81 protein-coding genes (2 of these 81 only partly in view) are annotated in these 83,756 nt (G+C 62.5%); 40 read left to right on the top strand and 41 right to left on the bottom strand.

Annotated features, from left to right (window positions below):
* The 4 genes from M1R55_RS07290 to M1R55_RS07275 all read right to left on the bottom strand — a co-directional run.
* Positions 1 to 919, bottom strand: partial view of an ABC transporter permease gene (locus tag M1R55_RS07290; protein WP_249394011.1) — the 5' portion only. It extends 5 nt beyond the left edge of the window; only the first 919 of its 924 coding nucleotides appear in the window; it begins with the start codon at positions 917 to 919; its stop codon lies beyond the left edge, outside the window.
* A gap of 21 nt (positions 920 to 940) precedes the next feature.
* A complete protein-coding gene (locus M1R55_RS07285; protein ID WP_249394010.1) occupies positions 941 to 1,939 on the bottom strand; it encodes an ABC transporter permease in 999 nt (332 codons plus the stop codon).
* A 168-nt stretch (positions 1,940 to 2,107) separates the two neighbouring features.
* Complete coding sequence (locus M1R55_RS07280; protein ID WP_249394009.1) at positions 2,108 to 3,868, bottom strand: peptide ABC transporter substrate-binding protein; 1,761 nt, start codon at positions 3,866 to 3,868, stop codon at positions 2,108 to 2,110.
* A gap of 292 nt (positions 3,869 to 4,160) precedes the next feature.
* Entirely contained in the window at positions 4,161 to 4,541 is a 381-nt protein-coding gene (locus M1R55_RS07275) for an iron-sulfur cluster assembly accessory protein (protein ID WP_249394160.1), read from the bottom strand.
* Between the two features lie 252 nt (positions 4,542 to 4,793).
* On the opposite strand from M1R55_RS07275, the gene M1R55_RS07270 reads away from it, so the two are divergent.
* Entirely contained in the window at positions 4,794 to 5,042 is a 249-nt protein-coding gene (locus M1R55_RS07270) for a DdrH (protein ID WP_249394008.1), read from the top strand.
* A 134-nt stretch (positions 5,043 to 5,176) separates the two neighbouring features.
* On the opposite strand, the gene M1R55_RS07265 is transcribed toward M1R55_RS07270, so the two are convergent.
* The 6 genes from M1R55_RS07265 to M1R55_RS07240 all read right to left on the bottom strand — a co-directional run bounded on the left by M1R55_RS07265 (position 5,177) and on the right by M1R55_RS07240 (position 10,261).
* Complete coding sequence (locus tag M1R55_RS07265) at positions 5,177 to 6,490, bottom strand: cytochrome bc complex cytochrome b subunit (protein WP_249394159.1); 1,314 nt, start codon at positions 6,488 to 6,490, stop codon at positions 5,177 to 5,179.
* Positions 6,491 to 6,495: 5 nt separating this feature from the next.
* Positions 6,496 to 7,158: a ubiquinol-cytochrome c reductase iron-sulfur subunit gene (locus tag M1R55_RS07260; protein ID WP_249394007.1), complete on the bottom strand. Its 663-nt coding sequence runs from the start codon at positions 7,156 to 7,158 to the stop codon at positions 6,496 to 6,498.
* A gap of 58 nt (positions 7,159 to 7,216) precedes the next feature.
* On the bottom strand, positions 7,217 to 8,071 hold the full coding sequence (locus M1R55_RS07255) for a cytochrome c (RefSeq protein ID WP_249394006.1): 855 nt from the start codon (positions 8,069 to 8,071) through the stop codon (positions 7,217 to 7,219).
* A gap of 270 nt (positions 8,072 to 8,341) precedes the next feature.
* Positions 8,342 to 9,169, bottom strand: a complete 828-nt coding sequence (locus tag M1R55_RS07250) for a serine hydrolase (protein WP_249394005.1) — start codon at positions 9,167 to 9,169, stop codon at positions 8,342 to 8,344.
* Between the two features lie 154 nt (positions 9,170 to 9,323).
* Positions 9,324 to 9,590, bottom strand: coding sequence for a hypothetical protein (locus M1R55_RS07245; RefSeq protein ID WP_249394004.1), 267 nt, complete (start codon positions 9,588 to 9,590; stop codon positions 9,324 to 9,326).
* A 26-nt stretch (positions 9,591 to 9,616) separates the two neighbouring features.
* Positions 9,617 to 10,261 (bottom strand): response regulator transcription factor, encoded by a 645-nt coding sequence (locus M1R55_RS07240; protein ID WP_026298978.1) that lies wholly within the window; start codon positions 10,259 to 10,261, stop codon positions 9,617 to 9,619.
* 172 nt (positions 10,262 to 10,433) lie between these two features.
* Between M1R55_RS07240 and M1R55_RS07235 the strand changes: the two genes are divergently transcribed.
* A complete protein-coding gene (locus M1R55_RS07235) occupies positions 10,434 to 10,916 on the top strand; it encodes a hypothetical protein (protein WP_249394003.1) in 483 nt (160 codons plus the stop codon).
* A 203-nt stretch (positions 10,917 to 11,119) separates the two neighbouring features.
* On the opposite strand, the gene M1R55_RS07230 is transcribed toward M1R55_RS07235, so the two are convergent.
* A complete protein-coding gene (locus M1R55_RS07230; protein ID WP_249394002.1) occupies positions 11,120 to 12,124 on the bottom strand; it encodes a tRNA (guanosine(46)-N(7))-methyltransferase TrmB in 1,005 nt (334 codons plus the stop codon).
* A complete protein-coding gene (locus M1R55_RS07225; protein ID WP_249394001.1) occupies positions 12,121 to 12,903 on the bottom strand; it encodes an FAD-dependent oxidoreductase in 783 nt (260 codons plus the stop codon). The genes M1R55_RS07230 and M1R55_RS07225 overlap by 4 nt, the downstream gene beginning before the upstream one ends.
* Positions 12,904 to 12,948: 45 nt before the next feature.
* On the opposite strand from M1R55_RS07225, the gene M1R55_RS07220 reads away from it, so the two are divergent.
* Positions 12,949 to 13,881, top strand: a complete 933-nt coding sequence (locus M1R55_RS07220; protein WP_249394000.1) for an RluA family pseudouridine synthase — start codon at positions 12,949 to 12,951, stop codon at positions 13,879 to 13,881.
* Between the two features lie 36 nt (positions 13,882 to 13,917).
* Here M1R55_RS07220 and M1R55_RS07215 read toward each other — a convergent pair whose 3' ends face one another.
* The 4 genes from M1R55_RS07215 to M1R55_RS07200 form a co-directional block, all read right to left on the bottom strand.
* Positions 13,918 to 14,703, bottom strand: a complete 786-nt coding sequence (locus M1R55_RS07215; protein WP_249394158.1) for a stage 0 sporulation family protein — start codon at positions 14,701 to 14,703, stop codon at positions 13,918 to 13,920.
* 284 nt (positions 14,704 to 14,987) lie between these two features.
* Positions 14,988 to 15,365, bottom strand: a complete 378-nt coding sequence (locus M1R55_RS07210; RefSeq protein ID WP_249393999.1) for a RidA family protein — start codon at positions 15,363 to 15,365, stop codon at positions 14,988 to 14,990.
* A 132-nt stretch (positions 15,366 to 15,497) separates the two neighbouring features.
* Positions 15,498 to 16,565, bottom strand: coding sequence for a PP2C family serine/threonine-protein phosphatase (locus M1R55_RS07205; RefSeq protein WP_249393998.1), 1,068 nt, complete (start codon positions 16,563 to 16,565; stop codon positions 15,498 to 15,500).
* 100 nt (positions 16,566 to 16,665) lie between these two features.
* On the bottom strand, positions 16,666 to 17,103 hold the full coding sequence (locus M1R55_RS07200; protein WP_249393997.1) for a methylglyoxal synthase: 438 nt from the start codon (positions 17,101 to 17,103) through the stop codon (positions 16,666 to 16,668).
* Between the two features lie 137 nt (positions 17,104 to 17,240).
* Here M1R55_RS07200 and M1R55_RS07195 point away from each other — a divergent pair, with 137 nt between their 5' ends.
* Complete coding sequence (locus M1R55_RS07195) at positions 17,241 to 18,713, top strand: aldehyde dehydrogenase family protein (RefSeq protein WP_249393996.1); 1,473 nt, start codon at positions 17,241 to 17,243, stop codon at positions 18,711 to 18,713.
* Positions 18,706 to 19,302: a molybdenum cofactor guanylyltransferase gene (locus tag M1R55_RS07190; RefSeq protein WP_249393995.1), complete on the top strand. Its 597-nt coding sequence runs from the start codon at positions 18,706 to 18,708 to the stop codon at positions 19,300 to 19,302. Before M1R55_RS07195 ends, M1R55_RS07190 begins: the two co-directional genes overlap by 8 nt.
* Positions 19,303 to 19,451: 149 nt before the next feature.
* On the opposite strand, the gene M1R55_RS07185 is transcribed toward M1R55_RS07190, so the two are convergent.
* The 3 genes from M1R55_RS07185 to M1R55_RS07175 form a co-directional block, all read right to left on the bottom strand.
* Positions 19,452 to 19,946 carry a DUF4385 domain-containing protein gene (locus M1R55_RS07185; RefSeq protein WP_249393994.1) on the bottom strand — a complete coding sequence of 165 codons (495 nt, stop codon included), beginning with the start codon at positions 19,944 to 19,946 and terminating at the stop codon, positions 19,452 to 19,454.
* 138 nt (positions 19,947 to 20,084) lie between these two features.
* On the bottom strand, positions 20,085 to 20,696 hold the full coding sequence (locus M1R55_RS07180) for a DNA starvation/stationary phase protection protein (protein WP_249393993.1): 612 nt from the start codon (positions 20,694 to 20,696) through the stop codon (positions 20,085 to 20,087).
* A 47-nt stretch (positions 20,697 to 20,743) separates the two neighbouring features.
* A complete protein-coding gene (locus M1R55_RS07175) occupies positions 20,744 to 21,652 on the bottom strand; it encodes an MBL fold metallo-hydrolase (protein ID WP_249393992.1) in 909 nt (302 codons plus the stop codon).
* A 131-nt stretch (positions 21,653 to 21,783) separates the two neighbouring features.
* Between M1R55_RS07175 and M1R55_RS07170 the strand changes: the two genes are divergently transcribed.
* The 3 genes from M1R55_RS07170 to M1R55_RS07160 all read left to right on the top strand — a co-directional run bounded on the left by M1R55_RS07170 (position 21,784) and on the right by M1R55_RS07160 (position 24,226).
* Positions 21,784 to 22,362 carry an NADPH-dependent FMN reductase gene (locus M1R55_RS07170; RefSeq protein ID WP_249393991.1) on the top strand — a complete coding sequence of 193 codons (579 nt, stop codon included), beginning with the start codon at positions 21,784 to 21,786 and terminating at the stop codon, positions 22,360 to 22,362.
* 305 nt (positions 22,363 to 22,667) lie between these two features.
* Positions 22,668 to 23,795, top strand: coding sequence for an MFS transporter (locus M1R55_RS07165; protein ID WP_371827183.1), 1,128 nt, complete (start codon positions 22,668 to 22,670; stop codon positions 23,793 to 23,795).
* 38 nt (positions 23,796 to 23,833) lie between these two features.
* On the top strand, positions 23,834 to 24,226 hold the full coding sequence (locus M1R55_RS07160; protein WP_249393989.1) for a hypothetical protein: 393 nt from the start codon (positions 23,834 to 23,836) through the stop codon (positions 24,224 to 24,226).
* A 59-nt stretch (positions 24,227 to 24,285) separates the two neighbouring features.
* Here M1R55_RS07160 and M1R55_RS07155 read toward each other — a convergent pair whose 3' ends face one another.
* Positions 24,286 to 26,121, bottom strand: coding sequence for an ABC transporter ATP-binding protein (locus tag M1R55_RS07155; protein WP_249393988.1), 1,836 nt, complete (start codon positions 26,119 to 26,121; stop codon positions 24,286 to 24,288).
* 103 nt (positions 26,122 to 26,224) lie between these two features.
* The gene (locus M1R55_RS07150; RefSeq protein ID WP_249393987.1) at positions 26,225 to 28,039 is read right to left on the bottom strand and encodes an ABC transporter ATP-binding protein; all 1,815 of its coding nucleotides are present in this window, start codon (positions 28,037 to 28,039) and stop codon (positions 26,225 to 26,227) included.
* A gap of 112 nt (positions 28,040 to 28,151) precedes the next feature.
* Here M1R55_RS07150 and M1R55_RS07145 point away from each other — a divergent pair, with 112 nt between their 5' ends.
* Both M1R55_RS07145 and M1R55_RS07140 read left to right on the top strand, forming a co-directional pair.
* Positions 28,152 to 28,514 (top strand): DUF3006 domain-containing protein, encoded by a 363-nt coding sequence (locus M1R55_RS07145; protein ID WP_249393986.1) that lies wholly within the window; start codon positions 28,152 to 28,154, stop codon positions 28,512 to 28,514.
* Positions 28,511 to 29,536 (top strand): ComEC/Rec2 family competence protein, encoded by a 1,026-nt coding sequence (locus tag M1R55_RS07140; protein WP_249393985.1) that lies wholly within the window; start codon positions 28,511 to 28,513, stop codon positions 29,534 to 29,536. Before M1R55_RS07145 ends, M1R55_RS07140 begins: the two co-directional genes overlap by 4 nt.
* A 127-nt stretch (positions 29,537 to 29,663) precedes the next feature.
* Here the strand turns inward: M1R55_RS07140 and M1R55_RS07135 are convergent, their stop codons facing one another.
* The 6 genes from M1R55_RS07135 to pyrE all read right to left on the bottom strand — a co-directional run bounded on the left by M1R55_RS07135 (position 29,664) and on the right by pyrE (position 36,595).
* The gene (locus M1R55_RS07135; protein WP_249393984.1) at positions 29,664 to 31,124 is read right to left on the bottom strand and encodes a xylulokinase; all 1,461 of its coding nucleotides are present in this window, start codon (positions 31,122 to 31,124) and stop codon (positions 29,664 to 29,666) included.
* 139 nt (positions 31,125 to 31,263) lie between these two features.
* Positions 31,264 to 32,088, bottom strand: a complete 825-nt coding sequence (locus M1R55_RS07130) for an ATP-binding cassette domain-containing protein (RefSeq protein WP_249393983.1) — start codon at positions 32,086 to 32,088, stop codon at positions 31,264 to 31,266.
* A gap of 4 nt (positions 32,089 to 32,092) precedes the next feature.
* Positions 32,093 to 33,073 carry an ABC transporter permease gene (locus M1R55_RS07125; RefSeq protein ID WP_249393982.1) on the bottom strand — a complete coding sequence of 327 codons (981 nt, stop codon included), beginning with the start codon at positions 33,071 to 33,073 and terminating at the stop codon, positions 32,093 to 32,095.
* Positions 33,074 to 33,281: 208 nt separating this feature from the next.
* Positions 33,282 to 34,295 (bottom strand): sugar ABC transporter substrate-binding protein, encoded by a 1,014-nt coding sequence (locus M1R55_RS07120; RefSeq protein WP_249393981.1) that lies wholly within the window; start codon positions 34,293 to 34,295, stop codon positions 33,282 to 33,284.
* A gap of 53 nt (positions 34,296 to 34,348) precedes the next feature.
* Positions 34,349 to 35,380: a LacI family DNA-binding transcriptional regulator gene (locus M1R55_RS07115; protein ID WP_249393980.1), complete on the bottom strand. Its 1,032-nt coding sequence runs from the start codon at positions 35,378 to 35,380 to the stop codon at positions 34,349 to 34,351.
* Positions 35,381 to 36,022: 642 nt separating this feature from the next.
* Positions 36,023 to 36,595 carry an orotate phosphoribosyltransferase gene (pyrE, locus tag M1R55_RS07110; protein ID WP_136366464.1) on the bottom strand — a complete coding sequence of 191 codons (573 nt, stop codon included), beginning with the start codon at positions 36,593 to 36,595 and terminating at the stop codon, positions 36,023 to 36,025.
* A 50-nt stretch (positions 36,596 to 36,645) separates the two neighbouring features.
* On the opposite strand from pyrE, the gene M1R55_RS07105 reads away from it, so the two are divergent.
* The 3 genes from M1R55_RS07105 to M1R55_RS07095 all read left to right on the top strand — a co-directional run bounded on the left by M1R55_RS07105 (position 36,646) and on the right by M1R55_RS07095 (position 38,821).
* A complete protein-coding gene (locus tag M1R55_RS07105; RefSeq protein WP_249393979.1) occupies positions 36,646 to 36,852 on the top strand; it encodes an XRE family transcriptional regulator in 207 nt (68 codons plus the stop codon).
* A gap of 100 nt (positions 36,853 to 36,952) precedes the next feature.
* On the top strand, positions 36,953 to 37,693 hold the full coding sequence (locus M1R55_RS07100) for an RNase H family protein (RefSeq protein WP_249393978.1): 741 nt from the start codon (positions 36,953 to 36,955) through the stop codon (positions 37,691 to 37,693).
* A 270-nt stretch (positions 37,694 to 37,963) separates the two neighbouring features.
* Complete coding sequence (locus tag M1R55_RS07095) at positions 37,964 to 38,821, top strand: 4-(cytidine 5'-diphospho)-2-C-methyl-D-erythritol kinase (protein ID WP_249393977.1); 858 nt, start codon at positions 37,964 to 37,966, stop codon at positions 38,819 to 38,821.
* A 59-nt stretch (positions 38,822 to 38,880) separates the two neighbouring features.
* On the opposite strand, the gene M1R55_RS07090 is transcribed toward M1R55_RS07095, so the two are convergent.
* The 3 genes from M1R55_RS07090 to M1R55_RS07080 all read right to left on the bottom strand — a co-directional run bounded on the left by M1R55_RS07090 (position 38,881) and on the right by M1R55_RS07080 (position 43,960).
* Positions 38,881 to 40,680 carry a copper amine oxidase N-terminal domain-containing protein gene (locus tag M1R55_RS07090; RefSeq protein ID WP_249393976.1) on the bottom strand — a complete coding sequence of 600 codons (1,800 nt, stop codon included), beginning with the start codon at positions 40,678 to 40,680 and terminating at the stop codon, positions 38,881 to 38,883.
* A gap of 533 nt (positions 40,681 to 41,213) precedes the next feature.
* Positions 41,214 to 43,337, bottom strand: a complete 2,124-nt coding sequence (locus M1R55_RS07085) for a hypothetical protein (protein WP_249393975.1) — start codon at positions 43,335 to 43,337, stop codon at positions 41,214 to 41,216.
* Between the two features lie 26 nt (positions 43,338 to 43,363).
* Complete coding sequence (locus M1R55_RS07080) at positions 43,364 to 43,960, bottom strand: glycerol-3-phosphate acyltransferase (protein ID WP_249393974.1); 597 nt, start codon at positions 43,958 to 43,960, stop codon at positions 43,364 to 43,366.
* Positions 43,961 to 44,157: 197 nt separating this feature from the next.
* Here M1R55_RS07080 and M1R55_RS07075 point away from each other — a divergent pair, with 197 nt between their 5' ends.
* Positions 44,158 to 45,036, top strand: a complete 879-nt coding sequence (locus M1R55_RS07075; protein ID WP_249393973.1) for an acyltransferase — start codon at positions 44,158 to 44,160, stop codon at positions 45,034 to 45,036.
* 266 nt (positions 45,037 to 45,302) lie between these two features.
* On the opposite strand, the gene M1R55_RS07070 is transcribed toward M1R55_RS07075, so the two are convergent.
* Positions 45,303 to 46,409 carry an acyl-ACP desaturase gene (locus tag M1R55_RS07070; RefSeq protein ID WP_249393972.1) on the bottom strand — a complete coding sequence of 369 codons (1,107 nt, stop codon included), beginning with the start codon at positions 46,407 to 46,409 and terminating at the stop codon, positions 45,303 to 45,305.
* A gap of 204 nt (positions 46,410 to 46,613) precedes the next feature.
* Between M1R55_RS07070 and M1R55_RS07065 the strand changes: the two genes are divergently transcribed.
* The 3 genes from M1R55_RS07065 (at position 46,614) to M1R55_RS07055 (ending at position 48,659) form a co-directional block, all read left to right on the top strand.
* Positions 46,614 to 47,069: a peroxiredoxin gene (locus tag M1R55_RS07065; RefSeq protein ID WP_249393971.1), complete on the top strand. Its 456-nt coding sequence runs from the start codon at positions 46,614 to 46,616 to the stop codon at positions 47,067 to 47,069.
* 3 nt (positions 47,070 to 47,072) lie between these two features.
* A complete protein-coding gene (locus M1R55_RS07060; RefSeq protein ID WP_249393970.1) occupies positions 47,073 to 48,062 on the top strand; it encodes a ParA family protein in 990 nt (329 codons plus the stop codon).
* A gap of 429 nt (positions 48,063 to 48,491) precedes the next feature.
* Positions 48,492 to 48,659, top strand: coding sequence for a hypothetical protein (locus M1R55_RS07055; RefSeq protein WP_249393969.1), 168 nt, complete (start codon positions 48,492 to 48,494; stop codon positions 48,657 to 48,659).
* 65 nt (positions 48,660 to 48,724) lie between these two features.
* Here M1R55_RS07055 and M1R55_RS07050 read toward each other — a convergent pair whose 3' ends face one another.
* The gene (locus M1R55_RS07050; protein WP_249393968.1) at positions 48,725 to 51,136 is read right to left on the bottom strand and encodes a TIM-barrel domain-containing protein; all 2,412 of its coding nucleotides are present in this window, start codon (positions 51,134 to 51,136) and stop codon (positions 48,725 to 48,727) included.
* An 83-nt stretch (positions 51,137 to 51,219) separates the two neighbouring features.
* Here M1R55_RS07050 and mqnE point away from each other — a divergent pair, with 83 nt between their 5' ends.
* From mqnE to der, 8 genes are all read left to right on the top strand, one after another.
* Positions 51,220 to 52,356, top strand: coding sequence for an aminofutalosine synthase MqnE (mqnE, locus tag M1R55_RS07045; protein WP_249393967.1), 1,137 nt, complete (start codon positions 51,220 to 51,222; stop codon positions 52,354 to 52,356).
* Positions 52,353 to 52,583: a hypothetical protein gene (locus M1R55_RS07040; RefSeq protein WP_249393966.1), complete on the top strand. Its 231-nt coding sequence runs from the start codon at positions 52,353 to 52,355 to the stop codon at positions 52,581 to 52,583. The genes mqnE and M1R55_RS07040 overlap by 4 nt, the downstream gene beginning before the upstream one ends.
* Entirely contained in the window at positions 52,570 to 52,926 is a 357-nt protein-coding gene (locus tag M1R55_RS07035) for a nuclear transport factor 2 family protein (RefSeq protein WP_249393965.1), read from the top strand. Before M1R55_RS07040 ends, M1R55_RS07035 begins: the two co-directional genes overlap by 14 nt.
* A gap of 115 nt (positions 52,927 to 53,041) precedes the next feature.
* Entirely contained in the window at positions 53,042 to 53,914 is an 873-nt protein-coding gene (locus tag M1R55_RS07030) for a menaquinone biosynthetic enzyme MqnA/MqnD family protein (protein WP_249393964.1), read from the top strand.
* 67 nt (positions 53,915 to 53,981) lie between these two features.
* Positions 53,982 to 54,497 carry a DinB family protein gene (locus M1R55_RS07025; RefSeq protein ID WP_249393963.1) on the top strand — a complete coding sequence of 172 codons (516 nt, stop codon included), beginning with the start codon at positions 53,982 to 53,984 and terminating at the stop codon, positions 54,495 to 54,497.
* Positions 54,494 to 54,865 carry an MGMT family protein gene (locus M1R55_RS07020; RefSeq protein WP_249393962.1) on the top strand — a complete coding sequence of 124 codons (372 nt, stop codon included), beginning with the start codon at positions 54,494 to 54,496 and terminating at the stop codon, positions 54,863 to 54,865. Before M1R55_RS07025 ends, M1R55_RS07020 begins: the two co-directional genes overlap by 4 nt.
* A gap of 119 nt (positions 54,866 to 54,984) precedes the next feature.
* Positions 54,985 to 55,965, top strand: coding sequence for a cytochrome c (locus tag M1R55_RS07015; RefSeq protein ID WP_249393961.1), 981 nt, complete (start codon positions 54,985 to 54,987; stop codon positions 55,963 to 55,965).
* A 576-nt stretch (positions 55,966 to 56,541) separates the two neighbouring features.
* Entirely contained in the window at positions 56,542 to 57,864 is a 1,323-nt protein-coding gene (gene der, locus M1R55_RS07010; RefSeq protein ID WP_064015721.1) for a ribosome biogenesis GTPase Der, read from the top strand.
* A gap of 41 nt (positions 57,865 to 57,905) precedes the next feature.
* Here the strand turns inward: der and M1R55_RS07005 are convergent, their stop codons facing one another.
* Together M1R55_RS07005 and M1R55_RS07000 are read right to left on the bottom strand one after the other, a co-directional pair.
* Complete coding sequence (locus M1R55_RS07005) at positions 57,906 to 58,433, bottom strand: AAA family ATPase (RefSeq protein ID WP_249393960.1); 528 nt, start codon at positions 58,431 to 58,433, stop codon at positions 57,906 to 57,908.
* 2 nt (positions 58,434 to 58,435) lie between these two features.
* Positions 58,436 to 58,795, bottom strand: coding sequence for a hypothetical protein (locus tag M1R55_RS07000; protein ID WP_249393959.1), 360 nt, complete (start codon positions 58,793 to 58,795; stop codon positions 58,436 to 58,438).
* Between the two features lie 110 nt (positions 58,796 to 58,905).
* Between M1R55_RS07000 and M1R55_RS06995 the strand changes: the two genes are divergently transcribed.
* Complete coding sequence (locus M1R55_RS06995) at positions 58,906 to 59,085, top strand: hypothetical protein (RefSeq protein WP_249393958.1); 180 nt, start codon at positions 58,906 to 58,908, stop codon at positions 59,083 to 59,085.
* A complete protein-coding gene (locus M1R55_RS06990; protein ID WP_249393957.1) occupies positions 59,078 to 60,193 on the top strand; it encodes a sorbosone dehydrogenase family protein in 1,116 nt (371 codons plus the stop codon). Before M1R55_RS06995 ends, M1R55_RS06990 begins: the two co-directional genes overlap by 8 nt.
* Positions 60,194 to 60,260: 67 nt before the next feature.
* Here M1R55_RS06990 and M1R55_RS06985 read toward each other — a convergent pair whose 3' ends face one another.
* Complete coding sequence (locus tag M1R55_RS06985; RefSeq protein WP_249393956.1) at positions 60,261 to 63,293, bottom strand: adenosylcobalamin-dependent ribonucleoside-diphosphate reductase; 3,033 nt, start codon at positions 63,291 to 63,293, stop codon at positions 60,261 to 60,263.
* A 276-nt stretch (positions 63,294 to 63,569) separates the two neighbouring features.
* The gene (locus tag M1R55_RS06980; RefSeq protein ID WP_249393955.1) at positions 63,570 to 64,289 is read right to left on the bottom strand and encodes a zinc ribbon domain-containing protein; all 720 of its coding nucleotides are present in this window, start codon (positions 64,287 to 64,289) and stop codon (positions 63,570 to 63,572) included.
* A gap of 237 nt (positions 64,290 to 64,526) precedes the next feature.
* Here M1R55_RS06980 and M1R55_RS06975 point away from each other — a divergent pair, with 237 nt between their 5' ends.
* From M1R55_RS06975 to M1R55_RS06960, 4 genes are all read left to right on the top strand, one after another.
* Positions 64,527 to 66,461: an HRDC domain-containing protein gene (locus tag M1R55_RS06975; RefSeq protein WP_249393954.1), complete on the top strand. Its 1,935-nt coding sequence runs from the start codon at positions 64,527 to 64,529 to the stop codon at positions 66,459 to 66,461.
* A gap of 102 nt (positions 66,462 to 66,563) precedes the next feature.
* Positions 66,564 to 67,466: a carbon-nitrogen hydrolase family protein gene (locus M1R55_RS06970; RefSeq protein ID WP_249393953.1), complete on the top strand. Its 903-nt coding sequence runs from the start codon at positions 66,564 to 66,566 to the stop codon at positions 67,464 to 67,466.
* Positions 67,463 to 67,978, top strand: a complete 516-nt coding sequence (locus tag M1R55_RS06965) for a GNAT family N-acetyltransferase (RefSeq protein ID WP_249393952.1) — start codon at positions 67,463 to 67,465, stop codon at positions 67,976 to 67,978. Before M1R55_RS06970 ends, M1R55_RS06965 begins: the two co-directional genes overlap by 4 nt.
* A 445-nt stretch (positions 67,979 to 68,423) precedes the next feature.
* Positions 68,424 to 69,476, top strand: coding sequence for a S66 peptidase family protein (locus M1R55_RS06960; protein WP_249393951.1), 1,053 nt, complete (start codon positions 68,424 to 68,426; stop codon positions 69,474 to 69,476).
* 303 nt (positions 69,477 to 69,779) lie between these two features.
* On the opposite strand, the gene M1R55_RS06955 is transcribed toward M1R55_RS06960, so the two are convergent.
* The 5 genes from M1R55_RS06955 to M1R55_RS06935 all read right to left on the bottom strand — a co-directional run bounded on the left by M1R55_RS06955 (position 69,780) and on the right by M1R55_RS06935 (position 74,890).
* The gene (locus tag M1R55_RS06955) at positions 69,780 to 71,150 is read right to left on the bottom strand and encodes a HAMP domain-containing sensor histidine kinase (RefSeq protein WP_249394157.1); all 1,371 of its coding nucleotides are present in this window, start codon (positions 71,148 to 71,150) and stop codon (positions 69,780 to 69,782) included.
* Between the two features lie 72 nt (positions 71,151 to 71,222).
* Positions 71,223 to 71,882, bottom strand: coding sequence for a response regulator transcription factor (locus M1R55_RS06950; protein ID WP_019009767.1), 660 nt, complete (start codon positions 71,880 to 71,882; stop codon positions 71,223 to 71,225).
* Positions 71,883 to 72,004: 122 nt separating this feature from the next.
* Positions 72,005 to 72,445, bottom strand: coding sequence for a hypothetical protein (locus M1R55_RS06945; protein ID WP_249393950.1), 441 nt, complete (start codon positions 72,443 to 72,445; stop codon positions 72,005 to 72,007).
* Positions 72,446 to 72,629: 184 nt separating this feature from the next.
* Positions 72,630 to 74,288, bottom strand: a complete 1,659-nt coding sequence (locus M1R55_RS06940) for a deaminase (RefSeq protein WP_249393949.1) — start codon at positions 74,286 to 74,288, stop codon at positions 72,630 to 72,632.
* Positions 74,285 to 74,890: a GGDEF domain-containing protein gene (locus tag M1R55_RS06935; RefSeq protein WP_249393948.1), complete on the bottom strand. Its 606-nt coding sequence runs from the start codon at positions 74,888 to 74,890 to the stop codon at positions 74,285 to 74,287. The genes M1R55_RS06940 and M1R55_RS06935 overlap by 4 nt, the downstream gene beginning before the upstream one ends.
* Before the next feature lie 288 nt (positions 74,891 to 75,178).
* On the opposite strand from M1R55_RS06935, the gene groES reads away from it, so the two are divergent.
* The 9 genes from groES to M1R55_RS06890 form a co-directional block, all read left to right on the top strand.
* Entirely contained in the window at positions 75,179 to 75,466 is a 288-nt protein-coding gene (gene groES, locus M1R55_RS06930; RefSeq protein ID WP_064015734.1) for a co-chaperone GroES, read from the top strand.
* Positions 75,467 to 75,557: 91 nt separating this feature from the next.
* Positions 75,558 to 77,195 (top strand): chaperonin GroEL, encoded by a 1,638-nt coding sequence (gene groL / locus M1R55_RS06925; RefSeq protein ID WP_249393947.1) that lies wholly within the window; start codon positions 75,558 to 75,560, stop codon positions 77,193 to 77,195.
* A 72-nt stretch (positions 77,196 to 77,267) separates the two neighbouring features.
* Positions 77,268 to 77,783 (top strand): AAA family ATPase, encoded by a 516-nt coding sequence (locus M1R55_RS06920; RefSeq protein WP_249393946.1) that lies wholly within the window; start codon positions 77,268 to 77,270, stop codon positions 77,781 to 77,783.
* A complete protein-coding gene (locus M1R55_RS06915; RefSeq protein ID WP_249393945.1) occupies positions 77,780 to 78,325 on the top strand; it encodes an AAA family ATPase in 546 nt (181 codons plus the stop codon). Before M1R55_RS06920 ends, M1R55_RS06915 begins: the two co-directional genes overlap by 4 nt.
* Positions 78,326 to 78,349: 24 nt before the next feature.
* Positions 78,350 to 79,309, top strand: a complete 960-nt coding sequence (locus tag M1R55_RS06910; RefSeq protein ID WP_249393944.1) for a leucine-rich repeat domain-containing protein — start codon at positions 78,350 to 78,352, stop codon at positions 79,307 to 79,309.
* Positions 79,310 to 79,449: 140 nt separating this feature from the next.
* Entirely contained in the window at positions 79,450 to 80,220 is a 771-nt protein-coding gene (pgeF, locus tag M1R55_RS06905) for a peptidoglycan editing factor PgeF (RefSeq protein WP_249393943.1), read from the top strand.
* Positions 80,217 to 80,774 (top strand): YqeG family HAD IIIA-type phosphatase, encoded by a 558-nt coding sequence (locus M1R55_RS06900; protein WP_249393942.1) that lies wholly within the window; start codon positions 80,217 to 80,219, stop codon positions 80,772 to 80,774. The genes pgeF and M1R55_RS06900 overlap by 4 nt, the downstream gene beginning before the upstream one ends.
* A 172-nt stretch (positions 80,775 to 80,946) precedes the next feature.
* Positions 80,947 to 83,616 carry a type II/IV secretion system protein gene (locus M1R55_RS06895; RefSeq protein WP_249393941.1) on the top strand — a complete coding sequence of 890 codons (2,670 nt, stop codon included), beginning with the start codon at positions 80,947 to 80,949 and terminating at the stop codon, positions 83,614 to 83,616.
* 58 nt (positions 83,617 to 83,674) lie between these two features.
* A protein-coding gene (locus tag M1R55_RS06890) for a type IV pilus twitching motility protein PilT (protein ID WP_249393940.1) crosses the window boundary here: on the top strand, positions 83,675 to 83,756 show its beginning. It continues 1,202 nt past the right edge of the window; 82 of the gene's 1,284 nt are visible here — the first part of the coding sequence; the start codon lies at positions 83,675 to 83,677; the stop codon falls past the right edge of the window.

Here is an 83,756-nt window from a genome sequence, read left to right as displayed (position 1 = left end):
AACGGCTCTTGGGATCGAAGGCGTCCCGCAGGCCGTCACCCAGAAAGTTGAACGAGAGCACCGTGATCAAAATCGCCAGGCCGGGATAGAAAGCCACGAACGGATGCTCCAGCACGACTTCGTTGGCGTTGCTGAGCATGTTGCCCCACGTGGATACAGGCGGCTGAATGCCGAAGCCGAGGAACGACAGCGCCGCTTCGCCCAGGATCGCGCCGCCCACCGCCAGCGTGCCGTTGACGATGATGATGGCGATCAGGTTGGGCACCAGATGTTGAAGCATGATGCGGCCATTTTTGGCCCCCAGCGCCCGAGCCGCGTCTACATATTCCAGATTTTTGAGGCGCAACACTTCGCCGCGCACCAGCCGGGCCGTGCCCATCCACCCAAAGAAGGTAAAGATACCCACGATGATGAACACGCTCGACAGTGGATTGTCGCGCAGAGCGACGATGGCGGGCACGTCGCTGACGGCGAACAGGCCGCTGAGGGTCAGTTGCAGGGGCAGTTCGGGGATAGACAGCATGATTTCGATAAAGCGGCTGATGACGTTGTCGGTGCGGCCGCCAAAATATCCGGCCAGCACGCCCATGAACGTGCCCAGCACCACGCTGAACAGAGCCACCGTGAATCCGACCAAGAGGCTGATGCGGCTGCCGTAAATAATGCGCGACAACATATCGCGGCCCAAACTGTCTTGGCCGAGGGGATGGCCGGGGCCAGGCGGCCTATAAATGCCTTCCAGATCCTGCGTGTTGGGATCGTATGGTGCGATCAGGGGCGCAAAAATAGCGATCAGCACCAACAGCAGGATAATCGCGAGGCTGACCATGGCAGCCTTGTGCTTGAGCAGACGCCGGAGCGCAATTTGCAAGGTGGAATTACTGCGGGCGCGGGGCGGTTTGGCAAGAGCGACAGTCATAGGAACCTCATGGCAATGACCTCACGAGTACCGAATGCGGGGATCGACCACCGCATAAACGAGATCCGCAACAAGCTGAAAAACAACCGTCAGCATGGCAAGCAGCATCAGCGACACCATCACTACGTTAAAGTCTTTGCTGACCAAAGCATCCAGAATCGCTTTGCCCATGCCCGGCCAAGAAAACACGGTTTCGGTGATCACAACGCCCCCAAACAAACCCGGAATGCTGAGGCCCAGCAACGTAATGATGGGCACGATGGCGTTCCGGAGAGCATGTTTAAACAGCACGATGCGGTTGGGCAACCCTTTCGCACGTGCAGTACGAATAAAATCCTGATTTAAGACTTCCAACATGCTGGCCCGCATAAAGCGCAGAGTGACGGCAATTTCACGCAGCATCAGAACGCTGAGGGGCAAGATCAGGTAATGGAGTTTGTCGAGGGTGGTGGCCCAAAAACCTGCATCCAGTGGCAGATCGGGGCTGCCGAGGCCACCCGGCGGTAACGACAACGCGCCGCCTGTGGCTGTAGGTAGAAACACCGCCACGAAATACAGCGCCATTGCGCCCACCCAGAACACGGGGGCGCTGAACACCACGAAGCTAAAAAAAGTCAGGAGATAATCGGGAATGGAGTACTGGCGCACCGCCGTAAAAATACCGAGTGGCACGGCAATCAAGGTACTCAGAATGAGGGCTGGAACCGTCAGCAACAGCGTATTGGGCATCCGCTGCTGAAAGACGAATTGCGCGGCGGGAATACCGAAATCCTGCGAATAACCAAAATCACCAGCAACAGCCTGCTTGAGCCAAAAAAAGTAGCGGGTATACCACGGCTGATCCAGACCGTACGCCACCTTCAGGCGGGCAATATCTTCGGGCGTAATATTGCTGTTGCCAAAAGTCAGCTGATCGATGGGACTGCCGGGTTGCAGCGCGGTCAGGGAATACACGATGAGGCTGATGACCAGCAGCAGCGGAATCATTTGGATTAGGCGGCGAAATGCGTAGGTTGCCATAGGTTCGGCCTCGCGTTGAGATCAGGAGTGAGGGACAGAAACGGGAGGAGGCGACAGGAAAAGCAGACGGGGGAAAAGCGGTGTTTCGCCTTTCCCCCTGACGCTCTAGGTGATGTGGGACGCCACTGATCTTGTCCAGTTCAGCCAACCCACACTCCCCGAAGAGCCTTATTTCTGCTTGTATTCCTCGACTGCGCCGCGCGAGGCCCAACCGATGTTGGATGCGTTCCAGCTGGGGTACAGGGTGTAGGCGCTGAAGGTGTAGTTCAGGAGGTTGGGAACCTTGGTGTACACGTTGACGCGGTAGTACAGCGGCAGCGCGGGCACTTCACTGTTCCAGATGGTCTGCATCCGGTCAAAGAGCTTGATGCGCTCTGCGAGGTTGAATTCCGTCTGGGCCAGTTTGTGCAGGCGGTCGTATTCGGCGTCGACCCAGCCTGAGTTGTTCTGGCCGGAGTAGCCGTTGGCAGCGGTGGGTACACCCGAACCCTTGAAGAGGTTGCCTTCCTCGAAGATGGGGTTGCCCGTCCAGGCGTACATGGCCAGATCCCACTTGCCGTCTGCGCCCTTGCTCAGGAAGTCGGGGCCAAAGAACACGCTGGAGGGGTAGTTCTGGATATTGACCTGCACACCCACAGCCTTCCACTGCGCCTGCAAAATCTGCTGAACGCGCTCGCGGGTGCTGTTGCCAGCGGTGGTGCCGAAGTTCAGGCTCAGTTTCTTGCCACCTTTTTGCAGAATGCCGTCGCTGCCCGCCGTCCAGCCGAGTTGCGTAAACAGCGTCTTGGCCTGTGCCACGTTGGCGTTGTAGTCGCGCACATCTCTTTTGTACAGCTTGCTGATGGGGTTCACGAAGCTGTTAGAGACGGCCTGCTTGCTCTGAAACAGGGCTTTGGTCAGGGCGTCACGGTCAACGCTGAGCAGCAGAGCCTGACGCATGCGCGCATCGTCCAGATCCAGATCCTTGGCTTTCTGGCCCCGCGTATTGATGTCGATGTGCTCCCAGATTGCGCCGGGCACGAAGTAGGTCTTGAACTTGCCGCGCTCGTTGCGCTGCAAATCCACGCCCTGATCGAACGTTGGCCCGACGGCGCTGAGAGCGTCGAGTTGGCCCGACAGGATGTTGACCTTCAGAGTGTTGGTGTTGGGGATAAAGCGGTACACCACAGTCTGAATGTACTTGTCTTCGCCGCCCTTGGGCTTGTTCCAATAATTGGTGTTACGGGTCAACGTGAGGCTGTTGCCGCTACGCCAGGCGGTGGGCTTGAAGGGGCCAGCGACCACTTTGGGCAGGCTGCGCGAGGTGGTGAAGCTGGAGATGAACTTCTTCCACTCCTCGTTGGTGACCTTGGCGTCTTTTTCGTTTTTGGTTTTGGTGTCAAAGGCAGTCCAGGACGCGCCCATAACGTGCTGGGGGGCAAGGCCGGGGCTGGTCTGGTCGGCAAACAGGTAGGGCGGCTCGTAGGTGATGGTAAAGGTATCGGCGTCGGCGGTGGTGATCTTGGCCCGGTCCCAGGGGGTGCGGTCAGGCACGGGCACGCGGTCATCGTTGACCAATCTCAGCCAGAACTGGAAGTCGGCAATCTTGATCGGGGTGCCGTCGCTCCACTTGGCTTCCTTGCGAATGGTGTAGGTCACGCTGTTACGTACCACGTCGCCCGCCGCATTCTTGACAACCTTGTAGTCGCCGTTGCCCAACGAAGGCACGCGGGTAGCAATGTCGGCGTAAGGATCGCCGTTGTCGTCGAGGCCGATCAGGGCCGCGCCCATGTAGCCGTTGATCTCACTGGTAATGGCGAGGTTGTTGGTGTTCCACGGATCGTAAATATTGGGCGGCTCCTGAGAAGTACCCACCACGAGGCTGTTGTTGGCGGGGCCAGCGAGTGCTGCGCCGATCAGAAATACAGTGAGTGCCAAGGTCTTCTTCATATGAACCTCCGGGAGCTTTGGAAATGCGCCTGATGCGTGGATGATGAGCGTCAGTATAAGGCACCTTTACGACATGTCAAGTTCATGAACTTTGCGTCTCAGCGCACTTTAATCCTTGTTCTTACATTGAGATCAAAGGACTGATGGCTGGGTTGGAGTCTCTCGCCTCTAAAAGTTTTCTGAACCCCAACACTGTGTGGAATGAGAATAAACAGTAAAACAGACGGCACTGGGCCGCCTGCTGAGGCTGAATCTTTAGATGTGGTGTTATGGCAGATCGTATTGGCCGAGCTTAGTGACTGCTGCACCCGCCGCTGCCTTCTCCGGCAGGCGACTGGGCGCTGTCGGTGCGGAAGGAGTGGCCACAGCCGCAACTGCTGGTGGCGTTGGGGTTGTTCACGGTAAAGCCGCCGCCCATCATGTTCTCTACAAAGTCCACTTCGCTGCCGCGCAACAGGGCAATGCTCATGCGGTCTACGAGCAGCTTGATACCTCGGTCATACACGATGGTGTCGCCCTCTAATTCGCGGTCATCAATGGCCATACCGTACTGGTAGCCGCTGCATCCGCCGCTCTTGATGAACACGCGTACGCCGGCATTCTCTTTGCCGCTGCCTGCCAGAATGCCGGTGGCCCGCAGCGCACCGAATTCGCTGATGGTGATCTCGGGCATCGCGCCGTTCCCACCCTGATCCAACACGTTTTGATCCTGATTCACGGAGGCCGTCATGCGTGAAGCGTAACACCATTCGCGCAACAGAAAAGTGCGCTACGAGCAAAGTAGACCTGGTTGGTCTAGGCGTTTCCGGAGCAGTAACGCATTGGCTGCAGCCCAGGCAAGCCGCACTTCAGAGGCCATTAATTCCAGTACTACTTACAGTGACCGCATACATTCCTTGAGCGTACTCATGTTAAGATGCTGGGCATGACGAACCCTTACGCCGAGTGGTTCGAGCAGCTCCGAGCAGAATATGGGGAGCAGCTCGGCTCGATGCCTCTGCCCGACGGCTTGCCTGAGCATCTGCGCTTGCTGATTCAAACGGGCGACGAGGCCGCCATCACCTTTATGATCAAGCTGGCGTGGCAGTTCGGCGCACAGGTCGGTTACGCTGCTGGCGCACGCCAGGAAAACAGCAACATCAGCGTCTTGCGCCCCAATACCGTTCAGGCCTGAGTCACACCAACCTCAACTCTTCACCGCCCGCCTAACAAGGTTGGCGGTTTTTTTTGACCCTCCTGCCAGGAGTCCTGAAGCACAAAAAAACCGCCCCGGCACAGGGCCAGAGCGGGTAGACAGGAATGAAGGCTTTAGTCGTCGGCGGGGCTGAATGCGCCGCGCTCGCGCTGATCGGCTTCGCGCAAGCTGCGGATACCGCGCACGATAGCCATGACACCGAAGTAACACAGGGCAGGAATCAGGAACAGTGCAATCCAGAGAACCGTGTTGGCGTTAGCCGTATTCAGGATGCCGCTGCTGATCAACTCTGGCTTGTAGCCTGCCACCGACATCACAATCAGAGACGCCATGAACGCCACGCCCGCCGCCAGCCTCACTGGATGGTTGGTAGGGTTTTCAGCGTAGTACATGTTGTCTTTGCTGCGGTCAAGCATGGGCACCGCAAACATCGCCAGCAAGAAAACGGTGGGAAGAAGAATCGCGCCCACAAACTCGGCTCCGATCAGCCCACCAAAAAGGTGGATCTCAAAGCTGGGAATGATCGCCAGTGCGCCGAAGACCCACAGCAAGTACCAGTCGGGCTTGATGTTGTTGATCGGCGTGGTGCTGGGGGGCCCGAAATATTCGACGGGATGAACTGGAATAAAGGCGCTGAACAGGACGATGATGGCAGCGAACATGATCGCCAGCAGCAACATGATGGGCGTCTGTTGGGTGCTGAGCGGCACTCCCACGATCTTCTTGTAGGCAATGCGCTTGGCGTACTGCGGCTGCGTGTGCTTCTGCTTGATCATCAGCAGCATGTGTGCGCCAGTCAGGGCCAGTAGAATCCCGGGCAGCAACATGATGTGGTACCCGTAGACGCGGGGGATAACGCCTGCGCCAGGGAACTTACCTGCGAAGGCAGCCTGCGCGACCCATTCGCCCACCCAGGGGATAGAGGCGGCGATACCGTAGATCACTTTGAGGGTCTGGTAAGCGTAGTTGTCGTAGGGCAACACGTAACCAGTGACGGCGGTCAGGGCCGTGAAGATCAGCAGCAACATGCCGATCCACCAGTTGATTTCGCGGGGCTTTTTGAATGCGCCCGTGAAGTAGATCCGCATCATGTGGATGACAGCGGCGGCGACCATGATGTTGGCCGTCCAGTGGTGAATTCGGCGCAACATGTCGCCAAAAGGCATGGCGTTGATCTTGAGGGCCGAGTGATAGGCGGCGGGGATCAGGTTGGGCTTGTCTGCTGTGCCCGGATCGAACGAGTTGGTCACGAGACTGTTGCTGGGTTCGTAGGCCAGTGCCAGCAAAATCCCTGTAAGAATCAGGATGATCAGGCTGAACAGCGTAATTTCACCCAGGAAGAAAGAGTGGTGAACGGGGAAGGCCTTCCGCAAGAACTTATCGTTCAGGCGGGAAATGTGCAGACGCTCATCAAGCCACTGGTTCACTTGGTTCATGCGAGTTGCTCCTCCACTTCCTTCTTAAAGGCTTCCCACTCCGATTCGGCGATGTACGGGTACGGCATAGCGAGGAAGAAATCTCCTACCACGAGTTGTTCGCCGTCAAGCTGAACAGGCAACTGAGCCAAAGCCCGTGGGGGCGGCCCACCAGTGACGATGGCTCCGCGTTTGGGATCGTACTCACCGGAATGGCAGGGGCACTTCATGCCGTCGCCCTGATCGCTGTCGGACACCGAGCAACCTGCGTGCGTACACACATCGCTATAGACCACGATTTCGCCGTCCACAGTGGCATCCAGATTGGTAGGAGCCTTCAATTGACCTTTGGGAAAACGGTACAGCGCCAGAATGTTGTTCGGGTCGCCCTTGCGAATCACGTTCGAGCCGTCTTCGCCCTTGCCCATCGGCCAAGCACGCACCAACTGGTCGCTCAGTTCGCTGACCTTGATGATCTGACCTTCCTTGCTCTCTTCGGCGTGTACCAGAATATCGCCCTTGAGCGGCGGCATCTTGTCGCGGGTGAGGCGGAACACGGGGTTGGCCGTACCCAGCGTACTGAGGAGGCTGATGCCGCCCACAGCCACAGTGCCGCCCATAGCCGCATTGATGAACTTGCGGCGCGTAATTTCGGGATCTTTACGTTTATAACGGGTCATCTTTTAAACCTCCTGACAGCCGATCAGATAATTGTGGCGAATGTTAAGTAGGGCCGTATTACCAGGGAAACTCGCCGCTGGTGTCTTCTACCAATACTTCGCCGTCCATGAAGTACTTTTTGTAGAGGCCTATAGCGATAGCAATAGTAAACAGGATCATGGCGGCGTAAAACCCTTCCATAGCCACGTTCGGCATCTCTTGGTTTTGCCAGGCAGTGTAATCGGCACTCATCTGCCGTATAAACAGCACACTAAACACCAATGACAAGATCAGGGTCACGATCATGCTGAGCATCGCCAGAGGCGTCGCCCGGACTTTATGGATACCGGGATGAAGTTCTAAGCCTTCGGCCCAAACACTGTACAAACCAATCAGTCCGTAGGTGAGCAGCACCATGATGAAGGTAGCAAGGAAGATTTCCGGCAACTTGATGTCTTCGGGCACAAAGCGGCTGCGGTTCTTGAGGACGGCAGGATCGATCTTGGTTTGCCCTTCGGCCACCAGGGCTGGCGTCAGCGGCTCTTCGATCTTGTTGCCCCACGAGTTCAGCACGTAGTTGGCGACGGCGTAAATCTCGTTTTCCTTGAGGCTGGCGTAAGAGGGCATGGCCCCTTTGCCGTTATTGAGGATGGTGTGCACGTACACCGGGTCTTTCAGAATCTTCTCGTCTCCGGCCAGTTTGGGGCCTGCGCCGCCCTGACCCTGAAGGCCGTGGCAACCGGCACAGGCGGTCGCGCCGGAAGCGGCCACGCCTTGCTCATAGATTTGCTTGCCCAGCGTTGGCCATTCCTGACTGATGCTGGCGGTCACAGCCGGGTCGACGACCACAGGCTCTGGGGCTGTTTCCTTGTTGAACAAAAACAGCAGAATGATCCACATGATGGCCGCGCACACGATGGCGACCCAGGGCATGACAGCGTCGTTTCTCTCCACGTTCCCTCTCCCTCGCGCGTGAAATGGCCTATGGGTTCCCTGCATGTTCCGGGATTGGTTTTCCGGTGTCTGGGGTTCCCGTCTAGCAGCCTGATCAGCGTCAGCATAGCACGCACCGATGGCGTTCCCAACGGCGTTTCAGAGCGCAGGAACGAGACTTCGGCACGCTTATAGTGCGCCTTACCGGGCGGTTAAATGTCCCCTCTTTTCACAGTGTTCATGTCAGTCGGAGCGGGCAGGGATCAGAGTTCAGACTGTCTCGCCCAGCGCCGCCAGCAGGGGCCACAGCACATCGGCCAAGAGGGTCACGTCGCGGTTTTCGGGATGCTCGCGGGGATCCAGGCCACCCTCGGAGAGCAGGGCCACCACCAGTGGGCGCGGCGTCCACAGCACCCCCACATCATGACGAACGCCGCCCAGTTCCCCACTTTTGCTGGCGGTGCGGTACAGGGGTTCTCCATCCGGGCCACATGGCACGCGCCGCCCGATCAGGTCGCGGTACTGCTGGCGAGACAGGATAGAGAAGGCAAGGTCAGTGTGCGTACTGTCCAGGTATTCGCCCCGCAGCAGCCCCCCCAGCAGTTCGGTTTGGTCTTGGGCGGTCGTGCGGTTGAGCTCGCCCCGGCGTTGGGCCTCGTTGCGCTGGTCGGGTGGCAGTTGCAGCTTACCCACCAAGCGGGTGGAGGGAAACCCAGCCGCATATAACCAAGCATTCACAGCGTCCACGCCCAGCCGCTCTATGACCAAGTTGGTGGCCGTATTGTCGCTGACCACGATCATCAGCGTCAGAATGTCTTGCCAGGTAAGGCTGAGGCCCGCGCTCAATTCCTGCAAGATGCCTGCACCCGGTACACGGTCGGCAGCCTGCATGGTCACGCGCTCAGCCAACTCCCACTCGCCACGCTGGGCGGCCTGCAACGCCATGATCAGCAGCGGAATTTTGATGGTACTGGCCGCCGGGAATACGCGACCTGCATTCAGAGAAAACAGTTCTTGGCCCGCCCCATCGCACACCCGTACGCCCACCACGCCCGCGAAACCACGCCCATGCAGTTGGCCCAAAAAGTCGAAACTCATGGGGGCAGGATAAGGCTGGTTCGTCTCTTGCACACACCCTCTGCTGCGGAGCTGTACCAGCCACCCCGCTGCTATGCAGTGCCCCTCTCTACTGCGTAGCTCTACGAGTTCCACAGATGGAGAGGGGAAGGTCAGATTTGCGAGATTTCCTCTGTCAGTCAGGCAAATCGGACAAGTCGAAGCCCGCCAACGCTGCAAACGGGTGCGCCGTGCCCACCGGACGCAGGGTGCAAAACGGTGGCCCGCCGTCCGGCTCTACGCGGTGCGGGCAGGTCGGGCATTCAGGAAACGCCTGATCGGTGTAGGCCAGATCAGGGTCGGCGGAGGCCACAGACCACTCCCGCCCACATCCGGCCCGGAACAACACGGAGCGGGCAGATGGGGCGGGCTTAAGGGGGCCAGAAGTCTTGGATTTAGCCACAGCGTTCTTCAAGAGCACAGCTGCGCTCAGTCAAGGTTGGCGATACCCTCGCGGATGGCGTACAGAGCGGCCTGCGTGCGGTTGTTCAGTTGCAACTTGGTAAAAATCTCGGAGAGGCGGTTGCGAACGGTCTTCTCGCTGATGTCGAGGCGCAGGGCAATGTCCTGATTGGAAAAGCCCTGTGCCAGCAGTTTCAGAATCATGGTTTCGCGCTCATTCAGGTCGGCGTGCTTCTCGCTGGGCAGTTCCTCGCGCTTGTCGCGGAAGTCGTCCAGCACGTTCTGGGCCATGTCTGCATCCAGGAGGGCTTCCCCGCCTGCCACCCGGCGAATCGCGTCGATCAAGGTGTTGGCGTCGGCGTCCTTCAGAATGTAACCGCGTGCTCCAGCCTTCACGGCCTCGAACACGTAGCGGTCTTGGCGGTACATGGTGATCATGATGACTTTGGAATTGGGGTCGATTTCCAGAATGCTCTGGGTGGCCTTCACGCCGTCGAGTTCCGGCATCTGAATATCCATCAGGATCACGTCTGGGTGCGTGTCGGCGGCGTAGCGAATGGCCTCGCGCCCATTGGCCGCCTCGCCAATGACACGCATTCCCTCGGATTCCAGCAGGCTACGGAGTCCCTGACGGAACAGCGCATGGTCATCGACGAGCAGTACCCGGATCATGTGGTCAGTGTACGGCGCAGGAGGCGGGCAAAAACGGAAGCGAAGTGGCAGAGTAGTGGCCGAGGCCGCCAAGATGACGGATAGGTCAAGAGTCATCTGCGTTCTGCCTGCCCACACTAAATCTATGCACGGCGATAGGAATCTGTAAGCACCTGCCTTTACACTGACCCCTATGACTTGGTTTGATGCTCTGCTGGTCACGCTGTTGGCTGTGGTCACGGCGCTGGGTGCCCGGCGGGGTTTGGCAGGCGTAGCGTGGGGACTGGGCGGCATCGCGGCCTGCTTTCTGGCTAACTTTTTGGGCACGGGCGCGGTGGCTGCGACAGTCATTGCCCTGGTGTTGAGTGGGGGCGTGGCCTACGTCACACAACGACTGATTCCCAACCCGCTAGAGCGTCCGTGGCAGTTGGCCGCAGGAGCGGTAGGAGGCTTTGCACTGGGCAGCGTGCTCATCACGACGCTGGCTCTCGGCTTCCCCATAGAAATGCGGGTCGAGCCAGAACGCATCACCGGAATCTATCCGTCCAGCAGCCTGTCGCCCGTGCTGTACGACGCTGTGAACAATTCGGCCATCAAGGGCCAAGTGATGGGCATTTGGGGAGCCAATCCCGCGCTGAAAACGCTGCTGGTGCCGGATCAGACGCGGGTTCGCTAAGAGGCGGGGCGTAGTCTAGGCGGCTACTGGTCTAAAGGTTAAAGGTCGAGGCTCTAAGGTGTTGGGGCGGGAGCGGTTACTGGTGGTTCCCTCAACCTCACAGCTGTTCAGGTCACTCAAGGAGCTGGGGCAACGGCGGTAAGCTGGGTTTCTTAGTCCCTTAGAGCCTCGACCCTTAGAACGCCCTTCCACACCACAGACTCTCAGTACCCCCGGTTCGTCGTCTCCGCGCCGCGTTCTTCCAGCCACGCTGTTACTGTCGCCACTGCCGCCTTCACGCCCGGCGTAATGATCGGGCCACCGAATCGGGCAAGCCGCACCAGGAATTGTCCGTCTGAGCGCGGGTTCACGTTCACCAACACTTCCTGCGTCAGTTCGCCCTCTACGACATGCGCCAAAAACACCAAACCGTCTTTGGCGAGGCTGCGGTAGGCGTCCAGCAGCACCACGGTCCAGCCCACCGGATCGGCAGCGTGCTGGCCCCCGCGTGCGGTGTATTTGTCGAAGTGGGTTTGGGTGATGGCTTGGGGATGCAGGGCGTCGGGCAGGCGCAGGATGGCGTGTGGCACAGCAGATTCTTCCTTTGGATAGGGGGCGGCGGTGGCAGGCGCAGCGTCGGGGTGCGCGGTGGGAACGAAACGGGCGTGATGTACGCCCAGCCCCAGATCCCGCCATTTCAGCGCGTACTTGGTTTCCAAGGCGGCGGCGGGCGGCTCGGCCAACTCCACGCGCATCACGCCGCTAGCTTCTGCCTCGGTACAGGCAAACTCAAAATACTCGTCGTGGTCGGTGGTCAGCAGAACCGCGCCGCCCGGTTTCAGGCGGTTGGCAGCCAACTGGAAAAAAGGCACGCGCAAGAGTCGCTGCTCGGTATGTCCAGCTTTGGGCCACGGATCGGGAAAATTGACGATGATGGCGTCCAGCGAGTCTGCCGGAATGACTTCGCGCATCACCACCCCAGCTGGCAATTTGGTCAGCATGGCGTTGGTCAGGCCGGCTGCATGCAAGCGCCGCTCGGCCTTGAGGAGCGAAACGCCTGACAATTCCACGCCCAGATAATTTGGAGCTTCTGGGAAGGTCTGAGTGAACGGCGGCCAGAATCGCCCATCGCCGTAACCGATTTCCAGCACCCAGGGCCGCTCAGCGGTATCGGGAAACAGGCGGGCGGGTGTTTCGGGAAACAGGAAGTCCGAGAGTTGAAAGATCATTTGCTGACCTCGCCGGCATCCGACGCTGCCGGGGCCAGGAATTCGGCGGCGAGGCGGGCGGCATCCTGCAAGACCGAGGCATAGGTATGGTCGCCCGGAGTGCAGCGGCCCAGCGCCCACACGCGGTCCAGGCGGCGAATGCGGAAGCCGTCCAGTTCAGTTGGTGCAGGCGTAAAAAAGCGCACGTCATAGGGAGGCGCACCGTCTACGGCAGCAGCAGTGGCCTCGCTGCCTATCAGGAAGATGCCAGCGCGGGCCAGATCGTCAGCCAAAAAGTCGTAGGCCACTTCCGACAGCCGCCCCGCTTCTTCCATCGTGTCACCAATAAGCAGGCGGGCTTTCAGGAACGCGCCCACCGCCAGCACCACGTCGCGGGCGTGCAATTGCGGGCCTTCCCAGGTGGAGATGACCACCTCCGATTCTTCTTCATCCAGCGCAGTCACGGTGCTTTGCAGCAGGTGAATGCCCGCTGTACCTTCAATTTTGGCCTTCAAGTGGCGGTGGAAAGCCCAGCCGTCCTGCTCAGGCGCGATTCGGGCGGCGACCTCTCCAAACACGCTACCAAGCGGAAAGTCGGCCCCAGCAATGGTGGGCGCGTACAGGTTCCCCAAGTGGTCGAGCGCCTGAGATACAAGCAGCACATCCTGACCCGCCCGCGCCAAGCGCCACGCCAGTTCAGTGCCCGCCAAGCCCGCGCCGATCACGGCCACGTCGTAGACATGCCCCGGCTGCGGCTGGCTGCGGGGCGGAGTGCCGTGTTGAGAAAAGGAACCGAACATCAGTCGCGCAGTCTAGCAAGCGGCGGCCTGCTTTACCCTAAGCCTGTGCCCCTGCCCACCTTCGCCCCCAGCATCCTCAACAACGGCTATGCCTACCGGGACAGCATCGGCGTGGCGGGTCAGGGCCAAACGGTACTGACGTACCTGACGAAGCGCTACCGCCATTCGGACGCTGAAACCTGGACGGCGCGGCTGGCAGCGGGCGAGGTGACGCTGAACGGGCAGACCGCCCACGGAGCAGAACGGCTGCGGCAGGGGCAAACGCTGATCTGGCAGCGCCCACCGTGGCAGGAGGAACCCGCGCCACTCCACTTTGACGTGCTGTACGGGGATGAGTCGCTGCTGGCCGTGTCTAAACCATCGGGGCTGCCCACCTTACCGGGGGGCGGATTTTTGGAACACACACTGCTGATGCAGGTGCGGAAGCAGTTTCCAGAAGCCACGCCGCTGCACCGCTTGGGGCGCGGGACATCCGGGCTGGTGCTGTGTTCGCGCACACGGGCGGCGGCATCGGGCGTGCTGCGTGGCTGGCGCGACCATGAGGTTCAGAAGACCTACCGGGCGCTGGCTTCCGGCCACAGCGAACAGGACAGCTACCGCATCAGCACGCCGATTGGCCCGGTACCGCATCCCCTGTTGGGCAGCGTGTATGCCGCCAGCCCAGAGGGAAAACCGTCGCTCAGTGTGGCGCGGGTACTGGAGCGCCGAGCAGATTCAACGTTATTCGAGATAGATATTTACACGGGCCGCCCACACCAGATTCGCATTCACCTCGCCAGCGTCGGAATGCCGCTGGTGGGCGATCCGCTGTATGGGCCGGACGGATTGCCTCTGTCCCACCTACCCGGACTGCCGGGAGACCTGGGGTACTGGCTGCATTCGGCACGGCTGGCCTTCGCACATCCGGTGGGTAGGGTGTGGTTAGAGTTGTCCGCGCCTGTGCCAAAAATGCTGGCGGTACACGGAGAAGGCGTCTAAGGGCCAAGAAAGGCGCTTCCTAAACCCACTCCCCTATTACGCTTCCGGCTGGTCTCGCTTGGGCTTGGGCGCTGGCGCGTCGGGCATGCGTTTCAGTTCGCTGGCGGGAATGCCCAACAACATGCCCTGATCGGTATGCACGTCTACCGTGCCTGCCAGTGGGTGGAGCTTGGTCACCTTGCCGCAGGCACCGCTGCCCTCATGGCACACTTTGGCGTTCTTGCGGGGCAAATCTTTGAGCAGGTCTACGTATTGCGTGTGCTCGAATTGCAGGCAGCACAGCAGGCGTCCACAGGGGCCGCTCAGTTTTTCGGGATTCAGGGGCAGCTGCTGATCGCGGGCCATGCGGATACTGACGGGTGCGAAGTCTTGCAGGTGCGTGCTGGAACAGTTTTCGCGGCCACACGCACCCAGCGTGCCGATCATCTGCGCCTGCTCACGCGGCCCGATGGCGGCAAAGTTGACGCGGGCGCGGGTGTGGTTCCGCAGTTCTCCGATCAGGCTGCTGAGTTCTATGCGGTCTTCGGCGCTGTAGCTGACCGTAACCAAGCTTTCGTCGAGCGTAAATTCTACGGCCACCAATTTCACGGGCAAGCGGCGCTCACGGGCGCGGGCACGCAGCAGCCATTTCAGGTCTTCACCCTGACGGTGAAGGTCTTCCCAGCGGGCCACGTCTTCGGGGGTCGCCGCCCGCAGCACCGCGCCATAACGGGCCTGCGGTTCGGGCGCAGTGGCCTCGCCACGCACTTTGGCGACTTCGGGGCCGCGTTTGCCCTGCACCACGACCCGCGTGCCCACCGGGTAAGGCTGCTCGCTGAGCATGGCGTGAAGCCGGGGACTCCGCTCGAATCGGATGGGAAGGACAACCACGCCTTGCACAATGCCACGCGCAGGGGGCGGGCGTCGAGAGGTGATGCACATTGGGGAAACAGGCGGTGGGTTGTGGGCTGTATAAAGTGGGAAAAAGCGCTGCAATCTGATGCCAACGCTCAGCCCTTCCCACAACCGAGGAGCCGCCCTGAGCCCACCGTTCTAAACGCTCTCACACCTGTAGAGAACTTAGATTGTGCATTCACCAAGCCCTTCCCACGCGCCACGATCCGCTCTCAGTGTCGTTCGGCCAGCACCTCGATCTCTACGCGCACGTCGCGGGGCAGGCGGGCCACCTGTACCGTGCTGCGGGCGGGGTAGGGGGCCGAAAAATGCGCCTCGTACACAGCGTTCATGGCCCCGAACTCGTTCATATCGGCCAGAAACACGGTAGTTTTGACCACACGCTCCAGATCAGTTCCGGCGGCGGCCAAGAGTGCTTTCAGGTTGGCGATTACCTGTTCGGTCTGCTCGGTGATGCCGCCTTCCACCAGGCTGCCGTCGGGCTTGAGGGGGATTTGGCCGCTGGTGACCACCAGATTGCCAAAGGTGACGGCCTGGCTGTAAGGGCCGATGGCGGCGGGGGCGGCGGGCGTTTGCACGATATCTTTCATGCCGCCTACTGTACCCGCTGAACCCCAGCCCCATGACGACAGCTCCGTTACAACAATCCTGTTGAACAGTCCCTCCTCAAACGCTACGCCTGCTGGAGAGAGACTGAGGAGCCGGGCGATGAGAACCCTGGGTCAGTGACGAGGGTCGTGCATGGGCTGGGTCTTGGCCGATGCCACCGAAACGGGCGCACTGAGCGGGGGCCGGGTGGAGGCGCGGGCCACTTGGCGGCTGTGCAGTACGCGGCGGGAAATCAGAATGCCCAGCAGCACCACAATGCCCAATACCCCCAGCATCACCCGGTGTTCAGGCATAAGGATGACGCCCAGCAGCGTAAAATAAACCACCGTGAGCAGCAGATAAGTCAGCAGACTGTTGCCGCGCCGCGCACTCAGCAGCACATCGGCGTAAGTGGGGCCGTCGGGTTGGCGCACGGGCAGAGCGTAGTTCGGGACGCGCAGGCTGCGGCTGATATCCACGATCACTGCGGTGATGTTGTCCGGGCCACCCGCATCGTTGGCCGCGTTGACGAGGGTGCGGGCCACCTGATCGGGCGTGTTCTGGCGGGCCAACATCTCCAGCAGATGCGCTTCTTCCACGACGCCGGAGAGGCCGTCACTGCACAGCAACAAGCGGTCGCCAGACTTGAGGGGAAAGCCGAACAGTTCCAGCCGCACCCGTTCTTCTCCGCCGAGCGCGTTGCTGACCACGCTGCGCCATTGGTGATCCCGCGCTTCGGCTTCAGTCAGGTTGCCCAGCCGCACCTGTTCGGCCACCCAGGAATGGTCGTCGGTCAGGCGGTGCAGTTCTCCGCCGCGCAGCATGTATGCCCGCGAATCGCCGACATGCGCCACAATCGCCGCGCCCCGGTCTATCAGGATGGCCAGCAGCGTGGTGCCCATGCCCACGTATTCGCCCACCGCATGCCGAAGTACCGAGACATTGGCGGCCTGCACCGCCTCTGCCAGACGTTCGGGCGGCATGCCGCGTCCATCAAGGTAAGCCTGACTCAGGGTATCGAGCGCCAGATTTGCCGCCAGCTCGCCAGCAGCATGGCCCCCCATTCCGTCGGCAACGGCATAGAGGCCACCTTGCGGTAAGTCGAGCGCCAGAGCAGCGTCCTGATTGACACCGCCCTGACGTTGACGCCCTACGTCCGTGAGCAGCCCAGAGGACATAGAAGGCGTCGCTGGGGAGCGCATGAGCTCAATATAAGGCAAGCGTTAGGAGAAAGGGTGTGTTAAACCTGTCGGACTCTCAAAAATAATCAGAACTCCGGCTTCTACAGGCCGGAAACGGATCTCAGGAGGTGTGCCCTTGCTCACGCAGCCACATCATCAGGGCTTCGGCACTGGCCGGGTTGGTCGCCAATGGCACGTCGTGTACGTCGCACAGGCGCACCAGGGCCGATACGTCGGGCTCATGGGGCTGCGCGGTCAGCGGATCGCGGAAGAAGAATACCGCCAGCACGCGCTCCTCGGCCAGCCTTGCCCCGATTTGTTGGTCGCCGCCCAGTGGCCCCGACAGCACCCGCTCTACGGTCAGGCCCGTCTGCTTGGCCAGAATGCTGCCTGTGGTGCCTGTGGCTACCAGATGAAAGCGGGCCAGAATCTCCCGGTGGGCGAGGGCAAACAGTGCCAATTCCAGCTTTTTTTTGTCGTGGGCGATGAGGGCCACCTGTCGCCGCTCGGTTGTCGCGCTCCCGCCTGCACCCTGAACACTGCCACCTTGAACCGTCATGCGGGCCATTGTTTCACGTGGGGCGAGAGGGCAGAGATTCCTATTCTGGATATCTATATCTGACTTACACTGGGTTCAAGTTTCCATCTACACAGGTTTACTTTGGCTGCCGCCGACTTCTCTGGGAGGTTTTCCCCATGACCACTGCTCCTCGCCCCGTCCTCCACTCTGCCGACCTGTCCAACATGACTGATCTGCACCGCCTGTTTGAGCTTCAGCAGTCGCATAGGCCCAGGGCGGCGGGAGCCAGCGTGCCGGAGCGTCAGGCGTTATTGCGGCGACTGCACGACGCCATCAAAGCGGGCCGGGTTGCCTTGGCGGGCGCTCTGGCCGCCGATTTGGGTAAAAGCCGCGCCGAGTCCGAACTGACCGAAATTCATCCGGTACTGGAAGAAATTCAGCATGTCATCCGCGCCCTACCGCGCTGGGCCGCCCCCAAACGTGTGCCGACCACCGCCATGATGCTGGGCGCACACAGCGAAATTCGCGCCGAGGCACGCGGCACCACCCTGATTCTGAGTCCCTGGAATTACCCGGTGAATCTGGCGTTGGCTCCGTTGGTGGCCAGTCTGGCGGCGGGCAACACGGTGATCCTCAAGCCCAGTGAGAAAGCTCCGGCCACAGCCCGCGCCCTCCATCAACTTCTGGAACGAACCTTTCAGCCGCAGTTGGTGGCCGTCGCCCTCGGTGGCCCGGACGTCGCGCAGACCCTCACGACCTTGCCGTTCGATCACATCTTTTTTACGGGCAGCGGCGCGGTAGGGCGGCAAGTGTTGCGGGCCGCCGCCGAGAACCTGACGGGCGTGACGCTGGAATTGGGCGGCAAAAGTCCGGCGCTGATCGATGCGAGCGCCGACCTAACCCTCAGCGCCGAGCGGATTGCGTGGGGCAAGCTGCTGAATGCGGGCCAAACCTGTGTGGCTCCCGACTACGTGCTGATTCCCGAACACCTGCGCGATACGTTCGTGCTGCAACTCGGAACCGTGATTGCCCGCCGCTATGGAGACCGGGCGTGGCTGCGGGTGGGGCCGGATTACGGGCGAATGATAGACAGCCGCAGCGTGGAGCGCCTCTCTCGCCTGACCGGAGACAGCGTGGCACAGGGCGCGAAAATCGCTGTGGGGGGCGAGTTCGATGCCGGGGCCAAGTTTATCTCTCCCACGGTGGTCGTCGACGTGACGCCCGACATGCCGCTGATGGCGGAGGAACTGTTTGGCCCGGTGCTGCCCGTGCTGACCTACCACACCTTAGAAGAAGCGCTGGCCCTGATCGGCAGGCTTGATCCGCCGCTGGCTCTGTACGCCTTCGGGGAAGATCAAGCCGCGCTGGAATGTATCAAACGCGGTACCCAGAGCGGCGGCATGGTGGTCAACGGCACCGTCATTCACCTGACCAATCCGCACCTGCCGTTTGGCGGTGTGGGGGCCAGCGGCATGGGCAATTATCACGGCGTACACGGCTTCCGCACCTTCAGCCACCAGCGGGCCATCCTGACCGAGCCAAGGCAAAGCGCCACCCGCCTGGCGTTTCCGCCGTATGGCCGCCCCGCGCTGCGCCTCGTGACCTGGTTGCTGCGCCAATTGGAGAGGCAGACCGGGCCGCGTGAATGACGTTCTGACTAAGTTGACCGGGGTAATCACAGCGGGCGGAAAATCCAGCCGATTCGGCAGCGATAAGGCGTTGGCAATGTTGGAAGGCCGCCCATTGCTGCACCATGTTGCCCACAGCCTGGAGGGCTGCGGCCTGCGCTTGCTGGTGGCCCCACCCGGCAACTACGCGCTGGAGGGCTGGCAAACTGTGCCTGACACCCGCCCCGGCGAAGGCCCACTGGCAGGACTGGAATCTGCGCTGGGAGCAACACTTCAACTAAAAGGGGCGGGATGGGTGGCCTTTACGGGCGTAGACCTGCCCCGCCTGACCGCCGACTCCTGGCGCACGCTGGCCGCCGCCTGCAAGCCGCACATATTGAGTGTGCAACCTGTGGACATGAAAGGCCGCCCGCAACCCCTGGCCGCGCTTTATCACACGGATTTGCTGCCCCACATCACAGCTTTATTAGATACTGGCGAACGCAGACTGCGGGCTGCCGCTCCTGCTGAAACTGTTGTTACGGTTGCGGACATTGCGCCGGAGACGTTGCGGAATGTGAACACGCCCGCTGATCTGGCCGCCCTCCTCAGACCAGAAAAAGAGCGATAAAAAATCCGCCTTGTGGCGGCGGTGTCTGATCAACTTGAATGACAACACTATAGCGCGGTATGCAGAAGAAGTCAAACTATGCGCTCGCCCCATTTCAGACCGCTCAGAACCCGCCGCTGATCCTGACCAGAGCGGCAAAAAACGCTCGGCTACCCATAGGCCGCCTTGTGTGTTTTTTTCATCCGTGCATACTCTGCGTTGGCTTCGGCCTCTTCCCACTTGGCCTTAAAAATTCGTGCGGATTCGGCCTTGATGGGGTCTTCGGGGCTGCGCGGCAACTCGGCGCGGCCATGCGCCCCACTCTGGCCCTTTTTGTCGTCGGGCACGGGGCCGTCGTACTTCTTGCCGCCCTTGTGGTTGGCATAGCGGCGAGAACGGGTGAAGCCCATCTGCAAAAACTTACGGGCCATATCTGCGCCCACAAAATCGCCTGCTTTCAGGTAGTCCAGAAAGAGGGCGTAGATGGTTTCGCTGCTCTGGCGAGCTACATCGGGCGTGGCAAAGCGCCAGTGGGGCAGAATCTCGGATTTGTACGGCTGCACCAGCAACACACCCTGCTCTCCTATGCCCACCCGGTACAACTCTGGGTGGGCGCGGAGATCAAGTTCGGCGTAATACAGGCTGTAGTCGAATTTGGGGGGCATGACCTAGGTGGCTCCGGGAACAGATTCCGGCCACTCCGTTGTTCTAGCGGAACCACACCGTTAGAACAACTTCGTTCTAAAATCTGCATTGCTCCTACTCGCTTTGCTCGGTTCGAATCTGGGATCCAAACGGAGTTTTTACGTCATCCGGTCATCGTCCATCATCGCGTTCAGCATCCAGCGGATTTTGTCTACGGTGGCGGCGTACCCGTTGTACAGGTCGGCGGTGGCGGGATCGTTGGCGTCGTCTACGGTCTGCGAATCGTCGCGGTAGCCCCGACCCACGCGGGTCAGGTCGTCGACCAGATCGGACACCTGGGCGCGGGCGTCACGCACGGTCACGGTGGGGACTTTGACCACGCTGAAGCGCTCGATGTCGGCAGGCGCGGCAATCGGGCTGCCACCGAGGGCCACCAGGCGTTCGGCCTGCTCGTCGATGCTGGGGAAAATTTCTTCGATGAACTCGTCGTAGGCGAGGTGCAGATCACGGAAAAAGCGGCCCCGAATGTCCCAGTGGTACTTCTTGAATTTCAGGTACAGGCTGATGGAGGTGGCGAGGTTGCGCTGCAAGGTTTCGGCCACCACACCAAACTCTTCTTCAGTCAGGTAGCTGTGGTCGACGAGACGGTTATGAACCGTGTGCAGGTGCGCGGCGTCGGCCTTGGAGTCGCCGCCTGCCACCACGCCCTGAGTGCCCACATTCTGGTCGGCGTCTTTGCCTTTGCCTTTCTTGCCAGCTTTTTGCGTCATGGCCCTAACCTACGCTGCGGCCCCTGCCGCGCCCATACGTGGATTCTTTAGGCTTGACCCATTTGGTACATCAATCTGTTGTCCTCTACCCGCATTCCAACCGCGCCCGATTCCTGCAATTCAGTCAGGTGGGCGGCCACCACAGCGCGGTTCAGGACTACTGCAGAGGCGTTGGTCATGGTGATATTCAGGGCAGCGCACACACGGGCCAACAGTTCATCGGTGGTGGCGGCCCCGGCCTGTACGGCGTGTAGCACAGCGCCAGTCGTGCGGGCGTAGGCGGCGAGATTGGCGGCCACCAACCCGGCCAGATCGGGGGTGGGGTCGCCATGACCGGGCAAGACCACGCGCACGCCTTCCAGTTCTCCCAGCCGCGCCGCCGCTTCCTTTTGCAATCCCGAGTCGGCGCAAAAGGTCAGAGGATGCTTGGCCAAGGCTTCTGGCCCGAACAGCGCGTCGGCCGCGTACAGCACGTCTCCGACCCGGACGGCGTACATCATGGAGGCGTGGCCTGCCACTTCCAGCAGCTCCAGATCCGCGCCGCCGATGCGGGTCAGGCCGGGTTCGGGGGCGAGGCGGGCTGGGCTGGGCGGGGCCAGCAGGAATTTGTTCTGCAATTCGGCAGGGGGCCGCGCCCCGAACAGCGTGATGGGTTCCAGGATCGGGTGCGTGATCACAGCGTCTTCCAGCGGCGGCGCGAAGATTTTGAGTTCTGGATAACGCTTCAGCAAAAAGCTGTTGCCGCCGTGATGGTCGGCGTGACTGTGCGTGTTCAGGATGCCGGTGGGCTGCAACCCTGCCTCGGTCATGGCCCGCAGCAACTTGCGGGCGTGAGACTCGTCCAGACCAGTGTCTATGACCAGTGCACCGCCGCGCCCGTCTTCGACCAGCACACTGTTCACGGCTGCGGGAAAGTAGTGCACACCGGGGGCGAGGGGCAGCAGAGCAGAGGCCATAGGCAGCAGAGTACAGGCCAAACCGGGCGAAAGATTAACTTTACTTAACAAATCACTTGATCGTTTGATGTAGAGTGATTCTTGAACAGGCCGAAGCGTTCGGCCACCTTCTCAGTGTCTCAAGGAGAACTATGCCCCGTCTGCCCAAACTTGCCATTATCGTCAGCAGCACCCGTGCCGCCCGCTTTGCCGACAAGCCTACCGCCTGGTTTTCCGGGCTGGCTTCTCAGCGCACCGACGCCGAATTTGAAATCGTAGACCTGCGGGATTTCCCCATGCCTTTCTTTGATGAAGTGGCCTCTAACCTGTACACGCCCAGCCAGAACGAAGTGGCCCAGCGCTGGCAAAAGAAGCTGACCGAGTTTGACGGCTACATTTTTATTACTGCCGAGTACAACCACGCGCCCACCGGCGTGCTGAAAAATGCGATGGATTACGCCTACCCCGAATGGAACAAGAAGCCTGCCGCCTTTGTCGGGTACGGCTCGGTGGGCGCAGCGCGGGCCATAGAGCAACTGCGAATGATCGCCGTGGAACTCCAGATGGCCCCCACCCGCACCAGCGTGAACATTCAGGGCGGAGACTTTTTTGCCGTGTGGCAGCAAGGCAAGGACATTGCCGAACTGACCCACCTGCTCCCCAGCGTGAACACTCTGCTGGATGAAGTGGTCTGGTGGGCCAACGCCCTGAATGCGGCGCGGGAAGCGTGAGCGCCAGCAACGGGCGCAGGGCGGTCTAAGGGTCTAGAGTCTGAGGGTCTAAGAACAGCAACGATCCAAGTTCCAGCCCCTTGTGTCCGAGTAAGCGTCTAAGTAAACCAACGCAGAGCAAGCAAACGCAGAGGCGGCCCCGTGCTTGCTCTGCGTTTGCTTTTGCGCTGGCTGTCTGCTCACGCTGAACGCTGTGCCCGTTCCCAGCACCGTGCGGGTGTAGCCTCTCCCCCGTGACCTCTGCCCCCGCTCCCGCCTTCCGCCCTTCTGCCGCGCAACTCGGACTCGTGGGCGTCACGTTTCTGATGTGGGGCGGGTTTTTTCTGGTCATTCCGCTCATTACAGTGCATTTTGTAGAGGGACTGGGGTGGGCGGCGGCCAGCGTGGGCATCGTGCTGGGCGTGCGGCAATTGACGCAGCAGGGGCTGACGGTGTTTGGCGGCGCGTGGGCAGACCGGATCGGGCCAAAGCCGCTGATTCTGGCGGGCTGCCTGATCCGCACCCTCGGCTTTGGCTGGATGGGGTTTGCCGAATCGTTTGGCGTGCTGCTGGCCGCGTCGGTGCTGGCGGGCATCGGGGGCGGCCTGTTCGATGCGCCCAAGAGTGCCGCTATTACGGCTGTGACGAAGCCAGAACACCGGGGGCGAATGTTCAGTCTGATCAGCATGGCCGGAAACCTGGGCATGGTGGTGGGGCCACTGCTGGGCGCGTGGCTGTCGGGCGTGGGCTTCCGCACGGCGGCGCTGTGGGCGGGCAGCGTGTACTTGGTGGCCTTCGCGGTGCTGGCCCTGACCCTCCCCCGCATGATCCCACCCCCACGGGCGGCGGGCGCAAGCAGTTTGGATGGCCTGAGAATTGCGCTGCAAGACCGCGTATTCAGGCGTTTTACGCTGGTGCTGTGCGGCTATTTTTTGCTGAGCACGCAACTGAATGTGGCCGTGACGCTGAAAGCGGTGGCGCTGGCTGGCCCCGCCGCCACTGGCCCGCTGTACGGCCTGAGCGCGGGCCTTGCCGTGCTTCTGCAATATCCGCTGCTGAGGCTGGTGGAACGCCACATTCCCACACGCCCCGCCCTCGTAACCGCCGTGGTGTTGGTGGCCGCCGCACTGGGCCTGATGGGATTCGCCGCCACCTTTCCGCAACTGCTGGCCTGCGTGGTGCTGTATTCGCTGGGCACGATGTTGGTCTACCCCACCCAACAAACCCTCACCGCCCGCCTTGCCCCAGAAGGCCGGGTAGGAAGCTATTTCGGCTTCAGCGCCATCAGCCTCGGCGTGGGCGGTGCACTGGGCAACTTTCTGGGTGGCCTGCTGGTGGATGCAGGCGCACGGTTGAACCTGCCCACGCTGCCTTGGCTGACGCTGATGGCGGTGGGCTTGGTCACGGCGGCGGGACTGCGGTGGGCGCTCAGGGAGATGGGGGAACGCTCATGAAGAACCGCTACCCGCAACCCCTGGCCTAGACTCAGGGCATGTTCTGGGTCAATGCCTTGATGCTGGTGCTGGTGGGCCTGCTGCTGGGCTGGATTCCGGTGCTGGGGCCGGGAGTGCTGGGCTTCCTGGCAGGCCGGGCCGAACGGGGGCCACGTGCCGTGCTGGTGCTGTTGCCCACACTGATCCTGCAAACCCTGGCCCTGATCGGCGTGCGCTGGCTGGAAAACGCCGCCGAGCGCCAGCAGTTAGACGGCTGGTTCTGGACGGCATTAACTTGGCTGGGCAGCCCCGTCAGTACCGCACTGGGCCGCCCCCTCGCCAACGCCGTCGGAGACAGCAGCCCGCTGGGGTTCATGCTGCTGTTCACGGCTCCGGCACTGGTCGGGCTGATCTTGGGAAGCTGGACAGCGGGGCGGCGTAAGCAGCTATAGATCAACATGAGAGGCTCTGATTTTTAGACCTTTGAGTCTGTTTTTGTCTGCGTCAACATTTACGCGGCCTCTCCCCCATCTTCCGCCCACAGCGCCCGCATTTCTTCGCTGCGTTCCAGCAGTTCGGCCAGCGTGCCCTCATCAGTAATGCGTCCGCCTTCCAGCAGCACGATTCGGTCGGCGCGCGTCAGGGCGGCGCGGCGGTGAGACACCACCAAACAAGTCGCGTCGGTTTCGGCAAACAGGCCGTCCCAGAGTACGGCTTCGGTGCGGGCGTCCAGGGCGCTGCTCACGTCGTCAAAGACCAGCAGATCGGCGTCGCGGGCCAGCATCCGGGCCACCGCCGCCCGCTGCACCTGCCCGCCGCTGAGTTTGACGCCGCGTGCGCCCACCGGCGTATCCAGCCCGCTGCTCAACTGCTGCACGTCGGGTTCCAGCACAGCCAACCGCACGGCGCGGCTCAGGCGATCCGGGGCGCTGCCACTCAGCACGTTTTCGCGCAGGCTGTCGCTGAACAGGTTGGGAATCTGGGCAGTGTAGGCGCTGCGGGGCGGCACCAGAAACGAAGCGGGGTCTTCTACAGGTTGCCCGTTCCAGCGCACCGTGCCCGAATCGGTGGGAATCAGGCCCAGCAGCGCCCGCAACAGCGTTGTTTTGCCGCTGCCGATGCGCCCCGTGACCACCACGAATTCACCGCGCCGCACGCTGAAGCTGGCGTCTCGCAGGCCCATGCCGCTGGGGTGCAGGGCGGTCAGGCCGTCCACACGCAGTTCCTCTAGCGGCTGAGCCTCGGCCGTTCCAGCGGCGGGCAAGGGGGTCAGTTCCGGCGGATCGGCGTGCAGGTACACCGGATGATGCTGCACGGTCTGGTCACGCGGGGCGTCTTGCAGCAGGCGGTTCATGCGGTCATAGCTGACCCCGGTGCGGCGGTGGCGGGCAATCGCGTCGCCAAAAAAGCCCATGCTTCCGGTCAGGCGCGGCAGCAGCCCAATAAATAGTACGAAGTCGGCCACGTCCAGCGCCCCACCGCGAATCTTGTTGGCCCCCAGCAGCAGCACCAGCCCCACGGCAATATTGACCATGTTGGTATTCACGCCCCGGATCAGTTCGGTCAGCAGCACGTCGCGCAGGGCGGCAGACCGGCGAACCTCGCCCAATTTGACGAGGTGAGACACCATCTGGCCTTCACGGGCGGCCAGCTTGACGGCGCTCACGGCCCCGAAGGTTTCCCCGATAAAGTCGGTCACGCGGCCTGTGGCCTCGCGCATGCGGCGGCGGTAACTGCGAATAATGGGCGAGAGGCGCTGCACGAACACCACCATCAGCAGCAGCGGGGCGCATACCAGCAGCGTAATCAGGGGGTCTATCTGGGCCATCAGGGTAATGGCGATCACCGAAAAGGCCACGAAGCCCCAGCCGTCCACCCAGACCTCGGTGTATCCGGCCACATCGTCCACATCGTCGCGGAAGCGGGTCACGGCCTCAGCGGGCGTGTCGGGCAGGCGGCGGGCGCGGCGGGCGGTCAGCAGGTAGCCCAGCATGTTGCGCCTCACGAGGGCGTCCAGCGTGTACCACAGTTCTATCCAGGCCCGGAAAGCCCCATAAAAAATCCCGAATCGGCTGACCCGCACGAAGGCGAACCATCCCACTGCCACCCACGCCGCCGCAATCAGGGGTTCAATGTTTCCGGTGGTGGACGTGCCAGCCAGCCGCAGTTTATCGGCGGCTTCCAGTTGCCGGAACACCCCACTGACCGCCAACGTCAGCAGCGCGGGCGAGGCGTGAACCATGCCCCACATCAACAGATTGAAGGCGAACAGAACTGGACGGTACACGAACAGGCGCTTGGAGAGAGCAAAGGTTTTGTCGGAAATGGACTGGGGGGCGGTGGTCATGGGTGGTAACTCCGGAAGAAAGTGGATCTTGGAATGTGGAACGTGGACAGGGCAACAGCTGGAACTTCGGACGTGAGGGTGGGCAACCCACGATCTGCGCCCCTCACGCCAGCACCCCTTCCCCTTCCGCCCCGACCCCAGCCCGCAGCAGCCCGGCGTAATGGCTGCGCGGGTTGGCAGCCAGCAGTTCGCGGGGGCCGTCTTCCAGCACCTGGCCGTCGCCCAAGACCAGAATCCGGTCAGCGCGCGCCACCGTATCCAGTCGGTGGGCAATCACGATGGCGGTGCGGCCACTCAGCAGGCGGGTCATGGCGGCGGTCAGCAGGCCTTCGGTGGCTGGATCAAGGCGGCTGCTGGGTTCGTCCAGAATGATCAGGGCGGGGTCTTGCAGCATCACGCGGGCAAAGGCCAACAGTTGCGCCTCGCCTGCCGAGAGACTTCCTGCGGGCAGGGGCGTCTGCACCCCCTGTTCCAGTCGGGCCAACCACGCGCTCAGGCCCACTTCATGCAGCGCGGCCTCTACGCGCTCGTCGGGCAGCGTGTCGTCAAAAAAGGTGAGATTGTCGCGCACGCTGGCCTGAAACAGCTGTACGTCCTGCGTCACCACCGCCACACGGGAGCGCAGGCTGCTGAGCTTGAGATCGCGGGTGTCGAGGCCGCCGAGTTGCACACTGCCACTGGTGGGATCGTAGAGGCGCGACACGAGGCGCGTGAGGGTGGTTTTGCCGCTGCCTGTGCGCCCCAGCAGGCCAAGGGTCTGTCCGGCTGGCAGAGAGAAGGAAACGCCGTGCAGCACGCCACGCACCGTAGAGTCGGTGGGATCGTAGCTGAAATCCACGTCTCTAAAGGCCAAGGGCAACGCTCCCGCCGGAAGCTCGCGCACGCCTTCGGGCAGTCCGGAGCGCAGGGCCAACAGTTCGCCCACCCGGAACAGACTGGCCCCAGCCTTCTGCAAATCCTGAAGCTGCTGCGTCAGCTGATCAATGGGTTCTTCGATCATGTTCATGTACTGGTACAGCAAAAAGGCCGTGCCCAGCGAGATCGCGCCCGCCGCGTACAGCCCTACCGCCGAGACCAGAATCGCCACGTATCCGGCGGCAAACAGCGCCATGCTGAGTTGCCACACCACGCTGCGCCGCCGCCAGGAAAAGGTGCTGCGTCCAAAATACTCGCGCTGCACCTGCAAATATCTGTTCAGGTGATGCTGACCCGCACCCAACGAGCGCACGTCGTCCAGCCCCGCCAGCCGTTCTTCTATGAAGCCGAACAGTTTGGCGCTGCTTTCGCGCTCCAGCCGGGTGGGTTCCACGCCCGCCTTGCGCACCCGGTTCATGGCGATCAGCGTGATAACCACAAAACTGGTGATGCCCAGCCCGATCCACACGTTCTCGCGGTAAAACATGACGATTGCGCCGATCAGCAGCAACGCAGCCCCGAACACCCGCACGGCGAACTGGGAGAAAAAGTTGCTGAGCGCAGTCACGTCGCCGTCTATGCGCTCGATCATTTCGCCGGGAGTGCGTTCCTTGTGCTCGTGCATGTCCAGCGAGAGCAGGTGCGCCATCAGGTCGGCCCGCAGGCGATTGGTGGCCCGCCAGCCCACGCGTGCGCCCACGTAGGTCGCGCTGGCCGTCAGCAGTTGCACACCCACCGCCACGCCGATATACACGCCTGCCAGCCACGCCAACTGTGCCACCGGAGCCGACGCGCCCAGCTTGGCTCCGTCTACAAATTGCCGCAGAAGTTGAGGCAAAATCAGGTTCAGGCCCGTCGCCGTAAACAGCAGCACGGCCAGCAGCAATACGCGCCACCACAACGGCCCCAGGTAGATTCGCAGCACGGCCAGTGCCCCCGATCTGGGCGGCGGAGAAGCAGATTTGGAGTCAGTGGAGTCAGAAGGGGGCGTGGCGGCGGTCATAGGGTCAGGGTAGGGCGCGGGCGGGGGCGGGCGCATCCGCCGAGTGGCGCAGTGGGGGGCCAAGAGGGGGCACAACGGCCTTAATCGTTGCTCCACGCGGTACGCTGTACACGTGAAGGATGAGCCGAAAGCCGAGCAGGAACAGAATCCGGCCCCCCCCAGCGCCTCCCCCGGTGCAAGTGTGTGGGCAGGCGAACGCTGGACAGTAGACGGAATCGAGGACACGCCGACTGGCCGCATGGCCCGCGTGGAATTGCCGTCGGGCCGCACGGTGGACATCTTGCTCTCATCGCTGCCCGGCGGCGTGCAGGAGGGCGATATTTTGGGGATTCAGGACGGCCCGGACGGCGCGGTAGCCCATATTCTGAAGGAAGAAACGCAGGCGCGGCGGGCCGAAGGTGGGGCTGAACTGGACGCCCGGAATGCACGCGGCGCGACCTTAGCTGTGAATGCAGACGGAGAAATTACGCTATGAGTCCCTCCAAAGACAAGGAATCTGGGAAAAAGCCAGCGGCGAAAAAAGCCCCCGTCAGCAAGAAGGCGGCTCCCAAAGCTGCTTCGACAGGCAAAAGGGCGCGCAGCACCGCCAAAACGGGCAAGAGCCGGGGCCGTCCGACTTCTTCAGACTTGTTGGGTCTGTTGGTGTTGGGGCTGACTGCCAGTCTTGCGGCGTGCGCGGGCGGCGGCCTGTTTGGGGGCGGCACCACGACCACCACACCCGACACCACCAAAACACCTGCCGGACAGGTCACGATCCGCTTTCTGGACGTGGGGCAGGGCGACGCCGTACTCATTCGCAGTCCTGAAGGCAAAACACTGCTATACGACGGGGGCCGCAGCGCCGAGCGGATGCGCGAGCATATGGAGACCTACGGCATCACCAAGATTGACCTGATGATCGCCAGTCACGGCGACGCCGACCATATTGCGGGCCTGGTTCCTGCCGCCGAAGCCAAGCCCACGCTGTTTATCAACAACGGCATTCCGGCCACCACCCAGACCTGGAAGCGCCTTGTAGACGGCCTCGAAGCCGCCGGCACCAAATTTCAGAAGGCGGGCGATCAGGTGATCAATCTGGGCAGCGTGAAGGTGCGCGTGATTGACCCGCCCGCTGGCATGGGCAAAGACCAGAACGAAAACAGCATCGGCATTCGCCTGGATTTCGGCAATTTTCATGCCCTGATGACGGGCGACAGCGAGAAGCCCGAAACGCAGGCCTGGCTGGAAGAAGACCGCCCGGAAATCAAGGGTCCGTTTCAGCTGTACAAGAGCATTCATCACGGCGCGGCCAACGGCGACCATCCGGCGTGGCTGGCGCAGGTGCGGCCCGAAAATGTAGTCATCGGCGTGGGAGACAACAATTACGGCCACCCGACCAAAACGGCGCTGGATTTGTACAAGCAAAACGGCATCCGCATCTACCGCACCGACCAGAACGGCACGGTGACCTTTACAGGCAGCAGCGACGGAACGTATACGGTGACGACGGATCGGTGAAGGTGACGGAGCAAGGGGCGGGGCGTCTGTACTACTGGCCTAACCCCCCCCATTGCTCCGCAATGCCCCCCTCAAGGGGAGGGAAGAGTGTTGGGGCGAGTTCTTAGACCCTTAGACCGTCCACCCCTCAGACTGCCCGGTACGCCGCCCGAAACGCCCGGTGCCGCTCTGCCGAAATCCGGCCCACCTGCGGCACGATAACGGCGGTGACCTGTGGGCGCGTGGGCGGCCTTTCGACCCCAATTCCTGCCCACGCCAGCCGCGCCGCACCCAGCACCGAGGCTCCCGGCGTGGCGACGGCGCGCAGTTCTCGTCCCAGGCAATCGGCCAGCAGTTGCCGCCACCAGGGGTCTACCGTGCCGCCGCCGGCCAACAACAGCGCTTGCCCCGGCAACAGCGGCAGCAGTTCGGCGGCCTGCGCGATGGACAGGGCGACCCCCTCAAAGGCGGCGCGGGCCATATGGCGGTGATCATGGGCGGCGTTCAGGCCCACCCAGGCGGCGCGGGCGTGGGGATCAAGGTGCGGCGTCCGGTCTCCGGTCAGGTAGGGCAAAAAGGTGGGCAGCGGGTCGGCGTCTATTTCCTGCGCCGCCGCGTAAAATTCGGGCCAGGTCAGGCGCAGGGTTCGGCGTGCCCATTCCAGCACCAGGCCCGCATTTTGAATGGCCGCCAGCGTGTAGCACCCCGCACCCTCGGCCTCGCGGAACACGTGCAGGCTGGAATGCGCGGCAGGCAACATGGCGGCCCTTACCACCACCTGAGCGCCCGTGCCCACCGTCAGTTGGGCTTCGCCGGGCAGCAGGCCACTGCCGTACAGGGCGGCGGCGGTGTCAGCGGCTCCGGTCACGATGGGAATTCCTGTGAGCAAGCCCAGTTCGGCGGCCACTGGAGCCAGAAGCGTTCCCGCCACCGCATTCGAGGGCAGCACGGGTGGCAGCAGCGCTGGATTCAGGCCCAGCTTCTCCAATATTTCTCCCGACCAGGCCTGCGCCGTCAGGTCGTACAGCAGCGTGCCTGACGCGTCCGATGGGTCAGTGGCAACTTCTCCGGTCAGGTAAAGCCGCAGCCAGTCTTTGGGTTGCAATGCCCAGCGTGCCGTCTGATAGTGAGCTGGCTCGTGCTGCCTCAGCCACAGCAGGGTTGGCCCCGCCATGCCCGCTACAGGCGGGTTGCCCAGCCGCGCCAGCAGCGAAGGGTCAAGAGCCGAAAAGGAGGCCAGTTCTGCCGCGCTGCGCGTATCCGACCACAGCACGGCGGGGCGCAGGGATTGGCCACCCGCATCCACCAAGACCACGCCGTGCATCTGTCCACTTAAACCGAGGGCCTGCACCCGCGCCGGGTCTAGGCCCTCCAGCACCTCCTGCACGGCCCCGACCACCCCGGCCCACCACGCCGCCGGGTCGGTTTCGGCCCAGCCCGGATGCACCGACAGCGCCGGGTAAGCACGGCTGGCCTGCCGCACCAATTCGCCGCCTGCGGTCACCAAACCGACTTTCACGCTGCCGGTGCCCAGATCGAGGGCCAGGGCCAATCCTTCGGGGGAAGCATGGGCCGGGTCGAACGGGTGGGCCGGATGGCTAAGCGTCATGGTTCTATTCTGGCTGCCGCGCCCAGGCACAGGCCCGCAGAGCCAGAGTGCTGTCTACACGCGCTGACCTACATGCAGGCAGGCCCGCCGCTGATTCACGGTGGGCCTGAGTTCAGAACCAATCACTTACGGGACAACTTCAGTGGGCCAGCATCTCCGCGCTCAGTTGTTCCGGCTTCAGCGCCCCGGTCATCACCGACACCGTGTCGGCCATGCTGATTTTTTTGGGATTGAGGAGGGCGGCCCGCTGCCCCATGCGGTGAACGTGAATCCGGTCGGCAATCTCGAAGACGTGGGGCATGTTGTGGCTGATCAGAATGACGGGCAGGCCGCCGTCGCGCACTTTTCGGATCAGGTCAAGCACCATGTTGCCTTCGCGCACGCCGAGGGCCGCAGTAGGTTCATCCATGATGACCACATGCCGCGCAAAAGCCGCGCTGCGGGCCACCGCCACGCCCTGCCGCTGCCCGCCCGACAGGGTTTCTACGGGCTGACTCATACTCTTGATGGCAAATTGCAGCCCCTGCATATGCCGCACCGCTTCCTCGTGCATCTTCTTTTTATCGATGATCCGCAGCAGTTTGGCAATCGGCCCCGGCCTCAGGATTTCGCGGCCCAGAAAGAGGTTCTCGGCAATGGTCATGGCCGGAGCCACCGCCAGATCCTGGTAGACCGTTTCGATGCCCTGCCGCCGGGCATCAATCGGGCTGCGGAACGAAACGAGTTGGCCGTCCAGGAAAATCTGCCCTTCATCGGGAACCACTGCGCCCGACAAAGCTTTGATCATGCTGCTTTTGCCCGCGCCGTTGTCGCCAATAACGGCCAGAATCTCGCCGGGTCGCAGTTCAAAATCGGCCCCGTTGATGGCGGTCACCTGGCCGTACCGCTTGACCAGACCGCGTGCTTCCATCACCAGCGGCACGCCGGGAGTCGGGGCCGCACCGGAAATCGCTTGAAGGGTCATGAAATTACGCCTTCCTTCTGGAGAATTGGTCGGTGGCGACGGCCAGAATAATCAGCACACCCGTGATGAGAATCTGGTACACGCTGTTGACGCCGCTGAGGGTGAGGCCCACCCGGAACACGCCCACGATCAGCGCCCCCAGAAAAGTGCCCAGTACGTTGCCGCGCCCACCGAACAGGCTGGTGCCGCCCAGCACGACGGCGGTGATGCTTTCCAGGTTTTCGGTCTGTCCGGCGTTGGGATCGCCTGCACCGACCCGGCCCACCAGAATCAGGGCGGCAATGCCGTACAGCAGACCCGCCACCGCATACACACTGATCAGGAGCCGCGTGGTGGGAATCCCGCTCAGGCGCACGGCTTCGGGGTTGTTGCCCACCGCGTACACATGACGGCCCGGCGCAGTCTGGGTCAGGAAAAACCAGGCCACACCAAACAGCATCAGCATCAGCACTGCGCCGTAAGTAAAGGGCGTGCCCAGAACATTGAAGGTCTGGCCCAAAAAGTTGAGCGCGGGGGGCAAATCGGTAACGGTCTGGGCGTTGGAATAGATCTGGGTGGCCGCAAATACAATGCCGTACATGCCCAGCGTGGCTATAAACGGCGGCAGCCTGAGCCGGGTAATCAGTACGCCGTTCAGCGCTCCGATGGCGGTGGTAATTGCCAACCCGCAGAGAATTGCCACGATGGGCGGCATTCCCAGTTCTACGGCAAATTTGGTCATGACCACGCTGCCCAGCGCCATAATCACGCCGCAACTCAGGTCGATGCCCGAAGTCAGAATAATCAGCGTTTGGCCGATGGCGATGACCGCCACGAAAGAAATCTGTTTGAGAACCAAAGACAGCGTGGTGGCCGTCAGGAAACGGTCGGACTGCGTGGCAAAAAAGATGCAGGCCAGCAGCAAGGCCAGCAGCGGCCCCAGCGTAGTGAGGCTGGGCAACGCCGGACGTTTGGCAGGGGGCGGAGCAGTAGCAGGCTGGGTCATGACAGGAACCTCTGAGGCAAAAGGAATAGGAAGGGGGAAGCCAGCCCAGCGCAGTGGCTGTGTCGGCTTCCTTCTGGGTGGCGAGCGGAAGGCGTTAGGGGTTGAGGTTGGGACGGGCCTCAGGGGCTAGGGTCTGAGGGGTCAGGGTCTGAGGGGCTAAGAAGGGCGAGGTGAATCGCTTGCGCTCATTCTTTCCCCTCTGGCCCGCTTACTTGCCCCAGCAGTTGGCGAGGCCGAAGGTGGTGTTGCTGCTCTTGACGCCGGCCTGCGCCTTGTTGGTGACCAGCGTCACGCCCGTGTCGGTGTAGCCGCTGACTTTCTTGCCGGTTTTGGCATAGTTCACGCCTGCGGCGACGCCCATAGAGGCCATCTTGAGGGGGTACTGCTGGCTGGTGGCCGCAATGACGCCGCTGACCACGTTCCGCACGCCCGCGCAGCCGCCGTCGACCGACACGATCAGCACGTCTTTTTCACGCCCGATGGCTTTGAGGGCCTGGTACGCACCAGCAGCGGCGGGTTCATTGATGGTGTACACGAGGTTGATGTTGGGGTTGCGCTGGAGGCAGTTTTCCATAGCGGTCTGTCCCTTGGCCTGATCCCCGAAAGAATCCTGAGCGCAGGACACGCCCGTGTTCACCTGATTTTTGGTGGTGGCGCTGATACCCGCCGTGCCGAATCCAGCAAGGAAGCCGTTGTGGCGGGCAATGCCCACCGGGTGGCCGGGGAACAGGTCGAGTGCGGCGATCACAGCTTTCTTGTTGCCCATCGCTTTTTTGGCCCACTGCCCGATCAGGACGCCTGCCTGATAGTTGTTGGTGGCAAACAGCGCGTCTACGGCGGTGGTGGGTTCGGTGGGGCTGTCGAGCGCGATGACCATCACGCCAGCGGCGCGGGCTTTGGCAATGGCGGGCACGATAGCTTTGGCGTCGCTGGGCGTAATCAGGATGGTTTTGGCTCCGGCAGCCACCATGTTTTCAATCGCGGTCACCTGTCCGGCGTTGTCACCGTCTGCCTTGCCCGCGCCCGTCAGCAGCTTGGCCCCGAGGCGGGTGGCTTCCTTCTGCGCGCCCTCTTTCATCTTCACGAAAAAGGGGTTGGTTTCGGTTTTGGTAATCAGGCCGATGATGGGCTGGGCGCTGCTCTGGGCAAGCGCGACACTCACGGCGGTAGTGGCAGACAGGGCGAGGGTGGCGACAACGGCAGCAATCTTGGAGTGACGCATGGTGGTTCTCCTATGGGGTGAAAGAAGGCGGGAGCCGGGGGCAGACAGAACAACTAAGCGGTTGGAACGCAAACGGGCGGAGCCGTGGATTGCCGTAAAATTAGTTCGGTGGGCAGTTGCACGCGGGCCGGAGAGGCGCGGGCGCGGCCCGCTTGGATGTGGCCGAGTTGAGCAATCAGGTGGTCGCAGGCCAGCACGCCGAGGTCGTAAGCGGGCTGCGCCACCACCGTCAGGGGCGGGGTCATGGTCTGTGCCCAGCGGGAGTCGTCGAAGCCAACGATAGACAGGTCTCCGGGAATGTTCAGGCCCAGTTCGCGGGCGGCCAGCACTGCGCCCACCGTCATTTCGTTGTTGCCCACAAACAGGGCGGTGGGGCGCAGGTGGGCGGGCAAGCTCAGCAGGCGCATCGCCGCTTTCCGTCCATCTTGTTCGCGGTGTTCTCCGGGGAGCACCAGGTCGGGGTGGTACGCAACGCCCGACTCTTCCAGCATTTGCCGAAATCCGGTGTGGCGCTCTACGGCGGTGCTGATGTCCAGCTTGCCCACGATCATGCCGATGCGCGTGTGGCCGAGGCCGATCAGGTGCTTGGTGGCCGCCCGCGCCCCGCCGATATTGTCTACCGTCACCGTGGTCACGCCCGGATTGCCCGTGACCCGGTCAAGTTCCACGATGGGCAAATTGGGAACGAGTTTCAGGTTTTCGCGGGTGTGGGGAGTGGGCACCACGATCAGGCCCTGCGGCAAATGCCCACGCAAGGTATCCAGAGCCCGGCGCTCTTTGCCCGCATCTTCGTCGGTATTGAACAGGAAGGCCGTGTAACCGTGACGGTCTGCGGCGTCCTGCACGCCTTTGGCCAGCGTGGCATGAAAGTGGTTCAAGATATCGGTCACGATGACGCCGATGGTGCGCGTTTCGCGTTGGCGCAGGCTGCGGGCCAGCATATTAGGCTGGTAACCCAGTTGTTGCGCGGCGTGTAGCACACGTTCGCGGGTAGGCTGGGCGACCATATCCGGGCGACTAAGCGCACGGGACGCAGTAGCCGCAGAGACATTGGCAAGGGTGGCGACATCTTGAATGCTTGACATTGCAATCGATTACACCTTTATAGATGAATTTTATTCTGTGGGCCGCTGCCAGACGAGAAGCGGTGCTTGCAAACGATTACATTAGGACAAAGAGAGTGTGCGCCATTTGTTAACTGCCTGTCAACCTTCATGAAGGCCGCGTCTTTGGTGTGGGATGAACCCAGATAAGCAGTAAAGTCAAACATTGGAACCTGGAAAGCCGCATCAGGACAGCAAAAAACCGTACCCAACTTTCAGGCACGGCAGAGCAGGTAAATTTTTGTACTGAGTTGAGGCCGGGGCAGGAGGTCAATCATGGCGCTCTCTCGCCTGCGGAGCTTTGCAAGCCAAGGGTGAGGAGCTGCAAATAGAAACCCCGTCCCTGCCCTATCCGTGTGAGGTCGTCGTCCACGCGATGGGCGGGCCGATTCCAGCGTTAAGACAACTGGCAATTTCGCCTCAGACGAACGGTTTAGCCGAGTGTGAACGCGACAAGATCAATCCTGCCGAGCGCAGCGCTGCCCCCCTACCCGGTGGGGGACTTGCAAAGCTGCGGAACAGAGGGAGTTGGGGGCGGGGCAAAACGTGGGAGCCGACCAAGAAGTTGGGATCAAAGCTGTCGCAAGGAGCGAAGGCCACAGCTCAAACCTTCTCTACAAAGCCCTAAATCTCCTGCAAGGGCCGCTCCGCCAACCAGTCCGGCACGTCGGCTGGGGCGTAGGTGTCGAAGGTCAGGCGGGTGAGGGCGATCAGCGGATAACCTTCCAGCGGGCCGTCTTCCTTGCGGCGATCCACGATGCAGGCAATGCCGACGCAGCGCCCGCCCGCCGCTTCGGTGGCGCGAACGGCTTTCAGAACGCTACCGCCTGTGGTCAGCACGTCTTCTACGGCCACAAACGGTTCACCGGGCGAAAGGGTAAAGGCCTCGCGGATTTTCATGGCGTTGCTGCCGCCTTCCATCTGCACTTTTTCCGAAAAAATGGCGCGGCCCCCGGTATGGCGGGCCACTTCGTAGGCCAGCACTACGCCGCCCATCGCGGGGCCGACGACCAACCGCGCCCCGATGTGGGCCTCACGCAGCTTTTCGGCGATGGCCTGCCCAATCCGCTCGGTCAGGTGGGGATACTGCAAGACCGTGGTGGACTGCAAAAACTTGGGTGAATGGCGACCAGAGGCGAGCAAAAAATGCCCCTCGTGGTAAGCGCCCGCTTCCTTGTACAGCGCGAGTACATCCATGATGAAAGCAGTATCGCATTCCCGGCGGGTCAGGTACGGCAAGATAGTTTATGGACACTCCCGGCACACCCACTGCACCCCCCCACGCCATCGGTGTGCGCCGCCGGTTGTTGGGTATTCCGCTGAATACGATGGCTCAGGAAGCAGGCCTGTCGCCCGAACTCCTGGCGGCGGTAGAGCGCAACGAATACGATCCGCGCAGCCTGCATTTGCAAGCCCAACGCGTGCTTGGGCGTGTGTTAGACCTCAGCCTTTAAGCTTAGAGGTAATGCGGGCGGCGCATACCATCTGGCTGCGCCACACGCTCTAAAATTTGTGTTCTGACCAATCTTTTCTCACTTCAAAAGGACAACCCTGATGAACCATGCGTTCGTGGATGCCAGTTGGCACGAATTACCTGACGGGCGCGGCTTGGGCGGCTGGGGCCTGGTGCTGCTGAGGCCCGGCAATTTGCCTTCGCGCTTTCAGGGGCAACTGGAGGCGCCCGACAACAACGCCGCCGAACTGCGTGCGGTACTGGAAGCCCTGCGGCACGCCCCAGACGGCCAGCCCCTCAGCGTGCATACCGACAACGAAGCCGTCATTGCGTCGGTGGCGCGGGGACGAGGGCCGCAGCTGCTGGCCGACGCTGCCCGTGAGGTGCAGGACGAGGCCGAAGCGCGGGGCATTGGGCTGCGGGTGGATTACGTGACCCGCACGCGGCGGCACATGCTGGACGCCCACCATCTCGCCAACGACGCCCGGCGCGGCCTGAACACGCCGGGGCTGGATTCGCCGCACGCCGATGTGCTGATAGAACAGCGCCACAGCGTGCCCGAAGCCCGCGTGAGCCTGCGCCGGGGCAGCGAGCGCGTGACCGCCCACGTGAACCTCGATCCTCTGTCGGATGTACCGCCCAGCGCACAGGCGTTGTTGGCCGCCGTGACGTTGGCCCTGCCGGGGGAAACCCTGCTGGTACGCCGCGCCAGCAAAATCGCGCAGGCACTTTGGCAACGACCTGAGCGGGCGCTGTTGGTGGGCGCACATGCCCAGTTGACGCAGGCACGGCAGGCGGCTGACGGGCAAGGGGTGTTGGTGCAGTTTCAGGGTGTGGGCTAAGCGGCGGTTTGGGGGGCTTGGTCTAAAGGTCTAGGGTCTGAGAATCTAGGAAGGCAATCGCTGACGCATCCTCCCTCCCTGTGCTTCGCAGCTTTGCGAGTCCCCAGCCCTCGCCCCTCTCCTAAATCTCCAGAGCGGAGGGGGCTGGGGGTAAGGCAAAACGTGAGAGCAGACCAAAATCCCCTCCCAATCCCAACTTCCATCCCTCATGAAGTAACCCCCCTAACCTGCCCCTCACACCTCCCGCCCCGGTATGGAATGCTGCCCCTGATGACCCAACTCGTCCCCACCCGCACCCAACCCACCACCTATTTCGCCCCGGCGAAGGTGAATCTGGGCCTCAGTGTGCGCGGGCTGCGGCAGGGCGGTTACCACGAACTCCATACCATCATGGTGCCGCTGAACGTGGGTGATGACATTGAGATTCAGCCTGCGCCCACGCTGGCACTGGCGGTAGAAGGCACAGACCTGCCCACCGATGCCAGAAACCTGGTGTTCCGGGCGGCCCGCGCCTACCTGGATGCAGCGGGCCTGGACACGGGCGTGCAGATCACGCTGACCAAACGGCTGCCCCTCGCTTCGGGCCTGGGCGGCGGCAGCAGCGACGCGGCCACCACCCTCATGGCGTTGGCGCGGCTCTTTCCGGCAGGCGTAGATTTGCCTGCACTGGCGCTGAAACTGGGGGCCGATGTGCCGTTTTTTCTGATCGGACAGGCGGCCATCGCCGAGGGCGTGGGCGAAATCCTGACGCCGCTGCCTGTGCCGCGTGTGCCGCTGGTACTGGTCAATCCGGGCGTAGAAGTCAGTGCTGCCGACGCCTACCGCTGGCTGGACGATGAAGAAGAATTCTCGCCCGCGCTGGATGTGGAGGCCATTCTGGACGCCCTGACCACCGGACGCCCCGTGCCTTACCTGAACGCCCTGCAACCCCATGTGGCCCTGCGCCACCCCCCGGTTCGGGAAGCCCTGACGCTGCTGGCCGAAGCTGGCCTGCGCTCTCCGCTGATGAGCGGCTCAGGCAGCACTTGTTTTGCACTGGCCGCCACCGACGATCAGGCGCACGACGCGGCGCGGGCCATTGCGCGGGTAAAACCGGGGTGGTGGGTGCAGGCGACGGGAACGCTGTAAGCGGAACGTGGATCGTGGTTTGGCGCTTGCCCCACGATCCACACTCCACGATCAGTTCCCTAGGGCTGATACGTCTTGATAATCCCCCCAAACCCGCTCTGAAACTTGGTCTTGTAAAACACCAGACTGATCGGCAGATTGCTGCCGCTGGCGGGCACAAAATCAATATTCAGGCGGTCTGTCTGGGCACGCCACAGCATCACAGGTTGGTTGGGCGACAGGGCCGTTCCCGTGCGCGGCATCTTGATGGTCTGCACCAGCGGGCCATCGGTCACGTTCATGGCTCCCCGGTACAGGCCTCCGCGTGGGCTGAGGGCCACCGCCGTGCCCGCCGCACCGTTGACTTCCAAATCGTATAGCACGCCGTAATTTCCCATCAGGCGCACCGATTGGCCAGTCAGTTTATCAGTTCCGGTAATGGCGGGGTCGACCATGCCGTCGCCAATGACGATTCGGGCGGGGAGGCTGGTCAGGTTCACGCGCAGGGTTCGCACCGCGTCGGGAAACGTGCCGCGCACATGGCGGCCATCGGTAGGCAAATACGGGAGTTGCTGCACGAGTTGGCCGCTGACCGGCAGGCCGTCTTCCAGCATCAGGAAGGTCAGTTCCACGCGGCCTGTGGTCACCACGTCCTGCATCAGGTTTACGCCGCTGCCCATGCCCAGCGTGGGGCTGGCATACACGGCGGCGCTCTGGCCGGGGGCCAGCGTAAGGGTCTGGCTGCCCGTGTAGGCAAAGTAATCCAGCAGCGTGACCTGCCCCAGAATGCCCTCGATGCGGGTCGGCGCGGTTTCGCCCAGGCGCTCAGTTCTCACCTCTACCTGGCGGTTTTCGGTGTTACGGGCCAGCACGTACAGACGGGCGGGTTTGTTCAGCGCATTCAGGTGGTACGCCAGCAGGCGGGCGCGTCCGGCCACACTGTCCTGGTACAGCACGCCGCTCTGGGTGGGCGCTTCGGGGCTGTCGCTGAATAGGAGCGGAATGCTGGGGCCGTCCACGACCTGCGGCGTCACTGCCGGGTAATTCAGCACCGCCGGATCAGGGAAAGCCTCACCGGGGTCGGCATATTTCAGGGCGTAGGTCAGAGGCGAATCTATGGGCAGCCCCTCGACCCGGATGGTGCGCGTAAACGGCGTGCTTTGCAGCCCCCGCGCATTGGCGACCTGCAGGCCTACCGTGTACGTTCCGGGCTGAAAGTACACGTCCTGCCGCCCCGTCCAGCGCCGCGAAACGATATCGGAGCCGTCTGGGTCGAAGGGATAATCGGTGAAGATGACCCGTTCGCCGGGCGCGTACACGTTCTTGTCAGTGGAAAAACGGGCCTGCGGGGCCAGCGGATTGCCGCCGTCACGCAGGGCGGTCAGGGTCAGCGTGCGGCCCGAATCGTCCACGCTCATGTTAGCGTTCAGGGCGTCGGCAATCAGGCGGGCAGTGACATACAGCGTGCCCGCCGCGCTCACTACGTTGCCTTCGGGCTGAGGTTGCCCCGCCAGCGCCGCCGAATTGGTACGGGTGTCGATGACCAATTTGCCCAGTTGCAGTTGCCCTGTTCCTATCTGTCCAGTCCCGATAATCAGTGGTTGGCCCAGCAGCGCCGCCGTTTCGCGCAGGGGCAGCATGGTGCGCCCCCCGATCAGGCGCGGAGCATTGACCAGTTTGGTGCCTTCACCGTTCAGGTACGCGGCGGTCTGGTCGGTGGTCACGGTCAGCTGCGCGGCTCCCACCGAGGCGGCAAAAGCCGGGGCAAAGGCAGGCAAGGCCAGCGGCGCAAGTGAGAGGGCCAGCGCGGCCAGCACAGAACGGGTTCGTCGGCGGTGTGGCAAGAGAAACGGAAGGAAAGGCAGAGTAACCACAGGCATCACGCGAGTATGCCCGCCCAAGCTGATCTGTATCTGCCGAGGTGTCCCGGTTGCACCCGCTAACTGGGGAAACTATGAAGGGGGCGATTGGGAGCGTAACCGGATACAGGCTTGAGATTCGCCGTTGACTTGGGTTCGGCATAAAGGAAACACAAAGTAAAGGTTGAGCTTCTTGCAGAGCTCTTTGATCAGGAGTCTGCTTCCCATCCTCGCCACAGCACTCTCTTTCGCCTATTACTCATAGAATTCAGGCCAAAATATAAACAAATCCCATCAGGCCAAGGAGAGCCAGGATTCCCAACGCGATCAGAGTTTTTCCAACAGTTTGTTCACGTTGGCTTTTCTTGTGGCCTCCTAAAGTCCATACAGCGGCCCCTATAATGAGCAGAAGAAGTGCCAGCGTAGCCAGAGTTGAAAAACCCATGAGTCCCCAATACAGCACTCCTGCGTTCCGCTTGCTCCCGCCCTACATTTTTCTTATCGCCATAACCAGATGCTTACGGTGTTCCCTCCACTCTCGCACCCGCCGCTCCTCAGCGCTCCGCCCGTTCCCTGCGTGTACTGCGGGCGTGGCGCAGTTCAATCAGGGCGAATACCAAGGTATTGAGGGCATACACGCCGATCAGGACAGCCAGCAGCAGATTGCGGGTCGTAATTTGGGCCGGGTCGAGCAGTTGGGCGTAGGCGATGAGGCCAGTGAGGGGAGCCAAAGCCGCCAGCGTTGCCCCCCACGCCAGCAGCAGCACGCCGCCCCACGCACCTTCCAGCAGGGCCGCGCCGGGCAGCAGCAGCGCCAGCACGCGGTAAACGGCGGGGCGGCGCAGGCGGGCGTCGGTGGCGGCGCGGGGAATCAGGAGGGTAAAGGCGATGGCGGCCAAGAGGGCCAGCGCCCCCAGCAGGGCCGCGCCGAGGCGGGCGCTCTGGCCGGGAGCATCGCTCAGGAGGGCCAACGGCTGAGCAAGGTCGCGGCGCAGGGTCACGCTGAGGTCGCCGCTGACCGCGCGGGCCAGACTGCGCTGGTCGGGGTAACACAGGCGGGGCTGGCCGGGGCGGTACTGCTGCTGAAACGCCGTGCCGGGTGTGCCGGGATTCAGGCCCAGATTGAAGGCGGCGGCGGCCAGATCAGGCCGGATCGCCAGCGCCGCGCGGTAGCTTTCGCGGGATTGGGGCACGTCGCCGCGCTGGGCCGCAATGACGCCGAGGTTGTTCAGGGCGCAGGCATCTGGGCCAGCGCCAGCCGTCTGGGCACGGGTGTCCTGAGCTCGGGTGTACTGGGCGCGGGCCACGCTGTCGTCTCCGTCCAGTTGGGCAGACAGGCCCGCCAGGAGTGCCGCGTCGGGGCTGGGGCGAAGATTCAGGTCGCTCAGGCGGGCCGTGACCCAGCCGCCGCCATACGTGCCCGATGTCAGGGCCGCCGCCCGAAGGCCCTGCCCGGTGTGATTCGTCCATTGCCAGCCGCCCACCGCCGCCACCAGCCCCAGGGCCAGCGTGACCAGCACCAGCCGTTCCCCGAACGACGCATAAGCCAGCGTGTTGCGCCGCGCCCGCGACAACGGACGGCGCAGCACGGAACGCCAGCGCCCCCCCAACGGGCGGGTATCTTCGCCCTGAACCCGCCACGCCCGGGCCACCAGCGCCGCAAAGGAAGCCGCCAACGCCAGCAGCAGGGCCAGCGTGACCAGGCGGGCTGCGTCGCGCACCTGCCCGGTGCCGTCTGGCCCCAGGTTGTACAGTGTGCCCGCCCGCAGCGTGCGGGTAAATTGCCGCCATTCCTCGGCCTCGCCGCCGCGCCCCTGGGCTTCCAACAGGTCGGCGTACCGCAGGTACAGGGCCGGGCCGCCCTCGAACCGGGGATGCAGTTCTCGCAGGTAGGCCAGCCACGCGCCCACCCGCGTCAGGCGGTTCTGGGCCAGCAGCGTCCCCACGTAGCCGCTGGGATTGCCGTAGGCGCTCAGGGTGGCCCGGCTCACGCTGATTTCGGGGTCGAAACCGCGCTCGGCAGCGTCACGCTTGGCGCGGTCAAGGGCCAGATTTGCCGCCGCTGGAAAGCCTGCACTGTCCAGCCGGGCCGCCAGCATCACCCACGCCGGAAACGGCATCTGGGCACTCAGGGCACGCCGCACCGCACTAAGAGCCGAAAACGTGTCGCCCTGAATGTTGGCCAGGTTGGCCTGACGCAGCGCGGTAAAGGGGTTGGTGGGGTCTTGTGCGCCCGCCTGCGCCAGTTGGGCCTGAGGTACGGCGTCGGCGGCGCGGGCCAGCCAACCCGTAATTTCGGGATTGGGCGGCGGCACCACCCGCTCCTGAACAGGTGCGCCCTGTGCAGCGTCGCCCAGGGTAAAGCGCTCGGTGTAGCCGTCGCCCTGCGTGGTCACGCGCACGGTGCCGCTGCTGGCATCCAGCGATGTGACCATGCCGGGAAGGTCTACGCGGGCCTGCACGGTGCTGTCGGCGTTCAGCACATACACCTGTGGCCCCACACCGAGGTAGGTCAGGTTGCCCACGTTCAGCGGCCCGGTCAGGTCGCCCAGCGCCGCCGGATAGGTGCGCTGCCACAGCAGGCGCGGCCCGTCTTCGTAGCGCAGAGTTCGGCCTTCCAGCACGGCGTCGGCTCCGGCCAGAGCGGGCAGGGTCAGGAGGGCAAACAGGCCAGACAAACAAACGAGTTGTGAACGGCTTCGGCTCACGCTTTGGTCTCGCTGCTCGTGGCTCCGCCGGGACGTACAGGCGGCGCAATCATCAGGTGAACCGTGCGGATGGTCATGGCCGCCGCGCCTGCCAGCAATTCGGGCAGGCCGCCGTACCGCAGCGCCAGCAGCACGCCCAGCGGCAGCACGATCACGGTGGCAAAGGGCACGGCATTCAGTTTCAGGCGCTGTTGCAGGGTGGCCTTGTACAGCGGCATGATGACCAGTCCCATGCCCACGATACCCAGAATGGTCACCGGAGCCACCGCCAGGAGCGCGCCCATAAACGGCCCGATGCCCACGCCCCCCCGAAAGCCGAAAAAGACCGGGTAGCAGTGCCCCAGCACCACGAAAAATGCAGCGACCGCCGTCCATTCGGGGGCCACCAACTGGGTCAGCCACACGGCGGCCAGCCCCTTCGCCGTATCGGCCAGTGTGACGGCGATGCCTGCCCAGCGCCCATATTGCCGCACTGTGCCGCTTCCGCCCGGCAGGTCTCGGTCACGGATGTCCTGGCCGAGGGCGCGTGAATAGAGGATGCCCGCCACCAACGATCCCAGCAGATAGGCGAAGGCGGCAATGAGGACGGGCATAACGCCCCCATTCTAGGGCAAGGGCACGGCACAGCACCGATTCAAAGTGAGCTGATCCGAAGCGGGCCGATCCACGCCAGCGCCCCATTCGGCCAACCCCTTGCCCCCTGGGCGTGCCCCACTGGGTGACGGCTTTGTGCAGAGAAGGTCTAAGCACTCCTACTTCTTAAACTGGTTTGCGCGGTACAGTGGCTGGCGTGACGTGGCTCAAGCCGGTAAACATCGAATCGAACGCGCAGGACACGTTCAACGCCTTCATTGCAGATTTGGAGGCAAGGCTGGCCGACCCCGCCACCGAGCGCCCGGTGCTGGCCCGCGAGGTTCTGGCGCAGGCCATGTACGGGCGCGAGTACGGGCAACTGGCCGCCGACGCGCCGCTGGCCGCCCTGAATCTGGATTCGCGCAACATGACCTTCGAGGCCGAGTACTACATGGCGACAGACACGGCCAAATTCGAGGCCGTGAAGCCTTTGCTGTGGCTCTGGAAGAACCTCGATCTGACGCCTATCGGGCAGAATCCAGTGCTGGGCATTCCGGTGCGGCGGGTGCTGGCGGGCCATATCTTTAAGCGCGTGGGCCGCGACTTCAAGTGCTGGCAAAACGTGGAATTCAGCGTGGGCTACAACATGGACGTGGGCGACGATGTGGTCGTTCACCGCCATGTGCTGCTCGACGATATTGGCGGCATAGAGCTGCACGATGGAGCTTCGGTCAGCGATTACGTGAATATTTACAGCCACACCCACAGCGTGCTGGACGGCCCCGACGTGACCCTGCGCCGCACCGTCATCGGGCGGGGGGCGCGGATTACCTACCATTCCACCGTTCTGGCGGGCAGCATTGTCAGCGACGACGCGATGCTCGCCACCCACGCCCTCCTCCGGGCCGATATTCCGCCGCACGGGATTGCTATGGGCGTGCCCGCCAAAGTCACGCGCTTTAAGGTGCGCCCAGACGGGCAGGAGTACGGCGTAGATGCCCGCATTTATCCCCGTGAAGCCGGACGCAAGGCCAATCCTCAGTTTCCAGAGCCGACGCCGAACCAGACGCGGGTGCCGGGAGAAAAGGACGTCTAAGGGTCGAGGAAGGGCACGGCTACTCAAATTTTGGTCTTTCTTCGTTTCTCGCTCTGCTCGGTAAAACCAAAGCTTGACTGCGAGGGACTTAGCAGCGGTATAGACGCAGGCCCTTAAACCAGCCCCTATCCCCCGCTCTTACCCCCAGCCCGATGCCGGAGATTTGGGCGGGCGGTGAGGGGAGTGGAACGGAGAGACTGCAAAAAAAATGGCCCGCGAACTCTGCCGCAGGCCATCCCTTCTGTTCTTTTCTCCGACAAGCCCGATCAGTCGTCGGCGGCCTGCCCGTCATCGGTGGAGGCCGACTTGGGCACGGCGGGATTGGCGATAAAGGTGGTCGGATCGTACAGGTCGAAGCCGATGCCCTTCTCGTATTCCTCGATCTTCACGTGCAGGCGCTTCACGTCGCCTTCCACCTGGCCGTAATCGAAGGTGTCCCAGATAGCGGTGGTGCCGAAGTTGCCGCCCTCGAAATCGGGAACCTCACGGGTTTTGCGAATCCCTTCTTCCAGCGATTTGCGGCTCTCAATGCCGAGGTTGCGGAAGGCCACCTGCATCACGTCGCGGTTGAAATCGCGGGGGCCGTAGATGCCTGCGCGGTACACGGTTTCCGAGAACTCGCGCCAGTCGGGGATCAGGGTGGCGGCGGGCATGGAGAACATACCGATCACGTTGCGGATCGCTTCCAGGGTGCGCTCCGGGTAGTAGTACAGGTACATCCGTGCGCCTTCGAGGAAGAAGTTATAGTGCGCGGCCTCGTCTACGGCGATGGTCTGAGCGACTTTCGCCAGCACGGGGTCAACGATGCCTTTCAGGTGCGGCTTGTCGCTCTTGCCCTGCGCGATTTTCATCATGTTCAGGTAGTTCAGCTGGGTGGCCCGCTCCTGAAACACGGTGTACACGAGGTTGTGAATAGCGTCGGGAAAGGGCAGTTCCCAGGTCTGGGACTTCAGGCGGTGCTTATAGTCCTCGATCCACGCAGGAGTCCGCTGGCCGCTGAACAGCACCGCGTTTTCCCAGGCATCGGCGTGCTTTTCTTCCTCACTGCCCCAGCGCATCTGAAAGTGGCTGCGGCCATGCGAGCGCCTGACCAGATGAATCAGGCTGGAGGTGAAGTCGGGCGCGTACTGCTCCACGGCAAAAAAGCCCTGAATGACCGTGATGAGTTCGGGGGGCAGGTTCTGGTTCATGGCACGCCAGTCGAAGCTCCGGTCGGCGTTCCAGTTGCGGGTTTCCTGGCTGCGGGCGGTATACCAGCGGTACAGGCCAAGGAAGCCACGTTCGATCAGGCGGTCTTTTTCAGCATTGCTGAGCATCCCGGCAGGCGTGCGCGGGCGGTCATTCAGCATATTGGGGGGCATAACTTCAGCCATCGGTGATCCTCCTGCGCCGTCTTCCGGGGAATCGATACATCTTGGGGACGGTACTGGCCCAGCCTAAGCCAAAGGCACGCACTGAACGGGGAAATGGGACGCAGTTCAAAGCAAGAATGCATACTCTTCAGGTGGCATGAAGGCGTACCGCAGAAGGCAGATTCCCGCACAACGCCCATGCCGCCGCCCGCTAGACTCTGGCGCATGAGCCTGCTTGGACAACCTGCCCCCGATTTCACCCTGCCGTCGTCGGTGGGCGACCCCGTGACCCTCAGCAGCTACCGGGGTCAAAAGCACGTGGTACTGGTGTTTTATCCGCTGGACTTCAGCCCGGTCTGCTCCATGCAACTGCCGGAATACAGCGGGCGGCAAGATGATTTTGCCGATGCCGGAGCCGTGATTCTGGGCGTGAACCGTGACAGCGTGCATGCCCACCGCGCCTGGGCCGCCGAATACGGTATAGAAGTGCCGCTGCTGGCCGATATGACGCTGACGGTGGCCCGCCTGTACGGCGTGGCAATCGACGAACGCGGCATCAGCACCCGCGCCGTGTTTCTGATCGACAAAGAGGGCGTGGTGCGTTTTGAGCACGTAGAAAAAGCCACCGGAGACTACACGGTGCGCCCCGAAGTGGTGCTGAACCAGATCAAAGCCCTGTAATTGATGACCAAAGTTCTGAGTTTCATCTATCTGAAAGGCGGCGTTGCCAAGACTACCACTGCCGTCATGCTGGCCGATACGCTGGCGATCATGGGGCAAAAGCGTGTGCTGGTGCTTGACCTAGATCCGCAGACCAACGCAACTTTGGCCCTGATCGGAGAGGAGCGCTGGATGCGGGCCGACGACGCGGGGCAAACGCTGGCGCACCTGTTTCTGGATCAGGTGAACGGCACGGCCATTTTTGACCCGGCCCGCGCCGTGATTCGGGGGGCCAGCAACCTGAATCTGATCAAGCACGAGATGATCGATCAATTGCCCGATGACGTGCAGTATGGGCGTGTTGATCTGCCGCCCAGTTCCATTCGCCTGATCGACGTACAAGACCGGATGCAGGACATCAGCACCCGCAGCCACTACGCCGTCAGCCCGATGGAAGTGGTCAGGAAGTTCATCGCGCCGCTGTTTTCGGCCTACGACTACGTGCTGATCGATTGCCCGCCCAATCTGGGTTTCGTGACCCTGAACGGCCTGGAAGTCAGCGACCATTACCTGATTCCCACCATCCCAGACCGCATGAGTACCTACGGCGTGCCGCAAATTGTGAACCGGGTGGCCGACGTGAAGGCCAAGAGGGGCCTGAAGATCAGCTGTCTGGGCGTGATCATTACCAAGTACCAGAGCAACAGCAGCACGCAAAAGCGCGGGCTGGAGCGTCTACCTGCCGATCTGGAAACCGCCTTCGCGCCACATGGGGAACCCACGCCGCCCATCCTGAACACCCGCCTGCCCCAAACCAACGCGCTGGCCGAAGCCGTCATTTATGAGCGCCCAGTTTCCAACTACCGAGAGAAGTACGGCACCGGGCAGGTGGGCGGGCGGGCAGCCTACAAGTACGGCCCCGATCTGGCCGACGAAATCGAGGATTTACTCCGGTTCAACGACTTGCAAGACAGTTTGGATCAGGCCCTATCCCCCCCCATCGCCAGGTCTTGAACCGCGCCATCTTCACTTCCAGAGAGGCACCGGAAGGGTATGCTCGGTCTACCTGCTCCCCTCGTCTCAAAGGGGACTTTATGAAACGTCCGGTCTATAGGGTGGTTTCGCTGCTTGGATTGTGTGTCTTGTTAGGCGCTGCATCGGCTCAAACACCTCTGCTGAAGCAGTGGGCCAGCGCTGTGGTCACACGCAGTTCTGAATATGGGGCCGACAGTTGGGGGCCAAGCAAGCATTGGTCGAACCCAACACCATGGCTTACGGATACAACGCGACCGCGTGGGCTGCCGCCACAAAAAATGGCGTGACCCAGTCGCTTACGGTCAGTTTTAAGGAGCCGGTCTATGCCAGCGCCGTGCTGGTGCGCCACACCTACGGCGTTTTGTTCGGAAAATCTTTGCCATCGACACGCAGGGCAAGATCTATCAGGTGTGGGCCGGAAAGGACAACACACAGCCCAACTACACCGTCAATTTTATCGCCACCTTTCCCAAAACCGCCTACCTCGTGAAGTCGGTGAAAGTCGTGATTGATCCGAACCACAACATGGGAACCTACGAGGAAATTGACGCTGTACAACTGCACGGGGTGAAGTAGCGCCTGCTGTCAACATGGCCCCCAGCCGTGTGCAGACTGGGGGCCATTCTCTCTTCCGCTCTGTTCTATTGCCCGCTCTCCTCTTCCTCGATCCTGATTTCCGTCCAATCGGCAGGCAGCGACAGGCGCAGGAGGCCGTCTGCGTAGCTGTGGCTGGCTGCGCCCTGCACACTGCTCACGGACTTCAGGCCCATCAGGTGCAGGCTTTCGCGCTGCCCAAAGTCGGGCAAGTCGCCCCGGCTTTCGCGGCGAATGGTGAGGCTCTGGCCTTCGCGCTCACCCACAATCCGGGTCAGGCGGGAGGGGGCGTCGGCGGGGCCGTTTCCGGCATCCTCGTAGAGTTGGCCCACGAAGCCGTCAGCTCCCGCAAAGGCCAGCCACGACAGGCGCGGCCACTGGGCGGCGGTGGTGTGGGCAGCGGTTGCAGCAAAGGGAATGGCGTGGCCAGCTTTGAGGTACAGCGGCAACACGTTCAGGGGCGCGTCGGCCACTGTGTACGTGCCGCCCGCGTGTACGGCTCCGAATTCGGCCAGATTGAACACTTCGGCCCACTCGCTGCCTGTGGGCAGATAAACGAGGCGGCGCGTATGAGCGGCCCGTAGAACAGGGGCAACCAGCAAGCCTTCGCCCAGCAAATACTGGGTGTCTTCGCGCAGGGCGTCGGCGTCGGCGGCGTGGTGCAGGGCCAGCGGGCGCATCACCGGCAGGGCGTTGCGGGTGGCCTCGTGCGCCAGCGTGTACAGGTACGGCAGCAGTTGCATCCTCAGGTTCAGGGCGGTGCGAATGGCGTTCAGGAAGGGTTCGCCAAAGCGCCAGGGTTCCTGATCGGCGGTGCCGCTGGCCGCGTGGTTTCGCAGAAAGGGATAGCCCACCGCCACCTGATACCAGCGGGCCATCAGTTCCCCGGTGGTATCGCCTGCAAAGCCCGCCACATCGGCGGCGGCGTAGGGAATCCCGCTGAGGCCGAGGCCCTGAATCATGGGCAAACTGAGGGCCAAATGGCTCCAGGTGGCGGTGTTGTCGCCTGTCCAGACGGTGGCGTGGCGCTGAATTCCGGCGTATCCGGCGCGGGTCAGAATCCACGGGCGCAGGTGCGGGCTGAACTGGGCATACCCGGCGCGGGACGCCTCGCTCATGCCGTTGGCGTAGGCGTTATGGACTTCGATATGGGGGCGTGTGCCGTGCCGGGCGTCGTAGGGCAGGGTTTTGCCTTCGGTGACTCGCGGTTGCCGCAGCGAAAAGCAGGCGGGTTCGTTCATGTCGTTCCACTGGCCCGAAATGCCCAGATCGGCAAACAGCTTGTGACGGCTGCCCCACCACGCCACCACTTCTGGCCGCGTGAAATCGGGGAACACGGCAGGATCGGGCCAGACCTCGCCCACCAAGACGTCGCCGCGTGCCGTACGCACCAGATGATCTCCGGCCAACGCCTCGTCATACACGTCGTAGCCGGGCTCGGCCTTCACACCGGGGTCGACGATGGGCACCAGATGCACGCCCTGTTCCAACAGCTCGCCCACGAGGGCTTTCATGTCGGGGAAACGGTGGCGGTCAACTGTCCAGACCTTGTAGGCATCCATGTAGTCGATGTCCACGTAGAGGGCGTCCAGCGGCAGATCGCGCCCTCTGTAGCCCGCCACGATAGCGCGGAGTTCATCGGCGGTTTTGTAGCCCCAGCGACTCTGGGCGGCTCCCAGCGCCCACAGCGGCGGCAGCGGCGCGTATCCGGTCAGATCGGCGTAGCGGCGCAACACGTCGGCGGGGCGCGGGCCTGCCAGCACGTACACATCCAGTTCCGGCCCCGCCGAGGCGAAGGTCAGCGCGTCCGGACGCCTGCGGGCCACATCGGCTTCCATGCGCCAGGGCTCGTCCACAAACACGCCGTGCGCCAGCCCCGCCGTGTCTAGGACAGTGGTAAACGGCACCGACACATACAAAGGATCGGTGTCGGTGTGGTGAGGGAAGCAGTCGGTGTTCCAGAAGGTAAGGTGCATCCCGCGTTTGTCTATCGGGCCGACGCGCTCGCCAAAGCCCAGGTAGGCCGCGCCGTGCGGGGCGTCCAGCGTGAGGCGGGTGCGCTGCAAATCGAACACTTCAGCGTCCAACGCGTCGCGGGCATTGGGCACTTCTCCAGACCAGAGGGCCGCCTGAGCCAGCACGCGCCTGGTCTGGGGGTCGCCGTCCAGCACGAGCCACGCTCCGGTTTCGCGGTTCAGCAGGCAGGTCAGGCCGCCGCCCTGAATGACCAGTTCCGCGCCTGCTTCGCGCACCTGCACGGCTTCAGGGGCCGCCGCGTCGGGCCGGATGGCAAACGAAGATTTGGGCGGCAACTTGGGAAAGGTGTAGGTGCCCGCCCGCGCTTCGGGGGCCAGACGCAGCCGCAGCACGCCGGGCAGGGGCACGCTGACCACCACCACATCGGTGTCTCCCCAGATGCGAACGGTGGAACCCTCGGTGGCAAAATGATCGAGTCTCATGCTGGGAGTCAGGGTAGCGCGTTGGTGGGGCAACCTTCCCCAATGGGACACTTCACCACCCCGCCCCGCGCTACCCTAAGTCCATGAAGTGGCTTCGTGATCAGCACCTCGCGCCCATTGTAGAAAAGGTGGACGCAGGCGAGCGGCTGTCGTTTGATGAAGGCCTGCGGCTCTACCACACCCGCGACCTGAACGCCCTGATGCGCCTCGCCAACACCCGGCGCGAGCAGATGCACGGCGACAAAACCTATTTTGTGCATTCCATGCGGCTAGAATTTACCAACATCTGCTACGTGGGCTGCACCTTCTGCGCCTTTGCCGCGCACAAAACCGAGGAACGGGCCTGGGATTACTCGCCCGAACAGGTGGTGGAGCAGGTGCGGCGGCGTTACCTGCCCGGCATTACCGAACTGCACATGAGCAGCGGCCACCACCCCAACCACAAGTGGGAGTACTACCCGGCGATGGTGCGTCAACTGCGCGAGTCGTTTCCTGATCTTCAGGTGAAGGCGTTTACAGCCGCAGAAATCGAGCACCTGAGCAAAATTGGCAAGCGGCCCACGCTGGACGTGCTGCGCGAACTGCAGGCCGCAGGCTTGGCCGCCATGCCGGGCGGCGGCGCAGAAATCTTTGCAGACCGCGTGCGCCTGCAAGTCGCCAAGAACAAGGTGAAGGCCGACAAGTGGCTGCAAATTCACCGCGAGGCCCACACGCTGGGCATGCGAACCAACGCGACCATGCTGTACGGCCACATAGAAACGCTGGAAGAACGGCTGGATCACATGCACCGCCTGCGCGAACTCCAGACAGAAACGGGCGGCTTTCACGCCTTCATTCCGCTGGCCTTCCAGCCGTTGGGCAATACGTTGGCGCAGAATTTGGGCAAAACTGACTTTACGACGGGGTTGGACGATCTGCGGAATCTGGCTGTCGCCCGCATCTACCTCGACAATTTTCCGCACATCAAGGGCTATTGGGTCATGATCGGCTCGGAACTGACGCAGGTCAGCCTCGACTGGGGCGTGTCCGATATAGACGGCACGATTCAGGAAGAACACATTGCCCATGCGGCGGGCGCGACCAGCCCGATGGCGCTCAGTCAGGCCGGAATGGTACGCATGATTCAGCACGCGGGCCGCACGCCTGTACTGCGCGACGCCTACTACAACGAACTGGAAATCTTTCCGAAGGTGGGCCAGAACCCAGAGGCCGCCGATTGAGCAGACTGCACCGATACCGTCCGGGCCAGTTGGGGTACTGGGGCTGGGGACTCTTGCTCGTGCCTGTCCTGACCGACTTTGTGCTGCGGCGATTCGTGGCTGTCGGCCTTCCTGAAAGCTGGCTGGCAAGCTTGGCGGCCCTGCGCTGGGTGTGGCTGCTGACCTGTATCGGCCTGATTCTGGCCGACCTGATCTACAACAGAAAGAGCTACCGTGCTGCCGCCTGAGCCAACGGTATCAGACCTAGATGCCGTGCTGTACTTGGACGACCTCTGGAACGCTGCCTACCATCACCGCGACCCGGAGCGTATGGCGCGGGTACTGGCCGACGACTGGATGGCCTTTTTTCCAGACGGGCAGGTGGTGTTCCGGGTGGACCTGCTGCGCGAAATGGTGAACAATCCGGCCACCGCGTTGGTGTTTGAGCGCCACGCCTCGCGGGTGTACGGCGACGCGGCGATTACGCGGGGCACGCTGTATGCAGGCGGCGAGCGGGTGCAAAGTTTCCTGCGCGTGTACGCCAGAAGGGGTGGAGAATGGCAAGCGGTGAGTGTGCAGGTGGTGCCGTGAGGACTCGCTTTGCTTGTGGTCTAAGGGTCAAAGGGTCTAAGAGACTAAGAACACAGCTAGCGCAGTTCCTCAGACCCTTAGACCTTTCGACCCTTAGACCCGCACGGGAACAGTCATGACCTACCGCGCGGGCTGGATTCACTTCACCAACGTTGCGCCGATTCTGGATTCGTTGCAGTTGCCGCCGGGCGTGAGCGCCATTACGGGCGTGCCCACCGAAATGAATGCCGCGCTGCTGGATGGACGCGTGGATGTGGCGAATATCAGCGTGGTGGAATTTATCCGCAACGCCGACAAGCTCGAAGCCTTGCCCGATTTTTCGGTGAGCGTGCTGGGGCCGGTGTATTCGGTAAATTTGTTTCATACTGCGCCGCTGCACGCACTCAGGCGAATTGCGCTCACCAGCCAGAGCGCGACCAGTGTGGCCCTGCTGGAAGTGGTGCTGAAGGAGCGTGGGCTGACGCCTGTGCTGGAGGGAGCCGAGGGAACGCCCGAAACGCTGCTGGCGGCGGGCTTTGACGGCGTGCTGAGAATTGGAGACAGCGCCCTGCGCGAGTGGTACGCGGCGGTTGGCCCCCTCACGCCCGAAACCACCATGACTGCCCTGCCGCACACCGGACGCGCAGGCGGGCAAACAGTCCACGTGACCGATCTGGCCGAGGAATGGTTTGCCATTACCGGACACCCGTTCGTGTTTGCCGTGTGGGCTTACCGCAAAGGCCATCCGCCCCCGCCCGACTTGGTGCAGGCCATGCGCGAGGCGCGGCGGGAAGGGTTAGGACATCTGGCAGAAGTGGCCCGCAGGCACGCCCTGAAATTGGGGTTGCCCGAACGGGTGGTGCAGCATTACCTCTGGAACTTCCGATATCACCTGGAGGAACCTGACCGGTTGGGCCTGACCGAATTTGCGCTGAAAGCGGTGCCGGGGCATGCGCCGCTGCAATTTGGGCCGAAGCCGGGAAAGCGGGAAGTGGAACGTACTCTCTAAACAAGGCTAGTCCCTCCACGCTGGCCCCCATAACCCCCAACTGCTCTGCGCCCTGTACCCTAAAGCCATGACTGTTCCCTCTTTTGCTGGGCCAATGGGTTCCGAGCTGGCTGGCGTGCTGGCGACCGCTGTGGCCGCCGAAAACCGTGTGAACGACGTGCTGTGCGGTCACCTGACCACTGAAATGATGGCCGCTCAGACGCCCGGCGGCGGCATGACGGTGGCCCAACATCTAGCGCATATGGCCGGATCGACGAAGTTTTGGCTGGCACAACTGAACGAAGGTGTGGCCCTGCCTTTGCCCGTGCTATACGACGAAACCCAGACCGACGCTTTTGTGGCCCAGGATGATCCCACGCGGGCCGCTGCCGTGATGCGCGAAGTGTGGAATACGACGCTGCAAACGGCAACGGTAGCCACCACGTCTGGCGACCTACCGCACCCCTCACCCGCCCAGTTTGTGCTGCATATGCTGGGGCACACGGCCTACCACCGGGGCCAAATTGCGCTGGCGCTGAAGGTGAGCGGCTTTCCGCTGCCCGATGAAGACCGAATGTGGGGGCCCATGCGGGGCGACGCATGACGCACGAACCGGGAGCGGCCAATTTAGAAGCGGGCTTCAAAAACCGCGTGCTGGCGCTGGTGGCCCGCATTCCCGAAGGCCGCGTGATGACCTACGGGCAACTGGCACTCCTGGCCGGAAGTCCGGGGGCGGCGCGTCAGGCGGGGTTTGTACTCAATTCGTTGATGGGCGGCTCGGAGTTGCCCTGGCAGCGAGTCATCAATGCCCAGGGCCGCGTGAGTACGCACAAAGTCGGCTTCGGCGATATGCAGGAAGGACTGTTGGTGGCCGAGGGCGTGGTACTCGATTCCTCTGGCCGCTGCGACCTGAGCAAAGTACAGTGGTGGCCCGAAGAACAAAAGGATGCCCCGCCCGAAAGTCTGTTTTAAGAGAAAGTTAAGCAAAAGACACAATTGGGCTGGAACTCTTTTCAAACCCTTGCAAGCCATGAAGGGAATGCCCGGTTAAAGTGACAGAAGGGCCGCAAACCGGGCCGTATTCTGGCAGCATGAGCAGCCTAAACCGCAGAGGAAACAACCGAACGAGGTGGATCGCAGGCGACGTGCTGTCTTGGGCCCTGGGCGTCACATTGGGCGTGCTGCTGGGCGTTGTGCTTCTGATCGTGCTGCCGCGCACGCTGCCCAATCCCGGCGGTGCGGCGGCCCCCAGCAGTGAAGGCACCATCGTGGCCCCCGCCGAAACGTCCCAGAGCGGCGCCGGAACCCAGAGTGCCGCCGCAAATGCTGCGCTGGGCAACGACACCAACAATGCCAACGAGTCTGCACAGGGCGAGGTGGCCCCCACAGGCGGCACCCGCGACAGCGATATTCAGACCACGGACGACAACGGCATGAGCATGGGCGGCGACCCAGCCTCCAGTGAATCTACCGACGCAGCACGCGAAGCCGCGACCAACACGGACGGCGGAACCGAGGGCACGGGAAGCGGCGGCACAGGTACCACAGACGCAGGCAACACAGACGAGGCCGGGAACACGGGGAGCGGCACGTCAGGCACGGCCACGACCACTGAAGGCGGCAATACAGACACCACCAGAGGCGCAACCGACGCGAACGACAACGGCGCACAGACCGCCGCCGAGCAACGCGCCAACACCAACGAAGACACCAGCGACACCCAGAACCCCGACGACGAAGCGGGCAAGCCCACGGGAACCACAGAGGGCACCAATCCTGACGAGGCAGCGGTCCGCAACACCGACCCAGCCGGCGACCCCAGCAATGGCCGCGCCGTATTTGCATCGAATTGCGCGGGCTGCCACGGAGCCAACGCCGGTGGCAATATCGGCCCCGCCCTGACTACCCCAGACGGCCCCAAGAATTGGACGCTGGCTGAATTTACGCTGGCTCTGCGCCAGGGCAAAACCCCCGAGCGCGAGTTGAACAGCACCATGCCCCGCTACAGCGAAACTCAGCTTACCGACGAGCAGATCGCAGACTTGCAGGCCTACATCAAAACGCTGAACTGAGAAGCTGAAACGCAAGCCGCCGCCTACAAACTAAGGCGGCGGTTGTGTTGTGCCAGAGGCCAAAACGAAAAATCCGCCCTTCTCGGACGGTGATAAGGCAAATATAGCGCGGTATGCAAGGCTTGTCAAATCATGCAGGCGGGTCTCAAAAATCCCGTTCCAGACAGCGTTGACTGCTTTGTTTCAGCCAACGAAACTCGGCCACTATATACAGAGTTCAACAATCTACTGAAGGTCAACCGGAAAGTCGGACACTCCCCGATCAATACCAAAACAAAAAAAAATCGCCCTGCTCGGACGGTGGCTGTACCTACTTGATTGGGATCAATATAGCGCGGTATGCAGGCACTGTCAAATTATGCAAGTGGGTTTAAAAACTTGCCTAGCACGCATTCCACAACCCTCAACGACTTCTGGGAGCGACAAGCTTATGCATCCGCGTTCGCCCACATTTGCCCCAGTCAAACTGCGTTACACTCTTCAGTCTATGGCCCGAAGCGTTCAGCGTGACGGCGGGCAACGGCGAATCCTTCCCTGACGCGGAAGCTGATTCGACACCGAGAAGGAGCGTCCACAATGCATAAAGTAGCCGTAGTAGGCCGACCAAACGTCGGTAAGTCCAGCCTGTTTAACCGCCTGATTGGGCGGCGCGAAGCTGTAGTAGCCGATTTTCCCGGCGTGACGCGGGATGCCAAAGAAGGCCTGATGTTGTACCAGAACCACCGCATTACACTCATTGATACGGGCGGATTGTGGAGCGGCGACGAGTGGGAAGCCGCGATTCGTGAGAAGGCGGAATGGGCGATGGAAGGCGCACAGGCCGTAATTTTTGTGCTCGATCCCCGCGAGGGCCTGAGCGCCGCCGACTATGAAGTGGCCGACTGGCTGCGGAAACTGGGCAAGCCCGTGATCGCAATGGCGAACAAGATTGACAGCCCCAAACATGAGGTGTATCTGTCCGAGTTGTGGGCGCTGGGCTTTGGCGAACCCATCGCCGTGAGCGCCGAGCACGCACGCGGGCTGGACGACCTGATGGATAGGGTCATGAGCCACCTGCCCGAAGACGACGAGGATGTCTCAGAAATCGCGCCCATCCGAATCAGCCTGATTGGACGGCCCAACGTGGGCAAATCCAGCCTACTGAACGCCATGACCCAGACCGAGCGGGCCATTGTGGCCGACCAACCCGGTACCACCCGCGACAGTCTGGACGTGGAATGGGATTACGGCGGGCAGCGATTCGTGCTGGTGGATACGGCGGGCATTCGCAAAAAGCCCGATACGGCCATCGAGGATTACGCGATTCAGCGGTCTCAGGCGGCCATTGCCCGCAGCGACCTCATCTGGCTGGTCGTCAACGCGGGCGATCTGGGCGACCACGAACTGAAGCTGGCAAATTTGGCCTACGAAAGCGGCAAACCCGTGATCGTGGTGGTCAACAAGTGGGACCTGATCCCCGATGAAGACCTGAAATTCACCGAAAAAGACCTTGCCCAAAAGCTGCACCACATCAGCTACGCGCCGCGTGTGTACACCAGCGCCATCAACGAGTACGGCATTCACGAGATGCTGGCCGAGGCCATGAAACTGCACGCCAAGTGGCAGTCACGCATTCCGACCAGCGAACTGAACCGCTGGCTGGAAGTCTGGCAGATGCGCCAGAGCGTGCCCAACTTCCACGGCAAGAAGCTGAAGATGTACTTCATGACGCAGGTGGAGACCTCGCCGCCCACGTTCGCCATCTTCTGCAACCGCGCCGATTTTGTCACGCGCTCTTATGAAGGCTACTTGCAAAACCGCATCCGAGAAGACTTGGATCTGGCGGGCATTCCGGTACGCCTGAAGTGGAAGGAAAAGGGGCCGTACAAGCGGGAGAAGGGCGCAAACAACGACGACTGAGGCCAGCACAACTCAGCAATAACGTGGATCTGGGGGCAACCTCAGTCCACGTTTTCTGTTGCCTGCAAGACTGCTCTCACCGCTTCCTCCAGTGTGAGGCGCGTCGTATCCACCACCTTCCAGCCCTGCCGCCTAAATTCCTCTCTGTCCTGACTGGCGTGCAGCATCCGAATCACAGGCTCCAGCGTCAGCGGGTCAAAGTGCTTGTTCTGGCGCAGGCGGTTGCGCTCTAAAATCACGTCCAGCTCGGCCCACAGCAGGGTATTGGTGGCCTGCTCCGATAGCCCGAAAGTGGAGAGGTCGGCTGGCCCAAGCACATCGTCGATGGCAACGGCAAACCCGGCCCGGTGATAGATCTCAGCCGTCTGGCCCGCACTTTGCCGCGCCAGGTCAAACTGCCGCTGCGTTTCGGGCGTGAATGCAGGCACGGGGTGGGCAATGCCGGACACGACCCATTCCCGCAGATCGTCTACAGGCAAATGTAGGCCGAACGGATACTGCTCCATCAACGCCCGGCAAAGGCTACTTTTCCCGGTGCCAGGGACGCCTGTGATGATGAACAGCGACATGCTTACTCGGCGCTGTCCTTGTTCTGCATGGCGACCCAATCTTCGTAGGCGAGCGCAGGCAAGAGCGCAAAGCTACCGACAAACAGAGTGGCGAGGGCGGCGGGCACACGCACGGGGGTCTTGCCGTTCAGCACGAGATACAGCGCTCCCAGTGTACTCACCGCGCCGATGTCCATAAACATGATCCGGGCAAATGAACTCTGCTTCAGCGTGGCGCGTGTGCCGAGTTCTCCGCTGCGTTTGCGGCCTAAGGTGGCCGTGAGAATCAGCAGGGCGAATAGGCTGCCGTACAGTTTCAGGCGCTCTGGGCCGGGGCGGCGATATTGTTCTGCGGCGGTACTCACGGTATCGGTCAGAGACATGGCTGAGCCTACCCGCTTTTGCTGTGGCCTGCCCAGATCACTCAACCCTTACCCAGCAAATACTGAGAGCCTACACATCCACCCGGTCAGCGCGGCTTCTAGGCTGGGGCATGCAACCTTCTCCAGTTCGGCCATCGCCCGCGCAGCACGTCATTCGCTGGATGTTGGGGGGCCTGGTGGTCTTCAGCCTCGCCGCGTGCAGCCCTGCCGGGGGCAACGATGACGATGAGGATTCCGGCACGGTCACCGAGCAAAGTCAGGAAAACGACAGTGAAGGCGAAGATGATTAAAGCGGGCTTGGCGGCGGCCCTGACGTTGCTGCTGGCCTCTGCCCAGGCCCAGACCGCGCCTGCCGTGAAGCTCACGCCGTTCGTAAGTGGGCTGGAGCAGGTGACGGCCCTGACTCATGCGGGCGACGGAAGCAACCGCCTGTACGTGGCGCAACAGGACGGACGTATCCGGACTCTTACGGGCGGAAAAATTCAACCGAATTTGTTCTTGGACTTGCGGAGGCGCACCAGTGCGGGCGGGGAACGTGGTCTGCTGGGGTTGGCCTTTGACCCAGCTTACAAAACCAACCGCCGCGTCTACGTGCACTACACCGACCTGAACGGCGATACGGTGCTGGCCCGCTACACCGCCACCGCCGACTTTTCCCGCGCAGACCCGGCCAGCGCACGCACGCTGTTTACGGCCAAGCAGCCGTATGCCAACCACAACGGCGGGCAATTGGCCTTTGGCCCCGACAAGTTCCTGTATCTGGGACTAGGCGACGGCGGCAGCGGTGGCGACCCCCAGAACAACGGGCAGAATCTGGCCTCGCCCCTAGGCAAAATCCTGCGTTTCGACGTGCGGGGCGACGCGGCCAAACCTGCCCCTGGCAATCCGTTTGCCAGCCGCAAGGGGGCCAATCCGTATATCTGGGCGTATGGCCTGCGAAATCCCTGGCGCTTCAGCTTTGACCGCACTTCGGGGGACCTGATCATTGCCGACGTGGGCCAGAACGAGCAGGAGGAAGTAGACCGCCAACCCCGCGCCAGCAAAGGCGGCGAGAATTACGGCTGGAAAATCCGCGAGGGTACGCAGTGCTACGAGCCGTCCAGCAACTGCACCAGCGCTGGCCTGAAAGCGCCCGTGCTGGTGTATGGCCGCAATGAAGGCCAGAGCATCACGGGCGGCTACGTATACCGGGGCAGCGCCATTCCCGCCCTGAAGGGCCAGTACGTATTTGCCGACTTTGCCAGCGGAACCCTGTGGGCCGCCCCCGCCAGCGGTGCTAGCTGGAAGAAGGCGCAGATTGGGCGCGTGGGCAGCCCCAGCACCTTTGGCGAAGATGAGCAGGGCGAACTGTATGTGGCGGAGTACGGAACAGGGCGGATTTTGAAATTCAGCAAGTAAAGTGCGCCCAATAGACATGGCCCCGACATTATTCAGTCGGGGCCAATTTTTCGCGTCTATATCACTCTTAACCGCACTTGCTATAGCCGCACGCCTGACATTTCAGGCAACCCTCTTCGCGGATCACAGCTTTTTCCTCGCACACAGGACAGCGTTCGCGGCTCATGCTGTCCATGCCCGACACACTCACGCCGGACACGCTGACACCAGTAAGCGCGGCGGCTGGCGTATCGCTGCTGCCCCCAGCCAGCGGCGGCAAGGCTCCGGCATCCATGTCTTTCTGGAAGGTTTCCAGCGCCACTGCGATCAGGTCGGCTTTGCTGCCCACCAAGCGCCCGTTGTAGCTGCCGTACAGCCCGCCGTTCAGGCCGCGCAGGGTTTTGATGATGGCCTGTGCAGGAACGCCGTGCTGGAGGGCAATGCTGACCACCCGGCCCAGCGCTTCGGAGTCGGCGTTGGCCTCGTCGCCTGCCCGCCCGCTGATCACCATGACCTCTACAGGTTTGCCGCCCAGATGGTTGACTGTGACAAGGAAGCTTCGGCGGTGGCCGCTGGTCGGGTCGGTCAGCTTGACCATATCGGTGATGCCCTGCAAGCGGGCGGGGCGCTCGTAGACGGGAGCGGTGGACGCGGCGGCGCGGGGAGCAGGTTGCGGCGCGGCCACAGGAGTAGGCACGCTCACGGGTTCGTCCTGCAGGCTCTCGCCCATCACATCGGCGGCCTGCAGGGCAGGCACTTGCTCAGCTGGAACCTCGGCTTCTTCCGCCTTCTTCTCCTTGGTTTTACTCGTACTCAACACCTGAAACTGGCGCGAGCCATCGCGGTACACGGTGATGCCCTTGCAGCCCGTGCGGTAGGCCTCGCTGTAGGCGTCCTGCACGTCCTGCACGGTGGCGCTGTTGGGCAGATTGATGGTCTTGCTGAGGCTGTTGGCCGCGTAGCCCTCCGCATCGAAGGCCACCTGCACCGTGCCCTGCATCCGCACATGGTCGGCGGGCGCGATGTCGTGGGCGCACACGAACACCTGCTGGAGGGCGTCGGGGATGAAGGCCAAGCCCACCACGCTGCCGTGGTTTTCGGACACGGCTTCGGTCACCTTGTCCCAGTTCCAGCCGCCCTTGCCGTCATCCATATTGGCGGCGGGCGGGTAGGTTTCCAGCAGTTCCACGAACAGTGGGGCCAACAGTGCGCGGTACTCGCTGCCGATCTTGCGCCAGATGAACGGGCTGAAGACTGGCTCAATGCCGCTGGACACGCCCATCAGCATACTCGTGGTGCCAGTCGGGGCCACCGTCAGCACGGCCACGTTGCGGCGGGGCGCGTGCGGCATCTTGTCGGCGTTGCGGGTATACACCGGGTACACGCCGCGCTCTGCACCGAGGCGTTCGCTTTCGGCCACCGCTTCCTCGCGCAGCGCCCCCATAATTTCGGCAATGGCCTGCCGCCCGGCGTCGTTGTCGTAGCGCAGGCCCAGCTTGATCAGCGCGTCGGCCAGTCCCATCACGCCCAGGCCGAGGCGGCGCAGGTCTTGCGAGGCGATGCGGTTGTCTTCCAGCGCGAACACATTCACGTCCAGCACGTCGTCCAGAAAGCGGACGCAGGTACGAACATCGGCGCGGAAGGCGGGGAAATTGAAGGTGCTGTTCTGAACGTAGGCGGCCAGATTGATGGCCCCGAGGTCGCAGGGTTCGCCCACCGTCAGCGGGATTTCGCCGCAGGGATTCGTACTCCGAATCTGGTAGCGCTCGCCCAGGTCTTTCAGGGCGCTGTATTCGTTCACGCGATCCGCAAAAATCAGGCCGGGTTCGCCCGTGCTCCAGGCGTGCTGGGCGATCTGATCCCACAGCCAGCGGGCCGGAATGCCAGTGCCAGAACCGGGCTGTTGATACACAGGCACGCCACGTGCGCCGTCGTCTGCGCGGTCGGGCAGGGTGGGCAGCGTGCCGTCATACGCGACTACCTGAAGCATCAGCGCATATTTGCCGGGAACGTCCTGCGCGGCAATGGGCCACACGGCGTCGGTCTGCAAGGCATTCCAGAATTTCTCGCCCACCAGAATCGAGATGTTGAAGGTGGAAATATCGCCCTCGGCAGCCTCGCGATCCAGGTCTTTGGCGGTCAGGAAGTCCAGCACATCGGGGTGGTCTATGGAGATGGTCGCCATGCCCGCCCCGCGCCGCGTGCCGCCCTGACGGACCACGCGCAACACCGGCGAGTACACGAAGCGCAGCGTATTCACTGGCCCGCTCTGCTCCGCGCCCCGGTTGGCCCACTCCAGGAAGTTGTCGAAAATTTCCATCAAGAAGCTGACTGGGCCGGAAGAAGTGCCCCCCGATCCCTTGATGGGCGCACCCTCGGCCCGCATCTCGGACAGGTTGATACGTGGCTCCAGCCCCAGCTTGGCATCCTCGGCCACCTTTCTGGCAGAGTCGGTGATCCCGCCCATATCGTCGGGTACGGACTGTACGCCCTCGGGGAGCGCCCGCACGATCTGAACTCCGTTCTGGCGGGCCTGCGCCACCAGTTCGGGCCGGATGGCCTGCCCGTAAATGACCCGCGTCCAGTTGCGAATCGCCACCGGTTGCTTGTCACCGTCGGGCTGTGTGGGCGGGCGCATCAGCCCTTCTATAAAGTCGCCCACGTCGGCGTGCGCGGCGCTCATGTAGGCCCAGCCGCGCACGCCCGCGTCGCTGCGGCTGCCCTCGGCGCGGGGCAGATATACGTCCAGATTGACGCCGTTGCCGCCGCCCACTTTGGTGACTAAGGCCAGTTTCTTGGCGACTTCCATCACGCCCTCAAAGCTGGCGGGGTCGTGCGCAGTGGCCCCCTGCACAAAGCAGTTCAGAACGTTGCCGTGCTGCGTACCTGCCCCTGCCAGCACGCGCCCACCGGGGCAGAACTTCTTTTCGGCCATCAGGTCAAAATATTGCTGCGCCCACTCCTGACGCACTTCCGGTGCTTCCGCCCCCGCCACCCAGTTGGCAATCCGCCGGAACATGCCCGCAATATCGCCGTCGCTGGGCTGCAAATACTGGCGCTTGGCAATGTGCTGGGCGTTGTCGTCAAAGTGGGTCAGGGTAGACAGGGGCAGGCTGGTCATGGTGGAGGCTCCTTGGAAAATGAGGGAAATCCGTGACAGGTCACGTCGGTCAAACCGCACGACCACAGTGGCTGTACAGGTATGTCCTTCTGGCCCAACTCTAGAAATAATTAGCGTCGTTCAATTGTACGTTCATAAACAAATCCGGCACAACAGGTTGTAGCGATATGACTTTCAAGCTACAAGATACAGCCCCCGGCCCTCCGAAGAGAACGAGGGGCCGATAGAGCCGCAAAAACTCAGGATTCAGGCCAATTCTTGAATAGAAACGGTTACCTAGACATCCAGCCGGATCAGGAAGCGTCCGCAGGAGGGACACTTCACGGGCGGCAGCTTGCCCAGCGCCGCTTTTTGCTGCACGTTGACAGGCAAGTTCACGTTGCAGCCTGTGCAGCGCCCGGCCGAAATCTCCACGACCCCCAGACCCTTTTTGGCCTTACGGATCATGTCGTATTCCTTGACGGTGCGGGCGTCGAGATTGGCGACCAGTTCGGCACGTTCGGCGCGTGCGCCCTCGCCCTGATCACGCAGGGTCTGAACTCGCGCCTCGTCTTCGGTTTCCAGTTCGCCGAGGCTGGGGCGCAGGGCGCGGTGTTCGGCCCGCAGTTCGGCGGCCTTTTCGCCCAACTCGCGCTGCTGCTCGCGCAGGGGCAACAGGTCTTCTTCCATCTCCTCGGCCCGCTCCCCCAACATCTGAATGCGGCTGCCGTACTGAGATTGGGCGCGGGCGTCAAAGGCGTTTTTGTCCAGCTCATCCTGGGCGCGGGCCATCTGCTCACGGGTTCCCGCGAGGTCAAGCTCTTGCTGGCGCACCTTTTTATCGGTGGCCTCCAGGGTAATTTCGGTGTCTTCGAGAAGGTTGTTCAGGCGTTCTTGCTCGGCGCGGGCGCTCCGCAGGGCTTCTGGAATGTTGCCTTCCTCGGCACGCAGGCGGTCTAAGTCCAGATCGAGATGCTGAACGCGGTGCAGGCGTGAAAGGGGTCCGGTATCGCTCATCAAGGTCAGTCTACCCCCGATGTGGCCCCCTACCCCCGCCGCCGCCGAAAGAGGCCGGGAAGTACCTGCACGGCTTAGGCTGTTCTGGACGGCTCCAGACCCCATTTGGTACAGGTCAGACATCAGAGGCTCAGGCTTCCTTAACCGACCTCTTCTGTCGGCTGTTTGCCCTGTGAAACTTGGCAACAGGTGAGCAGCCCGCACAGTCGAGCGCCGCCGTGCGGCACAATAGACGGCATGACCGACTCGCGTTTTGTTGCCTCTTCCCCTCGCCCGGACAATAGGCCCGATTTGCCACTGGTGTCGCTGCACACCGTTCGCGGCGACCCGCACGTGCGGCTGGCCGGGGCACTGGCTGCCCTGGAGGGCGCAGATTGGGGACTGCTGCTGGGCGGAGACGCGGCGCTGGCGCGTCAACTGGCGGCCATATTGGGCGGCGGAACCCTGCGCGTCGATAGCCGCCTGAGTGTAAACCGCGACGCGCTGGCCGGAGCAGGCCTGGCGGTGGCCTCACTGGACGCTGACTGGAACGGGGCGCGCGCCGTCTGGCTGATGGAACCCGACGCCCGCACCCTGGAACGGGCGGCTCGGGCAGGCGTGCGCGTGATCGTGGACGCGACCCTTGCTCCCGGCGGCGGCTGGCCCACACGCGGGGCCGACCTCGTGGTGTACCGCGACGGCGTCACCCTGACCGGACATAGCGACGGCACACTGGCCGTTCTGTTCGGCACGGGCCGCGCCCCCATGCCTGCCGCGCCTGCCCCCGCCGACCTCACGGTGGCCCTCGCCCTGCGCGATGTGGCGACCCTGCCTCTGCGGCTGGCCCGCGCCGCCCGCACCACCCTGCAACTGGCCGAGCGGCTGGGCGGCACGGCGCTGGAAGCTGGCCCCACCGCCCTGCTGCTGGCCCCCGACGCTGCCGCAGACACCTTCTCGGCCCCCGGTGGAGTGATGGCCGCCGCCCGCAGCGTACCCGCCGGAGTGCTGCTGACGCCCGGATTGCAAGACCTGAACGCGGTGCTGGCCCTGCTGCGCTCTGAAACCGAGCAACCCGGCACTCCAACACCGCTCCCCAACGAGCAGTGGAACGCCCGCGACCAAAGCGTGCCCGCGCCTGTTGCTGCTGAAGCAGAAGCCCGTGACCCAGAACCTCAAGACGCGCCTGCTGCTGAGCAGCGCAGCTTTGCGCAACGGGATGGACAGCGGGATGGAGGGCAGCAAGGCGGCCAACGCCGGGGCAGGCAAGACGGCAGGCGCGACGATGGACGGCGCGGGGAGCGCAACAGCCAGAACGAGCCGCGCCGCTTCGAGCGGCCCCGCGTGGATCAGCCCCGGACAGATCAGCCGCGCCCCGACCAGGCCAGAGCAGATCAGACTCGCCCCGACAGCGACGCGCCGCCCGAACGCTTTACCTTTGACGCGCCGGATAACAGTTATGCCGACAATCAAACAGAGGCGGCTCCCACTCAGACTGCCCCGACTCAGGCCGCTGCGCCCGCAGTTGCCCCGACTACCCACGCGCCGGAACCCACTTTTGCGGTGCCTTCTGCTGCACACGATGAGGTGTGGGAACCGGAAATCGTGTTCAGCGATACGCCCAAGCAGGGTGCACTGACCGACGCCGTGCACAGGCAGTCGGAAAAAGACCGGGGCGAAGAGTTGCCCGAAGACGCCGCCGTAGATGCGGTGCAAGCTGAAGCGCAAGCAGCACAGGACGATGCAGAACAAATCGGTATGGAAGCGGACGCGGCAGGCTCTTTTGCAGAGGCGCTGGCTGAGTTTGAACAAACCGAGGCCGGGCAAGAGCAGTTGGAGCAGGCGCAAGTTGAGCAGACACAACTGGAGCAGACACAGGCCCCCGCACCCCTAATTTTGGCCCCCGATTTGCCGCCCACGCCGCCCGCCACACAGGGCACCGACGCCGAGCGCCCTGACCCCACTGCCGACCTGACGCCCGAACAGGCCGCCATCTATGCCCGCCTGCGCGACTGGCGCAACGCCGAGGCCAAACGGCAGGACATGAGCCGCTTTATCGTGGCCAGCAACGCCACCATCGCCGAAATTGCTCGCCGCGTGCCCTATACCGCCGCCGACCTGAAAGCCGTGCGCGGCATGGGGCCAGAGCGGTTGCGCAAGTACGGCGAAAAGATTTTGGAAGTCGTTCGGGGGTAAAACCTGTCCGGGCTGAGAGGGCGTGACGGCGCATAAGCGGTGGGTACAGAGCAACAGGAGGAGTCCTGCTCTCTGCGCCCACCGCTCCTTTACACTTTCCCCATGACCACCGTCCGAGTCGCCGCTGCCGCCTACCCCGTAGACTTTTTGCCCGACTGGGCGGCGTACCAGGCCAAGATTTCGGCGTGGGTGGCCGACGCTGCGGGGCAAGGGGCGAGTCTGCTGGTGTTTCCGGAATACGCGGCGCTGGAACTGGTGGCGCTGCTGCCGCCCGAACTTCACCATGACGTGACCGCCATTCGGCCCGCGCTGCAAGCCTTTTTGCCCCAATTTCTGGCCCTGCATTACCAGTTGGCGCGGCAGCACGGCGTGGGCATCGTGGCGGGCAGCCTGCCTGTGGCGCACGCGGAAGGCTTCGTCAACCGCGCTTATGTGTTTGGGCCAGATGGACAATGCAGTCATCAGGACAAATTGATGATGACCCGCTTCGAGGCCGAGGAGTGGCACATTTCGCCGGGGTCAGGGCTGCGTGTGTTCGAGTTGGGCGGCGTGCGCTACGGCATCGTCATCTGCTACGACTCCGAATTCCCGCTGATGTCTCGCCAACTGGCCGAGGCGGGGGCGGAAGTGCTGCTTATTCCCTCGTTTACCGGGGCCAAACGCGGTTATACGCGGGTGCGGGTGGGCAGCATGGCACGGGCGTTGGAAAATCAGGTGTACGCCGTTCACGCGCCCCTGATCGCCGACGCCGATTGGACATACGCCGTGGAGGAAGCGGTGGGCATGGCCGGGATTTACACCCCATCCGACGACGGCCTGCCTGAAGACGGAGTGCTGGCGCAGGGCGGCTGGAACCAACCCGGCTGGCTGGTGGCCGACCTAGACCTGAGCCTGACCCGGCATGTACGGGCAGACGGCCATGTGCTGAACTGGCGTGACCGCGTGGCCGCCACCGAGCGTGTGACCCCCGCCGAAGTGGTGGATTTGAATGGAGTCGGCGTGTGACCTTACCGCTGACCATTCGCGCCCTGACCGCTGCCGACGCCCCCGCTTACCGCGCCGTGCGCCTGGCGAGCCTGGAGAACGACCCCGCCGCCTTCATCACCACCGCCGCCGAATTCGCCGCTCGATCCCTGCCCGATGTGGCCGAACGCCTCGTACCGACTGAATTGGCGGTGACCTTCGGCGCGTTTGCAGACGCTGACCTGGTGGGCCTGCTGACGGTGGCCCGCGAATCCAGACCCAGCTTGGCTCACCGCGCCAACGTGTTTGGCGTGTCCGTGCTGCCCGCCGCACGGGGTCGGGGCGCGGGTGCAGCGTTATTACAAGCCGGACTGACCCAGATTCGCAGTTGGTCAGGCGTGAGCGTGGTACTGCTGGGCGTGACCGAAACCCAGCACACGGCCCGAAGGTTGTACGAACGGCACGGATTTTCGGTGTGGGGCACGCAACAGGAAGCCGTGCTGGGCGCGGGCGGGGAACGATTGGCCGAGCATCATATGTTGCTGCGGTTGTAGTTGAGCCTGGGAGCAGTCTAAGGGTCTAGGGTCTGAGTGTCTAAGAAAGGGCAGAAGGACAATCGCGTTGCTCACTCACCCCTCTGCTTCGCAGCTCTGCGAGTCCCACCTTCGGGCTGTGCTAGTCAAGGGTGAGGAGCTAGAAGCCCCTGACACCGCCACCCTCAAGTATTTCCCACCTAACTCCGTGTGAGGCCGTCGTGCGTGTAACGCGCGGGCCAATTCCATTTTGGAATGAACTGGCAATTCCGCTTCAAAAGAGGGAGTGGGCCGAGTCAAAACGCGACAAGATCAATCCTGCCCAGTGCAACGCCAACTCCCTGACCCCTTTGGGGGTGGGGGCTGGGGGAGTCCAACGTGGGAGAAGGCCAAAAACCACCCCAAAGTAACGCCGCCTCCGCCATTCCGCCCATACCTCCCCCCGTCCCGCCCGCTACTCTGGCGCATGTCCAGCCTGACCACTCCCCCCACGCCGCCCGTGTTCATCTGCCCGCCCCGCCTCGTGCCCGGTTCGCGGGTGGCGGCGCTCAGCCTGTCCAGCGGCTTTGTGACCGAAGTGATGGCCCGCTACCGCGCTGGCGTGCGCCAGGTGGCCGACAGCCTCGGTTGGGAAATCGTGCCCGCGCCCAACGCCCTGCGTGGCCCCGATTATCTGGACGCCCACCCCGAGGCCCGCGCCGACGACCTGCACTGGGCACTGGAAAACCCGGATATTCACGGCATGGTCAGCATCATCGGCGGCGACGACAGCATCCGCCTGCTGCCGCACCTGAAGCCCGGTCTGATCCGCGCCTACCCCAAAGCGTTTCTGGGCTACAGCGATTCCACCTTTACGCTGATGCAGTTTGCGCGGGCGGGTGTCATGGCCTATCACGGCCCCGCGCTGCTCACCGATCTCGCCGAAAATGGCGGTATTCATCCCTTTACGCTGGACGGGTTGCGGCGGGCGCTGGTGCTGGATGAACCCTTTGACCTGACGCCCGCCCCCGAATGGACACAAGGTGCAGAGGACTGGGAAGACGAAACCTTGCAACATGTTCGCCGTTCTTTCTTGCCGGGTAATGGCTGGGAATGGTTGCAGGGCCAAGCGCCCGCCGAAGGGCACCTGCTGGGCGGCTGCCTAGAGGTGCTGGACATGCTGAACGGCACTCCCGGCTGGCCTGGCCCCGACCTGTGGCGCGGCGCAGTGCTGACCCTAGAAACCAGCAACGATGTGCCGCCGCCTGCTCAAGTCGGCTACTGGCTGCGGAATTTTGCCGCGCAGGGCATCCTGGCCGGGGCCGCTGGCCTGATCCTCGCCCGCCCCCGCGACTACACCCCCGACATGACCGCCAGCCTCTACCGCTGGGTGCGCCGCGTACTGGCCGAGGCAGGCCGCGCCGATCTGCCTGTGGTCGCCAACGTGGATTTCGGCCATACCAGCCCCCAACTGACGCTGCCGATGGGCGCGAGGGTCAGGCTCGATCCGGTAGCAGGGCGGATCACGGTAACGCCGTGAAACTGTGTTTGGAGGCGGCCTAAGGATCCAAGCAGGGGCAAGAGGGAGGGGCTAAACCAAACCATTACATCCTCTCGCCCCTGGCTGTGTGAGGCCCCAAGGTGCGTGCAACGCGCGCGCCAATTCCATCTCTAAGACGACTGGCGATTCCGCTTCAGGTGAAGGAACAAGGCGGGTAGGAACGCGACAAGATGACTCCTCCTCAGCGGAGCGACAACTCCCCTGACTCCTTTGGGGGCGGGGGAATCCAACGTGACAGCAACCTCAAAACCCGCTCTCAATCACTCGCTGAAGCCGGAGCCTCTACCCTTCCCCCACCTCATCCTCGTCATCCCCAAGCGCCGCCCCCGGAATCGTCAGCACAAACTCTGCGCCGCTGGCCCGCTGTGTGCTGGCCGTCAGTGTTCCCCCATGCATCAGCGCAATCTGACGGCTGACGCTCAGGCCAAGGCCACTGCTGCCGCTGCCACTCACGAACGGTTCGAAAATCCGGTCTCCGAGTTCGGCGGGCAACCCGGGGCCGGTGTCGCACACCCGGAACGTGATGACTTCTGGCGTTTCGGTGAGTGTGATGACCACACGCCCATCGGGGCCAGCGGCGCGGCGGCCATTGGCGAGCAAATTGCGGATGGCCTGCGTGAGGCGGTCTGGGTCGCACAGCAGGCTGCCCGTCCAGTCTCCATCGAACACCGTGCCGGGAACAAGGCGATCAAGGCGGCCCTGCAAAGTCCGGGCGGGGATGAAGTGCCACGCCAGTTTCAGTTCCAGTTGCCCGCGTGCCAACTGCATCAAATCCTGCGTGGTAAAGGTCAGTTCGTCAGCCACCAGCGCGGCGCGTTGCACTTCTGGATCCGAGGTGCGCTCGCTGGCCCGCGCGAGACTGGCCCGCAACACCGTCAGGGGCGCACCCAACTCGTGCACGATCTGGCCCAGCAGTTGCTTTTCCCGGGCCTGCCCCGCATCAATTCTGACCAACAGGCGGTTGATGGCCGTCAGCAGGCGGTGAACCTCGTCCTCACGGGCGGGGAGCGGCAGGGTCGCCACCGAATGGGTCGGGTCGATCTGGTCGGCCAGAGCAGCGGCGCGGCCTAGCCCGTTCAGGGCGCGGCGGCCCACCCACAGACCAATCAGGAGCATCAGCACCGGCGTGACCAGCAGGGCCAACGCCAGCGCCCGGCCTGCACTGGCACGGGCATCCACCAACGCGTCGGTGGGAAGGCCCACCCAGAGCGTGCCAAAATCTCCGACTTTGCGTGTTACGGCGCGAACCGGCGTGTCCTGAATAGTCACCTGAGTCTGATCTGCAAACGGAAACGGCGACTTGTCATAGTCAACAAGGCTCAGGCTGGCAACGGTAACCCGGCCATCTTTCCCGATCAACATGGTGTAGCCGCCCGCTGGCACAGAGACTTTACCCAACCTCTGGCCCACGTAGGCTTCGGCCAGGGTATCGGCCCGCTCGCTCAGGCGGGCATCGAATTGGGCGTCCATCTGGCGCAGCAATAGCGTTATGACGCCTAACCCGATCACGCTAATGAGGGCCAGGGCCACCAACGTATACACCAGCGCCAGCCGGAAGCGCAGGCTGTGCCGCCACGCCACCCGCGCCGTATGCAGACCTGCGCCGGGCGTAATCGGTACGCCGCGCCCGCCCACCTGCACCACGCCCGCCATCGGGGGGGTGCGGGTCAGGTCGGCATCGGCGGGAGTAACCGGGCGCGGCGTCATGGGCGGTTCTGTGGGCGCTCAGACCTGCAACACGTAGCCGACGTTGCGAATCGTGCGAATCCGCAGGTCGCTGGCTGATTGCTCCAGTTTTTTGCGAAGCTGCGAAATCCGCACTTCCACCGAGTTGGAGTTGGGCGTTTCCCAGCCGTACAGGTGCGACTCTATGTCGGCGCGGCTAAACACGCGCTCCGGCGTGCGCATCATCAGTTCCAGAATCCGGGCCTCGTGCTCGGTCAGGTTGATGTTTTTGTCGTTTACGGTCAGCAGAAGGCTAGAAGTGCTGAGGCTAGTGTTGCCGAGATTGACGCCCGTTCCAGCGGCGGTGCGGCGCAGCAGGGCGGTAATGCGGGCATCGAGTTCCGGCATCGCAAAGGGCTTGGTCAGGTAGTCGTCGGCCCCGGCATTCAGGCCTGCCACCCGCTCCTGTACGCCGCTGCGGGCCGACAGCACCAGCACAGGCGTACTGGAATATTGCCGCAGCGCCTGCACCAAGTCGAGGCCGTCGCCATCGGGCAAATTCAGATCCAGCAAAATAAGTTGAGCGCTGTGCGTGCCCAGCCATGCCTGCGCGTCTTTCAGGGTCGCCGCATGATGCACCTGATAATCGGCGGACAGGTATTCCTTGAGCAGCGGCCCCAAGTGGGGATCGTCTTCGACAACCAGAATCTGCGCGAGCATGGGTCAGTCTCCTTGAGAAAAAGATGAGAGTTCTGGGCTGATCTTACGCTGCTGAACCTCAGCTTTAAGAGAATGGAGGCCCCACCAGAGGCACAGGCCTTAAAACCACTCCAGCATGAACCTTATTTGTTGTCTGTCCCTGCAGCTTTCAGGCCCGGCAGGCTGAGCGTCTGGCCGCTGGGTGAACCACTGACACTCAGCTTGAAGGCCGACAGGAAGCGGGCCAAGGTGAGCGTCGTGTTGCCTGCCACCGCGTTCGCGCTCAGCGTGCTGAGGCGTTGTTCGGGCGCTTGCAGGATCAGTTGCCCAGCCTTGAGTGTGCCGTCGTAGCGGCTTTGCAGGCCTGGAAAGCTGGCTTTGGCTTTCTCTTCGTCGGTCTGAGAAAACAGCACCACCACGGGGCCGCTGTAATTGGGAACCAACTGCACGCTGAACTTGTTGCCGCTACTTTCGCCGTAGCCCAGTTTGGTCTGCAGTTCCCGATCCCACACAATCAGCTTGAGCCCGTGTGCCGGAGCAGCAAGGGCTAACAGAAAGATCAGGGGGAAAATACGGCGTTTCATTAGGGTCAGTGTATCCAATGGGGGCCAGCAGGCTGAAAAACGGGTGGTCAGGTAACGAAAAGTTCACAAAAGTTGGGACAATTCGCCTTTGTTCAGGATGCCAGAAATCCTTTGACCCCTTATCTTATCCGCCCAAGCTGACGCGCCCTTGACCAGAACTTAAAGAAGCTGCCACCCTTTGCCCTCAGGACACCCGCACCGCCAGGATCACGTGCTCGCTGACGCTGACAGCCACTTCGCTACAGCTTAGGTGGGGATGCGACCACAGGCGTTCGCGCTCCGGATCGCCGCCGTGCAGGGCTGCGGGCAACAGCGCAGGCGGGCTGAAGTTGTCCAGCACCAACATTCCACCGAGATTCAGAGCGTCTACCAGATTCTTCAGATGCTCTGTCTCCCGTTTGGCCGGGGCGGAATCACTGAAGATCAGATCAAAGGGGCCATGCGATAAAGCGGCTTGCCAGTCGCCGTGCAGGGCCGTCACGCGGGCGTCACCTTTCAAGACTTCGCGGGCAATTGCGGCACGTTGCGCGTCAGATTCGATAGTCAGGAGATGCGCCCCGGCACTCATTCCAGACAGCAACCACGCCGCGCTTACGCCTGTGCCGCTCTCCAGTTCCGCCAAACGTGCGCCGGGACGGGTCGCGGCCAACGTTCGCAGCAAACGCCCGGCTTCCAAGCTGCAACATCGGTCAAAGTTCAGGCGTGCAGCTTCAGCCAGAGCGTGGGCCACACGGGGCGGAAGCGCCAGCGTGGGCGGGGTTTGGTTCCATGCCTCCAGCACTTGCCGAATTTGTTTGTCATCGGCCCAAGGCAGCGCCCGCGGGTTGATCCATGCCCGTGCCCGCCGCTCCAGGCTGGGGTGCAGTTCGGGGTGAGCGGGGTGAAGGCGGGCCGGAAAGCACAGCGTTCCTTCCGTGAGAAATACGGTTTCGCCTGTGATTTCTACCACCGCGCCGCATTCTTCCCACGCTTCCCGCATCGCCGCCGCGCCCCCTTCCTCGCCGGGGTGAATGCCACCGCCGGGGAGTGTCCAGCCGCCCGATTCCAGTTCGGTCATCAGGATTCTGTCTTGATGTTCTATCCAGACGCAGGCGCGGCCAGTTCTGTTGTCGGGTTCTGAGGTGTGGACTGTAGGAAGTAGGTCAGCTTCTGTTGGTGTCCAGCCTGCCAGTAAGACTGGCAAAACTTCGTTCAGATCGGCTTTCTGCTCACGTAAGGCCGCCACTGTACCGGAAGCGTGCAGGGCGCGGGCAGCATTCAGGTCGTTGGGATATGCAGTAAAGGATTGGAGTAAGCGGGCGTAGGGATTGCTATTGGCCTCCAAAAAGCCCACCAGCACCAGCCTCAGCGCCGCCGCCTGCACCATATCGGGCGCTCGGCCCACCGCAATGCCCTTTTTGGCGACATACGGATCATTGGTGAGCAGGCGTGTGCAGCCCGCCCAGGGGTCAGGCGCGGCGTACTGCACGGCGCGGATGCCGCTCATGGCAATGGCTCCGGCACATTGCGGGCAGGGTTCCACGGTGGTCAGTAGCGTCCAGCTGTACACCTCTGGGCGCGGCATGTCGGCCACATTCAGCAGCGCATTGATCTCGGCGTGGGCCAGATCATGCCCGCCAATCTGCCCGCCTTCCGCTCCCCGTGCCTCGCCCAAACGGTTGCGCCCGCGTGCGATCACGTTGCCCGCGCCGTCCACAATGACCGCGCCGATGGGATAGGAGCCGGAGCAGTAGGCGGCCCAGGCTTCGGCCAACGCTGCGTGCCAAGCGGCGGGAATGGGGTTGGCAGCTAGGGCTTGGTCTGGCCCACGTTCCACGATCCGTCCCCCACGCTCCGCACTCACAGTGCCCCCCGGTTCCGCTCGATCAGATCATCCAGCGCCTCCCGCAGCAGGCTGGCTTCTGTTCGCCCCAGCGCATTGCTCAGCTTGGCCAGCCGTTCCAGTTGGCTCTTCGGGTAGTAGTTGCTCTTCAGCACCATCTTGGATTCCACAAAAATGCAGGCGCGGCTGCGGCCTTCGCGTTTGGCACGCAGCAAGGCTTCATCGGCGGCGCGGTACAGGTCGGCGTAGACGCTGGCGTGCGCGGGGCGGGAAGCGATACCCACGCTCAGGCCCAAGGTACGCGGCCAGTGCGGATCGCGGTGAATCTGGAAATGGCGGATGACCTCATCGAACAGAATTAGGGCGGTTTCAGCAGCGGTTTCGGGCAAAATCGCCGCGTACTCGTCGCCGCCGATGCGCCCGATGATACTTCCGCTGGGCAGAGAGCCGCTGAGCAGGCGCTCTATGCCACGCAATACCCGGTCTCCTTCGGTGTGGCCGAGCGTGTCGTTCAAGGTCTTGAAATGATCTAAGTCCAACACAGCCAAAGTCAGGGGAGCCGCGCCCAAACGATCAAAAGCATCTTCAAAGGGATTGCGGGACAGAATATCGGGTCGGGCCATTGACGTTCCTCCGGGATAAGGCAACAGGGCAGGACGATCAACCGGGCATCAGGTCAATCTGAGTATATGTTGCTCGCACATATATATGTTACACGCAATAGAATAAATGGCAATACGTGATTTGAGCGTGCTAGACGCACTTGAGCGCACCACACTCAGATTCTCAGCTTCTCCCATTTGACATTTCTGTAGAAGAGCGACTAGCATTGCGTCTGGAACGGCAAAAACACGCCGGGTTGTCTGGCGGGTGTTGCCTTTTACCCCAATTCACATTACGGAGGACTACCCATGCTTAAACCTTTGGGCGATCGTGTGCTGGTTGAAATTGTCGAAGACACCGAAACGAAGACTGCGGGCGGCTTGTACGTGCCTGACAGCGCCAAAGAAAAGAGCCAGCGCGGGCGCGTCGTTGCAGTCGGCAACGGCAAAGTGCTGGAGAACGGAACCCGGATGGCCGTCGAGGTCAACGTGGGCGACGTCGTGTACTTCGCCAAGTACGGCGGCACCGAAGTGACGCTGGAAGGCAAGAACTACAGCCTGCTGGCCGAACGCGACATCCTCGCCATCGTTGAGTAAAGGTTGAGCTGGCCCGCCGCAATCGGTAGGCCGCCCCTGACCTTTGCACCGACGACTCACCACTTCCCACTTACTTTTTAGGAGAAACATCATGGCTAAACAGCTTGTATTTGATGAAACTGCCCGCCGCGCCCTCGAACGAGGCGTGAACGCTGTCGCGAACGCCGTTAAAGTGACCCTTGGCCCCCGTGGCCGCAACGTGGTCATCGAAAAGAAATTTGGTAGCCCCACCATTACCAAAGACGGCGTGACTGTTGCCAAGGAAATCGAGTTGGAAGACAAGCTCGAGAACATCGGCGCACAGTTGCTGAAAGAAGTCGCCAGTAAGACCAACGACATCACGGGCGACGGCACCACCACCGCCACCGTGTTGGGTCAGGCTGTTGTTAAAGAAGGCCTGCGTAACGTGGCCGCCGGAGCCAACCCTCTGGCCCTCAAGCGCGGCATCGAGAAAGCTGTACTGGCCGCCATCGAAGAAATCAAGAAGCTGGCCGTGCCAGTCGAAGACTCTGACGCCATCAAGAAAGTCGCGGGCATCAGCGCCAACGACGATCAAGTCGGCGAAGAAATCGCCGCCGCGATGGACAAAGTCGGTAAAGAAGGCGTCATCACCATCGAAGAGAGCAAGGGCTTTGACACCGAAGTGGACGTGGTGGAAGGCATGCAGTTTGACAAGGGCTTTATCAACCCCTACTTCGTGACCAACGCCGAGAAGATGGAAGCCGTCCTCGAAGACGCCTACATCCTGATCAACGAGAAGAAGATCAGCAACCTCAAAGACCTGCTCCCCGTGCTGGAAAAAGTGGCGCAGACGGGCCGCCCCCTGCTGATCATCGCGGAAGACGTGGAAGGCGAAGCCCTCGCCACCCTCGTGGTGAACAAGCTGCGCGGCACGCTGAACATCGCCGCCGTGAAAGCCCCCGGCTTCGGCGACCGCCGTAAGGAAATGCTGCGCGACATCGCTGCCGTAACTGGCGGCCAAGTGGTCAGCGAAGACCTCGGCCACAAGCTGGAGAACACCGGGATGGACATGCTGGGCCGCGCTGCCCGCATCCGCATCACCAAAGACGAAACCACGATTGTAGACGGCAAGGGTGAGCAGACCGAGATCGACGCCCGCGTGAACGCCATCAAGGCCGAACTCGACACCACCGACAGCGACTACGCCAAAGAGAAGCTTCAGGAGCGCCTCGCCAAACTCGCAGGCGGCGTGGCCGTCATCCGCGTGGGCGCAGCCACCGAAACCGAACTGAAGGAAAAGAAGCACCGTTACGAGGACGCCCTCAGCACCGCCCGCAGCGCTGTTGAAGAAGGCATCGTATCGGGCGGCGGTACCACGCTGCTGCGTATTATTCCTGCCGTTCGCAAGGCCGCCGAAGCCCTCAGCGGTGACGAAGCCACGGGCGCACGCATCCTGATTCGTGCCCTCGAAGAACCCGCCCGCCAGATCGCCATGAACGCCGGATTCGAAGGCAGCGTTGTCGTCAACGCCGTCATCAACTCCGACAAGCCCCGCTACGGCTTCAACGCTGCAACGGGCGAGTACGTGGACGACATGATCGCCGCTGGCATCGTCGACCCCGCCAAAGTGACCCGCACGGCGTTGCAAAACGCCGCCAGCATCGGCGCACTCATCCTCACCACCGAAGCCATCGTTTCCGACAAGCCCGACAAGCCTCAGCCTCAGGGCCAGGGCGGCTCCCCCGACATGGGCGGAATGGACTTCTAAAGCAAGTAAAGTTGGAAAGAGAGCCGGGGCGTTTGCCTCGGCTTTTTTTGTATTGTCTCCTATCCTCTCCCCATGCTCATCGTCTTTTCTGGCCTGCCCGGTTCCGGTAAATCCACGCTGGCGCTGGGGCTGGCGGCCCACCTGAACGCCGTGTACCTGCGCCTGGACACCATAGAGGCGGCGCTGCTGAATACGGGCCTGCCCTCGGTAGGCATTGAGGGCTACGCGGTGGCCTACGCCCTGGCCGCCGATGCGTTGCGGCTGGGGCAAACGGTGGTGGCCGACTGCGTAAATCCCCTGCCCGTCACGCGGGAAGCATGGCAGGCGGTGGCGCGGGAGCATTCCAGCCGAATGCTAGATGTAGAGGTGATCTGTTCGGACGTGCAGGAGCATCAGCGGCGGGTAGAAACACGGCAGGCCGATGAGGGGAACTGGGCCGGACGCTGGAAGCCGCCTATGTGGGAAGCGGTAGCGCGGCATGACTACGAGCCGTGGACTTCAGCCCGAATGGTGATTGATACAGTCAGCGGCGAGAAGGCAGAACATCTGGCGAGGGTGCTGGCGTTGGTGCAGAATCCTGACACATGACCCCTATCCTGCTTGTCGTTTCTGGCCTCCCCGCTTCCGGCAAAACGTGGCTGGGCACGCAACTGGCCGCCCAACTGCGCTGGCCCAACGTGACCAAAGACGACTACAAGCAACTGCTGCATGATGGTCTACCCGACCTGACCAACACCCAATCCGGCCCCCTCAGCTTCCGGCTGATGTACCACGTGGCAGGCATAACGCTGGCGGCGGGCATAAATACGGTGCTGGAAACCCACTTTCACCGGGGAGTCAGTGAGGGGCATATTCAGGCAGCGGCAGAGGCTCACGGGGCGCGGTTGCTGCAAATTTTCTGCCATGCCCCGACAGCTGAACTGGCGCGGCGACATGCGGCGCGGGTGGCGGCCGGCCTGCGCCCATACATTGACCATGCTTCGTTGGATCATGACGACTTGCCCGACCACTGCTGTCATACGCCACTGAATCTGGCCGCGCCACTGCTGCGGGTGGACACGACCCAGCCTGTGGACGTGGCAGAAATAGTGACTTGGGTCAGGTCGGCTCCTTGGTCGGCTGTGGATTGATCGCAGGCTTGGTTAGAGTGAACCATGTCCTCAAGATCGGTGGCGAACTCTGACAATTTCAGTCACCAACACACGCCTTCAAAGCGTGGGCAAGAATTGCTGGCCGCCTTGGATGAATCCGCCGAGTTCACGACAGATCACGTCAACCTCAATGAATGTGCACTGACCTTTGTGCCGCCCACACTGCAAACCTGCAGGAAGGCGCACGTCTTCAGTGTCTACGACAATCAACTGACAGAGATTCCCGATTGGCTCTGGGAATGGACGGAACTGACGACACTCAATCTCTCGGCCAACCAGTTGACGCACCTTTCAGCAGACGTGGGACGGCTGACCGCCCTGCGAATGCTGGACTTGGGACACAACCGCTTGCCCGAATTGCCAGATGCGTTCGCTGGCTTTCGCCACCTGCAATTTTTGTATCTCAGTAACAACAGGCTAGAAACGCTGCCCAGTTCCATGCGCGACCTGTCTGCCCTGACCTATTTGAATGTCACCGACAATGGGCTGACGACCTTACCGAATTGGATTGGAGAATTGGTCGGCCTGCAAGAGTTCCGCGCCTACAACAATGCCCTGGGCAGCCTTCCGGATGAAGTGAGCCAATGGGCAAACTTGCGTGAACTGCACGTCATGAACAATGCGCTGACCACACTTCCAGCCAGCTTGGGCCGCTGTGTCCGGTTGGAACAGTTGATGCTTCAGAGCAACCGGATTGCCTGCTTGCCCGACAGCATCGGAGAATTGGCGGCCCTGACAGAATTGGACTTGCGGTTTAATCAACTGGGCAGCTTGCCAGAAGCTCTGGGCCAGCTTCAGCACTTGCGCTCGCTGGATTTGCGGGCCAATGCGCTCACGGCAGTTCCGGATGGTTTGGCCTCCCTGCCCAACCTCAGAAAGTTGGATCTTCGTTGGAATAGAATTGCCGCGCTGCCCACTGTTTTCCAGCAACTGGAGGAACGTGGGTGCTTGATCTACACCTGAGAGGCGACGGGAACTACTTAGATGCCATCAGAGTCGCGCCGACCGCCGCTGCCACCCTAACCAATGCCCATTCTGCTCACCGCCTCCAGCCCTTCACCCCCATTGGGGGTAAACCCGTCAGAATTCCGTGAGAGGTGATCATGAATACTACGGGTCTGATGTTGCTGCGTTCTCCGGTGCTGAGCGTTCCACACGCGTTTACCACGCGGCGGGGGGGCGTCTCTGCGGGAGCATTTGCATCGTATGAGGGCGCAGGACTAAATTTGGATGACCGCGAGGACAACCCAGCAGACGTGGCTGAGAACCGCCGCCGCGTGACCGAGGCACTGGGATTTAAAGCCGCGCAAGTGGCCCGCCTGAACCAGATTCACGGTGTAGACGTACTGGAAGCCCACAGCGCAGGCGTGCAGACCGCCGACGCCTTGGTGTCCTGCACGCCGGGACTGCTGCTGGCGATTGGCACGGCAGACTGCTATCCCATTTTGCTGGCCGATGAAGACGCCGGAATTATTGGCGCGGCTCACGCGGGCTGGAAGGGCACGCTGGGCCAGATTAGCGTGCGGACAGTAGAAGCCATGACCCGGCTGGGTGCGACTCCGGGCAACATTAAGGTCGCCGTCGGCCCCGGCATTTGCGGCGCACGGTATGGGGTCAGCGCCGAAGTTGCGGGTCAGTTCCGGGCGGCGGGTATGGCAGACGCGGTGATTACAGTAGACGGCAGCCAACATCTGGACTTGGCTGGAGCCAACCGCGCCGGACTTCTCGCGGCGGGCCTTCTTCCCGAACACATCTGGGTCAGCGGGCGGTGCAGTACCGAAGACGATTTCTATTCCTACCGCCGCGATTCAGGCCGCACCGGACGCATGTGGGCCGTCATCGGTCTGCCCGCAGCGACAGGACAGGGCGCATGAGCCAGCCCCCCCACAAGCCGTCTGCCCGCCCCGCCTTCCTGCGCCGCAGCCTGCTTAAACCCCGCGACGTGTTGCCGCACATTCACGACATCACCCCCGAATTTCTGGCCGAACGCGGGCTGCATGGCCTGCTGCTCGACCTCGACAACACCATGATTCCCTACGGCAGCTACGAGGAACGCGCCGACGTGATGCTGTGGGCCGCCAATTTGCGGCGGGGCGGCATTCGGCTGTACATGCTCAGCAATGCCACTGGCAAACGCGCCCGCTTCTGGATGGACAAGCTGGGATTTGAGGGCGCGGAGGGTGTGGGCATGGCCGGAAAACCTCACCCCCGCGCTTACCGGGTGGCGCTGGCCCAGATGCAACTTCCCGCCCATCAGGTGGGCATGGTGGGCGACCAACTGTTTACCGATGTGCTGGGCGGCAACCTGAACGGCATGCACACCATTCTGGTTCACCCCCTGGCCGGAAACTCGCTGCCGCACACGCGCATGGCCCGCACGCTGGAACGGGCAGTTCTTAAACGCTACGGCCACGACTGGAAGGCCTGACCGTGCCGCCGCCCACCCTCTCGCCACCCCGGTTCACCGGCATCCCGCTCTCTTTAACTGCTCATTTCACCCCTTACGACACATCTGATTCGGGCCTGAGACGGCATTCCTGCCGCTCTACTCCCCCACGCTGCGCCCCCCGACTCCCTCTCCCCTCACTGGAGGATTAACTGTGGCTCTTTCTATTGGTGACCGGCGCCTAGGCGCAATTTTGCTCGAACAGGGGTATGTCAACGACACCGACCTGCAACGCGCCCTCGTGCGGCATGCCGAAATCGGGGGCCGACTGGCCGATATTCTGATCGACACCGGGCTGGTGGGCGAAAAACGCATTGCGCGGGCCATCGAGGAAGCCCTGGGAATTCCGCTGGTGAATCTGCTGGTGGTCACGCCGGAAGAGGCGGCCCTGAAATCGGTGCAGGCCCAGACGGCACTGGCTTCTCAGGCGTTCCCGTTTGCCATCGATGGCGGCACCCTGCGCGTGGCCCTCGTCGATCCGCTGTCGAGCATGGCGCTGGAAGCCCTCGAAGACGACAGCGGCCTGATGATCGAACCGTACCAGGCGCTCCGCGACCAGATCATGTGGGCGATGGCAACCCATTACCCCGAACTGGGGATTACGCCTGCCCTGCCGGATGAGATCGGAGAGGGCGGCGGCAGCATGTTGGGCCAACGCCTGATGGGACGCGGCCTGATCAACGACGCGCAGTTGCAAGTGGCCCTGGACGTGCAGCAGCAGACCGGAGAGGCGCTGGGCGGCACCCTGATTGCCCAGCAGATCATTACCGAAGACCAACTGTACGAGTCGCTGGCCGAGCAGACCGGCACGGTGTACCTCAGAAATCCACGCGATTTCCAGCCCACCGAAGACGTGCTGGGCAGCATGTTGCGGGCCGACGCGCTGCGCCTGAACGCCGTGCCCGTAGACGAATCCGAGCAGGGCGTAACGGTAGTCGCCAGCGATCCGCGCAAACGCGAAGACATCGAGGCGTTGGTGGGCCGCACCGTTCAACTGATTCTGGCCAAGCCAAAAGACGTGGAACTCCTGATCGAGCGCTTTTATCCGCAGCGCGGGCGCTTGGGCGAACAGATGGTGCAGCAGGGCAGCCTCTCGCGGGCGCAACTGCGGGAAGCGCTGCATGTGCAGGCCCGCGAGGGCAAGGTCAAGCCGCTGGGCGAAGTGATTATGGAGCTGGGCTTTGCCGGGGCCGACGAGATCGACGTGGCGCTGCAAAAGCAGAACGCAGGCGGGGGAAGACTCGAAGATACGCTGGTGCAGTCGGGCAAACTGTCGCCGGAAATGCTGGCGCGCTCCCTGGCCGCGCAGCTTGGCTACGAATTCCTGGATCCGGTTCAGAACCCGCCCGATTCCAAAGTGGCCCTGATGATTCCTGAAGGCACGGCCCGCCGCTACGGGGTGGTTCCGGTGCGTCTGCAGGGCGAATCGCTGGTCGTGGCGATGAAAGACCCGCGCAACGTGTTTGCTCTGGACGATCTGAAACTGATCACCGGGCGCGACATCATGCCAGCGGTCATGGCCGAAAAAGACATCATTCGCCTGATCGAGCGGTATTTCGGCAACAAGGACATGGCCAACCTGAATCAGGAATTGGCGAACCTGTCCAGCAAGCGCGAGAGCAAGAAGCAAGAAGAGCTGGATCTGTCGGTGGGGCTGGACGACAACGCCGTGGTGCGCGTGGTGGACAACCTGATCCGCGAGGCCGCCCTGCAGGAAGCCAGCGATATCCACATCGAACCCACCGACTCGGCCCTGCGAATTCGTTACCGGGTAGACGGCGTGCTGCGCGAGCAAAACGAGCTTCCCAAAGGCAGCGCCCAGAGCATCCTGGCCCGCATCAAAATCATGGGTAACCTCGATATTTCCGAGCGCCGCGTGCCGCAAGACGGACGGGTGCGTTTCAAAAAGGGCAGCATCGACATCGACTTGCGCCTTTCGACGCTGCCCACCGTATACGGCGAAAAAGCCGTGATGCGCCTCCTGCAAAAGGCCGCCAACATTCCTGAAGTGGAAAATTTGGGCTTTTCGGATTACAACTTCCCGCGCTTTCTCGACCTGATCGAAAAGCCTTACGGCATCTTTTTGGTGACTGGACCGACGGGTTCGGGCAAATCGTTTACCAGCTTCTCGACCCTGAAGCGCATCGCCCGCCCCGAAAAGAACACCACCACCATTGAAGACCCGGTGGAATACGAAATTCCGGGAATTATGCAGTCTCAGGTGAATCCGGTGGCGGGCATGACCTTTGCGCGGGCGCTGCGGGCCTTCCTTCGCCAAGACCCCGACATTATTTTCGTGGGAGAAATCCGGGACAGCGAAACCGCTAAAATTGCCGTAGAGGCCGCGCTGACGGGCCATATGGTACTGGCGACCCTCCACACCAACGACGCGCCCGGAGCCGTCACCCGCCTTGACGAAATGGGCGTGGAAGGCTTCAACATCGGTGCGTCGCTGATTGGCGTGCTGGGGCAACGGCTGGTGCGCAAGGTCTGCCCCGATTGCAAAGCGCCCACCAATGCCGACCCCGACGTATTGCGGCGACTGGGCATCTCTGAGCGGGAACTGCGCGGCGGCGCTCTGGTGCGCGGTGCAGGTTGCCCCCGCTGCGGCGGCACGGGCTACAAGGGCCGAACGGGTCTGCACGAATTGATGGTGCTGGACGACGCCCTGCGCACCGCCATCGGCAGCGGCAAACCCGCCGTAGAGCTGCGCGAAGTAGCCATGAACCAGAGCGGCATGCGAACCATGCGGCAAGACGGCATCGAAAAAGCCCTCAAAGGCCTGACCACGCTGGAAGAAGTGCTGGCCGTCACGAGCAACTGAGTTTTCTCCCCTTCCACTCCGCCTATCTGTGCTGCTCCTGTTCCCACGAGGTTCCCCTATGACTCAGGCTCCTGTAGACATTACCGATATTCTCCGCCTCGCCACCGAAAAGGGCGCGTCCGACGTGATCCTGACGGTGG

Origin of the sequence: Deinococcus sp. QL22, from assembly GCF_023370075.1 — a bacterium.
In the GTDB taxonomy this organism is placed as follows: domain Bacteria; phylum Deinococcota; class Deinococci; order Deinococcales; family Deinococcaceae; genus Deinococcus.
This window is presented reverse-complemented; position numbering and strand designations above follow the sequence as displayed.

Bases quoted from the DNA above. Each gene is read 5' to 3' on its own strand.
- M1R55_RS07285 (WP_249394010.1), bottom strand. From the start codon at position 1,939: ATGGCAACCTACGCATTTCGCCGCCTAATCCAAATGATTCCGCTGCTG.
- M1R55_RS07280 (WP_249394009.1), bottom strand. From the start codon at position 3,868: ATGAAGAAGACCTTGGCACTCACTGTATTTCTGATCGGCGCAGCACTC.
- M1R55_RS07275 (WP_249394160.1), bottom strand. From the start codon at position 4,541: ATGCCCGAGATCACCATCAGCGAATTCGGTGCGCTGCGGGCCACCGGC.
- M1R55_RS07270 (WP_249394008.1), top strand. From the start codon at position 4,794: ATGACGAACCCTTACGCCGAGTGGTTCGAGCAGCTCCGAGCAGAATAT.
- M1R55_RS07260 (WP_249394007.1), bottom strand. From the start codon at position 7,158: ATGACCCGTTATAAACGTAAAGATCCCGAAATTACGCGCCGCAAGTTC.
- M1R55_RS07255 (WP_249394006.1), bottom strand. From the start codon at position 8,071: ATGCCCTGGGTCGCCATCGTGTGCGCGGCCATCATGTGGATCATTCTG.
- M1R55_RS07250 (WP_249394005.1), bottom strand. From the start codon at position 9,169: ATGAGTTTCGACTTTTTGGGCCAACTGCATGGGCGTGGTTTCGCGGGC.
- M1R55_RS07240 (WP_026298978.1), bottom strand. From the start codon at position 10,261: ATGATCCGGGTACTGCTCGTCGATGACCATGCGCTGTTCCGTCAGGGA.
- M1R55_RS07235 (WP_249394003.1), top strand. From the start codon at position 10,434: ATGACTTGGTTTGATGCTCTGCTGGTCACGCTGTTGGCTGTGGTCACG.
- M1R55_RS07230 (WP_249394002.1), bottom strand. From the start codon at position 12,124: ATGATCTTTCAACTCTCGGACTTCCTGTTTCCCGAAACACCCGCCCGC.
- M1R55_RS07225 (WP_249394001.1), bottom strand. From the start codon at position 12,903: ATGTTCGGTTCCTTTTCTCAACACGGCACTCCGCCCCGCAGCCAGCCG.
- M1R55_RS07215 (WP_249394158.1), bottom strand. From the start codon at position 14,703: ATGCTCAGCGAGCAGCCTTACCCGGTGGGCACGCGGGTCGTGGTGCAG.
- M1R55_RS07210 (WP_249393999.1), bottom strand. From the start codon at position 15,365: ATGAAAGATATCGTGCAAACGCCCGCCGCCCCCGCCGCCATCGGCCCT.
- M1R55_RS07205 (WP_249393998.1), bottom strand. From the start codon at position 16,565: ATGCGCTCCCCAGCGACGCCTTCTATGTCCTCTGGGCTGCTCACGGAC.
- M1R55_RS07200 (WP_249393997.1), bottom strand. From the start codon at position 17,103: ATGACGGTTCAAGGTGGCAGTGTTCAGGGTGCAGGCGGGAGCGCGACA.
- M1R55_RS07195 (WP_249393996.1), top strand. From the start codon at position 17,241: ATGACCACTGCTCCTCGCCCCGTCCTCCACTCTGCCGACCTGTCCAAC.
- M1R55_RS07185 (WP_249393994.1), bottom strand. From the start codon at position 19,946: ATGCCCCCCAAATTCGACTACAGCCTGTATTACGCCGAACTTGATCTC.
- M1R55_RS07180 (WP_249393993.1), bottom strand. From the start codon at position 20,696: ATGACGCAAAAAGCTGGCAAGAAAGGCAAAGGCAAAGACGCCGACCAG.
- M1R55_RS07175 (WP_249393992.1), bottom strand. From the start codon at position 21,652: ATGGCCTCTGCTCTGCTGCCCCTCGCCCCCGGTGTGCACTACTTTCCC.
- M1R55_RS07170 (WP_249393991.1), top strand. From the start codon at position 21,784: ATGCCCCGTCTGCCCAAACTTGCCATTATCGTCAGCAGCACCCGTGCC.
- M1R55_RS07165 (WP_371827183.1), top strand. From the start codon at position 22,668: ATGTGGGGCGGGTTTTTTCTGGTCATTCCGCTCATTACAGTGCATTTT.
- M1R55_RS07160 (WP_249393989.1), top strand. From the start codon at position 23,834: ATGTTCTGGGTCAATGCCTTGATGCTGGTGCTGGTGGGCCTGCTGCTG.
- M1R55_RS07155 (WP_249393988.1), bottom strand. From the start codon at position 26,121: ATGACCACCGCCCCCCAGTCCATTTCCGACAAAACCTTTGCTCTCTCC.
- M1R55_RS07150 (WP_249393987.1), bottom strand. From the start codon at position 28,039: ATGACCGCCGCCACGCCCCCTTCTGACTCCACTGACTCCAAATCTGCT.
- M1R55_RS07140 (WP_249393985.1), top strand. From the start codon at position 28,511: ATGAGTCCCTCCAAAGACAAGGAATCTGGGAAAAAGCCAGCGGCGAAA.
- M1R55_RS07135 (WP_249393984.1), bottom strand. From the start codon at position 31,124: ATGACGCTTAGCCATCCGGCCCACCCGTTCGACCCGGCCCATGCTTCC.
- M1R55_RS07130 (WP_249393983.1), bottom strand. From the start codon at position 32,088: ATGACCCTTCAAGCGATTTCCGGTGCGGCCCCGACTCCCGGCGTGCCG.
- M1R55_RS07125 (WP_249393982.1), bottom strand. From the start codon at position 33,073: ATGACCCAGCCTGCTACTGCTCCGCCCCCTGCCAAACGTCCGGCGTTG.
- M1R55_RS07120 (WP_249393981.1), bottom strand. From the start codon at position 34,295: ATGCGTCACTCCAAGATTGCTGCCGTTGTCGCCACCCTCGCCCTGTCT.
- M1R55_RS07115 (WP_249393980.1), bottom strand. From the start codon at position 35,380: ATGTCAAGCATTCAAGATGTCGCCACCCTTGCCAATGTCTCTGCGGCT.
- pyrE (WP_136366464.1), bottom strand. From the start codon at position 36,595: ATGGATGTACTCGCGCTGTACAAGGAAGCGGGCGCTTACCACGAGGGG.
- M1R55_RS07105 (WP_249393979.1), top strand. From the start codon at position 36,646: ATGGACACTCCCGGCACACCCACTGCACCCCCCCACGCCATCGGTGTG.
- M1R55_RS07100 (WP_249393978.1), top strand. From the start codon at position 36,953: ATGAACCATGCGTTCGTGGATGCCAGTTGGCACGAATTACCTGACGGG.
- M1R55_RS07095 (WP_249393977.1), top strand. From the start codon at position 37,964: ATGACCCAACTCGTCCCCACCCGCACCCAACCCACCACCTATTTCGCC.
- M1R55_RS07090 (WP_249393976.1), bottom strand. From the start codon at position 40,680: ATGCCTGTGGTTACTCTGCCTTTCCTTCCGTTTCTCTTGCCACACCGC.
- M1R55_RS07080 (WP_249393974.1), bottom strand. From the start codon at position 43,960: ATGCCCGTCCTCATTGCCGCCTTCGCCTATCTGCTGGGATCGTTGGTG.
- M1R55_RS07070 (WP_249393972.1), bottom strand. From the start codon at position 46,409: ATGGCTGAAGTTATGCCCCCCAATATGCTGAATGACCGCCCGCGCACG.
- M1R55_RS07065 (WP_249393971.1), top strand. From the start codon at position 46,614: ATGAGCCTGCTTGGACAACCTGCCCCCGATTTCACCCTGCCGTCGTCG.
- M1R55_RS07060 (WP_249393970.1), top strand. From the start codon at position 47,073: ATGACCAAAGTTCTGAGTTTCATCTATCTGAAAGGCGGCGTTGCCAAG.
- M1R55_RS07050 (WP_249393968.1), bottom strand. From the start codon at position 51,136: ATGAGACTCGATCATTTTGCCACCGAGGGTTCCACCGTTCGCATCTGG.
- mqnE (WP_249393967.1), top strand. From the start codon at position 51,220: ATGAAGTGGCTTCGTGATCAGCACCTCGCGCCCATTGTAGAAAAGGTG.
- M1R55_RS07030 (WP_249393964.1), top strand. From the start codon at position 53,042: ATGACCTACCGCGCGGGCTGGATTCACTTCACCAACGTTGCGCCGATT.
- M1R55_RS07025 (WP_249393963.1), top strand. From the start codon at position 53,982: ATGACTGTTCCCTCTTTTGCTGGGCCAATGGGTTCCGAGCTGGCTGGC.
- M1R55_RS07020 (WP_249393962.1), top strand. From the start codon at position 54,494: ATGACGCACGAACCGGGAGCGGCCAATTTAGAAGCGGGCTTCAAAAAC.
- M1R55_RS07015 (WP_249393961.1), top strand. From the start codon at position 54,985: ATGAGCAGCCTAAACCGCAGAGGAAACAACCGAACGAGGTGGATCGCA.
- der (WP_064015721.1), top strand. From the start codon at position 56,542: ATGCATAAAGTAGCCGTAGTAGGCCGACCAAACGTCGGTAAGTCCAGC.
- M1R55_RS07005 (WP_249393960.1), bottom strand. From the start codon at position 58,433: ATGTCGCTGTTCATCATCACAGGCGTCCCTGGCACCGGGAAAAGTAGC.
- M1R55_RS07000 (WP_249393959.1), bottom strand. From the start codon at position 58,795: ATGTCTCTGACCGATACCGTGAGTACCGCCGCAGAACAATATCGCCGC.
- M1R55_RS06995 (WP_249393958.1), top strand. From the start codon at position 58,906: ATGCAACCTTCTCCAGTTCGGCCATCGCCCGCGCAGCACGTCATTCGC.
- M1R55_RS06990 (WP_249393957.1), top strand. From the start codon at position 59,078: ATGATTAAAGCGGGCTTGGCGGCGGCCCTGACGTTGCTGCTGGCCTCT.
- M1R55_RS06985 (WP_249393956.1), bottom strand. From the start codon at position 63,293: ATGACCAGCCTGCCCCTGTCTACCCTGACCCACTTTGACGACAACGCC.
- M1R55_RS06980 (WP_249393955.1), bottom strand. From the start codon at position 64,289: ATGAGCGATACCGGACCCCTTTCACGCCTGCACCGCGTTCAGCATCTC.
- M1R55_RS06975 (WP_249393954.1), top strand. From the start codon at position 64,527: ATGACCGACTCGCGTTTTGTTGCCTCTTCCCCTCGCCCGGACAATAGG.
- M1R55_RS06970 (WP_249393953.1), top strand. From the start codon at position 66,564: ATGACCACCGTCCGAGTCGCCGCTGCCGCCTACCCCGTAGACTTTTTG.
- M1R55_RS06960 (WP_249393951.1), top strand. From the start codon at position 68,424: ATGTCCAGCCTGACCACTCCCCCCACGCCGCCCGTGTTCATCTGCCCG.
- M1R55_RS06955 (WP_249394157.1), bottom strand. From the start codon at position 71,150: ATGGCGGGCGTGGTGCAGGTGGGCGGGCGCGGCGTACCGATTACGCCC.
- M1R55_RS06950 (WP_019009767.1), bottom strand. From the start codon at position 71,882: ATGCTCGCGCAGATTCTGGTTGTCGAAGACGATCCCCACTTGGGGCCG.
- M1R55_RS06945 (WP_249393950.1), bottom strand. From the start codon at position 72,445: ATGAAACGCCGTATTTTCCCCCTGATCTTTCTGTTAGCCCTTGCTGCT.
- M1R55_RS06935 (WP_249393948.1), bottom strand. From the start codon at position 74,890: ATGGCCCGACCCGATATTCTGTCCCGCAATCCCTTTGAAGATGCTTTT.
- groES (WP_064015734.1), top strand. From the start codon at position 75,179: ATGCTTAAACCTTTGGGCGATCGTGTGCTGGTTGAAATTGTCGAAGAC.
- groL (WP_249393947.1), top strand. From the start codon at position 75,558: ATGGCTAAACAGCTTGTATTTGATGAAACTGCCCGCCGCGCCCTCGAA.
- M1R55_RS06920 (WP_249393946.1), top strand. From the start codon at position 77,268: ATGCTCATCGTCTTTTCTGGCCTGCCCGGTTCCGGTAAATCCACGCTG.
- M1R55_RS06915 (WP_249393945.1), top strand. From the start codon at position 77,780: ATGACCCCTATCCTGCTTGTCGTTTCTGGCCTCCCCGCTTCCGGCAAA.
- M1R55_RS06910 (WP_249393944.1), top strand. From the start codon at position 78,350: ATGTCCTCAAGATCGGTGGCGAACTCTGACAATTTCAGTCACCAACAC.
- pgeF (WP_249393943.1), top strand. From the start codon at position 79,450: ATGAATACTACGGGTCTGATGTTGCTGCGTTCTCCGGTGCTGAGCGTT.
- M1R55_RS06900 (WP_249393942.1), top strand. From the start codon at position 80,217: ATGAGCCAGCCCCCCCACAAGCCGTCTGCCCGCCCCGCCTTCCTGCGC.